Source organism: Ensifer sp. ENS03 (genome assembly GCF_014852035.1).
Classification (GTDB): Bacteria; Pseudomonadota; Alphaproteobacteria; order Rhizobiales; family Rhizobiaceae; genus Ensifer; species Ensifer adhaerens.
The window spans coordinates 173015-286987 of sequence record NZ_JACVAV010000008.1 but is presented as its reverse complement, the minus strand read 5'-3'; the positions used below and the strand labels follow the sequence as shown (position 1 = coordinate 286987).

At 62.3% G+C, this 113973-nt stretch carries 102 protein-coding genes (2 of these 102 only partly in view); 38 read left to right on the top strand and 64 right to left on the bottom strand.

Going from position 1 to position 113973, the window contains the following annotated elements; genetic code table 11:
* Positions 1–382 carry the 3' portion of a sulfite exporter TauE/SafE family protein gene (locus IB263_RS25250; RefSeq protein WP_034790540.1) on the top strand. It extends 368 nt beyond the left edge of the window, so 382 of the gene's 750 nt are visible here — the last part of the coding sequence; its start codon lies off the left edge, out of view; it ends in the stop codon at positions 380–382.
* Positions 383–550: 168 nt separating this feature from the next.
* Here the strand turns inward: IB263_RS25250 and IB263_RS25245 are convergent, their stop codons facing one another.
* A complete protein-coding gene (locus IB263_RS25245) occupies positions 551–883 on the bottom strand; it encodes a multidrug efflux SMR transporter (protein WP_034790543.1) in 333 nt (110 codons plus the stop codon).
* 42 nt (positions 884–925) lie between these two features.
* Complete coding sequence (locus IB263_RS25240; protein ID WP_034790550.1) at positions 926–1849, bottom strand: DMT family transporter; 924 nt, start codon at positions 1847–1849, stop codon at positions 926–928.
* Positions 1850–2241: 392 nt separating this feature from the next.
* Here IB263_RS25240 and IB263_RS25235 point away from each other — a divergent pair, with 392 nt between their 5' ends.
* The gene (locus IB263_RS25235; protein WP_060521144.1) at positions 2242–3159 is read left to right on the top strand and encodes a LysR family transcriptional regulator; all 918 of its coding nucleotides are present in this window, start codon (positions 2242–2244) and stop codon (positions 3157–3159) included.
* Between the two features lie 421 nt (positions 3160–3580).
* Here the strand turns inward: IB263_RS25235 and IB263_RS25230 are convergent, their stop codons facing one another.
* From IB263_RS25230 to nirK, 7 genes are all read right to left on the bottom strand, one after another.
* Positions 3581–5173 (bottom strand): TolC family protein, encoded by a 1593-nt coding sequence (locus tag IB263_RS25230; protein WP_082566507.1) that lies wholly within the window; start codon positions 5171–5173, stop codon positions 3581–3583.
* A complete protein-coding gene (locus IB263_RS25225; protein ID WP_060521143.1) occupies positions 5170–7230 on the bottom strand; it encodes an FUSC family protein in 2061 nt (686 codons plus the stop codon). Before IB263_RS25225 ends, IB263_RS25230 begins: the two co-directional genes overlap by 4 nt.
* Complete coding sequence (gene mdtN, locus IB263_RS25220; RefSeq protein WP_060521142.1) at positions 7208–8272, bottom strand: multidrug transporter subunit MdtN; 1065 nt, start codon at positions 8270–8272, stop codon at positions 7208–7210. Before mdtN ends, IB263_RS25225 begins: the two co-directional genes overlap by 23 nt.
* Positions 8269–8514, bottom strand: a complete 246-nt coding sequence (locus IB263_RS25215) for a YtcA family lipoprotein (RefSeq protein ID WP_060521141.1) — start codon at positions 8512–8514, stop codon at positions 8269–8271. Before IB263_RS25215 ends, mdtN begins: the two co-directional genes overlap by 4 nt.
* 252 nt (positions 8515–8766) lie before the next feature.
* The gene (locus tag IB263_RS25210; protein WP_082566519.1) at positions 8767–9414 is read right to left on the bottom strand and encodes a Crp/Fnr family transcriptional regulator; all 648 of its coding nucleotides are present in this window, start codon (positions 9412–9414) and stop codon (positions 8767–8769) included.
* A gap of 175 nt (positions 9415–9589) precedes the next feature.
* Positions 9590–10507 carry an SUMF1/EgtB/PvdO family nonheme iron enzyme gene (locus IB263_RS25205; RefSeq protein ID WP_113293272.1) on the bottom strand — a complete coding sequence of 306 codons (918 nt, stop codon included), beginning with the start codon at positions 10505–10507 and terminating at the stop codon, positions 9590–9592.
* A 102-nt stretch (positions 10508–10609) separates the two neighbouring features.
* Positions 10610–11746: a copper-containing nitrite reductase gene (gene nirK / locus IB263_RS25200; protein WP_034790564.1), complete on the bottom strand. Its 1137-nt coding sequence runs from the start codon at positions 11744–11746 to the stop codon at positions 10610–10612.
* A gap of 338 nt (positions 11747–12084) precedes the next feature.
* On the opposite strand from nirK, the gene IB263_RS25195 reads away from it, so the two are divergent.
* Positions 12085–13308 carry an NnrS family protein gene (locus tag IB263_RS25195; protein ID WP_060521139.1) on the top strand — a complete coding sequence of 408 codons (1224 nt, stop codon included), beginning with the start codon at positions 12085–12087 and terminating at the stop codon, positions 13306–13308.
* Between the two features lie 68 nt (positions 13309–13376).
* Here IB263_RS25195 and IB263_RS25190 read toward each other — a convergent pair whose 3' ends face one another.
* The 4 genes from IB263_RS25190 to IB263_RS25175 form a co-directional block, all read right to left on the bottom strand.
* Positions 13377–13703: a metal-sulfur cluster assembly factor gene (locus tag IB263_RS25190; protein ID WP_034790566.1), complete on the bottom strand. Its 327-nt coding sequence runs from the start codon at positions 13701–13703 to the stop codon at positions 13377–13379.
* Complete coding sequence (locus IB263_RS25185; protein ID WP_034790568.1) at positions 13690–14220, bottom strand: DUF2249 domain-containing protein; 531 nt, start codon at positions 14218–14220, stop codon at positions 13690–13692. Before IB263_RS25185 ends, IB263_RS25190 begins: the two co-directional genes overlap by 14 nt.
* Complete coding sequence (locus tag IB263_RS25180; RefSeq protein WP_192439222.1) at positions 14201–15580, bottom strand: hypothetical protein; 1380 nt, start codon at positions 15578–15580, stop codon at positions 14201–14203. The genes IB263_RS25185 and IB263_RS25180 overlap by 20 nt, the downstream gene beginning before the upstream one ends.
* A gap of 135 nt (positions 15581–15715) precedes the next feature.
* A complete protein-coding gene (locus IB263_RS25175; RefSeq protein ID WP_034790571.1) occupies positions 15716–15994 on the bottom strand; it encodes a DUF2249 domain-containing protein in 279 nt (92 codons plus the stop codon).
* Between the two features lie 224 nt (positions 15995–16218).
* On the opposite strand from IB263_RS25175, the gene hemN reads away from it, so the two are divergent.
* Positions 16219–17571 (top strand): oxygen-independent coproporphyrinogen III oxidase, encoded by a 1353-nt coding sequence (hemN, locus tag IB263_RS25170; RefSeq protein WP_060521137.1) that lies wholly within the window; start codon positions 16219–16221, stop codon positions 17569–17571.
* Positions 17572–18040: 469 nt separating this feature from the next.
* Here hemN and IB263_RS25165 read toward each other — a convergent pair whose 3' ends face one another.
* From IB263_RS25165 to IB263_RS25140, 6 genes are all read right to left on the bottom strand, one after another.
* Positions 18041–19942, bottom strand: coding sequence for a nitric oxide reductase activation protein NorD (locus IB263_RS25165; RefSeq protein WP_060521136.1), 1902 nt, complete (start codon positions 19940–19942; stop codon positions 18041–18043).
* Between the two features lie 8 nt (positions 19943–19950).
* The gene (locus IB263_RS25160; RefSeq protein ID WP_060521135.1) at positions 19951–20763 is read right to left on the bottom strand and encodes a CbbQ/NirQ/NorQ/GpvN family protein; all 813 of its coding nucleotides are present in this window, start codon (positions 20761–20763) and stop codon (positions 19951–19953) included.
* A 65-nt stretch (positions 20764–20828) separates the two neighbouring features.
* A complete protein-coding gene (locus IB263_RS25155; protein WP_060521134.1) occupies positions 20829–22175 on the bottom strand; it encodes a nitric-oxide reductase large subunit in 1347 nt (448 codons plus the stop codon).
* A gap of 24 nt (positions 22176–22199) precedes the next feature.
* A complete protein-coding gene (locus tag IB263_RS25150; RefSeq protein WP_060521133.1) occupies positions 22200–22652 on the bottom strand; it encodes a cytochrome c in 453 nt (150 codons plus the stop codon).
* 158 nt (positions 22653–22810) lie between these two features.
* Positions 22811–23089 carry a cytochrome C oxidase subunit IV family protein gene (locus IB263_RS25145; protein WP_060521325.1) on the bottom strand — a complete coding sequence of 93 codons (279 nt, stop codon included), beginning with the start codon at positions 23087–23089 and terminating at the stop codon, positions 22811–22813.
* 5 nt (positions 23090–23094) lie between these two features.
* On the bottom strand, positions 23095–23652 hold the full coding sequence (locus IB263_RS25140) for a cytochrome c oxidase subunit 3 (RefSeq protein ID WP_113544623.1): 558 nt from the start codon (positions 23650–23652) through the stop codon (positions 23095–23097).
* Between the two features lie 122 nt (positions 23653–23774).
* Here IB263_RS25140 and IB263_RS25135 point away from each other — a divergent pair, with 122 nt between their 5' ends.
* The 3 genes from IB263_RS25135 to IB263_RS25125 all read left to right on the top strand — a co-directional run bounded on the left by IB263_RS25135 (position 23775) and on the right by IB263_RS25125 (position 25137).
* On the top strand, positions 23775–23930 hold the full coding sequence (locus IB263_RS25135) for a hypothetical protein (RefSeq protein WP_089044838.1): 156 nt from the start codon (positions 23775–23777) through the stop codon (positions 23928–23930).
* Between the two features lie 78 nt (positions 23931–24008).
* A complete protein-coding gene (locus IB263_RS25130; protein ID WP_051659203.1) occupies positions 24009–24437 on the top strand; it encodes a hemerythrin domain-containing protein in 429 nt (142 codons plus the stop codon).
* Positions 24438–24447: 10 nt separating this feature from the next.
* Positions 24448–25137, top strand: coding sequence for an NnrU family protein (locus tag IB263_RS25125; protein WP_060521323.1), 690 nt, complete (start codon positions 24448–24450; stop codon positions 25135–25137).
* Between the two features lies 1 nt (position 25138).
* Here IB263_RS25125 and IB263_RS25120 read toward each other — a convergent pair whose 3' ends face one another.
* Together IB263_RS25120 and IB263_RS25115 are read right to left on the bottom strand one after the other, a co-directional pair.
* On the bottom strand, positions 25139–25729 hold the full coding sequence (locus tag IB263_RS25120; protein ID WP_060521132.1) for a UbiX family flavin prenyltransferase: 591 nt from the start codon (positions 25727–25729) through the stop codon (positions 25139–25141).
* Positions 25726–27237: a UbiD family decarboxylase gene (locus IB263_RS25115; protein WP_060521131.1), complete on the bottom strand. Its 1512-nt coding sequence runs from the start codon at positions 27235–27237 to the stop codon at positions 25726–25728. The genes IB263_RS25120 and IB263_RS25115 overlap by 4 nt, the downstream gene beginning before the upstream one ends.
* A gap of 115 nt (positions 27238–27352) precedes the next feature.
* Here IB263_RS25115 and IB263_RS25110 point away from each other — a divergent pair, with 115 nt between their 5' ends.
* Genes IB263_RS25110 through IB263_RS25100 form a run of 3 tightly spaced genes read left to right on the top strand, consistent with a single transcriptional unit; the run spans position 27353 to position 29773 of the window.
* Complete coding sequence (locus IB263_RS25110) at positions 27353–27871, top strand: SCP2 domain-containing protein (RefSeq protein ID WP_060521130.1); 519 nt, start codon at positions 27353–27355, stop codon at positions 27869–27871.
* Positions 27862–28839: a peptidase U32 family protein gene (locus IB263_RS25105; RefSeq protein WP_034790618.1), complete on the top strand. Its 978-nt coding sequence runs from the start codon at positions 27862–27864 to the stop codon at positions 28837–28839. Before IB263_RS25110 ends, IB263_RS25105 begins: the two co-directional genes overlap by 10 nt.
* 7 nt (positions 28840–28846) lie before the next feature.
* Positions 28847–29773, top strand: coding sequence for a U32 family peptidase (locus tag IB263_RS25100; protein ID WP_034790621.1), 927 nt, complete (start codon positions 28847–28849; stop codon positions 29771–29773).
* Positions 29774–29841: 68 nt separating this feature from the next.
* Here IB263_RS25100 and IB263_RS25095 read toward each other — a convergent pair whose 3' ends face one another.
* The gene (locus IB263_RS25095) at positions 29842–30765 is read right to left on the bottom strand and encodes a LysR family transcriptional regulator (protein WP_060521129.1); all 924 of its coding nucleotides are present in this window, start codon (positions 30763–30765) and stop codon (positions 29842–29844) included.
* 113 nt (positions 30766–30878) lie between these two features.
* Between IB263_RS25095 and ilvD the strand changes: the two genes are divergently transcribed.
* The gene (ilvD, locus tag IB263_RS25090) at positions 30879–32549 is read left to right on the top strand and encodes a dihydroxy-acid dehydratase (RefSeq protein WP_060521128.1); all 1671 of its coding nucleotides are present in this window, start codon (positions 30879–30881) and stop codon (positions 32547–32549) included.
* 77 nt (positions 32550–32626) lie between these two features.
* Here the strand turns inward: ilvD and IB263_RS25085 are convergent, their stop codons facing one another.
* On the bottom strand, positions 32627–33238 hold the full coding sequence (locus IB263_RS25085) for an NUDIX domain-containing protein (RefSeq protein ID WP_060521127.1): 612 nt from the start codon (positions 33236–33238) through the stop codon (positions 32627–32629).
* A 190-nt stretch (positions 33239–33428) separates the two neighbouring features.
* A complete protein-coding gene (locus tag IB263_RS25080; protein ID WP_060521126.1) occupies positions 33429–34415 on the bottom strand; it encodes a cyclase family protein in 987 nt (328 codons plus the stop codon).
* A 116-nt stretch (positions 34416–34531) separates the two neighbouring features.
* Here IB263_RS25080 and IB263_RS25075 point away from each other — a divergent pair, with 116 nt between their 5' ends.
* The 4 genes from IB263_RS25075 to IB263_RS25060 all read left to right on the top strand — a co-directional run bounded on the left by IB263_RS25075 (position 34532) and on the right by IB263_RS25060 (position 39082).
* Positions 34532–35428: a LysR family transcriptional regulator gene (locus IB263_RS25075; protein WP_060521125.1), complete on the top strand. Its 897-nt coding sequence runs from the start codon at positions 34532–34534 to the stop codon at positions 35426–35428.
* A gap of 296 nt (positions 35429–35724) precedes the next feature.
* Positions 35725–36927, top strand: a complete 1203-nt coding sequence (locus IB263_RS25070) for an HlyD family secretion protein (protein WP_060521124.1) — start codon at positions 35725–35727, stop codon at positions 36925–36927.
* 70 nt (positions 36928–36997) lie between these two features.
* Positions 36998–38590, top strand: coding sequence for a DHA2 family efflux MFS transporter permease subunit (locus tag IB263_RS25065; protein WP_113544628.1), 1593 nt, complete (start codon positions 36998–37000; stop codon positions 38588–38590).
* A 30-nt stretch (positions 38591–38620) separates the two neighbouring features.
* A complete protein-coding gene (locus IB263_RS25060; RefSeq protein ID WP_060521122.1) occupies positions 38621–39082 on the top strand; it encodes a MaoC family dehydratase in 462 nt (153 codons plus the stop codon).
* A gap of 163 nt (positions 39083–39245) precedes the next feature.
* On the opposite strand, the gene IB263_RS34210 is transcribed toward IB263_RS25060, so the two are convergent.
* The gene (locus IB263_RS34210; RefSeq protein WP_234798769.1) at positions 39246–39392 is read right to left on the bottom strand and encodes a hypothetical protein; all 147 of its coding nucleotides are present in this window, start codon (positions 39390–39392) and stop codon (positions 39246–39248) included.
* Between IB263_RS34210 and IB263_RS25055 the strand changes: the two genes are divergently transcribed.
* The 3 genes from IB263_RS25055 to IB263_RS25045 all read left to right on the top strand — a co-directional run bounded on the left by IB263_RS25055 (position 39384) and on the right by IB263_RS25045 (position 41960).
* Positions 39384–40784 (top strand): sensor histidine kinase, encoded by a 1401-nt coding sequence (locus IB263_RS25055; RefSeq protein ID WP_371814204.1) that lies wholly within the window; start codon positions 39384–39386, stop codon positions 40782–40784. The two genes, IB263_RS34210 and IB263_RS25055, sit on opposite strands and share 9 nt — an antisense overlap.
* The gene (locus IB263_RS25050; protein ID WP_060521120.1) at positions 40781–41389 is read left to right on the top strand and encodes a response regulator transcription factor; all 609 of its coding nucleotides are present in this window, start codon (positions 40781–40783) and stop codon (positions 41387–41389) included. Before IB263_RS25055 ends, IB263_RS25050 begins: the two co-directional genes overlap by 4 nt.
* 88 nt (positions 41390–41477) lie before the next feature.
* On the top strand, positions 41478–41960 hold the full coding sequence (locus IB263_RS25045) for a heme-binding protein (protein WP_060521119.1): 483 nt from the start codon (positions 41478–41480) through the stop codon (positions 41958–41960).
* Between the two features lie 196 nt (positions 41961–42156).
* Here the strand turns inward: IB263_RS25045 and IB263_RS25040 are convergent, their stop codons facing one another.
* The 8 genes from IB263_RS25040 to cyoA form a co-directional block, all read right to left on the bottom strand.
* Positions 42157–44361: a TonB-dependent siderophore receptor gene (locus IB263_RS25040; RefSeq protein ID WP_192439221.1), complete on the bottom strand. Its 2205-nt coding sequence runs from the start codon at positions 44359–44361 to the stop codon at positions 42157–42159.
* 173 nt (positions 44362–44534) lie between these two features.
* Positions 44535–45419 carry an AraC family transcriptional regulator gene (locus tag IB263_RS25035; RefSeq protein WP_034790688.1) on the bottom strand — a complete coding sequence of 295 codons (885 nt, stop codon included), beginning with the start codon at positions 45417–45419 and terminating at the stop codon, positions 44535–44537.
* A 211-nt stretch (positions 45420–45630) separates the two neighbouring features.
* Positions 45631–51573, bottom strand: coding sequence for a putative Ig domain-containing protein (locus tag IB263_RS25030; protein ID WP_192439220.1), 5943 nt, complete (start codon positions 51571–51573; stop codon positions 45631–45633).
* Positions 51574–51961: 388 nt separating this feature from the next.
* Positions 51962–52720, bottom strand: a complete 759-nt coding sequence (locus IB263_RS25025) for an SURF1 family protein (protein ID WP_060521116.1) — start codon at positions 52718–52720, stop codon at positions 51962–51964.
* A gap of 22 nt (positions 52721–52742) precedes the next feature.
* Entirely contained in the window at positions 52743–53147 is a 405-nt protein-coding gene (gene cyoD / locus IB263_RS25020) for a cytochrome o ubiquinol oxidase subunit IV (RefSeq protein ID WP_034790693.1), read from the bottom strand.
* The gene (gene cyoC / locus IB263_RS25015; protein ID WP_034790695.1) at positions 53144–53764 is read right to left on the bottom strand and encodes a cytochrome o ubiquinol oxidase subunit III; all 621 of its coding nucleotides are present in this window, start codon (positions 53762–53764) and stop codon (positions 53144–53146) included. Before cyoC ends, cyoD begins: the two co-directional genes overlap by 4 nt.
* Before the next feature lie 4 nt (positions 53765–53768).
* Positions 53769–55772: a cytochrome o ubiquinol oxidase subunit I gene (gene cyoB / locus IB263_RS25010; RefSeq protein ID WP_060521115.1), complete on the bottom strand. Its 2004-nt coding sequence runs from the start codon at positions 55770–55772 to the stop codon at positions 53769–53771.
* A gap of 80 nt (positions 55773–55852) precedes the next feature.
* Positions 55853–56971 (bottom strand): ubiquinol oxidase subunit II, encoded by a 1119-nt coding sequence (gene cyoA / locus IB263_RS25005; RefSeq protein ID WP_060521114.1) that lies wholly within the window; start codon positions 56969–56971, stop codon positions 55853–55855.
* Between the two features lie 294 nt (positions 56972–57265).
* On the opposite strand from cyoA, the gene IB263_RS25000 reads away from it, so the two are divergent.
* Positions 57266–58591 (top strand): MFS transporter, encoded by a 1326-nt coding sequence (locus IB263_RS25000; protein ID WP_060521113.1) that lies wholly within the window; start codon positions 57266–57268, stop codon positions 58589–58591.
* Between the two features lie 113 nt (positions 58592–58704).
* On the opposite strand, the gene IB263_RS24995 is transcribed toward IB263_RS25000, so the two are convergent.
* The 4 genes from IB263_RS24995 to cmoA all read right to left on the bottom strand — a co-directional run bounded on the left by IB263_RS24995 (position 58705) and on the right by cmoA (position 62331).
* Complete coding sequence (locus IB263_RS24995) at positions 58705–60021, bottom strand: HAMP domain-containing sensor histidine kinase (RefSeq protein ID WP_060521112.1); 1317 nt, start codon at positions 60019–60021, stop codon at positions 58705–58707.
* A 4-nt stretch (positions 60022–60025) separates the two neighbouring features.
* Positions 60026–60679 (bottom strand): response regulator transcription factor, encoded by a 654-nt coding sequence (locus tag IB263_RS24990; RefSeq protein WP_060521322.1) that lies wholly within the window; start codon positions 60677–60679, stop codon positions 60026–60028.
* Positions 60680–60816: 137 nt separating this feature from the next.
* Entirely contained in the window at positions 60817–61551 is a 735-nt protein-coding gene (locus IB263_RS24985) for an isoprenylcysteine carboxylmethyltransferase family protein (RefSeq protein ID WP_060521111.1), read from the bottom strand.
* A 12-nt stretch (positions 61552–61563) separates the two neighbouring features.
* Positions 61564–62331 (bottom strand): carboxy-S-adenosyl-L-methionine synthase CmoA, encoded by a 768-nt coding sequence (cmoA, locus tag IB263_RS24980; protein ID WP_060521110.1) that lies wholly within the window; start codon positions 62329–62331, stop codon positions 61564–61566.
* Between the two features lie 236 nt (positions 62332–62567).
* On the opposite strand from cmoA, the gene IB263_RS24975 reads away from it, so the two are divergent.
* Positions 62568–63866 carry a S41 family peptidase gene (locus tag IB263_RS24975; protein ID WP_060521109.1) on the top strand — a complete coding sequence of 433 codons (1299 nt, stop codon included), beginning with the start codon at positions 62568–62570 and terminating at the stop codon, positions 63864–63866.
* A 26-nt stretch (positions 63867–63892) separates the two neighbouring features.
* On the opposite strand, the gene IB263_RS24970 is transcribed toward IB263_RS24975, so the two are convergent.
* Positions 63893–65371: an aspartate aminotransferase family protein gene (locus IB263_RS24970; protein WP_192439219.1), complete on the bottom strand. Its 1479-nt coding sequence runs from the start codon at positions 65369–65371 to the stop codon at positions 63893–63895.
* Positions 65372–65402: 31 nt separating this feature from the next.
* Complete coding sequence (locus tag IB263_RS24965) at positions 65403–66251, bottom strand: class I SAM-dependent methyltransferase (RefSeq protein ID WP_192439218.1); 849 nt, start codon at positions 66249–66251, stop codon at positions 65403–65405.
* 236 nt (positions 66252–66487) lie between these two features.
* On the opposite strand from IB263_RS24965, the gene IB263_RS24960 reads away from it, so the two are divergent.
* The gene (locus tag IB263_RS24960; protein WP_034797910.1) at positions 66488–68296 is read left to right on the top strand and encodes an ABC transporter ATP-binding protein/permease; all 1809 of its coding nucleotides are present in this window, start codon (positions 66488–66490) and stop codon (positions 68294–68296) included.
* A 132-nt stretch (positions 68297–68428) separates the two neighbouring features.
* Here the strand turns inward: IB263_RS24960 and IB263_RS24955 are convergent, their stop codons facing one another.
* Both IB263_RS24955 and IB263_RS24950 read right to left on the bottom strand, forming a co-directional pair.
* Complete coding sequence (locus tag IB263_RS24955) at positions 68429–69256, bottom strand: bifunctional allantoicase/(S)-ureidoglycine aminohydrolase (protein ID WP_110819110.1); 828 nt, start codon at positions 69254–69256, stop codon at positions 68429–68431.
* 69 nt (positions 69257–69325) lie between these two features.
* Positions 69326–70012: a GntR family transcriptional regulator gene (locus tag IB263_RS24950; RefSeq protein WP_060521105.1), complete on the bottom strand. Its 687-nt coding sequence runs from the start codon at positions 70010–70012 to the stop codon at positions 69326–69328.
* 192 nt (positions 70013–70204) lie between these two features.
* Here IB263_RS24950 and IB263_RS24945 point away from each other — a divergent pair, with 192 nt between their 5' ends.
* Complete coding sequence (locus IB263_RS24945) at positions 70205–70849, top strand: flavin reductase family protein (RefSeq protein ID WP_060521104.1); 645 nt, start codon at positions 70205–70207, stop codon at positions 70847–70849.
* A gap of 3 nt (positions 70850–70852) precedes the next feature.
* Positions 70853–71584 (top strand): aspartate/glutamate racemase family protein, encoded by a 732-nt coding sequence (locus IB263_RS24940; RefSeq protein ID WP_192439217.1) that lies wholly within the window; start codon positions 70853–70855, stop codon positions 71582–71584.
* A 65-nt stretch (positions 71585–71649) separates the two neighbouring features.
* Here IB263_RS24940 and IB263_RS24935 read toward each other — a convergent pair whose 3' ends face one another.
* From IB263_RS24935 to IB263_RS24900, 8 genes are all read right to left on the bottom strand, one after another.
* Positions 71650–72297, bottom strand: a complete 648-nt coding sequence (locus tag IB263_RS24935; protein ID WP_060529198.1) for a YceH family protein — start codon at positions 72295–72297, stop codon at positions 71650–71652.
* A 282-nt stretch (positions 72298–72579) separates the two neighbouring features.
* A complete protein-coding gene (locus tag IB263_RS24930; RefSeq protein ID WP_246811081.1) occupies positions 72580–73560 on the bottom strand; it encodes an ABC transporter ATP-binding protein in 981 nt (326 codons plus the stop codon).
* Positions 73557–74543, bottom strand: a complete 987-nt coding sequence (locus IB263_RS24925; protein ID WP_034797922.1) for an ABC transporter ATP-binding protein — start codon at positions 74541–74543, stop codon at positions 73557–73559. The genes IB263_RS24930 and IB263_RS24925 overlap by 4 nt, the downstream gene beginning before the upstream one ends.
* Positions 74540–76024, bottom strand: coding sequence for an amidohydrolase family protein (locus IB263_RS24920; RefSeq protein ID WP_060610548.1), 1485 nt, complete (start codon positions 76022–76024; stop codon positions 74540–74542). The genes IB263_RS24925 and IB263_RS24920 overlap by 4 nt, the downstream gene beginning before the upstream one ends.
* A complete protein-coding gene (locus IB263_RS24915) occupies positions 76021–77214 on the bottom strand; it encodes an amidohydrolase family protein (RefSeq protein WP_192439215.1) in 1194 nt (397 codons plus the stop codon). The genes IB263_RS24920 and IB263_RS24915 overlap by 4 nt, the downstream gene beginning before the upstream one ends.
* A gap of 3 nt (positions 77215–77217) precedes the next feature.
* A complete protein-coding gene (locus IB263_RS24910; protein WP_060529200.1) occupies positions 77218–78168 on the bottom strand; it encodes an ABC transporter permease in 951 nt (316 codons plus the stop codon).
* 10 nt (positions 78169–78178) lie between these two features.
* Positions 78179–79150, bottom strand: a complete 972-nt coding sequence (locus IB263_RS24905) for an ABC transporter permease (RefSeq protein ID WP_034797927.1) — start codon at positions 79148–79150, stop codon at positions 78179–78181.
* 58 nt (positions 79151–79208) lie between these two features.
* A complete protein-coding gene (locus IB263_RS24900) occupies positions 79209–80771 on the bottom strand; it encodes an ABC transporter substrate-binding protein (protein ID WP_192439214.1) in 1563 nt (520 codons plus the stop codon).
* A gap of 635 nt (positions 80772–81406) precedes the next feature.
* Here IB263_RS24900 and IB263_RS24895 point away from each other — a divergent pair.
* Entirely contained in the window at positions 81407–81982 is a 576-nt protein-coding gene (locus IB263_RS24895) for a nucleoside 2-deoxyribosyltransferase (RefSeq protein WP_060521100.1), read from the top strand.
* Positions 81983–82014: 32 nt separating this feature from the next.
* Here the strand turns inward: IB263_RS24895 and IB263_RS24890 are convergent, their stop codons facing one another.
* Both IB263_RS24890 and IB263_RS24885 read right to left on the bottom strand, forming a co-directional pair.
* Positions 82015–82707, bottom strand: a complete 693-nt coding sequence (locus IB263_RS24890) for a pentapeptide repeat-containing protein (protein WP_034798066.1) — start codon at positions 82705–82707, stop codon at positions 82015–82017.
* 241 nt (positions 82708–82948) lie between these two features.
* The gene (locus tag IB263_RS24885; protein WP_246811080.1) at positions 82949–83902 is read right to left on the bottom strand and encodes a LysR family transcriptional regulator; all 954 of its coding nucleotides are present in this window, start codon (positions 83900–83902) and stop codon (positions 82949–82951) included.
* 40 nt (positions 83903–83942) lie between these two features.
* Between IB263_RS24885 and IB263_RS24880 the strand changes: the two genes are divergently transcribed.
* From IB263_RS24880 to IB263_RS24865, 4 genes are all read left to right on the top strand, one after another.
* A complete protein-coding gene (locus tag IB263_RS24880; protein ID WP_192439213.1) occupies positions 83943–84560 on the top strand; it encodes a LysE family transporter in 618 nt (205 codons plus the stop codon).
* A 102-nt stretch (positions 84561–84662) separates the two neighbouring features.
* Positions 84663–86060 carry a PLP-dependent aminotransferase family protein gene (locus IB263_RS24875; RefSeq protein ID WP_192439212.1) on the top strand — a complete coding sequence of 466 codons (1398 nt, stop codon included), beginning with the start codon at positions 84663–84665 and terminating at the stop codon, positions 86058–86060.
* Positions 86061–86252: 192 nt separating this feature from the next.
* Complete coding sequence (locus IB263_RS24870; protein ID WP_192439237.1) at positions 86253–86660, top strand: DUF983 domain-containing protein; 408 nt, start codon at positions 86253–86255, stop codon at positions 86658–86660.
* A 504-nt stretch (positions 86661–87164) separates the two neighbouring features.
* A complete protein-coding gene (locus IB263_RS24865) occupies positions 87165–88214 on the top strand; it encodes a porin (protein ID WP_090297235.1) in 1050 nt (349 codons plus the stop codon).
* A gap of 327 nt (positions 88215–88541) precedes the next feature.
* Here the strand turns inward: IB263_RS24865 and IB263_RS24860 are convergent, their stop codons facing one another.
* From IB263_RS24860 to IB263_RS24830, 7 genes are all read right to left on the bottom strand, one after another.
* Positions 88542–89144: an alkylhydroperoxidase domain protein gene (locus IB263_RS24860; protein ID WP_060610532.1), complete on the bottom strand. Its 603-nt coding sequence runs from the start codon at positions 89142–89144 to the stop codon at positions 88542–88544.
* A 20-nt stretch (positions 89145–89164) separates the two neighbouring features.
* Positions 89165–89782, bottom strand: a complete 618-nt coding sequence (locus IB263_RS24855; protein WP_060582941.1) for a CMD domain protein — start codon at positions 89780–89782, stop codon at positions 89165–89167.
* 39 nt (positions 89783–89821) lie between these two features.
* Positions 89822–90868 carry a putative FMN-dependent luciferase-like monooxygenase gene (locus IB263_RS24850; protein ID WP_110819106.1) on the bottom strand — a complete coding sequence of 349 codons (1047 nt, stop codon included), beginning with the start codon at positions 90866–90868 and terminating at the stop codon, positions 89822–89824.
* Positions 90869–90895: 27 nt separating this feature from the next.
* Positions 90896–92536 (bottom strand): ABC transporter ATP-binding protein, encoded by a 1641-nt coding sequence (locus tag IB263_RS24845; protein ID WP_192439211.1) that lies wholly within the window; start codon positions 92534–92536, stop codon positions 90896–90898.
* Positions 92533–93414 (bottom strand): ABC transporter permease, encoded by an 882-nt coding sequence (locus IB263_RS24840; RefSeq protein WP_110819104.1) that lies wholly within the window; start codon positions 93412–93414, stop codon positions 92533–92535. The genes IB263_RS24845 and IB263_RS24840 overlap by 4 nt, the downstream gene beginning before the upstream one ends.
* Positions 93411–94355, bottom strand: coding sequence for an ABC transporter permease (locus IB263_RS24835; RefSeq protein ID WP_113293288.1), 945 nt, complete (start codon positions 94353–94355; stop codon positions 93411–93413). Before IB263_RS24835 ends, IB263_RS24840 begins: the two co-directional genes overlap by 4 nt.
* Before the next feature lie 66 nt (positions 94356–94421).
* The gene (locus IB263_RS24830; protein WP_192439210.1) at positions 94422–96059 is read right to left on the bottom strand and encodes a TIGR04028 family ABC transporter substrate-binding protein; all 1638 of its coding nucleotides are present in this window, start codon (positions 96057–96059) and stop codon (positions 94422–94424) included.
* Between the two features lie 331 nt (positions 96060–96390).
* On the opposite strand from IB263_RS24830, the gene galE reads away from it, so the two are divergent.
* Positions 96391–97377, top strand: a complete 987-nt coding sequence (galE, locus tag IB263_RS24825) for a UDP-glucose 4-epimerase GalE (RefSeq protein WP_060521088.1) — start codon at positions 96391–96393, stop codon at positions 97375–97377.
* A 55-nt stretch (positions 97378–97432) separates the two neighbouring features.
* Here galE and IB263_RS24820 read toward each other — a convergent pair whose 3' ends face one another.
* From IB263_RS24820 to IB263_RS24805, 4 genes are all read right to left on the bottom strand, one after another.
* Positions 97433–98449, bottom strand: a complete 1017-nt coding sequence (locus IB263_RS24820; protein ID WP_192439209.1) for an acyltransferase — start codon at positions 98447–98449, stop codon at positions 97433–97435.
* Entirely contained in the window at positions 98446–99729 is a 1284-nt protein-coding gene (locus tag IB263_RS24815) for an O-antigen ligase (protein WP_192439208.1), read from the bottom strand. Before IB263_RS24815 ends, IB263_RS24820 begins: the two co-directional genes overlap by 4 nt.
* 8 nt (positions 99730–99737) lie before the next feature.
* Positions 99738–101009: a polysaccharide biosynthesis/export family protein gene (locus IB263_RS24810; RefSeq protein WP_192439207.1), complete on the bottom strand. Its 1272-nt coding sequence runs from the start codon at positions 101007–101009 to the stop codon at positions 99738–99740.
* Between the two features lie 65 nt (positions 101010–101074).
* On the bottom strand, positions 101075–101755 hold the full coding sequence (locus tag IB263_RS24805) for a sugar transferase (RefSeq protein ID WP_192439206.1): 681 nt from the start codon (positions 101753–101755) through the stop codon (positions 101075–101077).
* Positions 101756–102506: 751 nt separating this feature from the next.
* Between IB263_RS24805 and IB263_RS24800 the strand changes: the two genes are divergently transcribed.
* The gene (locus IB263_RS24800; RefSeq protein WP_060582949.1) at positions 102507–102785 is read left to right on the top strand and encodes an exopolysaccharide production repressor protein; all 279 of its coding nucleotides are present in this window, start codon (positions 102507–102509) and stop codon (positions 102783–102785) included.
* Positions 102786–103017: 232 nt separating this feature from the next.
* Positions 103018–104034, top strand: coding sequence for a glycosyltransferase family 2 protein (locus tag IB263_RS24795; RefSeq protein ID WP_060521084.1), 1017 nt, complete (start codon positions 103018–103020; stop codon positions 104032–104034).
* Positions 104035–104122: 88 nt separating this feature from the next.
* Here the strand turns inward: IB263_RS24795 and IB263_RS24790 are convergent, their stop codons facing one another.
* On the bottom strand, positions 104123–105070 hold the full coding sequence (locus tag IB263_RS24790) for a polysaccharide pyruvyl transferase family protein (RefSeq protein WP_034797971.1): 948 nt from the start codon (positions 105068–105070) through the stop codon (positions 104123–104125).
* Between the two features lie 86 nt (positions 105071–105156).
* Complete coding sequence (locus IB263_RS24785) at positions 105157–106122, bottom strand: glycosyltransferase family 2 protein (RefSeq protein WP_192439205.1); 966 nt, start codon at positions 106120–106122, stop codon at positions 105157–105159.
* A gap of 121 nt (positions 106123–106243) precedes the next feature.
* On the opposite strand from IB263_RS24785, the gene IB263_RS24780 reads away from it, so the two are divergent.
* From IB263_RS24780 to IB263_RS24750, 7 genes are all read left to right on the top strand, one after another.
* Complete coding sequence (locus IB263_RS24780) at positions 106244–107728, top strand: lipopolysaccharide biosynthesis protein (protein ID WP_159415954.1); 1485 nt, start codon at positions 106244–106246, stop codon at positions 107726–107728.
* A gap of 408 nt (positions 107729–108136) precedes the next feature.
* Positions 108137–109252 carry an acyltransferase gene (locus IB263_RS24775; protein WP_192439204.1) on the top strand — a complete coding sequence of 372 codons (1116 nt, stop codon included), beginning with the start codon at positions 108137–108139 and terminating at the stop codon, positions 109250–109252.
* A 2-nt stretch (positions 109253–109254) separates the two neighbouring features.
* Positions 109255–110037, top strand: a complete 783-nt coding sequence (locus IB263_RS24770; RefSeq protein ID WP_371814203.1) for a glycoside hydrolase family 16 protein — start codon at positions 109255–109257, stop codon at positions 110035–110037.
* Between the two features lie 99 nt (positions 110038–110136).
* Positions 110137–111360, top strand: a complete 1224-nt coding sequence (locus IB263_RS24765; RefSeq protein ID WP_192439203.1) for a glycosyl transferase family 1 — start codon at positions 110137–110139, stop codon at positions 111358–111360.
* A complete protein-coding gene (locus IB263_RS24760; RefSeq protein WP_060521079.1) occupies positions 111357–112337 on the top strand; it encodes a glycosyltransferase family 2 protein in 981 nt (326 codons plus the stop codon). Before IB263_RS24765 ends, IB263_RS24760 begins: the two co-directional genes overlap by 4 nt.
* The gene (locus IB263_RS24755; protein WP_110819096.1) at positions 112334–113260 is read left to right on the top strand and encodes a glycosyltransferase family 2 protein; all 927 of its coding nucleotides are present in this window, start codon (positions 112334–112336) and stop codon (positions 113258–113260) included. Before IB263_RS24760 ends, IB263_RS24755 begins: the two co-directional genes overlap by 4 nt.
* On the top strand, positions 113260–113973 hold the 5' portion of the coding sequence (locus tag IB263_RS24750) for a glycosyltransferase family 2 protein (RefSeq protein ID WP_034798004.1). The gene runs 303 nt beyond the window's last position; 714 of the gene's 1017 nt are visible here — the first part of the coding sequence; the start codon lies at positions 113260–113262; its stop codon lies off the right edge, out of view. Before IB263_RS24755 ends, IB263_RS24750 begins: the two co-directional genes overlap by 1 nt.

The following is a 113973-nucleotide window of genomic DNA, read 5'->3' as shown; positions in this document are numbered from 1 at the left end:
TCGCGTTCCGGCGAAGTGGGAGCCGTGGCTGTCTCCCGTGGTCGGCGCGGCAACCGGGATCGTCACGGGCGCAACCGGCGTCTTCGTCATCCCGGCCGTGCCCTATCTGCAGGCGCTAGGTCTTGAACGGGACGAACTGGTGCAGGCGCTCGGCCTCTCCTTCACCGTCTCCACAGTCGCCCTCACCGCCGGGCTCGTCTGGCGGGGCGCTTTCGAGGCCGACAATCTGCTCTTCTCCGGCCTCGCGATTGCGCCGGCGCTCGCCGGCATGTGGGCGGGGCAAGTCGTTCGCAACCGTGTCGACCCGCCCGTATTCCGGCGCTGGTTCCTCATCAGTCTGCTCGTCCTCGGCGCCGAAATGCTTGCGCGGCCGCTTCTGTAGGTCCTCGCCCAGTCCGTGGTTTGGTCATCTTGGGACGGAAAACTGCCGCTACGGGACCCATTACGCAAGACGCGGATCGCGCTGGCTGACGTTCCCAAGAGCTTTGCTGAGAAACATCGATCAATATATTGAAGAAACTACGTTTTAATGCCGACTCCGGCCCGGAATTCAGGCCGGCACGATCTTCAGCGCGATGACACCGCCGGCGATCACCAGCATTGCGGTTGCCCGCGAGACTGTGATGGTTTCTCCAAAGAGCAGCACACCGCAGAGCACGGAACCGACGGCGCCGATGCCGGTCCAGACCGCGTAGGCTGTTCCGAGCGGCAAGGTCTTGAGCGCCTGGGTGAGCAGGGACAGAAAGATCACCAGGGCAACGATCGAGACCAGCGTCCAGGACAGGCGGCTGTAACCGTTCGAGAACTTGGTGCTGACGGCCCAGGCGACGTCTGCAACGCCGGATAGCACGAGGTAGATCCAGGCAAGCGATGTGGATGACATGGCAATTCTCCAGGGTTCGGCAGATCGCGATCGGTTGCGGCTTCAGACGAGTTTAATAACGGCGACACCGGCCAACAGCAGCACCACGCCGCCCAGGCGCAGCCCCGACACGGACCTCTGCGGCAGACGGAACCAGCCATAGCGATCGACGAAGACACTTGCGACCTGCTGGCCGGCCACGGTGAGACCAACCGCCGCGGCCGCACCAATCGCTGGGATTGCGGTAAAGACCGTGGTGACATAGGTCGCTCCGGCGAGACCACCGAGCCAACCCCACCAGGGCATCGTCTGCACGCCGGTGATGTTGGGACGGGATGTCTTTTGCCCGGCGAGCACCAGAAGCATCACCGCGGCCATGGCGAGCGTGGCGACGAGAAACGAGATCGCACCCACCGCGAACGGCGCACCCCCGAGATCATGGCGCAGGAGCGCATTGACGGCACCCTGGACCGGGAGCACGGCCCCTGCCATCAGCGCAAGGGCAATCCAGCCAAGCCGGTCGACTTTAACATTGTCTTTTCCGCCTTGCCCGAACACCACCATAGCAACCCCGAGGAGCACGACGAGCGTGCCAACGGCGGCCCCGACCCGCAGTCCCGTCGGCGGAACGCCCAGCAAGCCGAAACTATCGAGCGTCAGGGAGGCGAGCATCTGTCCGGCTATGAACAATCCGACGGAAACGACGGCGCCAAGGCGGGGGAAGAGAACGATGGTCGAGACGACATAGACGGCTGAGGCGGTGCCTCCGACGAGATGCCACCACTTGACCGCGGGAATTGCACCAAGCGCGGCGATTGTTCCCGTCAAGAGGGTGACGAGAAGCAGCAGACCGGTACCAATCGCGAGCTGAAGTGTGGTCGCCGCAAAAGGCGATCCGACAGCTTTGGAAAGTTGTGCGTTGGCACCCGCCTGGACAGCGAGCAGACCACCCGCAAACAAGGCCAATGGGACGAACAGGGTCTCCATGACGGGACCTCCTTGATGAGAATGAGTTGAAAATGGAGGAAGGGTTGATCAGGTGGACGTGCTCTGGTGCGCCCGGACCTGAGGAAGGTGCGGGGCGGTCGGGTGATCACTCGTCTCAGGCACCAGATCGCTGAAGAATGGGATCATCTTGCGTCGCTCCACCGATCGGCCCATCCGATCGTGACACCATCTTTAGACGGTGCTCGGTTGCAGAACGATCTGTCGTTTCGCCTACTGCCTCTGCATATTTGCACAGCCGCTTCAATGACGGTACCACAGCGAATAAGGCGTTTGACCGTGGAGCTCGATTGCGCAGAGCGATTGACAATACGCGGTGATAGCGGTGCAAATTCGCTCATCCGATGAACAACCTGTCTTAGGTTTGCCCAATCATGCACAGCCATCACCGTATCGACTGGGAAGACCTCCGCTTCGTTCTGGCAGTCGCGGAGGCGAACTCCCTTGCTGCTGCTGCCCGGGCGCTTGGCGTCAATCACACAACAGTGTTAAGGCGTGTCGGGTCGTTCGAACAGAAGCTCGGGGTCCGGCTGTTTGACCGCCTCCCGTCCGGCTACATGCTCACCGCCGGCGGCGAGGAGCTGCTGGCCGTGGCCCGGCAGATGGCTGAAACGGTCACGGAGCTCGAGCGCCGCTTGACGGGTCAGGATCTGCGGCTCGAGGGTAGCCTGCGGATCACCACCACGGATACGCTGATGGCGTCCATCCTGCCGTCGATCCTGGCGGATTTCCGTCAACGCCATCCCGGCGTCCTGCTCGAGGTCAGCACCTCGAATGCGCTCGCAAACCTCTCGCATCGCGACGCGGACGTTGCCATCCGCCCCGCGGTCGATTCACCGGATGCATTGGTCGGTCGCCGGATCGCGAAGGTCGCTTTCGCCGTCTATGCGGCGCCGTCCTATCTCGATGTGCGGGAGCTGACAGCCGACACGCTGAATATTGCACGGGAGCACTGGATCGGGCTTGGTGACGCGCTTGCGTCCACGAGCGTGGCACGATGGATGCGCGCGACGCTCGTGGCACCCGCGGTCTTGCGTTGCGATTCGCTGGTTACGGCCCGCGAGGCGGCAAAGGCCGGCATCGGTCTTGCGGCCCTGCCCTGTTATCTCGGAGACACGACGCCCGGTCTCATCCGTATCGGCGCACCGGTCGCCGATATGACGAGAGAGCTTTGGCTTCTCACACACGAGGATCTGCGGCGCACGGCCCGCGTCAGCGCCTTCACCGAATTTGTTGGCCAGGCGCTCGCGAAACATCGGCCGCTCCTCGAAGGCAACAAGCCCTCAACTTAGGAGTTCCCCCGGGAACGGCCAATGCGGACGGAGCGCTTAAGATCGCTTTAAATCCAGTTGATCAGGGACACGTCAGATGCCAAGCTCAGTTTGCGAAACCTATCCCGGAATATGCGAAAAAAACCGCCTGAAGTATCCGCGGCCACCCCGCCTCCTGCGTGCTGCCAACCAGAACCTCCGAGGTGCGCCACGGCCGATATCGTTCGCGCCGGTAGCCATTTCACTGACCGTTGAAAGCGAAAGCGCTTCGGCAATCCGGATCGGATCGGCTATCTCGATGCTGGGATTGCTCGTTCTTGCCGCGTACGCCGGGACGACGGCCGTTGCAGGGATTCTTGCCGGCGGATTCGATGGACTGTTGATCGAGGCGTCGTCGAACCTCTGGTGAGTTCGGCACTGGGCGACCCGTCGCCTCAGGCCGTCAGAAGCGATTGACCGCATTGCGGTTCGTCAACGTTCCCGTTGCAAAAGCAAGGCTTGCCGCGGCGACAAGCGTGTCGCTGTAGGCGGTCGCCTTTGCGACTTTCGCCTGGAGCAACGCCGTCTGCGCGATGCTGACATCGGTGATCGTGCCCAGGCCCTGCTTGTAGTAGTCGACCGCAGCATCGTAGGTCGTCTGAGCGGCCGTCGTCAGCTCGCTTGCGGCCGCATAGCCGGCCAGGCTGGTGCGCAGCAGATCATAGGCGACGACGACTTCCCGCGCCGCAGTGTTTTGCAACTGCGCCATCTCCTGCTCGGCAGCGCCGACCTGCGCCATCGCCGACTGCAACCGCGCGTCGCGCAGTCCGCCATCGTAAATCGGGAAGCTCAGGCCGATCATCAGGTTGGCGTTCGGCTGGTTGACGCGGATCGTCGAGCGCTGGTCGAAACGGGTGTCTTCGACGCTGAGCGAGCCGATATTGCGGTTCACGTTGCCCACCAGCGCGACCTTCGGCATGAACTCCGCGCGGGCGGCCGCAATACCGTTCTTGTCGGCCTGCAGGCGGGCAAAAGCCGCCTGCACATCCGGGCGACGCTGGAGCGATGTCGCAATCAGCCGGTTGAGGTCCTCGGGCACAGCCTTCGGCAGAGCACGATTGCTGCCGTCGGCGATGCGGATCTCGAGCGTTGGCGAGACCCCGACCGCTTCGAGAAGCGTCATATAGGCATTGCGCTCGTGCCCTTGCGATTGGGTCAGGTTGAAGCGCGCCTGCGCCACTTGCTGGTTTGCCTGCGCGACTTCGATCGATGTGGCGATGCCGCGACCCATGCGCGCCTTGGCGGCTGCCTGGACAAGCTCGGCATTCTGCACCGTCTGGCGGGCGATCTTCAGCTGAACACGCGCCGCCGTCAGGACGAAATAGGCGTTGGAAACATCGAAGATCAGCTTCTGGTGCGTACCGTTGAAGGTCACGTTTGCGGCAAACGCCAATTGCGTTGCCGCCTCTCTCCCCGCATCCCGCCCGCCGAAATCGAGAAGCAGCCACTTGACCGTAAGGGATGGAATGAACTGCGCGCCAGTTGTCGTCAGCGTGCCGGGGGCGATCGGTATGGGACCGCCGATGCCGGGCGCAGTCGCCGACGTCTGCTCCAGACCGGCGAGTACATCGGCCGTCAGGAGAGGCAGGTACACCGCTTCGGTGATGCCGACGGCAATCGCCGCCTGCCGGGCGCGCTGCCAGGCGGCACGGGTGATCGGATTGGTTCGCTGGGCGATATCGACCAGTTCCGGCAAGCTGTAATCGTGTTTCGGATCGATCGACGGCGTCGCGATCGTAATCGGGATCTCAGGGTTCGGCGCGAGAGAGAAATCCGGCGCGCCGGCACTCACCTTCGAGGCGTCCTTGGTGCCCGTTCCCGAAACGGCCGGCCGGTCGGCGCTCGGTGGCGCCAGATCATCGAGTGCAGCGGACGTGCAGGCTGCCGGGATCGACAATGCGCCAAGGAGAAGAGAGCCTCGGGCAGCACGGCACATGCTTCGGCAAAGGGCGATCACCCCTACCGAAACCCACCTCGCCCCCGCAGAAACCATCATTCCAAGGCATCCCCCGCTGCCAGCCGCCGAACCACAGTCTCGATCTTCTCGTAGAGTGCAAGCCTCCAGGCGAGCTCGTCGCGAATTCGCCGGGGAAAACCTCCGGCATGTATGCTTGCCTTCCGGGCGCGGGCGAGACGCGCTTTCAGCCGCCGAAGCGCCAGGGCCAGATCCGCACTGGGCTTCGGCCGGTGCCATGCCTCTAATCCCTCGGCCTGATCGTTCAGCCATTGCGCCACCGCGTGTTCATAGCCGAGAACCGCGCGCTTCAGCGGCGTCGGCGCGCCCCGCAACGGACCGAAGGCCCGGTCGTGTTCGCGCAATTCGACGATCGGGGCGGCCAGTTCCTGCAGGCTGAGGGCAATGCGCTCCGTCGTCCGGGCATCGATGTCTCCCCGCCGCACGTTTGCAGGCTCGAAACGCAGCAGTTCACTCTGGCGCAATGCGCCAGCGACACCGCTGATCAGGTCGGCATAGTCGCCGGTGGGGCCGCCGCGGCGCGCTAACAGATTGGCAAGCGTGGCACCGCTCGTAGCAAGGCTCTTGCGTATTCCCTGCCCGATGCTGACCGGCCAGATCGTCGAGAAAACGACCGAAACGACGATGTTGCCGAAGACGATGCCGATGATGCGATCCCGCGCCTCGTTGAGATCCAGACTCGGGCCGAAGCCGTGCAGCACGACGAGAAAAAAGCAGAGCGCCATCTGCCAGCCGATATAGGAAATGCGCTCCGAGCCGACGGAGATCCATGCCGCAATGAGGCTGACCGCACCGACAAGAAAGGCGAGCTGGCCGATATCCGTCATGTGCGGCACGAGCCAGATCGTCGAGCCAATCGCCACGGCGCCGCCAAGGAGGCAGCCCGTCAGCCGCAGTGCCAGCTTGTGCATGGTCTCGCCCGTCGTTCCAAGCGCTACCATGAAACAGGTGATCAGGGCGGTGTGGATCGCAAACCAATCGAGGGCCGTGTAGGTGATGTAGGTGATCATCACCGCAAGCAGAGCCTTCAGCGCGAACTGCGTGTAGAGCGGATTGCTGAAAGCATCCGGCAGGAAGAACCCTCCCTTATGCGCATCTGACACCGGCCCGGGCGGGTCTGCTTCCGATAGGATATCGACGATCCTTTCGACCTGATGCGCCGGGAGCGCATCACCGGCTTCAAAGGCGCGAAAATCGGGTGAGCTTAGCAGCGTCTGTTCCGGCGGCTTCCGCCTGCGGATCGCTTCGGCAATGCGGCGAAGAACCTCCGGCGCCGCAGCGTTTTCCCGCGGCCTTCGTTCATCAAGCGATAGGGCGAGTGCCAGCGTCAGCAAATCATAGGACGCGTCCGTCGCCGCCTGCATGCGCGGCACGTCGTGCTTGTCCATCAACGCCAGAAGCTTTGAGAACCCGGCATATTTCTTGAGCTCGCCATTGCCTTCGGCCAGCAACGTCGCAGCCACGCGTTTCGCCGCGTGGTCTCCACTGGACAGGAGCTGGCCCGCCACCTCCAACCGCTCGGCGATCGCCGAGCGTAGCCGTCGCGCCGGGCTGTGGCCGGTGATGAGATGGATCGCGATCAGGTAGACCACCGGGAAGAACACGACCACCCACATCCAAGCGAGCCCTCGGATCAGCAGTTCCGGGATCGGCACGATATCGTAGAGCGTCATGACGAAGGCAAAGACCATGGCGACCGTACCGATCGGCGGCCCGGCACGGCTTGCCTGCGTCAGGTACATGCCGCCGAAGGTAAAAAAGGCGACAAGTGCCAGGCGCAGTGCCGGTTCGTCCGCCACCACCATCAGGCAGACGATGGCCAGCAGAATTCCGATCGTCGCCCCGACAAGCAAGCCGATGGCGATCAGGATGCCGGAGCCGGCATCAGCTCTGAACGCGAAGAAGACGAGATAACAGGAGATCGCCGCTTCGGGGACCCGCAGCGCCATCGCCGTTACAGCAACCAGCGTGGTGACCAGCGCCATGCGCAGGGAAAGGTCCAGCCGGCCCGGATAGGGTTGCAATTCGTCCCAGAGGATCGACGTGTAGCGGACGCTACTTCGCGGCTGGAACAGCATCGGCGTCGTTATGCGCGGGCCCGATGACGACGACGGCGGAGGCGCCGACGCGCATCAGGTCCTCCGGCGGATTTTCAAGCCGCACATGCACGGGAAAGCGCTTGGCGACCCTCACCCAATTCAGCGAGTTGGAAACGATCGGTATGCCGAGGATCGTGGCGGAATCTTCCGAACGCACGCCCCAGCCGACACCCTCGACCGTGCCGGAAATACGGCGCTCCGGATCCGCCATTACGAAGACATCGGCGCGGCTGCCGATGGCGATCGCCTTGAGTTCTGTTTCGCGGAAGAAAGCGACGGTTTCCCATTCGGCGGTATCGATCAGAGTGAACAGCGTTTCGGCGGGAACCACGACTTTGCCGACCGTCGTGCGCAAGCCGACGATCTTGCCGTCGAAGGGCGCCCGCACGACGGTGTTCTCCAGGTCCCGCTCGGCAAGTGCTACCGTCGCGCGTGCGACATCCGCCTGGGCTTTACGGGTGTCGAGGGTTCCAATCACCCGGTTGGCTCCGTGGGCCGACTGCAACGCCTGAGCAAGGCTGACTTCGGCGTCTTTGACGGCGGTTCGCGCCTCGTCGACTTGCTGCGCCGTCACGAAGCGCTTCGGCAAGAGCGGCTCCAGCCGTTCCTGTGTCTGGCGCGCAAGCAAGACATTGTTCTGAGCACGGGCGATCTGCCTGTCCGCAACGTCGGCATTGGCGCGCTCGAGATCGAGATTGCGCTCTCCCTGCGCCACTTCCGACTGCGTCGCCTTCAGTTCGGCCTGCGCCTGTTCGAGACGCAGGCGATAGGGTTCCGGATCGAGGCGGAAGAGCACGTCGCCCTTCTTCACGCTCGCATTGTTACGCACCTCGACGGCGATTATTCGGCCCGGCACGCTCGCGGCGATCGCAACCGTCGGCGCATCGATTTCAGCGACGTCCGTGCGCGGGCTGCGATCGACCTGCCAGAAAGCGAAATAGACCGCAACGGCCGCACTGGCGATAATAAGCGGGCCGAGAGTGCGTGCAACTGCACGCCGGAAGACGTCATCGGCACTCAATGCGGCGCTCCGCCAAAGGCCAGAAACCAGTAGACGATGCTGGTGGTGAGCGCGAGCGAGAGGTAGACGAGAAGCGGCACGGGCAGGTGTTCGTCGATACCGGCGTGGACGAGGATCAGCCTTGCGACAACCGTAGTGACGATACCAAGCCCGGCACAAAGCAGCCAGGCTGGAAAGTAGGACCCGAACACCACGATCGAAGGGGCAAGCGGATCCCGGGTACACCCCGCGGCCGTCAGCATCCCCACCGATAAAAGTGCGCGCCCGATCGTCCACCGCCGGCGGCCGGCACGCATGCTAAGTCGAACCACACCATCCCCCGTGTCATGGCCATTGTCATGCAATTGCCGATACTGGTGAATTACGCGAGCCGATTCAACCATTCATGGACCGGCATCACCAGGGTTCGAGAAACGACCGGTCGTTGAGGGTCGGTGATCTGTCGTTCTTGGGACGGACGGCCTTGCCCCATATGGAGGCGATCAAGGGTCGGGCTAGTTGTCGGCGCGCTCCGCCAGGCGCCGCAGCCCGGGAATGTCCTTCAGCGTCAGCTTCTGTCGTCCGCCGACGACGAGACCCTGCCCCTCCCAGGCGCTGAGGATGCGCGAAACCGTGTGCAGCGTTGTCCCGGTCATCTCGGCGATATCCTGGCGTGAGATCGGAAAGTCGATGCGGATGCCGCCGCTTTCGGGTTTGCCAGCCTGTTCGGCGAGCCGGAGCACCGTGTGCGCGACGCGGCGCTCGACCTCTTCGGTCGACATCTCGCGGATACGGGTATGGGCCTCGTCGAGCCGCTGGCCGATGGTGTGGAGGGCATTGACCGCAAGGTGAGGATTTTTCTCGACGAAGATGTTCCAGAGCTCCGTCGGCCAGGCGAGAACCAGGCTTTCGGTCGCCGCCGTTGCGGTGCCCGGATAGTCGCTGCGCTGGAGCGCTCGGGCAAAACCGAAGAGATCGCCGGGATTGACGACCCGCACGATGATCTGCTGCCCGTCCTTGGTGACCTGTGTCACCTTCAGCCGGCCATTCAGCAGTAGGAAGAAGAAATCGGCCGTCGCCCCCTGTTCGAACACGGCTTCGTTCTGCGGCACGCGCCGCACCGTGGCGCGCGTCAGCAGCGTGTCCAGTTCCGGGTCGCTCATCTTCTGAAACAGGGGGAGCGATTTGACGAGTGTGCGATCGAGTGCAGCCACGTTGGCCCTATATCCTGCCGATTTGAAATTGCCTTTGCTCTAGCATAGTGCCGGGTCCTGCAAAAGGACCCGGCATTTATGCCCGAGCGATGGTTTTCCCAGCAATTTCATCGGCCGTCTCATCTCAGCCAGCACCGTGGAGCCGCCGTTCAAAGGCATAGAGGTAGCCCGAATACCAGCGGCCGTCGCGCACGAGCCGGAAACCGAGATTGTCGGGCGGCACGCCGACGGCGCAGCCGCCGCTCTTCGGATCCCGGATGAAGAAGCTCATCGACGCCCGGTGCTTGCCGTTGACGACGAAGATGCCGCAAGCGGGAGCCTCCTTCAGCACCTCGCCGTCGTCACCGAGGGTGACGCGGCGGTGGCAGGTCTCGGTCCATTCCCAGACATTGCCGTCGAGATCGGCAACCCCGTATTCGTTCTCACCGAAGGCGCCCGTGGGCAGAGGCATGGGGTTCTTCGCCCTCTGCCGGCTGGATTCGCGCTCGTAGTCCGCAAGCCAGCGCAGCGCCGGATTGTCCTTGGTGCCGTCGATCCCCAGCGCATCGTCGGGGAATTTGGACCCGGCGGCAAACGCCCATTGCTGGTCGGTCGGAAGGCGCCAGACCTCGCCGGTCTTCTTGGTCAGCCACGCCGCATAGTCGGTCGCGTCCGTGTAGTTGACCCCAGTCATCGGCACACCCGACAGGCCGGCGCCATGGCCGCCCTCCGGCTGCTGGCAGCCGCCATCGGCGACGCAGCGTTCGTAGTCGTCGCGCGTCACCTGATACTTCATGATCTCGAGCGGCTGCTTGATGGCTGCCACCACGATCGGCGCGTCGACGGCAAAACCGTTCTTCAGGAAGTGTCCCTCCGCCCGATAGCTCATCTGTCGCGGCGCGATCGTCACGGTCACCGGCGGCCTGATCGACGGATCGATGCCGTCCTTGAGATCGTCGAACAGCCCCACCTTCGCCGAAAGTACGCCGCCGATTGCCGCCAAAAGGACGACCGGTGCTGCTAGCGAGAGGAGCGAAACCGCAGTTTTCTTGGTGGTGGGCATGGAAGGTCTCCGGGGGAAGTGGCACGCGCCGGCAAGCGCGTGCCTTTGTTCGCGCGTGGGGTCGCTGTGAGCGCGGCCCCGCGATCATCCGCCGTCACCCGGCTACATCGACGCCGGCTTGACGACCGATGTCATCAGATCGTCGTTCCATTCGCCGGTCACCTTGAAGTGGCCGGCGGCACCCAGCTCGAACGCCTCGATCAGGTTGTGGTTGACGTAGGCGTACACACCCGGCTGGCGGAAGGTGTAGAAGGCAGCGCCCGCGGTTCCGCCCGGAATGAGCCAGGTTTCCTGGTCGAGATCCGGCGGGTTGCGGAACTTGCCGGTCGCCCAGACATAGTCACCATGCCCGCCGATCAGGTGCGGCCGCGTATCGCGGTTGGCCTGCGAATGGACGACGAGCACACGCTCGCCCACGGCCGCAGTCAAAGCATGGTCGCCGGTCAGCGCGCCGACCGCACCGTTGAAGACGATGTGGGTCGGGGTCAGCGTGCGCATCGCCTTGACAGCATCTTCATAGGCTTCGCCGGGGGTTTCGTACTTCTTGTAGTTCCCGGCCTCGTCCTTCGGCACGTAGAAGTCCTGCTCGCCGACATAGTAGATCTTGTCGTACGTCAGCGGCTGGCCCTTCTCGTCCTTCAGTCCGTCGCGCGGCAGCACCATGATGGCGCCGTTCATGCCCGAGGTGACGTGCCAGGGCACCATGCCCTCCGGCGCGCAATGGTAGACGAAGACGCCGGGCTTGGTCGCCTTGAAACGAAGCGTGGTTTCCTCGCCCGGGTTCACCTGGGTCAGCGCCCCGCCGCCGAGCGCACCGGTTGCGGCGTGGAAGTCGATGTTGTGCAGCAACGTGTTGGTGTCAGGGTTGATCAGCCGCAGTTCAACATAGTCGTTCTCATGCACCACCATCAGCGGACCAGGCACCGAACCGTTGAAGGTCATCGCGTGGATCTCAGTGCCCTCGCGGTCGATCACCAGCTTCTTTTCCTCGATCGTCATGGTGAACTCGACGACGCGCGGTCCGGTCTTGGCGACCTGGTCATGGGCGTGCACGAAAGGCGGCTTGACGAGGTCGACCTTCACGCGAGGCAGGGTCGAGATATCGACGGGGGCAGCACCGGCTGCCGCGGCAGCGCCAGCGGCATGCGCCTGAGCGGTGTGGAGAAGCGGCGCAACCGCGCCCGCCAGGGCAGCGCCGGCAAGCATCGTCCGGCGGGTCATCTGAAGTTGTTCAGTCATCTTGCTCTCCTTCGGCGCGTTCCAGCGGCCGGGATTGGCCTTCTGCGAAACGCGCCTGTATTCAACGAGTTAGGGTGGGCGGCGCCGACTTTGGCGGCCTCACCTCCGGTCTCGACCACCGGTCCCCCAGCAGTCACTAGAGAAGTAGAACCACAGACGAATCTCGTCTTTGTCTTGGAACAAATCGTTGCGAGGAGATCGCTTTTCTTTACGCCTTGCGACGTCGGCGGTCCGACCGGGCAGCGATACTTGCGTTTTCGCAAAGAGGGCCTTCGAACCCATTGATAGATCAAGCCTCATCCGCAAGTCCGCAAGGACGCACGACGAGGAACACGACCATGTTGGACAGATTGATAAGACCGAAACCGAGCGGCGGCATTCCGCGCGGACTCTCGACCACCGGCCCGGTGCTCTTCTCCTATGGCTTTCGGCCGTTCTTCCTCGCAGCCGCCCTCTGGGCGATCGGCGCCATGGCGCTGTGGATCGCCGCACTGATTCTCGGACTAGACCTAGCCGGCGACTACGGTGCCGCCCATTGGCACGCGCATGAGATGCTGTTTGGCTTTTCCTCCGCCGTTCTCGGCGGCTTTCTGTTGACGGCGATCCCGAACTGGACGGGAAGGCTGCCGGTTTCCGGCCGACCGCTCGCTGCCCTCTTCGGACTCTGGGTCATTGGTCGGGTTGCTCTCCTGTCGAGCGGCATCATCGGCCTACCCGTCGCAGCCGCTGTCGAGGCGCTGTTTCTGCCGGTGCTGTTGCTGATCTGCGCGCGCGAGGTGATCGTCGGTCGCAAGTGGAAGGACCTCAAGGTGATCGGCGGGCTCATAATTTTGTCGGCCGCCAATATCTGGTTCCACCTCTCGGTCCTCGGTAATCTCGATGTCGACGCCGCAGCGCGGCTGGCGATCGGGGCCTACACCATGCTGATCATGATCGTCGGCGGACGCATCGTGCCGAGCTTCACTCGCAACTGGCTGAACAAAGTTGGCCGCACCGATTTCCCCGTGCCCTACAACAGGTTCGACACCGCGGCGATCCTGATCGGCGTTGCAGCGCTCGGTGCCTGGACCTTCGCGCCCGTTCACATCGTCACCGCAGCGATTGCGGTGATCGCGTGCGCCTTTCATACGGTACGGTTGCTGCGCTGGCACGGATCACCGACCTGGCCGGAGAAGCTGCTCTTCGTTCTGCACGCGGCTTACGCCTTCGTGCCGCTCGGCTTCCTGGCCATATCGGCCGGCGCGATCGAGCTCCTCAGCGACTACCCGGTCATGCATGTGCTGACCGTCGGCGTGATCGCCTTCATGATGCTCGCCGTGATGACGCGCGCCACTCGCGGCCATACCGGGCGGCCGCTGGTGGGATCGGCACTCACCAGCGCCTCCTATGTCGCGATCGCGGGCGCCGCGCTAATCCGGCCGCTGGCCGAGGTGCTGCCGGAGCATTATCATCACCTGATCGCGCTCTCGGGTGCATTGTGGATCGCGGCCTTTGTGCTGTTCACGCTCGAATACGGACCGATGCTGGTGCGCGAGCGCCGCGCGCCGCGCGCCTCACCCTGACCGGACGTCGATACCCAACGCAAAAGGCGCCGCAGATGCGGCGCCTTTTCTTTTCTAGAAGGCTGGTCCTAGAAGATGCTGCCGTGGCCAAGTTCCAACGCGCCGTCGGCGATCATGTCAGGCGTCCACGGCGGCTCGTACGTCAGCCGGACCTCGGCATATTCGACACCCGGCACATACCAGACGCAGTTCTGCACCGCTTCCTTGAGGAAGGCAGTCGCCGGGCAGCCCTTGATCGTCGTCGTCATGGTGACACGGGCAATGCCGCCCTCCTGAACGTCGATGTCATAGATCAGGCCGAGATCGACGACGTTCTTGCCCATTTCGGGGTCGATGATGATGCGCAAGGCATCGCGGATCCTCGCCTCGAGGTCCAGGGTTTCAGGCGCCGACATGGGAGCGCCTCCCACCGATGCGGATGAGGATCCGGTAGGTCTCGCCGGTCGCATCGAAATTGCCGGCCCATTTGTGGCCGCGCTTGGCGAGCTCCGGATAAAGGAATAGCGGTTCGCGCGCGAGCAAGGCGAACAGAACCTCGCCTTCGGCCATCTTCTCGGCCGCTGCCAGAATGCGCACCATAGGCTCCGGCGGATCGAGCTCCGTCAGGTCGAGCTGGCGGCTCGGGTCGGGCCAGGCGTCGAGATCCGTTTCGCTGACCGAAAGCCTGATCCCCTCGACCTCGCCTTCGGGCGTAAACAGAACCTCCCAGTCGCCATTGTCGAGCGGGCGGTCCTGATGGGTGAAGCCGCGACCCGCCATGACGCTGAAGAGCGGAACGGGCCGGAAGGTCGCGATCAGCTTCAGCGCCTGGCCCGGCGCCAGGCTGTCGACTGCATTCATGATGGCCTGGAACGGGTCGCTGCCGCCGCGCAAGTGCGGTCGGACGTCGAGTTCATAAGGATCTTGGCTCATGGGAACCTCCGTGAGGAAAAGATGGCAGAAACAGGCCTGGTCGAACAAGTCCATCAGGCAATCGAAGTTCGGCCGGAACGTTGATCAGTCGCCGTGTTCGCACGAACTCCAGGATGAGCGCATTGACGGCAATCAACTGGCCGAGGCTTGCAAAACGAAAAATAGGCGCGCTGCCGATCAGGAGGGCGAGCGAGCCAACCGCGACCGTCAGATAAAAGAGCCGGAACCAGCGAAGGGCGGACGTTTCGCTGACGAGGTCCTGGACCCTCGGGGTCGGCATGCGCCCAAGCGCCGGCCCGTAACATTCGAGCCAGGTCATGAACGGCACGATCTTGTAGAGCTGGGCGAGCCCCATGCCCGTCAGCCATCCAAAGGTGGCGAGATAAATAACGGCGCCGATAGCCTCATCAAGGCGGCCGGCCGAGAGCAGCGCGACGAAGAGCATAGCCGCGGCGACCAGTGACACGAAGGCGCCGATGCTGGCGCGGCTGTTGAGTTCGATCGCCTTGCGCCGGCGCTCCCGATAGATACGCAGGATATCGCCGACATAGATCGCGACCACGGCCGCGCCGGAACCGACGGCAAGGAGGAAAAGCGGCGAGCGACCAACGGTGCCCACGAGAATGACGGGCACTGCGGCCGCCAGAACGCCGAGGCAAAAGGCACCAAGCATGAAGACAACACGGCTGCTTGTCCGCTCTTTGTCTGGCGACAGCATGAACATGGTCAAAAGTCGATAGCTGACGCCCATGGTGGTGAAGCTCAACCAGCCGCAGAGGCCGAGGGAGGCATGAAGCGAGAGACCATCGACGGTGAGGTCGATCGCGCCCGCCGCGTCGATCAGGCCCGAGAGCACGCCAGCATAGACGCCGCCGAGCAGCATCGTGCCGAAGAGAGCGGCAAGGCCGACCGCGACGAAGCGGGCCGGTAGTGGCAGGGGGCGTGCATGCCAAAGCGTGACTGCGAAGGAAAAGCCCAGCACCGAAAAGCCAACGATCGAGAAAGCGGCTCCAAGAGGAAGCAGCGTCACGGGAACATCGTTCGCACCGGAAAGACCGACGAAGCCGAGGGTCAGGGTGGCGATGCCGACGATAAGAAACAGGAGCGCCGGCAGGGCGACGGTCGGCAAGGACAGCGGCTGGCCGACGAGAACAGGTACGAATTGCAGCAATGCGCCGGTCATCAGCAGGCTTAGCCAACCGAGAGCGACAATATGGACGAGCGCCAGCGTTTCAGGCGCCTCAAGGGCTAAGACCGGATAACCAAAGCCGAGAACCATCATGGTCTCGCCAAGGACGAGGAAAATCAGCGCGGCCGCGAAATAGGACATGGTCCAGCGGGATAGCGTGGCTGCGAACATGGTGGTTCAACCCTTGGATCACGATGGCTCTGGTCGAGCCGAACAAGCGTGATCGATTCTGCTAAGTGGGAGCGGGATGAGAGCGGAAAATGACGCACGCTTTTTCTCACCCCGCTCTTGAAGGACACCAGGGGCTCAGTGCCCGCCGCAGCAGCAGTCACAGCCGGAGGACTGTTGCCGACCGATCTCAACTCGCCAGACCTCCGGCCCCTGCTCGAGGTATTCCCAGGTGAATTCGCCCGGATAGCGGGTTTCCAGCTGGTAGTGCAGTGGACGCGGATCGTGGTCGTTAACGATGATGAAGGCGCCACCCTCGGCAAGTGCGTTCAACATGCCGAAGATTTTCGGATGGCGTTCTACCGGCGGGATCGTCCGCACATCGATAAAGGGCTTGTCGGTCTCTGCAATGGTCATGGTTATCCGATTCTGAGCGCCGTGGTTTGATGATGATCCGGGAAACGCCGGCGCACACGCCCCGGATTTCCGCAACCTAGCGACAGCGCCGCCGCGACATTTTGTCGAAGCGCAAACAAATCTCGCTTTGGCCTCGACCAACCCCGTCCTTGACTTTTCGCAAAGAGGTGCCTGCCAGCGCGGCCTACAAAAGCTGTATCCATCGCCACCCAGATGAGGACGAAATGTTAGCTTCCGCGCTCCTGAAATACGGTGAAATGCGCCTGCCGCGCTACACGAGTTACCCGACCGCACCGCGCTTTGCCGCTGATGTCGACGATCACACCTACGGCGACTGGCTGAAGGCGATCCCCGAGGGGCAGAACGTGTCGCTCTACCTGCACATCCCCTTCTGTCGTTCCATGTGCTGGTACTGTGGCTGCCACACGACGATCACCAAGAAGGACGATCCGATCCTCGACTATCTCGATGTGCTCCGAGACGAGATCCGCATGGTCGCCGATACCATTGGCCGGCCGCTTCCGGTCTCGGAGGTACATTTTGGCGGCGGCACGCCGACGATCATCGAGCCACGTGAATTCCTTGCGCTGATGACGTTGATGGGCGAGCGCTTCGCGCTGTCACCATCAGCCAATGTCGCCGTCGAGATCGATCCGCGCCGGCTGACGCTTGCCATGGCCCAGGCACTCGGCGAAGGCGGCGTTAGGCGTGCCAGCCTCGGCGTACAGAGCTTCGATCCCGTCGTGCAGAAGGCGATCAACCGCATCCAGAGCGAAAAGCAGACGGCCGAAGCCGTCGACCATCTGCGCGGCGCGGGCATCGGTGGCATCAATTTCGACCTGATCTACGGCCTGCCGCATCAGACGGTGCGCTCCTGCGTCGAGACGGTCGAAGCGGCCGTCGCGATGCGGCCGGAACGGTTCGCGGTTTTCGGTTACGCCCATGTGCCGAGCTTCAAGAAGCACCAGCGTATGATCGACGAGAACGCGCTGCCCGACAGTGCCGCCCGCGCCGAACAGGCGATGGCGATCAGCGAAGCGCTGGTCAAAGCCGGCTACCGCCAGATCGGCCTCGATCATTTTGCGCTTCCTGACGACGATCTCGTCACCGCACAGGAGGCTGGGCAACTCCGCCGCAACTTCCAGGGCTACACGACCGACACTTGCGAAACGCTGATCGGTTTCGGCGCCTCGGCAATCGGCCGCTCGCGCGACGGTTATGTCCAGAACGAGGTGCCCCCCGGCGTCTATGCAAGCCGCATCGCATCGGGACGGCTCGCAACCACCAAGGGCTACCGACTGACCGACGAGGACCGTTTGCGCGCCGCGATCATCGAGCGGCTGATGTGCGATTTCAGCGCGGATATTTCCGCAATCGCCGCAGCGCATGGCCGGGACTGGCAATCGTTCGTCGACGGCAATAGCAAACTGGCCGAACTGCGAAAGGATAGCGTGATCGATATCGCTGATGGCGTCATCACTGTGCGTCCCGAGCACCGCTTCGTCATCCGCGCGGTGGCGGCGGCCTTCGATGCCTATATCGACGAGTCCCAGAGGGTGCACAGCAAGGCGGCTTGAGGGCGCTGGTCGCCGGGAAGGTTTGGCTATTGCCAAGCATTCCCGGCGCAATCACGCCGGCAAAGCGCCGTCCGTCTCTTACGTCATGCTCGACCCGAGCACTTCGTTGTTTTGTGCCACGAAATACGTTTGGATGCGCCTTGGATCCTCGCCTCAAGGGTGACGATGACGAAGTTTGGGGCAACTGCGCTCCCTGAAAACGAGCCGTTTCCAAGCTTGTCGCCGGCAGCCATCGCTGGCAGCTCAGCGATACACTTTGGCAAAACTGCCCATCCAACACGTCATGCCCGGCTTTTCCCGAGCATCGAGACCCAGCCTCCTCCCCCCGAGAATAGCCGCGAGCGGATCGGCAAATCCGTCCCGAATGGCCGCGAAACGGCGCACGCGCGGCGGGCATACGGCTTCCGTTGAATCAAAGAGGCCCGGCGGTTGCAGGGCCTCTTGCTTCTCTCTCGACTTGGGGACCGCCCTACCCCACCAGATTGCGGTAGATCGCCGGCAGTGCCGCCGGCAGCCGCGAGATGTTGCCGACTACGGAATAGCCGTTCTGGCCGAACATGGCGGGCACGTAGGACTTCGCCTCCCGGTCGACCGTGACAGCGAAGGTGTTTATGCCGCTGCGCCGTGCCTCCGTGACCGCGCGACGGCTATCCTCGAGCGCAAAACGCCCCTCGTAGTGATCGATATCGTTGGGCTTGCCATCGGTCAGAACAAGCAAGAGCTTCTTGCGGTTCGGCTGCCGACGAAGCTCGGCCGAGGCATGCCGGATCGCAGCACCGATGCGGGTATAGTAGCCGGGTTTCAGTGCGGCAATGCGCGCTTCGACCAGCGGCCCCATAGCCTCGTTGAAGGCCTTCACGGTTTCCACCCGCACCCAGTCACGCCGCCTTGAGGTGAAGGTAAGGATCGAGTGGTTGTCGCCGCAGGCCGACAGCCCGTGCGCAAGGATGAGCAAAGCTTCTTTTTCCACGTCGAGCACCCGCCGGTTGTCTGACCAGGAATCGGTCGACAGCGACACGTCGACGAGGATCGTCACCGCCAGGTCATGCACCTGCGGCCGACTCATCAGATGGATGCGGTCGCTGCCCTGGCCGCCGGCGGCGAGATCGGTGCGGGCACGCACGACCGCGTCGAGATCGAGATCGGCGCCGTCAAGTTGTGCACGCAGCATCTCGTGCCGCGGGCGCAGCACTTCGAACTGGCGCCGCACCCGGCGGATCAAGCTCCGGCTTTCCTCGGTCAGTTCGCTCCGCTCTTCCTGGGCGGAAGCCGGCATTGCCAGCACGCGGCAATGGTCCTTGAGGTACTGCCCGGTCCGGTAGTTCCATTCGGGATAGGTCAGCTCGGCCGTCAGCGGCGTCGGATCGACGGCTTCCGGCGGCAGATCGAGATCGAAGCGGAATCGCGCCGAGGGCCGTCCCTTGCGCTCGCCGAGCGTCATGTCGTCCAGTTCCTCGGCAGCCTTGCTGTCGTGGTCGTCGCTGTCGTCGCCGGGACGGTCGACGTTGACCATCTCGGCCATGGCCAGGATCTTCTCGAAGCGATTGAGGATGAACGGGCTGCGTTCGCCCTTGCGGTTCTCCGGGTTTTCGCGCACCGCCACGTGGCGCTCAACCTCGACACCCTCACTCTGCGTGCCCGCTGTCGCGGCCACATCTTCGTCACGCACGGTCGTGGTTTCGCCCCGCAACAGCGTGTCCGGCCATAGCGGCATCGGCAGCATCGGCAGGTAGCCGGGCGGCGCACGATGTGGGAAGATCACCGGCAGCGTCGTATCTGCCTCGCCTGTGGCCCTGCGCAACAGCCGCAGGATGCGGTTTTCAAGATGCTGCTCGATCGACGGCAGAGCGCCCCGCTTCCGCTCGGCAAGGGTCGCCTCGGCCAGACGCCGATAGCGCCGCCTAAGGCCTGGGAACCGTTGGAAGACGTCCTCGACCGTCTCCAGCGCGCGCGATATCAGCGCCAGGTCACGACGGAGCGGATCGGTCTCGCTGACGGGGTCGACCGGCATCGTCGCCATATAGGCGACGAGCCAGTGATAGAGATCCCGGTTCAGGTCTTTCGTCGGAAAAATGTCGATCTCGCCCGGCAGCATCAAGGACGCGTGGTCGCGCGCCGGCTGGACGAGTTTCTCTTCGCCAAGTCCCATGCGCTGCCGCCACCGCAAGCGATGGGTCGACGTGCGCCCGCGGGCGGGCACGATCTGCACCGCTGGCTCGCCGCCATGTCCGCGAAAGCAAACGCCGAGCACCGGCAGCATGTCGGCGAGCTTCACCGCCTCCTCCGGATAACGCCGCCAGGTTCTGGTGTTGCCGACGAAACGGTGCCAGGCTCGTCCGACGGTTTCTTCGAGCTCGAGGAAATCAAGCATGGCTCACCTCAGGCGATCAGAGAACCGGCCACTTCGAGAAGTGCTGAGCGCACATCCGGTTCGTCGGTCAGAGGCTCGATCATCGCGGCCCGCACCGCATCCTTCACCGGCATTCCGGCATCAATCAGCGAGGCGCAATAGACGAGCAGCCGGGTCGACACGCCTTCTTCGAGATCATGCCCTTTCAGAGCGCGCAGGCGCTGCGCGAGGTTGACGAGCGGCGCCACCTGGCTCTCCAGCAGTCCGCTCTCTTGCGAAACGACTGAAATCTCCGCGTTGCGCGGCAGGAAATCGAACTCGATCGCCACGAAGCGCTGACGGGTGCTCGGCTTCAGGCTCTTCAAAAGGTTCTGGTAGCCGGGATTGTAGGACACGATCAGCATGAAGCTCGACGGTGCTTCGAGCAGTTCGCCGGTCCGTTCAAGCGGTAACATGCGGCGATCGTCGGTCAGTGGATGCAGGACGACGGCGACGTCCTTGCGGGCTTCCACGATCTCGTCGAGATAGCAGACGCCACCGTTGCGCACGGCCCGGGTCAGGGGGCCGTCGACCCAGACGGTGTCGCCACCCTTGAGCAGATAGCGACCGGTAAGGTCGGCGGCGGCCAGATCGTCATGGCAGGAAACGGTCGAAAGCGGCAGGCCGAGCTTCGCTGCCATGTGGCTGACGAAGCGGGTCTTGCCGCATCCTGTCGGTCCCTTCAGAAGCAGCGGCAGCTGGCGCACCCAGGCGCTTTCGAACAACGCGCATTCATTGCCGGAGGGGCTATAGGCGGGGATATCGAGCGCCGCGCGACTGACGGCAGATTGGACAGGGCTCATGGCAAGTCTCCATGCTGGGATTTTTTGGGGAGATGCCGGCGCGGCGAACCGCGCCGGCTGGGCAGTTATTCAGCGGGTTGGACGATACCGGCGAGCTTCTCGCTACGCTCGCGCCCGGGCACCAGAACGGCCCAGATGAACATCAGCGCCGAGATCAGGACGACGGCACCGGAACCGAGGCGGATCCAGTAGAACAGTGCCAGCTGGTCCTGGACGTCCATGTAGCTTTCGCCGAGCACGCGCTGCAGATGCGCCTGGAGAACACCGGCAAAGGTCAGCGCGAAGGTCATGACCGACATGGCGGTGCACATGATCCAGAAGCTCACCATCGACAGCCACTGGTTATAGGGCGCACGGCCGCGGATCTCCGGGATGGCATAGGCCATGACCGCGAGGTTCAGCATCACATAGGCGCCGAAGAAGGCGAGGTGTCCATGGGCTGCGGTCACCTGGGTGCCGTGGGTATAGTAGTTCACCGAAGACAGCGTGTGCAGGAAGCCCCAGACGCCGGCGCCGAAGAAGGCCATGACCGAGCAGCCGATCGACCAGAGGAGGGCTGCGCGATTCGGATGCTTGCGGCCGGCCTTCCAGGTCATCACGAAGGTGAAGACCACCATGGTGAAGAAGGGGGCCACTTCCAGCGTCGAGAACAGCGAACCGATCCACTGCCAGTAGCCCGGCGCGCCGATCCAGTAGTAGTGGTGGCCCGTGCCGAGGATGCCGGAGAAGAGCGCCAGGCCGACGATGACATAGAGCCACTTTTCGACGACCTCACGGTCGATGCCGTTGAGCTTGATCATCAGGAAGGCGAGCACCGATGCCATGATCAGTTCCCAGACGCCTTCGACCCAGAGATGGACGACGTACCACCAGTACATCTTGTCGAGCGCCAGGTTGATCGGATTGTAGAAAGCGAAGAGGAAGAAGATCGCGACACCCCAAAGCCCGAAGATCAGGATGTTGGTGACGGTCGTCTTGCGGCCTTTCAACACAGTCAGCGTGATGTTGTAGAGGAACATCAGCGCGACGATGACGATGCCGACCTTGATCGCGAAGGGCTGCTCGAGGAACTCACGCCCCTCGTGGATGTGCATGAGGTAGCCGACGACGGCAATGGCCGCGGCGATCAGGAAGATCCAGAACTGCGCGATGGCGATCTTCGTGCTGTAGAGCTCGGTTTCTGCCTCTTCCGGCAGCAGGTAGTAGGTCGCGCCCATGAAGCCCATGAGCAGCCAGACGATCAGCGCGTTGGTGTGGACCATGCGCACGATGTTGAAGGGCAGCAGCTCGGAGAGCGTGTTGGGCAGGACGTAGATGGTGCCGGCAAGCACGCCGAACAGCACCTGGGCGAGAAACAGGCCAAGCGCTCCGTAGAAATAGAGCATCGCGACCTTTTGGGTTTGGTATTTCATGGTGTCACACTCCACTCGGTTCGCTTAACCTGCCTCGTTCGGCGGCCAGTTCTGGGTCTTTATGCGGCTCGTCCATTCGAGGAAGTCGGCGAGGTCGTTGAGTTCCTGTTCGGTGAGATTGAACTGCGGCATCTGCCGCCGTCCCTCGATGCCGGTCGGCTGGGCAGCCATCCAGGCCTTAAGCGTATCGCGGGCGCCATCCGGATCGGCCTCGCCGCCGAATCGCTTCCAGACGTTGCCGAGCTCGGGCGCGAAATAGGCGCCCTCGCCGAGAAGTGTGTGGCAGTTGATACAGGAGTTCTTTTCCCAGACGTGTTTGCCGCGGGCGACCGCATCGGTCAGCGTCGACTCATCCGTCGAAGTCGTCCGCATGTAGTAGTGGCTGTGGGCGGTCAGCCCGACGAAGATTGCGAAGAAAAAGAAGGACCCGCCGTAAAAGACGTTACGGGCCCCGGTTTTGGTGAGGCGTTCTGCCATCACGTCGTCCTTTCGATTTCAGTTGGCCGCTGAGAGTGCGGCCGGCTGATCTGATCCCCTCCCCGTGCGGCGCAGCCGGCAACAATCGGGGCGACCTCATGTCTAGGGAAATCGGCGGCGGCTTCTTTGCGTTTCGGCAAACAAGTCCGCGGCTAGCCTCAGCTGATGAAAGCAGTGCTCAGGACCAGCTTCGCTGCAGCGACGAGGACGAGTGCTGCGGGCCAGATCAAAAGGCCAAGACGAAGGGCCGACGGCGCCTGCCGGAGCCCCATGAAATCGAGCGCGACGAACCGGCTTTTGACTATGGCGAGCCCGAGCAACACGACGATGACGAGGGTGGCCGGCCCGGCGACCGCCATCAGCGCCATGCCCGACATCACGGCTACGGCAAGCACCAGCCAGGTCTTGAACAATTGTCTGGGATTGCGATCGGTCATGGCACTCACACGAGATAGACGAGCGGGAACATCACGATCCAGACCAGATCGATCACGTGCCAGAGCGTGGTGATCAGCTCGACATTGCCGGGTTTCGGTCGCCAGGCAACGATGATGAGCACGAAGGCACCGAAGACGACGTGCAGCAGATGGAAGCCCGTGACGAGAAAATAGAGCTCGAAGAAGGAGCCGAACTGAGGATCGCCGGCAACGCCGGCCTCGGCGCTATATTCGAAGAGCTTGATCCCCACAAAGGCGAAGCCGAAAAGTGCTGCATTCACCAGCGCCCGCCGACGCTGCTTAAGCGATGCACTCGGCCTCGCCGCCAAGGCCGCCTGCCAGCCGCTTGTCAAAAGAACAAGCGTGTTGATGCCGGCAAGCAGCGGATCGAGATGCGAGCGGGCGGCGGCAAACGCGTCCGGCTGGAGAAGACCCACAATCAGGAAGCCGACAAGCAGAATACCGAACGCGGCAAGTTCACTCCAGACGAGCACCCAGAGCAGCAAGGCGTCCGTCGTATCCTCTTCCACCGTTGCGGCAATCGGATGACTGCGGGCATCCATGTCAGCGCCTCCGTTCAAAAAACATCGTTCGAGCTAGGCGCGAGCGCGCACCCTGTCTTTGCGATTGAGCAAAGAAGCCGGCAGGGGGCGGGGCTATTGGCTGACAACAAAGGAGCCTTCCGATGACAGACGCACAGATCGGCCTTTCCGTCGCCACCCCCATCATCATCGTCTTCGCCCTCGTGCTCTATCGCATGGGCGTGCTTCAGCGCGGCGCGACGCTGTCGGCGATCCTCTCCTCCGTTGCGATCGCCATCGTTCTGTTTCTCGATCGCTGATCTGCAGACTTTGAGAAATGTCAAAGAGGATCATTGCCGTCGGGTGTAGTTCGAACCAACACTCAACGGAGCAGATCGATGCAGCAGCAATTTTCAGAACATCACGAGCTGGGGCAGGCTTACCGCGAGCTTTTATCCCTGTGTGATCGCCTCGAGACGCTGGCCGATTCCATCCCGCGCCGCATCGACCTGACGAGCTGCCGCGTGATCCTGACGGAGCTGCCGGAAAAGCTCAGGCGCGTCCACGCGCTGGAGGAAATGATCCTGTTTCCAGCAGTCGAAATTCAGCGGGCAGACGACGGCCGTTACGCCTTGATCGCACGGCTGCGCGCCGAGCATGACCAGGACGATCGGGCAGCCGTCGAGCTGGTACGTGTGCTGAAGGCGGTTCTCGACAACAGGCCATCGCTCAGCTGGGATGCGATCGGCTACATGCTGCGGGGCTTCTTCGAAACTGTTCGCCGCCATGTCGCAACGGAGCGCCTGCTTCTCTGGCGCCATGCGTGAGACAACCGATATGACCTATTTTCTCCTCGCCTTCGCCGTCTTCCTGCTGCTCCATCTGGTGCCGGCCTGGCCGGCGTTACGCCAGGGCCTGATCAACCGGCTCGGTCGCTCGACCTATTTCGCGGTCTATTCGCTTCTATCAGTGCTCGCTCTCGGCTTCGTCTTTCACGCGGCCCTTCAGCTCGATTTCATCCCACTCTGGGAACCGTCAGCCTGGCAGGCCTGGGTAACCTTCGTGCTGGCGCCACTCGGCATCTTTCTCGTGCTGGCTGGCCTCTTCAGCGAAAACGCGTTGTCGATCTCCATCTATCAGGGAAACGAGCGGCCCGGCGCCATCGTAACGATCACCCGTCACCCGGTGCTCTGGGGCTTCCTGTTCTGGGCCGCCGGTCACATCGTGCCCAATGGCGACTTGCGCGCGCTGGTGCTTTTCGGCGGTTTCGCACTGTTTTCCGCCGGTGGCTTCTTCATGCTTGAAAAGCGTGCCCGCCGGCGTTTGGGTGACGGCTGGCAAACGGCCTCGAAGGGCACGTCAGTCTGGCCTTTTGCGGCCATTATCCGAGGCGAAACCCGTTTGCGCGCCGATCCCGTGATGATCATCGCCGCCTTTGCCACCGTCGCGATTGCCGTGTGGCTACTGCTTGGCGGTCACGAGGTCCTGTTCGGCGCCGATCCGCTGCTTCAGGCCACCGTCTTCTAGATCACGATGATTTTTGGTCCTCGCCCTGCCAAGCCATAGCCTGCGGGGTGATCGGCAGTGCCAGCAGGTCGATCGCTCGGGCCGCCAGATGGTCGACGATGGCCGCGACGCTCTCAGGCCGATGATAGAAGGCCGGCACCGGCGGCATGATAATCGCTCCCATTTCCGTGACGGCGCACATATTGCGCAGGTGACCGAGATGCAGCGGTGTCTCGCGTGCCATCAGCACCAGCCTGCGCCGCTCCTTCAGATGCACGTCGGCTGCACGTACCACGAGGTTATCGGCCATGCCGGCAGAGATCGCCGCAAGTGAGCGCATGGAGCACGGCGCGACGATCATGCCGGCCGTCGAAAACGATCCGCTCGCAATCGCCGCGCCGATATCGGCGTGGTCATAGGTCCGCGCGGCCAGACGCAGCAGGGATGGAAAAGCGTCTGCGCCGACCTCATGCGCGAGCGTGCGGTGCGCCGCCGGCGACAGAACCAGATGCAGCTCGACGCTTTCGATTTCGCTGAGCCGCTCCGCGATGCGTACCGCAATCGCAGCACCCGAAGCCCCGGTGACACCGAGGACGATCTTCAACCTGATCATCGGGTCAGCCCTCCAAGCCCGAGACCGGCCCAGATCGCATCGACCTGACCCACGACCTCCGGCGACATTTCGAGCACCCGCCCCCATTCACGGTCGGTCTCAGTGCCAATCTTGTTGGTGGCGTCGAGCCCGAGCTTGCCACCGAGGCCGGAGCGCGGCGACGCGAAGTCGAGATAGTCAATCGGCGTGCCTTCGATCACGGTCACGTCACGGCTGGCATCGAAGCGGGTCGCAAGAGCCCACATTACGTCGGACCAGTTGCGCACGTCGATATCCGGGTCGACGGCGATGATCAGCTTGGTGTAGCTGAACTGCGGCAAGACAGACCAAAGCCCCATCATCACGCGCTTGGCCTGACCGGGATAACGCTTGTCGATCGCGACGACCATGGCTCTGTAGGAGCAGGCCTCCGGCGGCAACCAGAGATCGGATATCTCCGGAAACTGCTTGCGAACCAGTGGCACGAACAGCCTGTTCATCGCCTCTCCGAGCCGCGAAGGCTCGTCCGGCGGTCGGCCGGTATAGGTGGAAAGATAGAGCGGATTCCGACGCATGGTGATCGCCGACAGACGCATGACCGGGAACGGCTCCACCGAATTATAATAGCCGGTATGGTCGCCATAGGGGCCCTCCTCCGCGGTCTCGCTCGCCGAGACCGTACCCTCGATCACGATCTCCGCATTGGCCGGCACTGAAAGTGGCACGGTCTTCGCCTTCACGAGTTGCGTCCTGCCGCGCCGAAGCAGGCCTGAGAAATTCAGCTCGCTCAGTCCGTCCGGCAGCGGCATGACCGCAGAAAGGATCGTCGCTGGGTCGGCACCGATGACGACCGCGATCGGCATGTCCTGACCCAGGCGTTGCCAGAGACGATGGTGGCGGGCGCCGCCGCGGTGGGCGAGCCAGCGCACGATGGCGCGATCGGGCCCCAGCACCTGCATGCGATAGATCCCGACATTGACATCGAACGGATCATCCGGCGCGCGCGTGATCACCAGTGGCCAGGTAATCAGCGGCGCCGGCTCGCCCGGCCAGCACCATTGAACCGGCAGGCGCCCAAGGTCGATTTCCTGATCGCGCCAGACGACCTCCTGACACAGCGCACGCGTTACCTTTCGTGGCCGCATATACATCGCCGATCGGAGCAGAGGCAGCCGATCCCAGGCGTCGCGCAGCGACTGCGGCGCTCTCGGATCGCGCAGCTCCGCAAGTTCACCCGCAAGCGCATCGAGCCCGCCCGGCGCCAGGCCGAAACCACGCTCGATCCGGCGTTCCGACCCGAAGAGATTGGTCAGAAGCGGGATCGGTTGTGCGGTGCCTGTCGCATCGACCGGCCGCTCGAAGAGAAGCGCCGGCCCGTCGGCGGCAAGCACGCGGCGGTGGATTTCGGTCACCTCATGCACCAGCGAAACCGGTCGCGAAATCCGCTTCAAATCGCCTTCGCGCTCGAGCACGTCGATAAAATCCTGAAGCGTTGCAAAGCCCTTTGACGGGCGAAAGGTCCTGTTCATGGAGCCTGTTTGTGGCGGCGAATGGCCCTTGTCTTTGACGTGGCGCAAACAACGACCGGCAGCAGGCGACTAGCATGCGCCGCATCGTTCGATTCCGACGCTCCACAGGTAGCAAATGACACTTCCGCTCGCGATCACCGCCCCCCTTAGCTTCGTTCCCATCGTCGCCATCGAAAGCGTGGTGCAGCGCGTCTTTGCCCATGTGATCGCGAGCCATCCGGGCCTCTTCGACCGTCTCGCGGATCATGCAGCCAAGCGCTACGCCTTCCAGCCGTCTGACCTGCCGATCAGCTTCCTTGTCGAACCGGCCGTGCCGCGCATCTCCGTACATCGCAAGGAGCGTGCGCCGGTTTCCGATGCCTGCATGGAAGGTGAGCTCGTACTGCTCTTGGCGCTGCTCGAGGGCCGCATCGACGGCGACGCCGTGTTCTTTTCGCGCGATCTTGCCGTCAGCGGCGACATGGAGGCGATGCTGGCGCTGCGCAACGCACTCGACGATTGCGAGATCGACCTTCCAAGCGATCTCGCTGACATGGCCGGACCGCTGGCCCCGCTCGTGCGCCGCGCGGGAGAACAGATCCGCGAACGGGCGCTTGGCCGCGTTCTCAAGGAGGAGGCTCCCCAATGGAACTGATCTGCCCCGCCGGCACGCCAGCTGCGTTCCGCGAAGCCGTCGATGCCGGCGCCGACGCGGTCTATTGCGGCTTTCGCGACGAGACGAACGCCCGCAATTTTCCGGGCTTGAACTTCTCGCGCGACGAACTCCGAACGGCAATTGCCTATGCCAAGCAGCGCAGGGTGATGACCTTCGTTGCGATCAACACCTTCATGCGCGCCGGCCAGGAGACGCTCTGGCATCAGGCGGTGGATGACGCCGTGGCACTTGGTGCCGATGCCGTCATCCTCGCGGATTTCGGCCTGATGGCTTATACGGTCGAACGCCATCCGCAGCAGCGGCTGCACGTTTCCGTGCAAGCCTCGGCCTCGAATGCCGACGCCGTGCGCTTCCTCGTCGAGACCTTCGCGGCAAAACGCGTTGTGTTGCCGCGGACCCTGACGATCGCCGACATCGCTCGCCTTGCCAAACAGATCGATTGCGAGATCGAGGTCTTTGCCTTCGGCGGCCTCTGTGTCATGGCCGAGGGGCGCTGTTCGCTTTCTTCCTACGCCACCGGCAAGTCGCCCAACATGAACGGTGTCTGCTCGCCCGCAAGCCACGTGCGCTATCGCCAGGACGGACGCGAGTTGGTGTCCGAGCTCGGCGATTACACTATCAACCGCTTCCCGGCGGGCGAAGCCGCTGGCTATCCGACGCTCTGCAAGGGGCGCTTCGACATTGCGGAGGACCGCGGCTACGCCTTCGAGGACCCGGTTTCACTCGACGTCATGGACCATATCGATGCCCTGCGCAGCGCCGGCGTCAGCGCGCTGAAGATCGAGGGCCGGCAGCGCGGCAAAGCCTATGTCGCCGAGGTCGTGTCAGTGATGCGGCGGGCACTGACCGCCAGCGCCACCGAGCGGCCCGCATTGGTGTCGCGGCTGAAGGCGCTCAGCGAAGGCCAGAAGACGACAACAGGCGCCTACGAAAAGCGCTGGAGGTAATCGGCCCATGACCATATCAACAAGCCCATCCAAGCCCGTCCTGAGCCTCGGCCCGGTCTACTATCTCTGGGATGGCCCCAAATGGCGCGATTTTTATTTCCGCATTGCCGACGAAGCGCCGATCGCCCACGTCACGATCGGCGAGGCCGTCTGCTCGAAGCGGCTGCATTTCATCGAGCCCCATGTCGGCGAGGTCATCGAACGGCTGGAGAATGCCGGCAAGCAGGTGAGCCTCGCCTCGCTCGCGCTGGTGACGCTGGAACGTGAAAGCCAGTTGGTGCGCGGGCTGGTGCGTGACAGCGCCCATCCGATCGAGGTCAATGACCTATCCGCGCTGCACCTGCTTGCCGGCAAGCCGCATTCTATCGGGCCGCTGGTCAACGTCTATAACGGCGCGACTGCCCGGCTCTTGGCCTCGAGGGGCGCGATGAGCATCTGTCTGCCGCCAGAACTGCCGATGACGTCGGTGCGCGGCATTATCGAGGAAAGTCCGGGGGTCGCCTTCGAGGTCTTCGCGTTCGGCCGCGTACCGCTCGCGATTTCGGCGCGTTGCGCCCATGCCCGCTCCAAGGGGCTGATCAAGGACAATTGCCAGTTCATCTGCGGCGAAGACCCTGACGGCCTGACCGTCGAGACCCTCGACAGCCAGGCTTTTCTGGCGCTGAACGGCGTACAGACCATGTCGCACACCTGCCAGGCGCTGATCCAGGAACTGCCGGAGCTTGCCGCCGCCGGCGTTTCCCGCATTCGGCTGTCGCCGCAGGATTGCGACATGGCGGCCGTGGCCCGCATCTTCGACGATGTCATCGCCGGGCGATGCTCACCACGTGAAGCACAGGCGGATCTTGGCGGCGTTTACCCAAACAGGCCGTTTTCGAATGGTTTCCACCACGGTCAGACAGGAGCGGCATGGATATCCGCCGAAGCAAGTTAGCGAGGTGAGGAGGCGCATACATCGCCTCGCATTTGCGAATTGCGTCCTTCGCAGGATCCACCTGTCGGTTACAGCGCTTGCGCAGGCTGATGAACCGACGCATTGGCGACAGCGAGAAAGTTTGCGCATGCCGCGTTCCGATCATTGGTGCGCCAAAGCAAGCCAGTTTCAACTGTCGGGACGCGCCCGGAAAGCGGCAGATAGGTCACCCCGTCTCGCTGCAGCCTGGTCATGGACTGCGGAACCAGTGCGACACCCATCCCGGAGCCTACCAGTCCGATGATCGTCTGCATCTGTATAGCCTCCTGGAAGACGGAGAAGGCTGAGCGATGCTCGGCGAAGTAGCCCGAAACAAGGTCGTGAAAGATCGGCGCGGACCGCCGTGGAAAGAGGATCAGTGGCGCGGCGAAGAACGCGGCAGGTTGGAGTATCCCCTCGCAGAAGCCGTCGCGCCCTTCGTCTATCCAGGATGACGGGACCGCGGCAATCAGCGGTTCGCGAAGGATCGGGCGATAGCTCAGGGTTTGGCTCAGCGAACTGGATGGCGGAGCGATGACGATGCCGACATCGACTTCGCTCCTTAGCAGGGCATCGATCTGCACGTCGCTTGTCGCTTCGCGCAGAGAGAGCTCGACGTTTGGATAGGCAGCCCGAAAGCGACCGACGGCTGCTGGCAGCAGGCTATAGTCGACAGTACTGACGAAGGACAGGCGCAGGAGCCCCATTTCGCCGCGTGCAAGCTTTCTCGCGATATCAGGCAGCGCTGTCGCCTCTGCCAGAACGCGTCGGGCATGCACAAACCATTGCTCGCCGACGGGCGTGAGTTTCACCTCGCGTTTGGTGCGATCGAAAAGCCGCAATCCGAGTTCTCTTTCCAGCGCCTGGATCGCTTGACTGAGCGGCGGTTGCGTCATGTTGAGGCGTTCGGCGGCGCGGCCGAAATGAAGTTCCTCGGCAACCGCCACGAACTGGCGAATCTGTCTCAGGTCCATGTTGCTCATTAATATGTTCAGAGACCTAAATTGGCGTCAGAAATATATTTCACAACTCTTTTGCGCGCCAGTAGGTTGGTCTCGATTTCGGGAGGCCAATTCGGGAGGCCAAGATGCACAACCAACGATCCAGACAGATTACAGAAGGCGTCGCCCGTTCGCCGAACCGGGCAATGTATTATGCGCTCGGATACAAGAAGGCCGATTTCGCCAAGCCGATGATTGGTATTGCCAATGGCCACTCGACGATCACGCCCTGCAATGCCGGGCTGCAGCCACTCGCGGACGCGGCCGTAACCGCGATCAAGGCTGCTGGAGCTAACCCACAGATATTCGGGACGCCGACGATTTCGGACGGCATGTCCATGGGAACAGAGGGCATGAAATACTCCCTCGTCTCGCGTGAGGTAATTGCTGACTGCGTCGAGACGACGGTGCAGGGTCAATGGATGGACGGCGTTCTGGTGCTCGGCGGCTGCGACAAGAACATGCCGGGCGGCATGATCGGCATTCTCCGCGCCAATGTCCCGGCCATCTATGTCTATGGCGGCACGATAAAGCCCGGTCTCTGGAAGGGGCAGAGCCTCTCGGTCGTTTCGGCATTCGAGGCCGTCGGCGCCTACATGGCAGGCCAGATGAGCGCGGAGGATTTCGAAGGCATAGAGCGAAATGCCTGTCCGACGACCGGATCCTGCGGCGGCATGTACACGGCCAACACGATGAGTTCCTCGTTTGAAGCCCTGGGCATGTCCCTGCTCTACTCGTCGAACATGGCCAATCCCGACCGGGAGAAGATCGACAGCACCGTCGAATCGGCACGCGTCCTGGTGGATGCCGTGAAGAAGGGCATCAGGCCGCGCGACATCGTCACGCGGCAATCGATTGAAAACGCAGTCACACTCGTCATGGCGACGGGTGGCTCGACGAACGCCGTGCTGCACTACCTGGCGATCGCGCATGCGGCTGAGGTCGACTGGACGTTGGAGGATTTCGAGCGCGTGCGTCGCCAGGTTCCGGTGATCTGCGACCTGAAGCCGTCCGGCCGCTACATGGCCGTCGACCTTCACAAGGCCGGTGGCGTGCCGCAGGTACTGAAACTCTTGTTGAACGCGGGCCTGCTCTACGGTGATTGTCTTACGATAACCGGCAGGACAATCGGAGAGGAACTCTCGCACGTGCCGGATAGGCCCACCGCAGAGCAGGAGGTCATCCGGCCGCTCAGTGCACCGCTTTATCGCGAAGGACATCTCGCGATCCTCAATGGCAATCTCGCCGAAGGCGGGGCGGTTGCGAAGATCAGCGGGCTCAAGCGCCCCGTCATGACCGGTCCGGCGCGGGTCTTTGAGGACGAGCAGTCCGCCATGGATGCCATTCTCTCCGACACAATAAGGCCAGGTGATATCCTCGTCCTTCGTTATCTCGGCCCGAAGGGCGGACCGGGCATGCCGGAAATGCTCGCTCCCACATCGGCGATCATCGGGCGCGGTCTCGGCGAGAGCGTCGGCCTTGTCACCGACGGGCGGTTTTCCGGTGGCACATGGGGCATGGTCGTCGGCCATGTCTCCCCGGAAGCGTTCGAAGGCGGAACGATCGCCCTCGTCGAGGATGGTGACCAGATCACAATCGACGCTGGCAAGCGGCTCCTGCAGCTTAACCTGCCGGTAGACGAGATCGCCCGACGGCGGGCGTTGTGGCGCCAGCCTGCGCCGCGTTATCGGCGCGGCGTGCTGGCAAAGTATGCGGCCCTGGTGCGCCCGGCCAGCGAAGGTGCGGTCACCGGCTGACGTCGCGGAGCATTTTCGACAGCCGTCGGAAAACCGGGTTATCGACGCCGACCCAGAGGCGGTTGGACGCCGCAGCCTCAATCTGCAACGCCGCCGACCGGTACTCGGTTGGAGAACAGGTTCAAGGCGGCGTACTGCAGAAGCATGATCGTCTTGCCATCGCGGATGGCGCCAGAGCGGATCATGGCAAGCGCCTCGTCTATGCCAAGTTCGAGAACTGCGATATCCTCGCCTTCGTCTTCGTTACCGCCGCCTTGGGATGTGCGGTCGCCGGGCTGGTACTCGCCAACGAAGAAATGCAGGCGCTCGGTCACCGAGCCTGGGCTCATGAAGGCGTCGAACACCTGTCGCACGTCGCGCACGCGAAAGCCCGTCTCCTCCTCCGTTTCCGCGCGGATGCGCGCTTCCGGTTCGGCGTTGTCGAGCAGTCCCGCTGGCGCCTCGACGAGCAGGTCATCATGGCCGTTGACGAAGGCTGGGTAGCGAAACTGTCGGGTCAGGATCACGGTGCGGCGGACCAGATCGTAGAGCAGGATCGTCGCGCCGTTGCCGCGATCGTAGGTTTCCCGTGACTGCCGCTGCCAGCTCCCGTCGCCGCGCAGAAAGGAAAAGGTGGTTTTCTTCAGGACGTACCAATCATCCGAGAGAATAGTGACGTCTTCCACTTGAATTCGGTGCGCAATGCTCATGCTGCCCTCCATTGATAATGGTTGTGATGCGGTCCAGTAATTTCGTGCACGTTCGTGCAATGTCAAGATTTTTCGTGTACGGACGTCGCCATGCGGCAGGTATATCGGGCGGCGTTTGTTGCGGAAACGGCGAGTGCCGCGGGCGCAATCCCGCGGCACTCGCGTCAGTCGATGGCCTAACGGCATCCGCCTATCGCAACGGGAAGGCGACCGGCCGGATCGGAGCTGCGTCGGCGCCACGGAACTTCAACGACGCACCAACGAAGGCGAACTCGTAGACCCTGTCCTTGGACAGTTGTTCGAGATTGATGAGCTCGATGATCGGAGCGCCTTGCTGCGCGAGCAGGTAGGTGTGAACGGGAATGTAGTTGTTTTCCGTTTCGGCCGGGAAGGCTTCGAAGCTCAGGTTATCTGCGCCCACCACCATGGCGCCGCCGTCCTCGACGAGGAACTTTGCCGCGTCGATGCTGAGGCCGGGAGGGTTGCTCATATAGGCGGACTTGTCTTCGTAGTTCTGCATGCGACCCGTGCGGATCAAGGCGACATCGCCCTCCGCCAGCGTCACGCCCTGGCTTTTCAGCGCGTCTTCGAGATCCTTGCGCGTGATCCGGTAGTTGTCGGGCAGCATCTGCATGCCTTTGGCTGCCGCGACGTCGATCATCACGCCGCGCGCGACGATCGGCGGCAGTTTTTCGGCGCCGGTGACCGTCCAGCCCTGATCTCCAAGGTGGTCGGCGGCCGCATAGCCATTCCAGATCTTGCCGTTCAGGCCGAAGTGATTGAGCGCGTCAATGTGCGTGCCCATATGCGCATACATCGAAACCGCCGAGCCGGTGTAGCTGACATGGGCGTTCATCTCCTTGCCGACTTTCATCGGATCGGAGACCAGAGTGCCATTCGGCGTGTGCGTCATCCACATCTGGTAGGGCGGGTCCCCGGCTGCCTCCCAGCTGGGCATGCCGATGAAATACTCGACCGCGAGGTCGTAGGACTTGCTCCCCTCGATCCGCGACAAAATGGCGGCGCGGGATTCCGGCGTGATGAGGTTGAGGCGCCCGATCTCGTCCTTCGGCCCCCACGGGCTCTTGCCGACCTCCTGCGCGAAGGCCGTGCCGCCAAAGAGGCTGGCGACAAGAGAAGCGATCAAGACACGCTCCAGGACTGCGGTGTTGAACATGATGAACTCCTTCTTCTGGTCTTCCCGCGATATCAGGAAGCTGGGCTCACCTTATTGCTGGCAATGTAGCGAATAATCAGCGATGAATTGAAAATATAATTTACTCTGGAGAAAATATGGATCTGCTGGCCGCCATGCGTTCGTTCCGCCGCGTCATCGAACTTCAGAGCTTCAACAAGGCGGCGGAGGAGCTCGGACAGTCGAACGCGTCGATCAGCAAGCAGGTCCGGCAACTGGAAGAACGGCTCGGGGCCGTGCTCATCGTGCGCACGACCCGGCGCATGAGCCTGTCGGAAAACGGACGCGCCTATTTTTCCGAATGCTGCCGGCTTCTCGACGAGCTCGATCATCTGGAGCGCACCACCTCCGGCGAGGCAGGCGAGATCAACGGCCGGCTCCGGCTCAATGCGCCTCTCTCCTTCGGATTGACCGTGCTTGCGCCGATGCTCGCGCGCTTCATGACACTTCATCCGCAATTGAAGGTCGACATGACGCTCGACGACCACGTGCTCGACGTCGTTTCGGAAGGCTTTGACGTTTCCATCCGGGTGCGTGCGGCTCTGACGGATTCATCGCTGATCGCCCGGCGGCTCGGCGACATTGGCCAAGTCATCTGCGCCGCCCCGGCCTATCTCGCAGACAATGGCACGCCCGCGACCGTTGCCGATCTCAAGAGCCACCATTGCCTCACCTATCGCCTGGCCGACCAGCCCGGCAGCTGGAGGCTGGAAGGGCCTGACGGCGCCGTCATGATCGACCTGCCGGCGCGTTTCGTCGCCGACAACAGCCTGATGCTCAGCGAAATGATACAGGCGGGCATCGGCATTGGCGTGTTGCCCTCCTTCATCGCCACGCCGTTGCTTGCCGAGGGCAAGCTCTGCCAGGTGCTGCCTGGTCACAAGCTCGCCGAACGCGGCATCTACGCGGTCTATCCTACCAATCGGCTGTTGCTGCCGAAGGTGAAGGCCTTCACCGAGTTTCTGGCAAGCGAGATGCGACAGGCCGGGCTTTAAGGGCTCGGCGTGACAATACCTCAGAACCGAGTCGTGAGGTTCACGCGGAATATGCGTCCCGGTAGCCGCATTCAGATAGCTGTCATGTTCGGCCACCTGAAGATGGCGCGGGCGCCGTCGATCCCGAACGCCTCGTAATCATGTTACCTGGGTGACAGCTCAGATTATGGAACGGCCAAACTTTCCAAATTCGTTTGACAGCAATCGGCGGCGCGAATATTTTGGAAAGCATAAAGTTTCCTTATTTGGCCAACCGTTCATTTCGACGCGCGCCGCACCGGTGAAAGGAACCGGAAATGAGCCAGCAGTCATTCAGCATCGAAAATGCCCAACCTATGAAAACGATGGAGGCCGTGCCCGGCGTGGAGGCACAGCGGACGCTGCCTGTCATCCCGACTGTGATCGCCACGAACGCTATCGGAACCCGCAGGCGCCGGCTTCGCAATGTGCTTTTCGCATCCGTTGCCATCGCCGCCGTCGCCGGCGCGACCGATTTCGGTTGGGCCTACTGGACGACGGGTCGCTTCGAGGTGTCGACCGACGACGCCTATGTGAAGGCCGATAGCACGACCATTGCCCCAAAGGTCTCGGGCCATATCGCTGAGGTGCTGGTCACCGACAACCAGCAGGTCAAGGCCGGACAGGTTCTCGCCCGCATCGACGATCGGGACTTCACAGTCAGCCTCGAACAGACCAGGGCCGGCGTCGAAGCCGCCGAGGCCAATATCGCAAACAAGCAATCGGCTCTCATCGCACAGCAATCCGTGATTGATTCGGCCAAGGCGACGGTCGAGGCCGACAAGGCGGATCAGACATTCGCCGAGCAGGACGACAGGCGCTATTCGGAACTCGCAAGGCAAGGCTTCGGTACCCTGCAGAACGCGCAACAGGCCGCCTCACGCATCGCCGCCGCAAGGGCCGCAGTGACGCGCGACACGGCGGCGCTCGCAAGCGCGGTCAAGCAGCTCGATGTAATCAAGGCCGAGGTCGCGCAGGCAAAGGCCGCGCTCGACAGCGCGAAAGCGGCCGAGCATCAGGCCGAGCTCAATCTCTCCTACACCGCGCTCGCAGCACCGATCGACGGCGTGATCGGCAACCGCACCTTGCGCGTCGGTCAATATGTGCAGGCCGGGACACAGCTGATGGCAGTCGTGCCCACGCACGCGGCCTACATCGTTGCCAACTACAAGGAAACACAGCTTGCCGATGTCGTTCCCGGCCAGACCGTGGCGATAGAGGTGGACACCTTCCCGGGCCAGGTCTTCGAGGGCCACGTCGACAGCATCTCGCCGGCAAGCGGCCAGGAATTTGCGCTGCTGCCGCCCGACAATGCGACGGGAAACTTCACCAAGGTGGTGCAGCGCATCCCCGTCAAGATCGTGATCAATCGCGACAGTCCGCTCGACGTGGTGCTGCGGCCCGGCATGTCCGTCTACCCGACGATCGACACCCGAACCGCAGGAACGGCGGTGGCCGCCGTGTCGGCAAGCATAAACTGAAGGACGCTCAGGCGCCGTTCCCAGCTTTAAGGGCTGGCAGGAGGATGCAATGTCCACCACCACGATGCCCATGGTTTCGCCCGGCGTGCGTGAGCCCGCAGCAACGTCGCCCGACAAGGCAAGTACGACGGCCTGGATTTCCGTTCTTGCCGGCCTGATCGGCGCCTTCATGGCGATCCTCAACATCCAGATTACCAACGCCTCGCTGCTCGATATCGAAGGCGGCATCGGTACCGGCGTCGACAACGGCGCCTGGATATCGACCTCGTATCTCATCGGCGAAATCGTCGTGATCCCGCTCACCGACTATTTGAGCCGCGTCTTCTCGTTCCGGCGCTATATGCTGACGAACGCCATCCTGTTTCCGCTGTTTTCGGCGGCCTGTGCGTTTGCCCATGATCTAGGCTCGATGATTGCGCTGCGCGGTCTGCAGGGTTTTGCCGGCGGCGTGCTCATTCCGATGGCCTTCACCATGGTGTTGACCCGCCTGCCCAAAGCGCAGCAGCCGCTCGGCCTGGCGCTGTTTGCGCTCTCGGTCACCTTCGCCCCGGCGATTGGCCCGACGATCGGCGGCTATCTCACCGAGAATTATGGCTGGCAGTCGATCTTCTTCGTCAACGCCCCGCCGAGCCTGGTGATGGTAATTGCGCTCTACTTCACCCTTGAGAAGAAGCCGCTGCAATTGTCCCTGCTCAAGGAGGGCGATTGGGCCGGCATTATTACCATGGCCATCGGCCTTTCGGCGCTACAGACGGTTTTGGAGGAAGGCAACAAGGACGACTGGTTCCAATCGCCGTTCATCGTCAAGCTCGCTTTGACGGCGGCCGTGTTCCTGATCGCCTTCATCATCATAGAGCTCAAGGTCGAAAAGCCGCTGGTGCAATTACGCCTGCTCAAGCAGCGCAATTTCGGGGTCGGCGTTCTCGTCAACGTGCTTGTCGGCGTCGCCCTGTTCGGCACGGTCTACATCCTGCCGCAGTATCTCGGCCAGGTGCAGCGCTACAATGCCGAGCAGATTGGCCTCGTGCTTGCCTGGACCGGGCTGCCGCAGCTTCTCATCATCCCGCTCGTGCCGGCGCTGATGAAGCGGTTCGACGTGCGCTACATCGGTTTCGTCGGCATAAGCATCTTCGCGGCCAGCTGTTTCATGAACACGACGCTGTCGCTCGACAGTGCCGGCGACCAGTTCTTCATCCCGAATATCGTACGCGCCATCGGTCAGGCGCTGGTGCTGACGCCGATCACGGTGATCACCACCGCCCGTATCGCCCCGAACGACGCGGCAGCCGCCTCGGGCCTGTCGAACATGCTGCGCAATCTCGGCGGCGCCGTCGGCACGGCCACCCTTGCGACGGTGCTGACCAAGCGTGAGCAGTTTCACTCAAACATCATCGGCCAGTCGGTGACTGTCTATCGCGACGAAGTCCGCGACCGGATCGGCGATCTGACGCGGCATTTCATGGCCCATGGCGTCACCGATGCCGCCGTCGCACAGCACAAGGCGATCGCCGTGATCGGTGCTACGGTTCGCCGGCAGGCGCTGATCCTCGGTTTCAGTGATACCTTCGCGGTGATCGGGATCGTGCTGGCGCTTGCAGCCATCGCGCTGCTCTTCACCCGCAAGATCCAACTCGGCGGCGCCGGCGCGGGTGGCGCACACTAATTCGAAGATACGATGGAAGGAGGAAGGCCCATGCATGGTTCCAGACCGGATCGTCTCTATCTGGAGGATCTTCACGTCGGACAACGCTTTACCAGCGCGACGCATACGGTCGACGAGGCGCAGATCAAGACTTTTGCCGCGCAGTTCGACCCGCAGCCGTTTCATCTGGACGAGGCGGCCGCCAGTGACACGCTCTTCAAGGGCCTGGCCGCAAGCGGGTGGCACACGGCGGCGATCACGATGCGGCTGAACGTGGAGACCGGCCTGCCTTTCGCCGGTGGCCTCATCGGCGCGGGCGGAGACATCACTTGGCCGGCCCCGACGCGGCCCGGCGATACCCTGCGTGTCGAAAGCGAGGTGGTCGAGATCATTCCCTCGCGCTCGAAACCGGACCGCGGCATCGCCGTCGTCGTCAGCCAGACGATCAACCAGCGCAACGAGGTCGTGCAGATCCTCAAGGCGAAGCTCGTGATCGCGCGCAAGCCGGGCTGAAACGGCCGGCCGTGCTTGGCGATCCTTCGGGGTAGCGCCGCGCGACGCGCTCTGGATTTTCTGTCGTCGGGACCGTATTTTCCCCGGCAGGCGCCCCGCGCAGCCGGACAGCAGCAATGGAAGGCTGTGCAAGAAAGCCTGCAAATGACAAGAATGATCAATGTTACCGAACAACCGTCCGTTTCTTGAGCGGCCCTTTTTTCTTGCTGCCCTTTGGTGTCTCCTCCTGCTTGTCGGGGCCGTGGCTCTCGGCGCTCGTGAGCGACAGTCCCTCGTTGCCGAACTGGAGCAGGAAAGTACCGTGCTCCATGGGCTGGCCTCCCAGCGCGCCGATCAGCACGATGCCCATTTGACGGCGCTTTCGGCCGTGGCGGTTGCGTCCGAAGGGCGCCGGCACGATCTCTTCCTGGATGTCGCGCGCACGATTACCCGCTTCTATCCGCGCATTGATGAAGTCCAGCTTGTCTCGCTTGATCCGGAGACAGAGACGATCGGGACCGGTCCGCTGGATGCGGCGACGGCCAAGCGCATTCGTGCGGCGGCCAAAGCTTCCGACGGCCGGATTGCGCTTCTGCCGCATCCGCAGCGCCCCGATCATTACATGATGGTCAAGCGCAGCCCCAACACGAACGAGGCGCGCTACGGGTTGATGCTCGCCATCGATGCCGGCAAGCTGATCGGCGATGGCGGGCCTTTCTGGTCCCGATCGAGCACGGCCGTCCGGCTTTCGCTGCCGGACGGGCACAATCTGCTTCAGCCGGCCACGCTGCCCAATGCCATCCGCTTCTCCAGGCCGCTCAGCAGCGCGTCACAACCGCTCTTGCTCGAAACCGGTATGGATATCGGTCTCTCCGATATGTTTCCGCCCCTACAGACTGGCCTGACGTTCGTCGCCCTGACGCTCGCCTATCTCGCAGGCTTGGCGGCCTTGCGCCAACGGGCGCGAACCCGCGCGGCGGAACAGCAGGCACGGCTGAGCGCGCTCGATTCGCGGCTTAGCCATGCCTCACGGGTCAATGCGCTTGGAGAGATGGCAAGCGGCATGGCTCACGAGTTGAACCAACCCTTGACCGCAATCCTCGCGCAGGCTCAAGCCGGGCGTCGCCTCCTCAACCAGGGGAACCACGCTGCCCTCGCCTCCGTGCTCGACGATACCATCAGCCAGGCGCGCCGGGCTTCCGGTATTCTGGAGCGGTTCCGCAACTGGTCGCAGCCGAATGCGGTACCTGTGAGTGCATTCGACCTGCGCCGAGCGCTCGGCAATGTCGAGGCGCTGCTGGAGCAGGACGCCCGGTCCCGCAGCATCCTGCTGGAGTTCCACCTGCCGGAAACGCCGGTGATCGTGACAGGCGACCCGGTCGAAATCGAGCAGGTAGCCTTCAATCTGGTGCGTAATGCGATGGAAGCACTTGACGGTCACGCAGGCGAAGCGCCCGGCGTGGTCGTGACCTTGAGGCAAGAAGACTCCATGGTGGTTTTCGATGTCGTCGACAATGGCCCAGGTATTCCCGAAGCCTTGCGCCCGCGCCTTTTCACCCCGTTCATGACGACGCGGGCGGGCGGCACGGGACTTGGCCTCGCCCTCAGCCAACGCCTGGTGGAACGCGTCGGCGGCGAGATTACATTGGTGGCCGGCGACGAGGGCGCCACCTTCCGGGTGACACTGCCCAAGGCGCGAGCCCGTCTGGAAGAGACACAATGACCGTTCCCGTCTATCTCGTCGACGACGACGATGCGGTCCGCCGCGCGCTCGGCCTGCTGCTCTCGACGGTCGGCGTCAAGGTCATCCCCTTCGCCGATCCGCAGGCTTTTCTCGGGCAATTGTCGCGCCTTGAGCCGGGTTGCCTGATCCTCGACATCCGCATGCCGGCGATCTCCGGGCTGAAGCTGCAGGAAAAGCTCCGCGAAAATGGCGTGGACTGGCCGACGATCGTCATTTCCGGCCATGGCGATATCGAAGCTTGCCGGCGCGCCTTCCGCAACGGCGCCATCGACTTTCTCTCCAAGCCCATAGACGAAGAGGACCTGATCGACGCGATCCACAAGGGGCAGGAAATACTGGCGCGTACGATGCAGGCACGGGCGGAAAAGGCGGAAACTCTTGCTCTGTTGGCAGCGCTCACGCAGCGTGAGCGCGAGGTTCTCGATCGCATCGCTGCAGGTTTCACCACCCGCCAGATCGCCGAGGGGCTCGGGCTCTCGCCGCGAACGGTGGAAAGCCATCGCGCGGCGATCGGCGCCAAGCTCGGCAGCACCTCGCAGGCGGAGATGACCCGCATCTGGCTCGAAGGGACGCAAACTCCGTAGAACTACGGATGGTGATGGAAGAGCTACGAATATCGATGGGCGGCGTTCCGCAATAACCTTTCCATATCAACAGGAAAGGAACCCATTGATGATCCGCAATATCGTGCTTGCAGCAGCTCTTCTCGCTCCCGTTGCCGCCACCGCCCAGGAGCTTCCGACCGCCGCCTACCTGCCGCTCGACATGGCCGTCAAGGCGGCCGACGCAGCGCTGAAGGCATGCGCCGCCGAAGGCCACAATGTCAGCGTCGCGGTCGTTGCACGGGACGGTTCGACCAAGGTGCTGCTGAAGGCCGACAATTCCGGTCCGCACACCGGAAACAGCGCCCAGGGCAAGGCCTTCACCTCGGCGGCCATGGGGCGCGACACGGCTGGCCTCGGCGAATTCATCGCTTCCAAGCCCGCCAATGAAGGTCTCCGCGACATGGACGCACGCATGGTCATCCAGGCCGGCGGCGTGCCGATCAAGTTCGGCAAGGCGCTCGTCGGCGGCATCGGTGTCGGCGGTGCGCCGTCGGGCGACGTTGACGCAAACTGCGCGACCGCAGGCCTTGCTGCAATCGGCGCGAAGTAATTCGCTCCAAGGGAGGCTCTCGCCCTTGAAAAGGCGGCGGGCCTCTCCATTTAAAGGCCACTACCCGTTTCGAGAGCTCTCAGCCGTCGGCGCCTTTGGCGTGCGATAGCGGCACTCCGGGTTAAAAACAGGGCGCTCCCCGGCACGGGTCGAGCGCCCTGTTTGCTTTAGCAGGTCATCGATCAGCCGAACGATCTCACCAGGTCTTGCTGAGCTTCAACGTGACCGTGCGCGCATCGCCATATCCGCAAACAAGCAGGCCATTGCAGCCGCTGACATAGTGCTTGTCGAACAGGTTGGTGACATTGAGGGCAGCGCCCCAGCCGTCCTTCTCGTAGCGCAGGGCTGCGTCGAAGACGGTCGACGCCGGCACCTTCGCGGTATTTTCCTTGTCCGCCCAGCTCTCGCCGCGATAGCGCACGCCGGCGCCGAGGCTGAGGCCTTCCAGCGCGCCCTGCTGCACCGTGTAGTCGAGCCACAGCGAAGCCTGCGTATCGGGGACGAGATAGGGCGACTTGCCGATCAGCGCACGGTTTGCGTCCTCGGTCACCTCGATATCCATGAAATCGAGGCCCGCAATCAGCTTCCAGCTTTCGTCGAGATTGACCTTGCCCTCGAACTCGATGCCGCGGGAACGCACTTCGCCGGTCTGGGTCGAGATGCTGGTCAGCGGATCGGTGACGAGAGCGTTGCGCTTGGTCAGCTGGTAGATGGACGCCGTCAGCACGCCATCAAAAAAGGTCGGTTCGTACTTGATCCCGGCCTCGAACTGCTCGCCCTCTTCCGGCTTGGTATTGCCGGTCGCCGTTACCGCCACGACCGGATTGAAGAAGGTCGCGGCGCTGACGTAAGGGGTGAGGCCGTTGTCGAATTCATAGGCAAGGCCGGCGCGACCGCTAAGCGCGCCTTCGCTGTAGTCGAAACTCGAATTCTGGGTCGGCGCCCAGAAGGTCGGCCCGTTGTCGGTCTTGGTGTCGACATGGTCGTAGCGACCGTTGAGCGTGACGAGCCAGCCGTCACCAAAGCGGATCTGGTCCTGCGCGTAGACGCCGATCTGCTGCTGTGTAATCACCTGGTTGATGTAGATGGCGTTCGCGGGTTGCGGCGCGCCATAGACCGGATCAGTAGCGCTGATCGGCGTTCCCGCCGACGACGCCTGGACGTGGTCCAGCCGGAAGAACTTGTAGTCGAGACCGACGAGCAGCGTATGCTCCAGCGCTCCCGTCTCGAACTCGCCTTCAAGCCGGTTGTCGACGGCGAACGTATCGACCTTCGACGTCGCCTCGAAGCCGAGGCGATAAAGCAGGTTGTCCGGGGTCGCCGGCGTGTTCGAAACCGGAAAAGGAAGGCTCGGATCGTAGTAGCCGTAGGTGTAAGGCCCGTTCTCGTGCTTGTAGAGATGACCGTAGCGAAGGTTCTGACTGAACTGCCAGCCGCTGTCGAACTCGTGCTTGAATTCGTAGCCGAGCATCTGCTGCACATAAGTTCCGGTATCGATGTCCGGCTCGCCAAAGAAGGCCTTGCGGTCGATCTTGCCGAAGGGCGCATCGACGACCGAGCCGATATAGGGCAGGAAGCCGCCACCGGTATGAACCTGGTCGAGGCCCTGCAGCAGGCCGTAGACGGTCAAGCTGGTCGCGTCGTCGGGCTGATAGGTGATCTGCGGCAGGATGAAGCCGCGCAGATCCTCCGAATGGTCCACATAGTTGTCGCCACCTGAGACCTTGCCGGTGACGCGATAGTTGATTGCGTCGTCCAGCTGCCGGTTCACGTCAATCCCGAGGAAGGCATTGCCGTTGTTGTTGATGCCCGTCTCGACATAGGCGGAGTTTTCCCCCGTCGGCCGCTTGCTGATGAGGCTGACGATCCCGCCCGGATTGGCGCCGCCATAAAGCACCGAAGCCGGACCTTTCAGCACCTCGACACGTTCCAGCATGAAGGGATCGATCTGGAACCCGCCAAAGCCGTAGGAAAAGAGGTTGAGGCCGTCGAGGAACACGCCGGTCTGCGTCGCGTCGAAGCCGCGGATGTAGAACCAGTCGGTATCCGGATCGACGCCGAAGGGCTCGGCCATCACGCCCGGCGTGTAGCGCAGCGCTTCGTCGACCTTGTTGACGACGCCGCGGTCGTCAAGCTCCTCGCGTCCGACGACGGAAACGCTCTGCGGGATCTCAGCGATCGGAGTTGCGGATTTCGAGCCGGTCGTCGTTGCCTTGGCGACATAGCCGTCGACCGGACCTGTGGCATCGTTCTCCGTCCTCGCGCCGGTCGCCTCGATCGTTTCCAGCCTTGTCGCCGGCGCATCCTGCGCCATCGCCGCGCCGGTGGCCAGAACCGCAATGGCGGCGACCCCGCTTGCCAACCACTCCGTCAGCCGTACTGCCTTGCCTCTTACCATCATCTGTCTGCCATCTCACCCGAACCACCGCAGTGCCTTACAGGCGGCGCGGCTTACACCCTCTAATAAGGTGAGTGTTTATATCAACTATTGCGGTGGCTCTTGTCGCGATCAGCGGAAATTGAACGTTTCTGGGCTATTTGATGCGAACAACCGCCCTTCAAGATGGAACTTGCTCAGCTCAATCGGCTGCGTTTCCAAGACGCAGGCGTCGCGCCCACGACCTTGCGGAAGACCCGGGTGAAGTGCGCCTGGTCGGAGAAGCCGGTCTCGGCCGCAACCGTCGTCAGCGACGCCTCGTTCTTCAGCAACAGTTGCTTGGCTCTTTCAACCCGCGCATTGGTCTGCCACTGGTGCGGTGCCATGCCGGTCGACGCCTTGAAGGCGTGGCTGAAGTGCGACTGCGACAGTCCGGCAAGGGACGCCAGCTCCTCCAGGCGGATGTTGCGCCCCCAGTTCTCGTCGATGTATTCGACCGCCCGGCGGAGTTGCCAGGTGGCAAGCGCGCTGCGTTTGCGGGCATCGCTGCGATTAAGCTTCATCAGGTCGATGAACAATGCGACCGTCAGGCCATCGCCGTAGAGATCGTGCAAGGGCTGCGGATTGAGGCACTCGGCGGCGATCAGCTGTGCAAGCTGCAGGAAGCGTTCGTCGTAAAACATCAGCCGTGGCGTGTCGCATCGCCCCGCATCGAGCTCCTCCTCCAGCCGTCGGCCGAGAACCTCGAGATTGAAATGCAGGTCGAGGTGGCGGATACGCCTGACATCGACCATGTCCGCCCAGATTTCCATGCCCGCCGGGATATAGGAAAGCGCCTGCTGGCGCTCGTTCTCGACCGCGCCGCGCCCATCGGGCGAAAGTCTGACGTTGCAACGGCTACCGCCTTCAGCGTCGAGCACGATGAACATGCGCGGATCATCCGAGAGATAGTGGCCACCTGCCCTCGCCTCGCATTCGACGTCCCAGACGTCGGCGATGATCCCGTTCCATTCCCGCCGGTGGAGCCCGCCGATCACCTTGAACCCGGAAATCTTGTTCTGCATCCGCGGTTGAAACGACATCTAGGCGTATCCAATGCTCGAGGGACGAGGCGACGCCTCCGGCTAATTCCTTCCTCCATTACTCATCTTTAATGTTTGACGGAAGCCCGTAATCTTTCCAACGCGATTTAAACGGTCAGAACGCACATGGACCAGTGCATATCCGGGAGCGAAAAGGCAGCGGTGGAGCGCCGGTTCGGGCAGCCTGCCTGCCCGAACCGGTTGCGCGCGATCAGAACCGGACGCGGGCGCCGACCTTGGCACCGGCCGACTTCGAACCGTCGCCCTCGATGTTGAAGAGCAGCGAGAAGTCGAGGTCCCAGTTGTCGTTGTTGCTGAGCGCAAGCCCGGCCGACACCCGCCCGAACAGACCCTCGCCGTCAAGCGAGGCAAAGCCGACATCGGCGCCGACTGTCGGCGACAGGATCAGCCCGTTTTCTAGCTCCAGGGTGCGTTCGACGTCGAAGCCGATGCTGAGACGGGCCTGTTCCTCGATGAAGCCCTTGAGATCGATCACCTCGCCGAGCGGGTTCTTGACGGTGTAGTCCTCGGTCTCTTCATTGAAGTAGACGGCTCTCAGCTTCGGCATCAGCACCGTCGCCTCATCCAGTTGCCATTCGCCGGTCAGCTTGACGTCCGCCATCCAGCGGGTGGTGTCGAACGTGCCGGTGAAGATGCCGGTGTCGATGTCGTTGGACGAACCGCCATAGAGCAGGTTGGCGTCGAGGAAGACGCCCTGGCCGATCTCGAACGAGGCATAAGGACCGGCCAGCCAGCCGTTGCCTTTAAGCTCGGCATCCGCGTCGGTCGGATCGGTCGTGTAGTCGTAGTGGAACGACAGGCCGATGAGCGCCCGATCGCTTAAGAGATAATCGGCGCCGAGCGAGAACAATGCGAAATTGCCCCACTTGTCGTTTCTGTCGTCTTCATCCTTGTGGAACAGGAAACTGCCGTTCACCCAGATGTCGAACGGCCGGTCGGTCGCCACGAAGGTTTGACCGGTCGCTGCCGCATCGGCGGCATCGCGCGCCGCCTGGATCTGCGACAGGCTGGAGGAGAAGCCGAGGCGGGCACCCTTTTCCGACGGCGTCACCGCCGTCGTCACCGGATCGGTGCTCATCGCCGCCCGCCGCCGTTCGATCAGGCCGGGCACCTTGACCGTCGACGACAACAGGTTCTGGCGATTGCGCACAAAATCGCGCACCAGCCCGTCGATCTCTTCGCCGGCAGCCACCCGATCGAGCGCGATCTTGTAGGTGACGGAGCCAATATTGGACGAGCCCAGCGCGCTCCTGAGCGTATAACTGACCACCGCCGAGCCGGAATAGGACGGGTTCGGCGTGAACTTCAGATAGAAGCCGACCGGCGTGAAGCTGGTGGCAGCGGCAAGCTCGCCTTCGATGATTTCGGCCGTGCCGGCAAAGGGCGGCGAGACCGAGGCAACCGATGCGTCGGTGAACGGACCGCCGGTGGCGCCACCGTTGAGATAGACATCCTTCGGCGTCGAACCGGCGGGAACCTCGACGACGACATTGGGCACCGTCACCGCACGAGCGTTCAGTTTCAGCGTATAGGCGGCCGAACCGCTGGCGCCGCGGCTGTCAGTCACAGCAATGGTGAAGTGATAGCTGTCAGGCACCGCATCGTCCGCGAGCGGTCCGGTCAATTCGCCAGTGGAGATATTCAGCACCATGCCATTCGGCAGGGCGCCGCTCTTGAGGCTGTAGACCAGCGCGCCGGTGCCACCGGTCGCCGAGACGCGTTGGGAATAGGCTTCGCCGACCATCGCGTCGGGAAGCCCGCCGGCCGACGGGGTAAAGACGAAACTGGCGGAGGCAACGGCGATCTGATAGCTGGCCTGGCCTGTCGCGCCATTGGCATCGGTCGCCGTCACGGTGAAGGCGAAATCGCCATCGGCCGAAGGTCGTCCCGAGATCGTCCCGCTTGAGGCATCGAGCGACAGACCGCCCGGCAGAGCACCCGACGAGACCGCGTAGTTGTAGGGGGCCGTGCCGGCGCTGGCTGAGATGTTCTGGCTGTAGGAAACGCCGGGCACGCCGTTGGCAAGCGCCCCGCCTGCCGGCGACAACAACAGCATCGGCGGCGAGACCGTGACCGAAACGGTTGAAGGCGCTGACGTGCCGGTCGCGTTCGTTGCCGTATAGGTGAAGCTGTCAGCGCCCGAATAGCCGGCATCAGGCGTGTAGAGGATCGTTGTCCCCGTCGCCGTAGCTGTGCCATGCGCGGGCGCGGTGGCGATCGCCACAGATGTTGCCGCCCCGCCCGTCAGACTGAGGCTGATAGCATTTGGGCTGGAGTTCGCAGCAACAGTCGCTGCAACCGGACCGGCCGATGGCGCTTCGACGGCGACCGCGAGACTATAGTTCGCGGTGCCCGTCGCATTGTTCGCGTCGGTCGCCGTCACCGTGAACGTTGCCGCTCCATCGGCGGTCGGCGTTCCGGACAGGCGACCGTCGGCAGCAAGCGTCAAGCCGGCCGGAAGTGCACCACCGGTGACCGCGTAGGTGTAGGGAGCCGTTCCGTTGGCGGCGATGATCGTCAGGTCATAGGCGTCTGCAACGGTCACGCCGGCAAGCGCACCCGCAGCCGGCGTGAAGGCGAATGTCGGCGGAGACACCGTCACCGTGACCGTCGCTGCTGCGGACGTTCCGGTCGTATTCGCCGCCGTGTAGGTGAAGCTGTCGGCGCCGGAGAAGCCGGCCGCCGGCGTATAGCTGAATGTGTTACCCGCGACCGTGGCCGTACCGTGCGATGGGGGCGCTGCGATAGCGACCGAAGCGGCCGTGCCGCCCGTAAGGTTCGGCGTAATCCCGTTGGCCGACGAGTTGGCGGCAACGGTTGCCGTCGTGGCGTTGGCGATCGGCGCCTGGATGCGAACCTCCAGGCTATAGCTGCCGCTGGTTGCGGTCGCGCCATGGGTATCGGTCGCCTGAACCGTAAAGGTGAAGCTGCCGTCCGCCGTTGGCGTGCCGGACAGCGTACCGGCAGCGTCGAGCGAAAGTCCGGCCGGAAACGCGCCGCTGGCCAAGGCGTAGCTGTAGGCCGCCGTGCCGCCATTGGCCGTGAAGCTCTGGCTGTAGGTCGTTTCCACGGTTGCGGTCGGCAAAGCGCCGGCCGCCGGCGTGAAGGCGAATATCGGCGCGGAGACGAGGAAGGACTGGCTCACATTGGACGCGGCCAGGTAAGCGCTATCACCGCCTTGCGAGACTTCGATGGTGCAGGTGCCGCCATTGCGGAATGTGACATCGCCGGTTGACGTGACGACGCAGACGGGCGTCGTCAGAGACTGGAACGTGACCGGCAGAGCGGAACTGGCGCTCGCCGAAAGGGTCACCGGCGTTGCATAGTCCTGCGGGCCGGGATTGGCGAAGGTGATCGTCTGTGGCGCCTTGGGCGTCACCGTATTCGACGCACTGGAGGCCGGTCCCGTGCCGACAGCGTTGGTCGCCGTCACCGTGAACGTGTAGCTGGTGCCGTTGCTGAGACTGCCGACCGTGACCGGGCTCGACGTGCCCGTTCCAACAAAACCACCGGGATTGGACGTGACCGTGTAGCCGGTGATCGATGCGCCGCCGGCGCTTACCGGCGCGGTAAAATTGACGGACACCTCGCCATCGCCAGCGATAGCCGTGCCCACCGTCGGGGCGTCCGGAACAACCGCGTTGACGGTAAAGCTCTGGGTGACCGTCGTCGCAGGCAGATAGGTGCCGTCGCCGCCCTGGTCGGCAGCAATCGCGCAGGTCCCCGCGCTGTGGAAGGTCATGCTACCACCCGGCGTGATCGTGCACACGGCTGCGGTCGAGGATGTGAAGGCAACGGGCAAACTCGCGTCCGACGATGCCGTCAATGTCGGCGTGGTCCCGAACGTCTGCGCGCCCGGATTGGCAAAGGTGATCGTCTGGGTTGCGCGCGGCGTGACGGCGTTCGAGGCCGCCGACGCAGGCCCCGTGCCGGCACTGTTGGTTGCCGTCACCGTAAATGTATAGCTGGACCCATTGCTGAGACCCGTCACCACGACCGGGCTTGACGACCCCGTCCCGGTGAAGCCACCCGGGTTCGACGTCACGGTGTAGCTAGAGATCGACGCTCCACCCGTGCTCGCCGGCGCCGTGAAGGCGACGGACGCCGAAGCGACATCGGCGGTTGCCGTTCCGATCGTCGGTGCGCCGGGCACGACGGCATCGACCGTGAACGTCTGTGAGACCGTCGGTGCAGCCAGATACGTTCCGTTGCCCACCTGATCGGCTGCGATGGTGCAACTGCCGGCCTGATGGAAGGTCAGATCGCCCTCGGGCGTCACAGTGCACACGCCGGCAGTCGACGAGGTAAAGGCAACAGCCAGGCTGGAGCTTGCCGTCGCCGTCAATGTCGGCGACGTGCCGAACGCCTGCGTACCCGGATTGGCGAACGTGATCGTCTGTGCGGATCGCGGCGTAACCGCATTGGAGGCGGCCGACGCGGTGCTTGTCCCGGCGCTGTTGGTGGCGGTCACGGTGAACGTATAGCTCGTGCCGTTGGTCAGGCCAGTCACCCTGATCGGGCTCGTCGTATCCGTGGCCGTCATGCCGCCGGGGTTCGACGTCACGGTATAGCCCGTGATCGTCGCGCCGCCGTTCGACGCCGGGGCGGTGAACGACACGTCTGCATAGGCATCCCCCTCCACGGCCGCACCGATGGTGGGCGCGTCGGGCACGGTCGGCGCAACGTCGACAGTGAAGACTTGGCTGCCGGTCGCGCCATAGGCGTCCGTTGCCGTAACGGTAAAGGTGACGGCGCCACCGATCGATGCAGTGCCCGACAACACCCCGTTGTTCGCCAGCGTCATGCCAGCGGGCAAGGCATTCTGCGTGACGGCGAATGTGTAGGGGCTTGCGCCGCCTGATGCCGCCAGGGTTTGTGAATAGGCGGTGCCAGCGGTCGGATCAGGAAGCGTCGCCGGCGAGAGCGAGATCGTCGGCGCAGCGATGGTGATGGAGAATGCGCGCGAGGCGGACGAGCCTTCGGGATCGGTCGCCGTCACTGTGAAATTGAACGGACCGCTTGCCGTTGGGGTGCCGGAGACGACGCCGCCGCTCGAGATCGCCATGCCGGCGGGCAGTGCACCGGAGGTCGTTGCGTAACTCAAGGTGCCCGATCCCCCGGTGGCACTTAGCGTTTGCGCCGCATAGGCCTGGTTGTAGACCGGGTTCGGCAGCGTTGTAGTCGAAATCGCAATCGGTGCGTAGGCAACCGAATTGTCGGTGCTGGTGGATAGGTCGTTGGTAAAGCCGGCCGCGCTCGTGGCCTTGCCGGCGGGTATGGACGCCACGACCGTGCCTGCCTGCGTCATTCCGCTGACCGAAACGGTGTAATTGGCGCCCGATCCCGAAACACTCGCCGTCGTCGCGCCGGCCGTGCCTGAAATCTGGACGTCTCCAGCGGAAAAGCCGGTGACGGACTTGCTGAACACCACATCGAACGCAACGGATGTCTTGGCGCTGGGATCGGATTGCGAGCCTGCCTGGTTGATCGCGACCGTCGGTTTGGTGTCGACCCAGTGGCTGGCGCCGGTCGCAGTGCCGGTGCTGCAGCCGCTGCCGCCACCGTAGCTGGCGGAAACCGCGTGCTGTCCGAGCGGCAGCGTCGATGTCTGGAAGGTCGCAGACGATGCCGTGCTGACGGGCCCGGTCGGCGTCAACCCAAGGGTCGTCGACTGCGATCCGATCGTGATCGTCACGTTTCCGGGCGGAGACTGTCCGGCGTTACAGCCCATCGACGATACCGTTGCCGTCACCGAAACCTGTTCGCCCGGCAGCGACGGTCTCGGGGAAGATACGACATCAACGACAACCGGTCCCCCTGTGGCCGCCGTGACGACGATGTTGTTGCTGTTGGCGGTGTAGTTGCCGCCCGTGCGCGTGCCCGTGAATGTGACCCAATCGGAAAACTGGCCGGACATCGCATCGAGGGAATCGACCTGATAGGAGCCTGTGCAGGTCACGGAAGACGTCGTGCCGCCGCCCGGGATTGCCGGGCATGAAACGACGACGCCCTTGTTCGCGGTGGTCGCAGGCGCGATGCTGAGAATATTGTAGGATCCGGGGTTCAGCACATAGCTGAAATTGATCGTGTCGCCAGCCGCATTAAAGGTCGCCGGGTTCGCCGAAATCGTCACAACCTGCGCCGAGGCACCAATGGCAGAAGCCAGAAGAATGCCAATCGCTGCGAAAAATGTCCTGAAATACAAACCCTGGAATGCAGACGAAAAAATCTTCCCGCCCGCGACGCTTCCGCACCGCAGCCCCATAAATACCCCCAATATATGCCGGGAAAATTAGCCCCATCTCCCAGTCGAGGCAGCTAATAAAGTGGAAGGTACTGAGTCAATCGCACAACTCACCATTGCCGGAGAAAATGCGGTCGGCCGTTGCCATGTGGCTTATCGATCACACTTTTTGGCGCCGCCGCCGACTGAACTTCAGCTGCGCCGAGTGACGGCCCCAAGGTCAGCAACTTCAGGAGGAGTGCGCGAAAATGGCGGCCAGCCGTCGCGAAGAGAATCGTTATTCCGCGCTTGGCCTCTTCCGGCTTCGAAAGACGAGGTAGGCGCCCCCCACACTCATGGCCGCCAGCGCGAACCAGGTCAGCGCGTAGACAAGATGGCTGTTGCGGAAGCTGACGACTGTGAGACCGCCGATCGGTAGGCCGCCTGGGTTTGGCGTCGCGTCCGCGTCGATGAAATAGGGCGCGACATCCGTCAGCTGTTGTGCTGCCGCGATTGCCGCGACATCGCGGGAAAACCAGCGATCGCTAGCCGGATCGTTGGAGCGAAGAAAGGCGCCGCCGGGTTCGCTGATGCGCAAGAGCCCGGTGATCCCGGTGGTGCCGGGCGTTTCGCCTGCGGCGCGGGCAGTCCGATCGCGCCGGTCGGCGGGCACGAAGCCGCGATTGACGAGAACCGTCGTGCCGTCTTCGCGGCGCATCGGCGTCAACACCCAGAACCCGGCGCCCCGCTCGGTTACCGCCTGCACCAGAACCGACTTGTCGTGGCTAAAGGTACCCGTTGCCGTGACGCGAAGGTATTCGTCGTTCTCTCGGGTGATGCCACCCCAGTCCGGCCGCGACGGGGCCGGGACGGCGTCAGCGTGCACACGCGCATCGACGCGAGCGATCAGATCGAGCTTCCAGAAGAGCCGCTGGATCTGCCAGGTCCCAAGCGCCACGAAGATGGCGCAAAGAAACAGGAGCGCGCCGGTCAGAAGGAACCTGGCGCGAGAGGACGCTTTCGCACCCTCCCCTTTCACGTCGCGGCCGCCGGTCATGTTCGCGTCTGCCCGCCCCTGATCAGGGCATGTTCTTCATCATCTCGTGGGTCATCGGCATCATGTTCGTATTGAGGTGATGCATGACCCAGAGCGAGCCAGCGAGCGCGATGCCGACGATGATGATCGTGAAGATCAGCGCCATCAGCGTCCAGCCACCTTCCGAACGGGCGTTCATGTGCAGGAAGTAGATGACGTGCACGACGATCTGGACGACGCCGATACCCATGACGAGCACGGCGGTCAGCAACTTGCTGTCGAGCGCGCCGCTCATGACCAGCCAGAACGGGATCGCCGTCAGGATGACCGACAGGATGAAGCCCGTCATGTAGCTCTTGAGCGAACCATGCCCGGCAGCGTCGCCCGGATGGCTGTGCGCGTGGTGAGGCTCGAACGCGCTTTCGTGGCCAGGATGCTGCGAACTCATCCGAGTACTCCCAACAGATAGACGAAGGAGAAGACGCCGATCCAGATGACGTCGAGGAAGTGCCAGAACATGGAGAGGCACATCAGGCGGCGGCGGTTTTCCGGGTTCAAGCCATGTTTTTTGACCTGCACCATCAGCGTGATCAGCCAGATGATGCCGAAGGTGACGTGCAGGCCGTGGGTGCCGACCAGCGTGAAGAACGAGGACAGGAACGCCGAACGCGTTGGACCGGCACCCTCGTGGATCAGGTGGTAGAATTCATAGAGCTCGAGCGCGAGGAAGATCGCGCCGAACACGCCGGTGACGCCGAGCCAGAACAGCGTCTCCATCTTGGCGTTGCGCTCCATCTGAAGCATGGCAAAGCCGTAGGTGATCGACGAGAACAGCAGCATCGCCGTGTTGATGGCGATCAGGTTGAGGTCGAACAGGTCGGCTGGTGCGGGACCTGCCGCGTAGTTGCGCCCGACCACACCGTGCGTGGCGAAGAGAACGGCGAAGATCAGGCAGTCGCTCATCAGGTAGAGCCAGAAGCCCAGCATGGTGCTGTGCTCCGGGTGGTGCTCTTCCTTCAGGTAGAACTGCGGCTTTTCTGTTTCTTGGACTTGGGTTTGGCTCATCGTTTCAGATCCGTTCCGCAAGCAGTTTCGAGCGTGCGTCTTCGGTCGCCGCGACGGTTTCCGCGGGAATGAAGAAATCACGGTTGTAGTTGAAGGTATGGCCGATGGAGACCGCAATCAGGGCGATGAAGGATACCGCCGCCAGCCACCAGATGTACCAGATCAACGCGAAGGCGAGAACGACGCTGATGCCGGAGAGAACGATGCCAGTGCCGGTGTTCTTCGGCATGTGGATCGGCTTGAAGCCTTCGAGCGGACGCTCGTAACCCCGGTTCTTCATGTCGTACCAGCTGTCATGGTCGTGAACGACGGGCGTGAAGGCGAAGTTGTAGTCCGGCGGCGGCGACGAGGTCGACCATTCGAGCGTGCGGCCATCCCAGGCATCGCCTGAGGTTTCACGCAGTTGGTCGCGACGCAGGAAGCTGACGACAAGTTGGATGATGAAGGACGCGATGCCGATGGCGATCAGGACCGCACCGAAGGCGGCGATGATGAACCAGATCTGCAGCGAGGGATCCTCGAACTGGCTGACACGCCGGGTGACCCCCATCAGGCCGAGCACGTAGAGCGGCATGAAGGCGAAGAAGAAGCCGATCTGCCAGAACCAGAAGCTCATCTTGCCCCAGAAGGGATCGAGCTTGTAGCCGAAGGCCTTCGGCCACCAGTAGACAAGGCCGGCCATCAGCCCGAACAGCACACCGCCGATGATGACGTTGTGGAAGTGGGCAATCAGGAACAGCGAGTTGTGCAGCACGAAGTCGGCCGGCGGGATCGCCAGCATGACGCCGGTCATGCCGCCGATGACGAAGGTCACCATGAAACCGATCGTCCACAGCATCGGCAGTTCGTAGCGGATACGGCCGCGATACATGGTGAAGAGCCAATTGAACATCTTCGCCCCGGTCGGGATCGAGATGATCATCGTGGTGATGCCGAAGAAGGCGTTCACCGAGGCACCCGAACCCATGGTGAAGAAGTGATGCAGCCACACCAGGTAGGAGAGGATCATGATCACGCAGGTGGCGTAGACCATCGACGTATAACCGAACAGGCGCTTGCCGCAGAAGGTCGCGACGACTTCGGAGAAGATGCCGAAGGCCGGCAGCACGAGAATGTAGACTTCCGGGTGGCCCCAGATCCAGATGAGGTTGATGTACATCATCGGATTGCCACCAAGGTCATTGGTGAAGAAGTTGAAGCCGAGGTAGCGGTCGAGCGACAACAGCGCAAGCGTCGCCGTCAGGATCGGGAAGGTCGCGACGATGAGGATGTTGGTGCACAGCGACGTCCAGGTGAAGACCGGCATCTTCATGAAGGTCATGCCCGGAGCGCGCATCTTCACGATCGTGGCGATCAGGTTGATGCCGGATAAGGTCGTCCCGACGCCCGCCACCTGTAGGCCCCATATGTAATAGTCGACGCCGACGCCGGGACTGTAGTCGGCACCCGAGAGCGGCGGATAGGCGAGCCAGCCGGTGCGCGCGAATTCACCGACGAACAGCGACATCATGATGATGACCGCACCGCCCGTCGTCATCCAGAACGAGAAATTGTTGAGGAAGGGGAACGAGACGTCGCGGGCGCCGATCTGCAGCGGCACGACATAATTCATGAAACCGGTGACGAAGGGCATCGCCACGAAGAAGATCATGATCACGCCGTGGGCAGTGAAGATCTGGTCGTAGTGGTGCGGGTTGAGATAGCCTTCGTTGCCGTTGAAGGCGATCGCCTGCTGTATGCGCATCATGATCGCGTCGGCAAATCCGCGCAAAAGCATCACGATCGCCAGGATGATGTACATGATGCCGATCTTCTTGTGATCGACCGACGTGAACCACTCGTTCCAGAGATAGCCCCAGAGCTTGTACTTCGTGATCAGCGCGAGGATCGCCAGGCCGCCGACGGCCACGGCTGCGAAGGTCACGACAAGGATCGGCTCGTGGTATGGGATCGCTTCCCAGGTAAGCCGCCCGAAGATGAATTGCGTGAGGCTGGTGTCACCAAACATGGGTCTTCCAATATGTCTCGAATTGCGGCCCGAAGGGCCCTGGCGCTCGCTGGATCAAAGCCGGCGAGCGCGCGAAAGTCCTAGTGCGTCTTGTGCATGTCGTGGTTCATGGGCTCAGCCGCGGGCTGCTCTTCCTTGACGCCCTCGGCCGGTTCCTCGCTCTTGGCGGGGTTACCGGTTTCGGGGAAGGTCGCGGCCGGTGCGGCCGCTTCGGTCACTCCGCCCGTATGGCGGTTGTCATGCTCGAGTTTGGCGCGGTTCTCATGGCTTTCGACGCCGGCTCCGCCCATCATGTCGATGTGCATCATATCCTCCATGCACATCTGGCCTTCGCGCACGCACATGTTGAGAACGGCTTCATAGAGGCCGTTTTCGACGGAAGCGTAGTAGCGCACCGGCTCCTTCACGCTCGGCTTTTCGAGCTTCAGGTAGGCGTCGCGATTGAGCATCGTGCCGTTCTGCTTGACGCGGGCAACCCAGGCGTCAAAGCCCGCCTGGTCCACGCCGTGGAACTTGAAGCGCATGTGCGAGAAGCCGTCGCCGCTGTAGTTGGACGAAAGGCCCTCGTATTCGCCTGCCTTGTTGATAACGGCGTGCAGCTTGGTCTGCATGCCGGGCATGGCGTAGATCATGCCGGCGAGCGCCGGAACGTAGAACGAGTTCATCACCGACGAGGCAGTGATCTTGAAGTTGATCGGCACGTCGACCGGCGCCGCCATCTCGTTGATCGTGGCAATACCGTATTCCGGATAGAAGAACAGCCATTTCCAGTCGAGCGCGACGACTTCGACGGTGATCGGCTTCATCTCTTCGGTCACCGGGCGCGCCGCATCGATCCGATCGAGCGGTCGATAGGGGTCGAGCTTGTGGGTGCTGACCCAGGTGATCGCGCCGAGCGCGATGATGATCGCGAGCGGAGCCGACCAGATGATGACTTCGAGGCCGGTGGAATGGTGCCATTCCGGATCATACTTGGCGGCCGTGTTTGACTGGCGATAGCGCCAGGCAAAGAACAGCGTCAGGAAAAGGACGGGAACGATGATCAACAGCATCAGGACCGTCGAAATAACGATCAGATCCCGCTGCTGCGCGGCGATATCACCGGAAGGCGACATGACCACCATGTTGCATCCCGAGAGAACGGAGAGCAACAGGACGGCAATCGTCGATCGTCCGGCTAAACTGTATGGCTTCGGCATTGCGGCCTCAACTTGCGTTTTGTCTAGTCGGCATTACTCGGGCATGATCGGGCATGGAAGTGAGGTCCATCGTCGCAGCGCAACATTATGCCGCAGTGCAGTGACGACCGTATCGCTCTATGCGCGTTTGTACGGGCGCAAAGGCATATTGTCGGTTCGATGCCGGCTGTTCCAGCGAACGTTAGGCACGAACTCGAATGAGGCATGTGCGCAGGTACGTGCACGGCATTCTTGATATCAGACGCCAATTGGTCAACACTCTAACGACAAGACGTTCGATCGTCGGAGAAATTCATGGTTTCGGTCGCTAACCCAACATCGTCTGGTCTCGAGCGGGATGCACGTCGCATTCACGAGGACGACAAGCCTCTGTCCCCGGGCAGCATCGCCATCGGCGTGGTCATTGGACGAACCTCGGAATTCTTCGACTTCTTCGTCTACGGCCTCGGCTCGATCCTCGTTTTTCCGAAGCTGATTTTCCCGTTCGCGCCCAATGCGGTCACCGCGACGCTCATGTCCTTCGCGCTGTTCCCGCTCGCTTTCCTCGCCCGCCCGGTCGGCTCCTTCGTCTTCATGTGGGTCGACCGCAACTACGGGCGCGGCACGAAGCTGACGATCGCGCTCGTCATTCTCGGTGGCTCGACGGCGTCAATCGCCTTCCTGCCCGGCTATGACACGATCGGGTATTGGGCGGTAGCGCTATTGGCGCTGTTCCGGCTGGGCCAGGGCTTTGCGCTCGGCGGCGCCTGGGACGGCCTCGCATCGCTGCTGAACCTCAATGCGCCGCAAAATCACCGCGGCTGGTACGCGATGATCCCGCAGCTCGGCGCGCCGATCGGCTTTGCGCTTGCGAGCATCCTCTTCGGTTATTTCGTCAGCAACCTTTCGCAGGAAGATTTCCTCGCCTGGGGCTGGCGCTATCCGTTCTTCGTCGCCTTTGCGATCAACGTCGTGGCGCTTTTCGCGCGCCTGCGCATCGTCGCCAGCAAGGAATTCGGCGCCGCCATGGAAGCCAAGGAGCTTGAGGCGCGGCCGATCTTCGAGATGCTGAGCAAGCACAGCATCGACGTCGTGCTCGGCGCCTTCGTGCCGCTCGCAAGCTTCGCAATGTTCCACCTCGTCACCATCTTCCCCTTGAGCTGGGTGACGCTCAATGGCGGCCAGTCGGCGGCTGAATTCCTGTGGGTGCAGGTCGCTGGTGCCGTCGTCGGCGCCATCGGCATCGTGCTTTCGGGCGTAATTGCCGACCGGGTCGGTCGCCGCAACCAGCTGATGATCGGTGCGATCCTGATCGCGATCTTCAGCTTCTCGGCCCCCTTCCTGCTCGATGCCGGCGGCAAGGGCCAGGACGCTTACATCCTGATCGGCTTCGCCATCCTTGGCCTTTCCTTCGGTCAGTCCTCGGGCGCCGTCTCCTCGCGCTTCACCCAGTACTATCGCTACACGGGTGCCGCTCTGACGTCGGACCTCGCCTGGCTTGTCGGCGCCGCTTTCGCGCCGCTCGTGGCACTCGGGCTTGCCAGCAGCTTTGGCATCATCTTCATCGGCGGCTACCTGATTTCGGGTGCGATCTGCACGATCGCGGCGCTGAGCCTCAGCCGCGCGCTCGACCAGCAGTAAGATCCAGAGGCAGGCGGGGCGCAGTTACAGGCGTCCCGCTTGTTCGTCCTTTCCTCGCGTGACCTTGATTGCGAGGAACGGAAACGCGACCGGATTGACCGGTCCTGCAGCCGTCAAAGGCGGACTTCGACCTCAAACCCCTGCGTCTTGCCGCGCGCCGGCGAAGCGATGAGCAATTGGCCCTGCATCTGCGCGACCAGCCGCTCAACGATGGCAAGCCCGAGCCCGGAACCGGAGGCCTCGGTCGGCCCGCGGACGAAGCGCTTGGTCAGGTTGGCGCGGACGTCCTCGGCGACAACAGCGCTTTCGTTCGTGACGCGGATACCCATTGGGTCGACATGGAGATCGACCCGGCTGCCCGGCGGACTGTGGATCAGGGCGTTTTCAAGAAGATTGCGCAAGACGATCGCAAAGGCGTCCACGCGGATCGGCCGTTCAAGTACGGTGCCCTTGGCGACCTGAACGTTCAGGCGGTTGGCGCCGAGCGCGGATCGCTCCAGATCCTGCATCACGACCATCAACACCGGCAGCAGATCGTGCTGCTCGTCCGAAATGGCAATCTCCGCTTCGGCGCGCGACATCTGCAGCAACTTCTCGGCAAGCCGGCTCAGATGCACGAGCGCACGTTCAATCTGGGCGGTTCGCGGTTGGTATGCCGGCGGCACCTCGCGCGCCAGCCGTTGGGTTTGCGCGAGCGCACCGGCAATCGGGGTCCGCAGCTCATGGGCGCTGTTCGAGGTGAATTCCCTCTCCGCCTCTAGGCCCGCCTTCAGCCGCGCCAGAAGCAGGTTCACGGAACGCGCGATCGCCCGCAGTTCGCGCGGCAGCGTCGCCTCGTCGATCGGCGCCAGATTACCGCTGTCCTTGGTCAGGATATCGTCGCGCAGCTGCGACACGGGCGACAGCGTGCTGCGAACGACGAAGACGATCGCAAGGATGCTACCCGGTATCAGCACGAGCAGCGGCAAAAGCAGCGCCGTTCCGCCTTCCATGAGCGCTTCTGTGCGATGTTCGATCGCATCGGCAACTTGCACATAGAGTGATCCGTCAGTCGTTCCGGCCGTGTAGATCCGATGGGTGGGGGTCTGCGAGAAGCCGGTCGCAAGGGGAACCGCAAAGGGCTCCGGCGCGCCGTCTTCAAACAGCACGCGGCCGTCGCGGTCGCGCACCTGGTAGGTAAGGAATTGCGAATTGAGCGCGGGCGCCGTAACCGACGCCTGGGCCAAGCCGCTGGGCGCGTCCCTCGTCGTCTCGTTAGCCACGATCTGCAACAATCGTTCGGCGGTTTCCTGCACGCCGCTGTCGAAGATTTCGGTGAACTCGTCCTGCATCACATAGACGCCAAGCCCGAGCGCAACAAACCAAAAGAGGGCGACGACGCTGGTGAGCGCAATGGCCAGTCTGCGGGTCATGCTCCTCTTGTCGGACATGCGATCACCTGAGGCAGTAGCCGAGGCCGCGCACGGTCTCGATCCGGTCAGGCCCGATCTTCTTGCGCAGGCGGCTGATATAGACCTCGACCGTATTGCTTTCGATCTCGGCACCGAAGGCGTAAAGCGCATCGTGCAACTGCGCTTTCGACACGAGGGCGCCGGGATGCGCGGCCAGCTTGTCCAAAACGGCCCATTCCCGAGCGCTCAGGCTCTGGCTGTCGCCATTAACGGCGATCTTGCGGTGAACCTGGTCGATCTCGATGCCGGGCAGCTTGACGGTCGGCGTCGCGTTGCCCGTATAGCGCCTGGAAACGGCCAGCATGCGGGCCGTCAGTTCATTGAGATCGAAGGGCTTGACCAGATAGTCGTCCGCCCCGCTGTTGAGCCCCTCGATCCGGTCGGATATCTGGTCGTGCGCCGTCAGAATGATTACGGGCGTGCCGTCGCCGCGCGCGCGGAGAGAGCGCAGGAGCGTCAGCCCTTCGCCATCGGGCAATCGCAGATCGAGCAGGATCAGTCCGTAGGTTACCGTATCGGTCGCCGCCACCGCATCGAGGATGCGCTTGAACCAATCGACTGCGTGGCCGGCGGCGGCGACATGGTCGCGCAGCGCCTCCCCCAGAACCTGATCGTCTTCGACTAGTAGGACTCTCAAGATATCACCGGACACTTGTTCGTCCTTGCCTAGGGTCGATCGGGGATGGCCGTCAAGTCCTTGAGCGCCCAAGCGGCGAAATGCGGTGAGGCTGCCCGTCTCGGCCGCCGCATACAGGGCGCAAGAATGGGAGGATTTCAGGAGGCGACGGGATCGCGAAAGGCCCCGCGCCTCTTCTTGTAGCTGATCACCGCCGTCGCGATCCCGACCAGAGCCATCGCGCCGCCAAGAACGGCCAGCACGCCAACATTCCGGCCTGATGGCTCGTAGGTCGCGAGCTTGTACATCTCCGTTGCGAGCACCGCGATCATGGCCGCCGAGACGGTCGAATAGTCCTTGCCGACGACACGTCTGATGTTGAACGCCATGCCTTCCGTGGATTGGCTGAAGTTTGAAAGGCGCAGCGCCCAGCGCGGCACGTCACGGCAATAGACCTGATAGGCTTCGCCGAAGGTGCGAAGAAGAAAAGCCTCCTCGGCATAGACAATGCATTGGTACATGAAGGCAAAGAGCCCGATGCCGATCACGATGAGCAGCGGGTTGCCGTGCAGCAGGAAAACGCCACAGTAGAGCAGCATGTTGCCGACATAGAGCGGGTTCCGGCAAACGCCGAACATGCCCTCGGTTACCAGGTCCTTGGCGTAGACCCTCTTTTTCAGGCCGCCACGCTGGATGTACTTATAGCCGACGACCGTCGCGCGAAGCGCGAGGCCGGCCAGAATGACGAGGATCGCGACCGCATCCTTGGCCAGCGTCAGCAGCGGGTTGTCCAACACCAATGCCGGCGGCGGCATCAGCAGGAACAACACCACGATGATCGCGGGAAAAAGCTGGTTGCGGAAGCGGAAGAGAAAATTGCCGATCGCGATCATGGTCGGTCCGTCCTACTTGATCGCGACTATGCCGCAGAAATTATACCAGCGGAAAAAGACCTCGACGCTGCGGAAACCCACTTCCTTCAGCAGCTGGAAATTTTCCTCCAGGCGGTACGGAATGAGGACGTTTTCAAGCGCCTCGCGCTTCCTGGCGATCTCGATCTCGGAATAGCCGTTGCGGCGCTTGTAGTCGTAGTAGTGCTCGATGAACAAGCGGTTGAACGTCGAGTCCTCGCTGGTCAGCTTCTCGACGAGCAGCAGAGCGCCGCGCTCGTTGAGGCCGTCATAGATCGAGCGCATGACGCGCTCGCGGTAGAGGGGGCGCACGAACTGCAGGGTCAGAAGCATCAGGACGACGCTGGCATTGTGGATTTCGATGCCGTGGTGCAGGTCGCCGCCCCTGAGATCAATCGCCCGGTTGGAATTTGCCTGGACGATCTTTTCCTTCGCCTTCTCGATCATGTCGGGAGCGTTGTCGATGCCGACGAAGCGCACGGCGGGATCAACCATGGCGTCGAGCCCGAGCAGCGTCGTCGCGGTCGAGCAACCGATGTCGAAGAGGTTGGTATCGGCTTCGGCAAAGTCGCTGGCGAGTTCGCAAACCATCCGCTGGATTTCGCCGTAGTAGGGAACCGATCGGCTGACCATGTCGTCGAAGACGGCGGCCACGGTTGCATTGAAGGCGAAGTCGCCGACATTCTGGTCCGGTGCGGCGAAAACCTCGTCCCGGCGGTGGCTGTTGTCGTGCACGTGTAGATGCGGGGCCTTGCCAACCATTCGCACTTTCCTTTCTTTTCCGGAACACGCCAAAGGAGAGGGCAATCGCCTCTGTCCCCGGAGCGATCGATGCACCACACAAGCCACCCTAACCTGACACGAACCTGAAAGGTTTGGCCGCCGTGGGTTCGGCAGATCGGGGTGCCGGGCTGGGATCACGGCGTGATCACGCGATTTTGCCGGCAGGTGCGCGCGCTTTTGTCGATAATCGGCGGCGCGAAACCGGAGCAACGACCATGCGGCCGAGACTAAGGTGTACAGCGTTGATCGCCAGCCTCGTCATGTCGACGGCCGCTATGGCGTGGGCCGCGGAGCTGCCACGCTCCGGCGAGCCGACATTCGACCGGGTGATCGAACTCGTGAACGCGAACTTCTATGACGGCAAGGCGCTCGACCGTTTCAATACCACCGCCCAGGCTGAGATCACGGATCCCGTGGCGGCACTATCCAGGACGAGCGCGTCTTCCCGCGTCGATGCGGCGATCGCGTCCGTCCTTGCAAGTCTCGGGGTTTCCCATACCGGACGTTTCAAAGCCGACACGATCGACTATTTCGAGCTCGCCGACATTTTTCGCTTCGCCATCCGTGACGATATGCGGCGTCTTTTTCCGCCGGATGGCGCCGCGCGCTATCCCGGCATCGGCATGGTGACGACGGTTAAGAATGGGCAGCGGTTCGTCAGCGATGTTTACGACGGATCGGCTGCAAAGAAGGCGGGCCTCCTCGTTGGCGACCAGATCCTTTCGGTCGACGGGCAGGCTTATCATGAGATCGGATCCTTCGAAGGTAAGGTCGGCCGCACGGTCGAACTTCGGCTCCGCCGCCACCGCGATGCGGAGCCATTGTCGCTGCAGGTTCCGGTCGAAAGCTTACGACCACTTCAAATGTTCGAGCGCGCGATCGAAGAAAGTGTCGCGCTCATCGAGACCGGCGGCCGGAAGGTCGGCTATGTGCGGCTCTGGACCCTTTCCACGCGAAACGGGCTCAATCTCGTCGCCGAGGCGCTTTCGAGCGGCCGCTTGAAGGATGCGGAAGGCCTCGTCGTCGACCTGCGCGGCCGCTGGGGCGGCGGGCCGGCAGACGCAGCCGAGTTTCTGGTCGGTGGTACGCCGACGTTCCGGCTGATTCCACGCCGGGGCGAAGCCACGCTTGCCAATTTCCGCTGGCAAAAGCCTGTGGTCGCGCTGATCGACAACGGAACCCGCAGCGGCCTCGAACTCTTTGCCTACACGCTGCGGCAACACGGGATCACGCTCGTCGGCGAGCGGACGGCCGGTGCTCTGCTTGCCGGCCGTGCCTATGTGCTACCGGACGACACCCTCTTGGAAGTGGCGGTTTCGGATGCGGTCATCGGCGACGAGCTAAGGCTTGAGGCGGTGGGCATCGCGCCGGATGTGCAGATGGCCTTTCCGCTTGCCTATGCGGCCGGCAAGGATCCGCAGCGGGAAGCCGCGATCGCTGAGATGGTTCGCGTGCTCCAAGCCACGCCGGCGCCAGAAACCCTGCCGGCGCAAGAACCGGCCGCAACCCGGTGACGCTTGGAGCCTCGCAGAACTATGTGTCAGTCGATGCCGCCGCCTGCGACAATCTCCCGTCCGAGTCTCACAACTTCGCGCACAAACAGGTCCAGGTCCTCCCGTCGCGTCCGGTGATTGTTGACTGCCACGCGCAGGCAATGCTCGCCGTGTACCGTCGTGTCGGAGATGACGGCGGTCCCCTCGTCCTGAAGCCGCAGCATGATTTCCGTGTTCAGCGCCTTCAATCGCTCAGCCGTCATTTCCTCCGGATGGTAACGGAAGCAGACGATGTTGATGTTGGTCGGCGCCACGAGTTCGAGTTGGGGCTCTGCCTCGACGAGGCCGCTCAGATAATGGCCTTGAGCAACATTCTGGTCGACGAGGCGACCAAACTTCTCGATGCCGTGCTCCATCAGCGACATCCAGATTTTCAGGGCACGAAAACCACGCGACGTCTGCAGGCCATAGTCATAGAGCCAGGGCGCCGAAGCGAGACCCCGCACGGTCGACTCCAGATATTCCGGCGTAACGGCGAAGGTGCCGCGGTGTGCGGCCGCATCGCGAACGAGGACGCAGCCTGCCTCGAAGGGCGCATGCAGCCATTTATGCGGGTCCAGCGCGATGGAATCTGCCCTTTCGATGCCTGCGACACGCCAGGCATTCTCGGGCGCGATCCGGAGCAGAGCGCCGATGCAGCCGTCGACGTGGAGCCAGAGGCCAAACTCTGCAGCCAGATCGGCGAGAGCCTGGATGTCATCGATGGCGCCGGTATTCACCGTTCCGGCATTGGCGATGATGCAGATGGGCAGCCGACCGGACGCGCGATCCTGCTCGATCGCACGGCGCAAGGCCGCGATATCGATGCGCAACTCGGCATCCGTCGCAACGCGCCGGAGGGCCCGGTCGCCGAGGCCGAACAGTTCCACCGCCTTGCGATGGCAACTGTGGCTCTGGTCCGAACCGTAGAAGCAGAGCGGCCGATCGCCGATGCCATGCGCACGCACATCGATCCCGGCTTTGACGTTGCGGGCAACCGTCAGGCCGACAATGTTGGCGACCGAGCCGCCGCTGACGAGCGTGCCGCTGGCCGTCGTCGGAAACCCCAGCATTTCCTTGCACCAATTGACGACCTGTTGGTCCATGAGTGCGGCGGCATGGTTGCCGCCGCCGACGTTCGACCCCTGAACGGCCGCAAGAAATTCGCCAAGCGCCCCGGTGAAGTTTCCCGACCCCATGTACCAGGCCCAGAAGCGGGGGTGGATGTTGCCCATGGGATAGCCGAGCACGTTTTCCGCGACCGACGCGTAGATCTCTTCGAGCGGCTTTGGTGTCCTGGGAAGCGGGGTAGAAAAGCTCTCCCGCACCATATCGGGCATGTTGCGCCATGCCGGCCGTTCCCGGACCTGGCTGAGGTAGTCTATCGCATCGTCGACGATGCGATGCGACAGAGCCCGCAATTCGGCCCAGTCTTTCGGGTCGAGCGTTTCCTCCACCCTGCTGGACGCTGCCGATCGCTTGTCCATGGAAACCTCCCCTCCCCGTCGTTCCCTTCTGCTATCGTCGCGTGCCGGCGATGATCGTTGCCGTCGCGCGCAGTTCCACCTTGCCCGCCCGGATCGCCTGGCCTGCCAGATCGAGAACCTCGCTGCGGATGCGGTTGCGCGTCTGGTCATCCGCCTGTGCCAGTCCGGCGACGACGGGTGCGGCGATCTCGGTCATGAAGGCCCAGTAGTCCTCCGGGGTCTCGTGGACCATCGTGGTGGTGACCTCCTCCTCGTGGATGTCGTGCAATCCCGCATCCTCGAAAACGGCCTTCATCAGGCCTGCGGACGCGCAGCGAAACAGGCCGGGCGCGCCGGCCGGAGGCTTCGGCATGTCGACGTGCCGGGCGATCGTCGCCATGATCGTCGTTGCCCAAGCGTTCTTTTCCGGTGCACCCCACACGGCAGCGCATACACGCGACTGGGGCTTTGCGACCCTCGTCAACTGTTGGGCTGCCGCTGCAACGTCGGGAAAAAACATGAAACCGAACCGGCAGAGGACGGCGTCGAATGTTGCTTCCGGAAACGGCAAGGCGCCAGCGTCGCAGGCCCTCGTTTCGAAATTCGCAAGACCGCGATGCCTGGCGTTCTCCGTCGCCACCTGCAACATGCGCTCTGAAAGGTCGGTGACAGTCACGCGGCCCTTCGGTATCGACGCCGCCACCGTCAGGCCTGGTTCTCCAGTTCCCGCAGCGACGTCAAGCACCCGGTCGCCGTCCTTGATGGCCGCCTGCCGGATCATTGCCTCGCCGAAGGGGGCGAGCCATCCAAGCACCAGTGCGTCCCACTTCTTCCAGCCGGCGGAGAAGCGGTCCCAGGTCTCTCTTTGCTGATCGCGGATTTGATCGAGATGCGCCGACATGCAGGCTCCTCCCTCGGTGCCGTGTTCCGACCTCGCTCACGAAACTATGAACCCTCTGCGGAGGGTTGCAATTCAACTTTCCCGCCGCAATTCGGGCAGTGTGCCGCATTGTCACGGATTTTACGATCCGCGCTGTGACCCCGGTTACATGTGGGCGCAGACAATCCGCGCTAGGGAGAGAGGGTAAGGCAGGCTATATTCTACTCGAGGAGACCGGGAAGGAGAGATTCGCACCGATGTCGAACCGGACGAACGGCAAAAATAGCGGCCGGATAGAACCCAGCGACGAACAATCCCTCGGTGATCAATTGCGGATGATGCATCGGGCCTTCATGGCCTCGCCACTGCGCAACAAGATCATCTGGCTGAGCATAAGCATCATCGTTGTCATCGTTGTGACAGCCTTTGGTCAGATCATCCTCAACCGATGGTACAAGCCGTTCTACGACACGCTCGAGCGACGCGACCTTCCGGCCTTTCTCCATCAGCTCGTCGTCTTCGCCCAGATCGCCGGCGTGCTCCTCGTTCTAAATGTTTTGCAAACCTGGCTCGGCCAGGTCATCAAGCTGCGCTTGCGCGAAGGCCTGACCCAGGACCTGATCACCGAATGGATGCGCCCGACGCGCGCGTTCCGGCTGGCGAATGCCGGCGCCATCGGCATCAACCCGGACCAGCGAATCCATGAGGACGCGCGCCACCTGACCGATCTCTCGGCCGGACTTTCGATCGGCCTCTTCCAATCCGGTATTCTGCTGGTGAGCTTTATCGGCGTGCTGTGGTCACTGTCCGACGGTTTCGTCTTCCATGTCGCGAGCTATTCCTTCGACATTCCCGGCTACATGGTCTGGGCCGCGATCCTCTATGCGGGCACCGCCTCCTGGCTGAGCTGGCTCGTCGGCCGGCCTCTGGTGGCGCTCAATGGCGAACACTATGCCCGGGAGGCGGCGCTGCGCTTCTCGCTGATGCGCGTCAACGAACATATCGAGGCCGTTTCGCTTTCATCAGGCGAGGCCAATGAGAAAAAGCGGCTGCAGCGCGACCTCGCCTCGGTGCTCGAGATCAGCTACGGCCTGCTGCGTGCGGTTACGCGGCTCACCTGGGTGACCGGCGGCTATGGCTGGATCACCGTCGTCGCACCGATCGTCATTGCTGCACCGGTCTATTTCGCCGGCGACCTGAGCTTCGGTGGGTTGATGATGGCCGTCGGCGCTTTCAATCAGGTGCATGCGTCGCTGCGGTGGTTCGTCGACAATATCGGCGCGATCGCCGACTGGCGCGCTACATTGCTGCGCGTCGCCGCCTTCCGCTCGGCGCTCTTGATGACCGACGAACGGCATGAGGGCGACAAGCGCATCGACTTCAGGACCTCCGATACGCCGCAGATGAGCTTCGACAACATCGAAATCGTCTCGCCGACCGGCTGCATCCAGCTTCGCGAGCCGAGCGTCACCATTGATCCGGGCGAACGCGTGCTCGTCACCGGCGCGCCTGAGGTCGAAAAGGCGCCGTTCTTCCGCGCGATCGCCGGGCTCTGGCCCTGGGGGCACGGCCGCATTGCACTGCCGGTTGACGACGGCCTCGCCTTTGTGCCGAAGTCTCCCTATTTCCCGCCGGGCACGCTTGGAGAAGTGCTCGCCTATCCGAGCCCGCCCGATACCTACAGCAAGGGCGAACTCGCCGCCGTTCTCTCGAAGGTCGGCCTTGGCCGCCTGAGCGGCCGGCTCGACCAGGATGCGCGAAAGCAGATGAACCTCAGCGAGGCCGAGCAGCGCCTCCTCGCCATCGCTAGGCTCAGCCTGCACAAGCCGCGCTGGCTGATCATCGACGAAGCGCTCGATACCCTTGAGGACGACGCCTACCAGCGCGTGCTGAAGTTCATGGACGACGAGCTTCAAGGTGTTGCGATCGTCAACATCGGACGCACCGAACGCGGCAGCGACTTCTTTACCCGCGTGCTCCACCTCGACAAGAACCCGACCGGCAACACGCTCAGGCGTCTCCAGCCGCGCAGCCTGCAGCCGGCCGATCCGCAACTGGTGGACTGATAGTCCGGTCCACGGTTGGCAAACGGCGAAGCGCTGAGGGCCAGGATCTGGAAACGGCTTTATCTGGCGGAAAAAAAGAAAAACCGCGCAATCCCTGGAATGCGCGGTTTTTCTTGGCCCAAGGTGAACTACTCAGCGTGATTTCAGCTTCATGTGGCGGTTCACGTCCTTGTATAGCAGGTAGCGGAACTTGCCCGGACCGCCAGCATAGCAGGCTTGAGGGCAGAAAGCGCGCAGCCACATGTAATCGCCGGCCTCGACCTCGACCCAGTCCTGATTGAGCCGGTAGACGGCCTTGCCTTCGAGCACATAAAGGCCGTGTTCCATCACGTGCGTCTCGGCAAAGGGAATGATCGCGCCGGGCTCGAAGGTGACGATCGTCATGTGCATGTCGTGGCGCAGGTCCGTCGGGTCGACGAAGCGGGTCGTTGCCCACTTGCCTTCCGTGCCCGGCATCGGCGACGGGGTGATTTCGGCCTCGTTGGTGAAGAAGGCCTCCGGCGTGGGCAGGCCATCGACGTACTCGTAAGCCTTGCGCACCCAGTGGAAGCGAACGATCGCTTCACTTCCGTTGCGAACGGTCCAGTTGCTCGCCGGCGGAATGAAGGCGAAGCCGCCCGGCTGCATCTTATGCGCCTTCCCGTCGAGCGTGATGGTCAATTCGCCCTCGACGACGAAGATCGCGCCCTCGGCGCCTTCGTCGAGTTCCGGCCGGTCGCTGCCGCCGCCCGGAGCGATTTCCATGATATATTGTGAAAATGTTTCAGCAAAACCGGAGAGCGGCCGGGACAGTATCCACAGCCGGGTCTTGTCCCAGAACGGCAAATAGCTGGTGACGATGTCCATCATCGTCCCCTTCGGAATCACCGCATAGGCTTCGGTGAAGACCGCGCGATCCGAAAGGAGTTGGGTTTGGGGCGGGTTGCCGCCATGCGGCGCATAGTAACTACGGTTGGTCATATCTTCCTTCAGTCTGCTTGCAGGCACCGCCTCCTCTAAAGTGCGGTGCAATGGGTCGCGCGCGCCGCATCAAAGCAATGCGGTGCGAAGATCGCGGGGCTGGTCTTTCTCCTCGTCCAGGTCCAGCTCCGCTTCGACGTGGTTCAGGTGCTCGGCCATTTCCTTGATCGCGCTCGCGACGTCGCGTGACGCGATGTACTCGACCACGGCCAGATGTTCGTCCGGTCCGCAATTGTGCAGGTGGTTCGACCGGTACATTGCGGTGATCAGGGATGTCCGGGACACGAGGTCGCGCAGGATACCGAAGAGGAAGGCAGACCCCGAAAGCTCCGCGAGCAACAGGTGGAAACCACCGGAAAGCCGAACGATATCAGAGAGATTGCCGGATCGGCCGGCAATGCGCTCCTCTTCGATATGGGCGCGCAACCGGACGATATCCTTGGGATTGGCGCGCTCGCAAAGCCGCTCGACGACCCGCTGTTCGATCGCCCTGCGGGCAACGAAGACATCGCGTGCCTCGTCTACCGAAGGCTCGGAGACGAAGGCGCCCCGGTTCGGCATGATCGTCACTAGGCCATCGCGCTCGAGCGCGGTCAGTGCCTGGCGGATGCGAGCCCTGCTGACGGAGAATATTTCGGCAAGTTGTTCTTCTTTCAATCGCGTTCCCGGCCGTAGCCGACGCTCTGCAATCGCAAGCCAGATCTTCTCGCAAATGATCGCCGTCGGAGCACCGGCGACTTCGTCCGCGTTATACATGAAATCTCCCTTAGCCGTTCGCTTACTCTCGCCGTGCGGCGCTCAAAGTCAATTCCATCCGCTGCAGTTAGATATTGACTACAAAATTGTAGACAATATTGTGTACCGCAACTTGATGTGCAATGGCAACCGCTTAAACACGACCGTGCGACCGGCAAATAGACCGGGCCGCGGCGCCAATTGAGAGCTCCGATGGACTTCGATTTCACAGAACTGCCGGCCCAGGACCGTTACCGCCTGCTGACGAACTTCATCGGTCCGCGACCGATCGCGCTGGTCTCGACGCTCTCTCCGAGCGGACAGGACAATGCCGCGCCGATGAGCTTTTTCAATGTCTTCTCGCACGACCCGCCGATCGTCATTCTCGGTATCCAGACCCGCCCGAACGGGGAAGAGAAGGACACGGTCGCCAATATCCGGCGCACCAACGAGTTCGTCGTCAACATGGTGGACATGGCGATCGCCGACCAGATGCTGGTCTGCGGCCTGTCCTTCGAGCCGGATGTCGACGAAGTGGCAATCGCCGGACTGACGGCGGCTGACGGCCTCAAGGTCAGCGCCCGCCGCATCGTCGAGTCACCCTGCTCGATGGAATGCCGCGTTGAGCGGCTGATCGAATATGACCGCCGCGTCATCGTTCTCGGGGAGGTCGTGCATATGCACGTGCGTAAGGACTGCCTCGACGAGGAAGGCCGCTACGTCGACCCGTCCCAATACCAGCCGATCGCACGGCTGCACGCCAACAACTACATCACATCGGATCGTCAGTTCGTCATGCCGACGCCCGATATTACCGCCTATGCCCCCCCTGCAAACGCCATGCGGAAGACGAGCTGATCCATGCGTATCCTGCTGATCAATCCGAACTCCACCCGCTCGATGACCGAACAGGCGCATCGCAGCGCCGAGCGCGTCGCTGCAGCCGACACCCAGCTCGAATCGATCAACCCGACATCGAGCCCAGCCAGCATCGAAGGCCATGCCGACGAAGCGATGGCTGTGCCAGCGATGCTTGCGGAAATCCGCAAAGGCGAAGCGCGCGGCATCGATGCCTATGTAATCGCCTGCTTCGACGATCCCGGACTTGGCGCTGCACGCGAGATCGCTCGCGGTCCGGTCATCGGCATCTGTCAGGCGGCCGTGCAGGTGGCGATGAACATTGCGACCCGCTTTACGATCATCACCACCCTGCCCCGCTCCGTGCCGATCATCGAGGACCTCGCCGAGGCCTACGGTGCCGGCCATCGCTGCCGAAAGGTGCGATCGGTCGACATGCCCGTGCTGGCGCTGGAGGAGGATCTGGCCCACACCGAGGAGATGCTGGTTCAGGAGATCCTGAAAGCACGCCAGGAGGATGGCGCCGAAGCGATCATCCTCGGCTGTGCCGGCATGTCTGAGCTCTGCGACCGCCTGAAGGCGCGTACCGGCATGCCTGTGATCGACGGCGTGACGGCAGCCGTGAAGCTTGCCGAGGCGCTCGTCGGGGGCGGCTATGCCACCTCGAAGGTCGGCGCCTACGACTATCCGCGCGCCAAGGAAGCGCCGGCCCGCCGGCTGGTCGACGCCAGCTGAGCGCATCCGAATATGTCACCGGACGCACATGGCGCCCGGGACATTTTGTTTCCGGCGCCGTGCTGTCAGCGCGTCAGGGCGTCAAGCTGCTCCTCGAGCGTCGCCACCTTCCGCTCAAGCGCTTCCAGTCGTTCTTCGAGAGCCGATAGGGCCGAACCGCTCGGCGCCGACGACACGGCCGCCCTTTCGGCAGGCTGCTCGACTTCACCACACAAGAGATGCGCGAAGCGGTCTTCGCGCTGGCCGGCACCCCGGTTCAGTTGAACGATGAGCGGCGGCCGGCGGCCCATCATCAGATCCAGATTGTCCTTCAGCTCCTCGATCGACGAGAACCGCGCCATGCGCTCGCTGCGCGCCCAAAGCTCGTAGGCCGTCTGCGGGCCGCGCAGAAGAAGCAGGCCGAGCACGACGATCTGCGGCGACGTCAGCGAGAAGCGGTTGGCTGCGAGGTGCTCGTAGCGCTCGACCCGCGAGGCAAATGCTTGCCGGACCAACCCTTTCTGCCCCAGAGACGAGAGAGCGCGGTGGATCTCGACCTGCTCGAGCGCCATGACGGGATCGCGCGCCGTTTTCTGGTTGGCAGCCGAATGCGCCGAATTGAGCGTCAGCGGATAGACGTCGGGCGTCGTTTCCTTCTTCTCGATCAGGCATCCGAGAACGCGGGCTTCAACGGCATTGAGGACGGGGAAATCGGTGTCGGAGGTCGTGTTCATAAGCCAACTCTTCAAATCAACGCATTTCGATCCCGGCCGGATATCCCGAGCGGGAAGCGGTCCGACCATTGGCCCCTACCCTAACGTGAGTGCTTGAGCCCGGGAATGGTCATCGGTCTATTTCGTTGAATTCCGGTTAGCAGCCTAGCATTTGCCTTCCGACAGCGATGCGAAAAGGGCATGGGAATTGCTTGGCGCAAATACTGAAATTGCCGGCGGTAAAAAAGAGGCTCCGCGACTGGTACGACACGGAGCCCAAGTCTTCAGGGAAAGAGGTTGGCGTTACGCTGCGTTGATCACCTTCACAGTTTCTTCGATGCGGTGGCAGGCGGCACGCGAGCCGTCAGCGAAGCTGCGCATCTCCGGCCGCTCGCTCTTGCAGCGCTGGTCTGCAAACGGGCAACGCGGATGGAAGGTACAGCCGGACGGCGGGTTCAGCGGGCTCGGCACTTCGCTCGCCGCAATGCTGCGCCCGCGCTTTGGATGGGTAATATCCGGGATCGTCTCCAGCAGCAGCTGGGTATAGGGATGCCTCGGATTGGCAAAGAGCGTCTCGGTGTCGGCCTCCTCGACGATGCGTCCGAGATACATCACGGCGATCCGGTCCGACATGTGGCGAACCACGCTCATGTCGTGGCTGATGAACAGATAGGTCAGCCCCATCTCGTCCTGCAGCTTGCGCATGAGGTTGAGGATCTGCGCCTGGACCGACACGTCGAGCGCCGAGGTCGGCTCGTCGCAGACGAGGAACTCCGGCTCGCCGGCAAGCGCGCGGGCAATCGAGATACGCTGGCGCTGGCCTCCCGAAAACTCGTGCGGGAACTTGGCACCGTCCGAAGGCGCAAGGCCGACGATCGTCAGCAGTTCGCCGACCCGGTCCATGATCTCGGCTTCGGAGTTGCGCAGCTTCAACTCGCGCAGCGGTTCGGCGATGATGTTGCGCACCCGCCAGCGCGGATTGAGGCTTGCATAGGGATCCTGGAAGATCATTTGGGCCGAGAGCGGCTCGCCGTTCTTGCTCGGTGCAAACCGCACCTCGCCTTCGCTGGCGCGATAAAGACCTGTGACCAGCCGCGCCACCGTCGACTTGCCGCAGCCAGATTCGCCGACGAGGCTCAGACAGCCGCCCATGGGCACGCTGAAGCTGATGTCGTCCACGGCGCGCACGAACTGCCGCGGTTTGCGCTCGATGACGCGGTTCAGCCAGGGTGCCGAAACGTCGAAGTTGCAGGTCAGGTCGTTGACCGTCAGGGCATCACTCATAGCACTCCTCCTGCATTGAGCCAGCATGCGGCGACGCCGGTCCCGACCGGCGCCGGTTCGGGCCTATCCTTGCGGCAACGCGGCCCGGCATCCGGGCAGCGCGGGTTGAAGGCGCAGCCGGCGGGGATCGCGTTCAACCGCGGCATGGAACCGTCGATCTGGTTCAGCCGCTCGACGCGGCGGCCAAGCGCCGGGATCGAGCCCATGAGGCCCCGCGTATAGGGATGACGGGCGTTTTTCAGCACCTCGGCGACAGGGCCGATTTCGACGAGCCGCCCGGCATACATGACCGCGACGCGATCGGCCGTCTCGGCAATCACGCCCATGTCGTGGGTGACGAGCATGACCGCCGTTCCGTGATCATCGCAAAGACGGCGAAGCAGCGAGGTGATCTGCGCTTGGATCGAGACGTCGAGCGCCGTCGTCGGTTCGTCGGCGATGATCAGCTTCGGTTCCGCGGCAAGTGCCAGGGCAATGACGACGCGTTGGCGCATGCCACCCGAGAACTGATGCGGATAGTGGTCATAGCGTGCCTCGGGCGCCGGAATGCCAACTTCCTTCAGGAGCTGGATCGCCCGCGCCTTGGCATCGGCCTTGGAAAGCTTCAGGTGAAGGCGGATGGTCTCAACAAGCTGCGCCCCGACGGTGAAGAGCGGGTTCAGCGAGGTCAACGGATCCTGGAAGATCGCACCGATCTGACGGCCGCGCACCTGCTGCATCTGCTTGTCGTCGAGCTGGTCGATGCGGCGGCCGCCGACCCAGACCTCGCCGCCGGAAATGCGGCCAGGCGGCTCCAGAAGACCCTGGACGGCAAGACCGGTCATCGACTTCCCGGCGCCGGATTCACCAACGACGCCAAGAATTTCGCCGGGGCGAATGCTGAGCGAAACGTCGGATAGCGCCTGCACCGTTCCATGGCGGCCAGGGAATTCGACGCAGAGACCGCGCACGTCGAGCACGGCCGATGAGGTATGTTCAGTCATCGCTGCACCTCCAATGGGTAGCTCGGCGGGAAGATCTCGCTGACAGGCGGGTGACCGAAGCTCCGCTCCGGATACTTGGCAATCAGGCCATCGAACTGGACCTGTGCCTGCGCGCGTGCCGCGTTCATGTCGAAGCCTGCCACCTCGCCATCGCGCATCGACAGACGGCCATCGACGAAGACCGCCTTGGTGACGCGTCCGGAACCACCGACGACGAGCGTCGTGATCGGATCGATCGCCGGCGCCATGTGATGGTCCATGAGATCGAACACGGCAATATCGGCACGGGCGCCCGTTTCCAGGCGACCGAGATCCGAGCGACCGAGGGCCTTGGCGCCGCCAAGTGTCGCAGCATCAAAGAGATCGGCGCAGCTGACGGCTGACGGGTCGCCTTCGACGACGCGGGCAGCGATCAGGCCGACGAGTAGGTTCATCAGCATGTCCGGCGGCGTCGTATCGGTGCCCATGGCAATATTGACGCCGCGGGCCTTGACCGAGCGGAACGAGTTGAGCGTGCTTCCGCCGCGGGCCGAAACCAGCGGGCAGTGCACGATACTCACGCCGTTTTCGGCATAGAGACGCAGATCGTTGTCGGTCGCCTGGGTCGCATGCGGCGCAATCAGCCGGTCGCTCAAGAAACCGAAGCTCGCCAGCCATTCCGGCGCCGTCTTGCCATGCAGGCGGCGGACGGTGTCGACCTCCATCGTGCCCTGCGCAGCATGAAGCCGGATCGGGCAATTGAGGTCGCGCGCCGCATCGGCGGTGCGCACCAGCAGTTTCTCGGTGCAGGTTTCCACCCGGTCGGGAGCCAGCAGGCCCTTCACCAGGCCACCATGGCGACCTTCATGGTCACGGATGAAGCCAATCGCGTCGTCAAGGCCCTTCAGACCCCTTGCCTCGTCGAAGATCGCTTCGAGCTGACCCGGCGCCGTCACCATCATGCCGCCGGCGCGATAGGCCGGGCTCAGATAAACGCGAAGACCCAGGTCACCTGCGGCGTCGGATGCGGCGGCGAATTCAGCAACGGTCTCGCCCCATTCACGATAGAAAAGCGAGGCGATCGGCGCTGCGGTGGTGATGCCATTCAAGAGAAGCTGCGCGAAGGCGAAGCGCTTCTGGAACGCCAGCTCCTCCTGCGTGTACATCTCATAGGGGCCGCGCTCGATGTAGCTCAGCGGCCAGACGCGACCCTTGGCCCAACCAGGCTGATGGTCGATCGCTAAGATCGTCGTGTCGAGATCAGACAGCGCATCGAGGTCGATGAGCCCGGGGCTGATCATGGCTGCGCCGAGATCGATGCGGCGTGCCACCTCTCCTTCGAAACGTGGGCCGACATAGAGCAGCGTGCCGCCCTCGATGACGACTTCGCCGTTCGGGATCAGCCGGTGCGAACCGTCGCGGTGCCCGAGCACCCATTGTGCTGTCAGAAGCGTGCGTCCTTCGGCGCGCTCACCGAGCGTCAAATCCTTGATGTTGGTCATGGGATCGCCACCTCCGCAACGCCGTTGCGGGCGACGACGCGGCCACGCTTGACGACCAGCGGCCGCGGCGCGACGTCGACGACGGCATGCGCCAGCGTCTCGCCGGTGAGCAGGGTGAAATCGGCATCGCAGCCAACATCGAGGCCATATCCCTTGATATCCATGACGTCGGCGCCGCCCTTGGAGCAGACGTAAAGCGCATGTTCGAGATCGACGTCGCGGCGCAGGCCGTTCTTCATGCCGAGGATGCGGGCACGATCCATCATGTCGGGTTGGCCCCACGGACCCCAGGTGTCGCGGATACCGTCGCAGCCGGCAGCAACCTTCACGCCGGCATCCTTCAGACGCAGGATCGAAGGCACGGTCGAAGACGGAGAGCCTGTCGTGACGATACGGATATCGAGTTCGGCGATCTGTTCGATGAGACCGCCGACGCGCAGATAATCCGGTGCGCCGAGCGCAAAGGCGTGGCTGATTGCGACCTTGCCCTGCATGCCGATCGCGCGGATGCGCTCGAACATCATCTCCATGCTGAAGGCGCCGAGTTCGCCCTGCTCATGCAGGTGAATGTCGATCGGCTTTCCATGTTTTTCGGCAAGGCCGAAGATCGCGTCGAGATGGCCCTTCGGGTCGCGATCGATGCCACAGGGGTCAATGCCGCCAAGGACTTCCGCGCCATTGCTCAGAGCCTTGTCGAGCAACTCGACAGTGCCGGGCCGCGTGACGAGGCCCGACTGCGGGAATGCGACGACCTCGATATCGATGACATCTTTCAGCACCTGGCGGGTCTCGATGATGCCTTCCATCAGCCGAAGGCCGTGGGTGGTGTCGATGTCGACATGGCTGCGGATGTGGCTTGCGCCATTGGCAGCGAGCATGATCGCCTGGCGCATGGACTGACGGTGCGGGTCAATGCCGATTTCCAGCCGCTTTTCGCGTTCGAAATCGATGCGTTCGCGCAGCGTTGCGGTCTTGGCGTTGACGTGCCAGGGCATGCCCCAGACCGACTTGTCGAGATGGGTATGCGCCTCGATCAGACCGGAGATCACGATATGACCGTTGCCGTCTTCCACGGCCACGCCATCGGCGGCGAGGCCCTTGCCGAAGGCGGCGATCTTGCCGTCGCGCACGAGGATGTCGGTCGCTTCGCCGGCATTGGGCCTGACGTTACGGATCAGGAGATTGGACATCATTCACCTCAATTTCGGATTGAGCGCATCGCGCAGCCAGTCACCGAGAAGGTTGACCGAAACCACGAGAAGGCAAAGCTGGACGACGGGGAAGAGCACCACCCACCATACGCCCGAAAACAGGAACTGGTTGCCGAGACGGATCAGCGTTCCAAGGCTCGGCTGGCTCGGCGGCATGCCGATACCCAGGAATGAAAGCGTCGCTTCGGTCAGGATCGCCATGCCGAAGTTGAGGGTCGCAGCAACCATGATCGGCGTCAGCGTGTTCGGCAGGATGTGCTTCAGCATGATGCGCCGCGCTGGCGTTTTCAGAAGACGCGCTGCCTGAACGTATTCCTTGCCGCGCTCGACGATCGTCTGGGCGCGCACGGTACGGGCATATTGCACCCAGGCGCTGAGCGTGATCGCCAGCACCAGAACGGCGGCAGAGCCGACGTCCCGCAGTTCCGGCGGCAGCATCTGGCGCGCGACGGCACTGACGAGAATAGCGATCAGGATCGTCGGGATCGACAGAAGCACGTCGCCGATGCGCATCAGGAAATTGTCGATGAAGCGGCCGAAATAGCCGGCAACGAGGCCGAGGCTAAGGCCGACGGCGAGCGAAAGCACGACCGAGGCGACGCCGATCAGGATCGAGATGCGCGAGCCATAGAGAATGGCCGAGAGCATGTCGCGCCCTTGCGTGTCGGTGCCGAGCACGTACGGCCATTGGCCGTCGGCCTCCCAGATCGGCGGCAGCTCGGAGTTCCAGAGCTCGAGCTGAGCCGGATCGAAGGGGTTCTGCGGCGCAATCAAAGGTGCTGCAAAGGCGGTCGCGATCAGGAACGTAAGGATGATCGCGCCGATGATTGCCGAAGGCTTGTGGGTGAAGGACCACCAGAGATCGCTCTGGCGCCAGCGGGCAAGCCGCGAAGGCTTGCGCGCAGGTGTGGTTTGCTGGACGTGATCTGTCATGGCAACGACCTCAGCGGGTTGCATCGCGCAACCGCGGATCGATGACCGCATAGGCGATATCGACGAGCGTATTGAGCGTGACGAAGATGAAGGAGACGATGCAGAGATAGCCCGCCATGACCGGCATATCGAGGAAGGTGACCGCCTGGATGAAGAGCATGCCCATGCCCGGCCACTGGAACACGGTTTCGGTGATCAGCGCGAAGGCGATCAGCGAGCCGAAGTTCATCGCCGTCATGGTGACAACCGGCATCAGACAGTTCCTGAGCGCATGTCGGAAATAGATCCGCCATCGCGGCACGCCACGGGCGCGTGCGAACTTGATGAAGTCCGAGCGCAGCACTTCCATCATTTCTGCGCGCACCAGACGCATGACCAGAGTGATCTGGTAGAGCGCGAGTGCGAGCGACGGCAGAAGCAGCGATGCGCGGCCCGACGACGTCAACAGGCCGGTGCTCCACCAGCCGAGCTGCACCACATCGCCGCGCCCGAAAGCAGGTACGAGACCGAGCGTTACGGCGAAGACGAGGATCAGAAGGATACCGACGACGAAGCTCGGCAAGGAGACGCCGATGATACTGACGAACTGCAACCCCTCGGAATACCATCGCCCTCGGTGGATAGCGGTCAGGACACCAAGTGGAAGACCGATCAGGAGCGACAGGACGGTTGCGACAAGCGCCAGTTCCATCGTTGCCGGGAAGCGCTCGGCAATGAGCTTCATCACGTCCTGGCCGTTGCGGTAGCTGATGCCGAAATCGCCCTGGGCGGCATTGCCGACGAAGCGGCCGAACTGGGTGAGGAACGAATCGTTGAGCCCGAGCTTTTCGCGCAGCTCGATACGGTCGGCCTGCGACATCTGCTCGTTGGCCATCAACTCGACCGGATCGCCGGCGAAGCGGAAGATCAGGAAGGCGAGCAGCGCGACGGCGAGCATGACCAGCACGGCATTGGCCAGCCGCTTGATGAGAAAGACAATCATTGGGTTTCTCGCTGAATGAGGAGCCCCGGCAAAGCACGCTCTGCCGGAGCAAGAAAACTCAATCGCCGATACGGGTCAGCCAGTGACGCGGCTTGTTGTCGGCCCGAATGGTCACATCCGTGACGTTCTTCGACATTGCCCAGGCCATCGGCTGCTGATGCAACGGGATCATGATGACCTCATCCTTGGCGAACTTCAGCGCCTCGGTTTCGATCGCCAGACGCTTGTCGTGATCCATCTCGAGCGCGGCCTTCTTCACCATCGCGTCGAGTTCCGGATAGGACCAGCCGCCATAGTTGGCGACGCCGGCCGCGCCTTCACGGGTCGAGAGAACCTGAACCAGGATCGAATAGGCATCGAGCGTCGGCTCGTTGGCCCAGCCGATCATGTAGGCGTCGGACTTGCCGCCGGCGCGCTTCGGCGCCTGCACGGCGCGCGGACCGATGTCGAGGGTTGGCTTCAGGCCGACGCGTGACAGCATAGAGACCAGTGCGCTGCAGACGTCTTCCTCGTTGACGCTTTCGTCGTTCATGCAGACGAGCGTGAACTCCTTGCCGACGGCGCCTGCCTCTTCGAGCAGCTTCTTGGAGAGTTCCGGATCATAGGCGGTCGGCACATCGAGTTCGGCGCTGTAGCCCGGGATTTCCGGAGCAACCATGGTGCCGGCGACATGCGACTTGCCGCGCATCACGCGCTTGAAGATCAGTTGGCGGTCGATGGCATGGTCAATCGCCTGGCGCACCTTGATGTTGTTGAAGAAGTTTTCGCGACCGTCGGCGAAGGTCTCGTGACGGTTGAAGACCATGTGCACGGTGCGCAGGTCCGTGCGCTCGATGACCTTGATGTCCGGCGAGCTCTTTAGGCGCTCAAGATCCTGCACCGGCGCACCATCGGTCAGATCGATTTCGCCCGAAAGCAGCGCTGCAACGCGGGTTGCGGCCGAGGTAATCGGCATGAATTCGATGCGGTCGAGATTGTGCTTCGGCGTATCCCACCAGCCGTCGTTCTTGATGAGAACGGTCTTGCTGTCGGGCACGCGCGATTCGACCTTGAACGGGCCGGTACCGTTGGTGTTGTAGGTGGCGAAGCCTTCGACCTTGGCGCCGACATCAGTCGGCAGCTCGGACCTGTTGTCGACCAGCCAGTCCTTGTCGAACATGAAGATGTTGGTCATGTCATTGAGGAAGAGCGGGTTCGGCGAATTGACTTCGATGTCGACCGTGTAATCGTCGACCTTGGTGGTCGAGACATAGGCCGGAATGTTGCCGCGCAGCGGCGAGGTCGGATGGCTGACGCGGGCCATGGAGGCGACGACGTCGTCAGCGTTGAACTCGGCGCCGTTTTGGAACTTTACGCCCTTGCGCAGATGGAAGCGCCAGACCTTGTCCTTGACCATCTCCCAGCTCGTGGCGAGCGCCGGCTCGACCTTGAACTCCGGCGTATAGCGGGTCAGGCCTTCGTACACGTGGTTGAGGAAGGCAAGGTTCGAGGTGCTGCCATAGGAATAGGGGTCGAGCGAGAAGATGTCCCGCGGGCTACCCCAACGCAGCGTTTCGGCGGAGGCCGAGGATGCGAGAAAGGCAAATGCCAACCCCGCGAGGAGATGCTTTCTCAGTTTCATGTCGTTCCCTCTGTTTTCTCATCAGTCGCCATATGCAGGCGCCCTCACCCACTCGTGAGCAAGTTGCCCTAGATTTGAAGCTGTCGGCGACAATGTCAACTATTTTGTCGACAATTTTGTATGCATGATTGTTTAAAGTCGCATACGGCGGTGAAAACGACGGCCCACCAGCGGACGAGGGCAAGGGAAAAATAAGGGGGAAGCGGCAACCATGGGCAAACCGGCGGCGGGCATCCTGGCATGTCTGCGTGCAAACAGGATTCGTTAGGAAACACCCGTATTTATGAGTGTTTCCGCATGTGAACGTGGCGGAGACCTTGCCACCAACGACCCGCGAGCCTTCCCGTGGGATGGTGCGCGCGCCGGTGGCGGCGGTTGCGATCGCAGCCCCCGCTGACATCGGCTGCAGATTTTGACACGTCCGCATGTCCAGCTCGCCCGCGTGGCATGCGCAAATCTCCGGAATTGGCCGAAGGTGGCACATGGCGGGCCACGGGCGTCTCCACCGGTGGGGCAATGCGCTCAGCCAGCATACCTGCTTCCCACGCTCCAAAAAACCGTGGGCAAGCTGAAGTCCATGGCTAGGCTCGGCGCTGCAGCTCTCCTAGATTGGCCGCTCGAAAATGTGAGGAGAAATGCGCGTGAAAGTCTATCTCGCTGGCCCGGAAGTGTTTCTGCCCAATGCGGCGGAGATTCAGAAATTGAAGGCAGAGTTGGCGCGTGCAGCCGGGTTCACACCGCTCGTGCCCGGCGATCTTGAGATTCCGCCGGCTCCGACCAAGCATCAGCGCGGCCTTGCGATCTACGCCGTCGACGAAGGCATGATGCTTGCCGCCGACATGATCATCGCCAACCTGACACCGTTTCGCGGCATCAGCGCCGATGTCGGCACGGTCTTCGAACTCGGCTTCATGTGCGGTCACAGCAAGCACGTCTATGCCTATACGAACACCTCCCGCAGCTACTACGAGCGCATCTTGCACGACCACTACGGCGGCAAGGCCGGCTTGCGCCTCGACGGCCGCATGGCCGGTCCGGACGGGCTCAGCATCGAAGACTTCGACATGGCCGACAACCTGATGCTCGATGGCGGCGTTCTGCGAAGGGAAGGCAGGCTCGTCCAGCGCGAAGTGCCTGAGGCCGATCGCCTGACCGACCTGCAAGCCTTCAAGGAATGCCTTGCGATTGCCGCAAAGCGGCATTTGGCATAACGACCGATTGGGCCGCGGCTTTGTGACGGCGATCAGTCGCTGGCGCAGGGCCAGCCCGCCGGCGTGCTCATGCCGGCGGGAAGCTTGGTCGAGCTGTCACCGCAAGTCATGTCGACCTGCTCCTGTTCAAGTCCGGTTGCCTCGGACAGGTCGACGCCCTCGATACGTGTCAGGAACATGAACGCCCCCTGGAAATCGATCGGGCCGGAAAAACTCGTGCTGGTCAGGTCCGCGCGCGAAAGGTTGGCATGGGTAAACCGGGTTCCGGTGAGCTCCGCCTTGTCGAAATTCGCCCGGCCGAGTTCGGCCTTTTCAAAGCTTGCCCCCGTCAGGCGGGCACCGCTGAAATTGGCCCGCTGCAGCTCGGAATTGACGAACGATGCCTTCTCGGCGGAGACGCCTGCGAAATTGCACCGATAGGCTTCGATTTTGGAGAAGTTCGCGCCATTCGCGGTAGCCCCCGCAATCGAGGATCGAACCAGAGTTGCCTTTTCCAGATTGGCTTCTGTCAGGTTCGCACCGCGCAGATCCGTCAAGGTGAAGTCGGTGTTGACGAGATTGGCACCCTGAAGGTCGCTGCCGCCGAGCATAAGCGCTTTCTTGTTGCAGTCGGTCCAATCGGCTCCAGGCGATGCGGAATCCTTGCAACTGGCGGCATGCGCCATCGACGGCGCTGCGAACGCCACTAGGCCTATAGCCGCCGCCGGAACGACCAGTGCCTTCATGACGTCGGCCACGATCCTCGATGCCTTTGCGCTAGCCGGGCGCAGCGTACCGCGCTCCTGGCCGAGATTGATTTTGAGGATGTTCATGGCGCCGCTCCAGGACCCGAGGGTCGAATCGATTGCATATCAGGTGCTTCGCGCGCCTTTCCGCCGACTGGCATCGCCGGTCATGCGCGCGTGTTCGTTAAACGTATGACGTTGCTCGCCTTTATGCAAATGACAGAAATGAAAACGGTCCGTTTCAGATCGATACGGCCAGCAGCCAGTCACGCAACGCCGCGCTTGGTCCATGGTCGCCGATCGCTGACGGCGACAGCAGATGATAGGCCGTACCGTCTTCGATAAATCCGCATGGCGCGGCCAGGATGCCATTGTCGATATCGTCGCGGACGAGTTGCCAAGGCCCGATCGCCACGCCGATCCCGGCGATGGCCGCCTGAAGGCTGATATAGAAATGCTCGAAGACTTGGCCGCGCTGTTCGGGTGCGGCGCGGCCTGCCGTCGTCCCCCAGGTCTCCCACGCATTTGGCCGCGTTCGCGTATGCAAGGGGACCGCGTCGTTGCGCAATTGAGGCGAAGAGCCGCCCTCAGCCTCGTTAAAAAACACGGCGATTTTGTCCGTTCGGCAGACCGGACCTATTCGCTCCGGAAAGAGCGGCACGGCATGCGTGCCGCCCGCTCGAGGAAAATCATCGCGTCGGATCGCCAGATCGATGCCACGGCCCAAGGACACCGGCCCACCTCCGGCAACGAGGTGGATAGACACCTCCGGATGCCGCGCCTGGAAGTCAGGAAGGCGCGGTATCAGCCAGCGCATCAAAAGGGTCGGCTCGCAGGACACCACCAGCGCCGGCGTTCGCGCCACGTCCCTGATCTCCCGGACGGCACTCTCCACCAGACCGAAACCTTCGCGCACGGCCGCCGCCAGCTTTCGCCCGGCTTCTGTCAGGAAGACACGCCGGCTGCGGCGCTCGAACAGCGCCACGCCGAGTTCGTCTTCGATAAGCCGGACCGCGCGACTGATCGCGCCGTGCGTCAGATGGAGCGCGTCCGCGGCGCGACTGAAGCTCTCGAGTCTGGCCGCCGCCTCGAAACAGCGCAGCGCCGCCAGCGGCGGAAGCCGCGTCGCCGACATCTGTGAGTGTAGCTCACCAAAATGGTCAGAACTCATCGTTAGTCGCTTCTCATCGATCAAGCTATTTAGACATTAATGAAAGAGACGAACGGGAAAGACAATGACTGAACTGTTAGCTGTAGTAACCATTACAATCTTTGCCGTCATCAGTCCGGGACCGGATTTCGCGATGGTGACACGCAACAGCTTGCTTTTGTCGCGGCGGGCCGGCGTCCTGACGGCGCTCGGTATCGCCGCCGGCGTCTGGGTCCATGTCGCCTACACTCTGCTCGGCGTCGGCCTCTTGATTCGCCAGTCGCTGTGTCTCTTCACTGTCCTGAAGTTCGTCGGCGCCGCCTATCTGATCTGGCTTGGCATCAGGATGCTACGCACCAAGCCAGCCGAAAGGACGGGCTTGGCCGCACATCCCGCCCTCTCCGACATCGGTGCGCTGCGTGTGGGGTTTCTCACCAACGCGCTCAACCCCAAAACGACGATCTTTGTCGTCAGCCTGTTCATGCAAGTCGTCGGGCCGACCACGGCTCTGCCCGTCCAGATGGGTTACGGCGCGTTTATCTCTGCCGCACATCTGATCTGGTTCGCAATCGTTGCCCTGTTCTTTTCCTCCGGCACGGTACGGCTTCGTCTTATCGCGCTTCGCCATTGGATCGATCGCACCTTCGGCGCCCTGCTCGTCGGCTTCGGCGCGTTGCTGGCAACGCCAAGCGTGACACGCTAGGCGACGCTTGGTCGCGGGCGCGCCGCTGCATTCCCACTGTTAACACTTGCCCTCAATCGGATAACCATGCAATATCCATACAATTAGCATGAGGTAATCGCGATGACGGACGTGCGCTTGGGAATTTCGTGGCAACCGGTAATCCGTAAATCGGATGGACCGCTTTATCTCGCGATCGCCGACGCCATCGCTGCCGATATCAGCGAAGGGCGCCTGTCCGAGGGGATGCGTCTGCCGCCGCAGCGCACGCTTGCCGAGGCGCTGGGGATCGACTTCACCACCGTCAGTCGCGCCTATAACGAAGCCCGGCATCGCGGCCTCGTCGAGGGCCGGGTCGGCCAGGGCACCTACGTGAAAACGCGACGCATCCGAACCGGCCGTACGCCGGCAGGCGGCCTCATCGACATGAGCATGAACCTGCCGCCGTTGTTCGACGACCCGATGCTCGCCGCTCGGCTCTGGGACGACATGGCGGCGCTGCAGGCCGAGCATGGGCTCGAACTCCTGATGCGATACCAGCCGCCGGGCGGCACCCTGCACAACCGTGCTGCAGGCGCCGCATGGCTGAAACCCAGGCTGGGCGAGGTTCCGGCTGAGCGCGTTCTGATTGCCGCTGGCGCGCAAGGGGCTCTGCTTGCCACGCTTGGCAGCCTGACCAAGGCCGGTGACATGATTTGCGCCGAGGCAATCACCTACCCCGGCCTCCGCGCGCTCGCAGCACATCTCGGCATCAGACTGCACGGCCTCGCCATGGATCGAGAGGGCCTCCTGCCCGAAGCATTCGAAGAACTCTGCGCGAAGGAAACGCCGAAAGCGCTCTATTGTAATCCGACGCTTCACAATCCCACGACAACGACACTTTCGCTCGAACGGCGCCAGGCGATCGTCACAATTGCCCGGCGGCACGACGTAGCGATCATCGAAGACGATGCCTATGGCGCCCTTCCCGTTTCGACGCCGCGCCCGTTGGCGGCGCTGGCGCCTGACCTGGTCTACTATGTCGGCGGCCTTGCGAAATGCCTGTCGCCGGCCTTGCGCATCGCCTATCTTATCGTGCCGGACAGCCGAAGCTCGGTCCGCGTCGAAGGCGCGATCCGGGCCACTGTCGGCATGGCGTCCCCTCTTGCGGCCGCTATCGCCACGCGCTGGATCGAGGACGGGACGGCTGACGCCGTGCTCGCAGCCATACGTAGAGAGACGGCGGCGCGACAGCGCATCGTCTCCGAGCTTCTTCCAGCCGGCGTCGCACAAACGCATCCGCACGCCTTTCACGCCTGGCTGCACCTGCCGCCTCCCTGGACACGCGGCGAACTGAGCGCGCGATTGCAAGCGGCCGGCATCAGCGTCGTTGCAAGCGACGCCTTTGCGCTCGGCGCCCCACCGGAAGCCGTCCGCCTCGGCCTCGGCGCCGCTGCCGGCCACGCGGAGCTGCGACGCAGTCTTCTTGTCATCAACGACCTCATCGGCCAGCCCCCCGCCGCCTCAAGCTTCGTGGTGTAAATGGTGTGGTGTAAATGGTCGGCGGGCGAAATTGTCGCAGACATGTATGCATACAATAAATTGACAATGTATGTTTTTCGGCGCCTAATCTTGGCGAGCCTGATGCGGCCCCAAGAAGAAGAAGCGGTCGCATATCCAGGCAATCTCGGCGCAAAACTCCAGCGCCAACCGGAACGCCTGAAAGGAACAAACATGTCTTCCGATAGTGATTGGCCGCCGATCCCGCCCATGCAGACTGGCTTGCGCGGCCGCTGCCCACGCTGCGGGCAAGGGCACCTGTTCAACGGCTTCCTGAAGATGCGCAAGGAATGCGAAGTCTGTGGCCTCGATTACTCCTTTGCCGATCCGGCCGATGGCCCCGCTTTCTTCGTCATCTGCTTTGCCTGCGTACCGAGTGTTTTCCTTGGCGTCTGGCTGGAAGTTCAATACAGCGCACCGCTCTGGATACACCTACTGGTGACCGGGCCCTTCATGCTGCTGACTTGCATTCCGCCGCTTCGCCCCCTGAAGGGCTGGCTCGTCTCAAGTCAGTTTTTCTACAAGGCTGAGGAAGGCAAGGTCGTAAGGCGAAACGGCGAGCCGCCGGTGGCGACGCAGTAGATCTTCGAAGGCTCACTCCTGAGCGAAAGAGAAGCCCAAAGCCTCCGTGTATACCCCTAAAAAATAATTGCGCCGCCAACTGTTGATAGTTGACGGCGCTTTCACCGGAAGCCTCTCTTCTCAAAGGCCGGCTCTACGTAAAATAACAAAATCAAGACGTCAACGTGCAAACTGTGAAGTTTTTATGAGAGCATTTTGTCATATAAAGGCTTCGCTTTTAATATAATTCGGATTCATTACTATCATTTGTAAGATAAACTTATTTTAGAAATATATGATAGTTGCCGATGTGCAACAGTTTATAGTAATAGCTGTTAACAAACGCTAGAAACGCGTTTGTTGCGTAACTGTCTTGTTTTTTGTGATAGCGGTGTCGCCGCTGCCCGCTGCGAGTCATCGCAGTGGTTCATTTCGTAGCAGCGCGAGCGAGGTAACCGATAAATCTCTGGGGGACACCAGGGGCGGGCCTTGTTGACCTTGATAACCATTAGAGAGATCGATCGAATGACTATCAAAAGCCTTCTTCTCGGCTCCGCTGCTGCTCTCGCAGCAGTTTCCGGCGCTCAGGCTGCCGACGCCATCGTTGCAGCCGAGCCGGAGCCCATGGAATACGTTCGCGTTTGCGACGCTTTCGGCACTGGCTACTTCTACATCCCGGGCACCGAAACCTGCCTCAAGATCGGCGGCTTCATCCGTTTCCAGACTTCGTTTGGTCGTGACGCCGCTGATAGCCGCTACAATCAGGAAAAGTTCGGCGGCCAGTCCACATCTGACTGGGATTCCTTCTCGCGCGCTTACATCTCGTTCGACGCCAAGAGCGACACCGAGTACGGCACGCTCACCGGCTTCTTCGCTGCTGAATTCAACGCCGACAACGACACCGACGCTGGCGACAGCCTGATCGACGTCGATGAAGCCTACATCCAGCTCGGTGGCCTCAAGGCCGGCTTCTTCTACAGCTGGTGGGATAAGGGCCTGAACGGCGAAACCGACTCGATCGGCAACGTCACCGAATTCAACTCGATCGCCTACCTCTATGACGGCGGTTCGTTCCAGGCCGGTATCGCCGTTGACGAACTTGAAGGCACCTCGACCAAGTCGAACGGCGTTGGTGTTGAAGCCATCGTTTCGGCTACGCTCGGTGGCGTTTCCTTCGACCTGCTCGGCGGCTACGACTCTGAATACGAAGAAGGCGCCATCCGCGCTCTGCTCTCGGCCGACCTCGGCCCGGGTGTCTTCCAGGTCGCCGGTGTTTGGGCTTCGAACCCGAACGCATACTGGAACGCTTCGGAGTGGACCGTTGCTGCTTCGTACGCCTTCAAGGCAACCGACAAGCTGAAGATCACCCCCGGCGTTCAGTACTGGGATAGCCTGCGCACGGGCAACGACTTCAACAACGACCTCTCCAAGTGGCGCGCTGGCGTAACGCTCGACTACGCGATCACCGAAGGCCTCGCGACCCGCGTATCGGTTCAGTACGAAGACACCGACAAGGTTGGTGGCGGTTCGGACGACCAGGTTCTCGGCTTCGTCCGTCTGCAGCGTAACTTCTAATCCGAATAAACTCGGATGAAAGAAGCCCGCAACATCGTAAGACGTTGCGGGCTTTTTCTATGGTGGCAGTAAAATTGGCCGCTGTTCTTGTGCCACTCTTCAGAAAAGCCGAATTACTTCGATCGAAGCCGGCATGAGCGCTTTGCGCGATTGAAATTGTTCTGGAGTGCCTGCCGCTTTCTGACTGCAAACAATCGCCGCGGGTTCTGTTTCGGCCGCTCACAGGTTCGAGATGGGTCAGGTGACGCGCATGCAAAAGCCCGCAAGATCTCGATCTTGCGGGCTCGCCTATGTCTGGCGTCGGTTGCGACCGACCGCGTGTGCGGCTCAGTTTGCCGGCGTTGGCTCTCCAAGTGAGAGCATCAGCCGGTTTGCCCAATTGAAGAAGGCGGCACCATGGATGACGTCGGCGATCTCTAGTTCGTCTAGGCCTGCTGCCGAAAGTCGGCCGATGTGCTCCTCCCCAAAGGTAGGCGGGGTCGCCGTCAACGCCACAGAAGCGGCGACGATTGCATTCCAGCGTTCGCCGAGATCGGTTTCGACGCCCTCGTCGAGGAGCTTCTGCACATCCTCTGTGCGCTTTGAGTGATGCGAAGCGAAGCGCGAATGTACCGAGGCGCAGAAGATGCAGCCGTTATATCTAGACGCGGCGGTCGCCGCCAGTTCGCGCTCGGCGCGCGTCAGGCCCGAGCGGGTGTTATAGAAGATGTCCTTGTCAGTTTTCGTGCGCGCTTCAAGCACTTCCGGATCGCGCACGAGCAGGCGGAAGTAGGGCGACTTTGCGCGCCCAGCCTCGACCAGGCCTTTGAGGTGACGCTCCGTCAGCTCTTCCTCAGGCAAGGGCTGCAGCCACGGTGTCCAGCCGATCTCGGCCTGCGTGAAGGTAACAGGCGGATTTTCAACGATCGGGATGATGGCATGTTCGGTCATTCGCAGGTCCTCTTGAGTTCTTAAGCCGCAGCGCGCTTCGTGGCGGTCGACAGCAAGCCAAGACCGGTGATGACGCGGATCTGAAACGTAACGAAGGAAATCAGCTGCGACAGGGTCACGACACCATTTGTCGTCCAGCCAGCGTCGAGCAAGGCTTGCAACGCCTGCGGGCTGGCATCACGCAAATGGAAGACGAGCAGGTGGGCGTGCTCCAGCGCGGCGGACAGCTTACGGCCGAGCACCTCGCGGCTTGACCGTGATACTTGATAGAGTGGGCCGGCTTCATTCTCTCCATTAAGCGGCCCGTCGGGATAGTTGCCGTATGGCCCTGTTGCCCGTCCTGCCCCGATCTCGGCCTTGATAACCTCGATCAACCAGCGATCGTTGTCGCTATCCTCGAAAGGACTGCTGTAAAATTCGAAAATGTCCGGCTGACGGTGCAGGCCGGCAACGAAACTTGCGACCGCATGCCGCTCCGCCGCCGACACGTCGCCGAAATCCGCGGGCTGAAAGAGTGCAAGATAGCTTTTCTGCGCCTGTTCGCGGGTTTCCGGCCGTTGGGCGCGAATGCGGTCGAGCGCCGACCCGGCGGTGATGCCGGCCAGCAGATCGATGATATCCGGTGACGTGGTGGTCATGACGTCGTCTCCTTTGAAAAATGGAACCAGCTGTCCGTTTCAACCGACGGCGCCGAAACGCCGGGCATGGAATTTCTCCTGCGGCGACCAGCCGAGCGCCGGAGCGACCTTGGTGGCGATGAGCTCGATGGAGCGCAGAATCAATGGGTGCGGCGGATCAACGGAATGAACCTGGAACACCAGATCGGTGACACGCTCCAGCGTCTCATCTGCGCTGAGACTGGCGATGACGTCGTCAACGGAGCCGACATGTACGTCGAAGGCCGCAATCAGATCGGCAAGCGAATTGCCGGGAACTGTATGACCGCTAGCGATCAGTCGTTCCGCACCCCGTCTCAACCCAACCTCGGCAAGCCGCAACGCTTCGGCGCGGCTGTCGGCAACGAACAGGCTGCGAGAACCGAGGATACGCGGCGCGCGGCCGGAAGGAAGCGCATGCAGATAGGCGTCGATGATCGGGTTTTGCAACTCCGCCAACGAAGCGTGCGGATTGTCTTCTGGCCGCGGTTGGGTGCGTGACAACATCAGGCCGTCGCCGGCCCGCCCTGCCCGCTCGCCACCCGCCACCGAAAAGGTTGCCTGCCAGATACGGCCGAGCAGTTGCGGCGCTGACGGGTAGAGGCGATCTCCGCCTGGAAGGCCACGACCTGCCCAAGCGTCGAGAACCGTTTGGAGATGCCTGCCGAAGATCGCGCCGCGATCGGCGCTTTCCAAGCCAAAGGCCGTGAAGGAGGACGGCGTGCCGCCGGTCCCGAACCCGACCTCCAGTCGCCCGCCGGAGAGCAGATCGAAAACGGCGGCGTCCTCGGCCACCCGGATCGGATTTTCGAGCGGCAGCGTAATGACACCGGTTCCAAGACGGATGCGCGTCGTCTCCGCGGCGACATGGGCAAGGAAAACCAGGGGCGCCGGAAGGCCGCCTTCGTCCGCGTGGAAATGGTGCTGCGCGACCCAGGCCGTGTCGAAGCCGAAACGCTCGGCGGTGACGATCTGCTCCTTTGCGTAATGGTAGCGGGTGCCCGCCGGAACGTCGTCGAGCAGTCGGGTAAAAAAACCGAGGCGTTTGCGTGGCGTCGTCTCAATCATGGTCGGTCCTGTCTGTAGTCCGCTGCTTCAGGCCGCAGCCCGGCGGTTGCGTCCGGGAATGGCATTGATCAGCTCACGGGTGTAATCGCTGCGAGGGTTTTCGAAGACGTCGGAAACGGTTCCGCCGTCGACCAGCCGCCCATCCTTCAGAACCGAAACGGTGTCCGAGATCTGACGCACCACGGCGAGGTCGTGGGAAACGAAGAGGTAGGTGAGCCCGAGGTCGCCCTGCAGTTCGTCCAAGAGGTCGAGAATGCGGGCCTGCACGCTGACGTCGAGTGCGGAAACCGCTTCGTCGAGCACAACCAGTTGCGGATCGAGCACGAGCGCCCGGGCGATGGCAACACGCTGGCGCTGGCCGCCGGAAAGCGCATGGGGCCGTCGTGCAAATGCGTCCTCGGGCAAACCGACGCGGCCAAGGATCGCCCTTGCCTTCTCCTCGCGATCAGAACGCAGGAGTCCCGGGTAATTCGTCAGCGGCTCGGTCACGATCTGCAGCACGCTTTGGCGCGGGTCCAGCGAGCCGTAGGGATTCTGGTAAACGAGCTGGACCTTGCGGCGGAACTGCCGAAGCCCCTCTCCGGTCAGGCCCGAGACATTGGTGCCGTCGATCTCAATCCGCCCGGCCGTCGGCCTGTCAAAGCCGACGATGTTGCGGATCGTCGTCGTCTTCCCAGACCCGGATTCCCCGACGATTGCATGGGTCGTTCCGCGCCGGACGCGAAAGCTCAGTTCGTCGACGGCGCGTAGCGGGGACCCGCCGTCCTTGCGAACGAATTCGCGGACAAGGCCCTCGACGACGACGATATCGTCCGGAGCCTCCGCAACGGGTGGTCGAACCGTTGCCAACCTCGGGGGGGCGGTAAAGGATGGCGCGTCCGAAAGTAGTTGTTTCGTGTAGGGACTGCGTGGTGCGGCCAGAACAGCGCCCGTTGCGCCCTGCTCCTGAATCCGGCCGCCCTGTAGGACGACGATCCGATCGGCCCGGTCGGCGGCAACACCGAGATCGTGGGTCACCAGAAGCACGGCCGTACCATACTCCGTTCGCAACTCGTCGATGAGATCAAGAATGCGCTTCTGGACCGTGACGTCGAGCGCGCTCGTCGGCTCGTCGGCGATGATCAGCTGCGGCTTCAGCGCAATCGCAATCGCAATCAAGACCCTTTGGCGCATGCCGCCCGACAGTTCATGCGGATACTGCCGCGCCCGAAGTGCCGGCTCGCTCAAGCCGACGCGGGCCAGAAGAGAGAGCACCTGGGCCTCGATCTCGTCGGATCTCAGCGCGCCGTGGATGCGGAACATCTCGCCGAGTTGCGAGCCGATCGTCTTGACCGGGTTGAGCGAACTTCCCGGATCCTGAGGCACGAGGCTGATCCTCGCGCCGCGCACCTTATCCAGTTGCCGATCCGTCCAGCGGGCAATGTCGGTTCCATTCAGCTTGATGGTTCCGCGTTCCACTCGGCCATTCGCAGCGAGCAGACCGATGATCGACTGTGCGGTCGTCGTCTTGCCGGAACCGGATTCACCGACAAGGGCCACAACCTCACCTGGATTGATGCGAAACGAAACGTCATGAACGGCGCGGCGTTCGCCGCTGCTGTCAGCGTAGGCAATGCAAAGATCCTCGACCTCGAGAACGGGGGGAAAAGGTCCAGGTATGACGGTCATGCTGCGGCCCTCCCGAAAGATTGGCTGACGCGATTGGCAGCCAGCACGACGAGGACAACCACGATGCCGGGCGCGGTGGTCAGCCACCAGGCGGTCGAAATGTAATTGCGCCCCTCGGCGATCAGCAGCCCCCATTCCGGGGTCGGCGGCGGCGCGCCGTAGCCGAGAAATCCGAGCGTCGAAATCTGCAGTACGGCCGATCCGAATTGCAGCGCGGCAAAGGCGACGACCGAGGTTAAGGAATTCGGCAGAATATGGCGCCACAGAACCGAGGCAAAGGTCCCGCCACTGCCGAAGGCCGCCTCGACATAATCGCTGCGACGCACGCGCACGACTTCCGCCCGCGCCAGCCGGGCAAAGCCTGCGACCGAGGTGACCCCAACAGCGATTGCCGCGTTCACAGTTCCAAAGCCGAGCAGGATAATGATGCTGAGCGAAAGCAGCAGCGGAGGGATCGACAGGAGCACGTCGACAACGCGCATGATCGCATCGTCGAAGCGACGCCGCACCGAACCTGCGACGACGCCGAGACCGGTGCCAACCGCAAGTCCCAGCCCAACGGCGACAAAAGCACCGGTCAGGGAATGAACGGCCCCGTAGACGATGCGCGCATAGAGATCGCGCCCGAGCGCATCGGTTCCGAGCAGATGATCAGCGCTCGGCCGCTGCAACTGCGCGCCACCGACGCCCTCAAGCGGGTTGTAGCCTGTGAAGAACGAGGGGGCGACCGCCCAGAGGAAAACAGAACCGAGGATAAGCCAGGAAAGGGCCAGTCCTACGGGTACACGGCGCAGCCGCGATGCCGCGCCAGAACGCCGTTCGCTCTTTGCTCTTGGCGCCGCAACGGCGTCATCGTGAAGCGTATCGAAGGTCGTCATGCAACGGCTCCCGTTTTGGTCCTGAGGCGTGGGTCGAGCACCGGATAGAGCAGGTCCACAGCGAGATTGATGATCACGAAGGCCAGCGCAGACAGAACGACGATCGCCTGAAGCACGGCTGCGTCCTGGCTGCCCACGGCGCGTTCGGTCAGTCCGCCAATGCCGTTCAGCCCGAAGACGGTCTCCGTCACCACCGCCCCGGCAATCAGTTCGCCGAACAACACGCCGGCAATCGTCAACGTCGGAAGCAGCGCGTTCTTCGCGACGTGCCGCCAGAGAACCCAAAGGCGAGTGGCGCCCTTTGCCCGCGCCACGGCGACGAAGGGGCGCGTCAACACCTCGTCGATATTGCGAACGAGCACCTGCGCCAGTGGCGCGGAAATCGGCACGGCAAGTGTTGCGACCGGCAGGATCAATTCCTGCCAGGGACCAGGGTTGATGACGGGCACGAGTTTCAGGCGGAAGGAGAAGATCTGGATGAGCATGATGCCGAGCCAGAAGGTCGGGATAGAAATGAAGAGCGACGGAACCGACTGCAGCGCGCCACGCAGCCACGCAAACGGCGCGAGACTGGAGAGGAAAGCGATGACGGTCGCCAGGATCGCAGCTAGCAGGAAGCCGAGCCCCGCGAGCTTCAGCGTTGCCGGCAGATGCGCAGCAAGCAGACTTGAAACCGGAACACCGGCTTGAACCGAGTAGCCGAAGTTGCCGGCCAGGAACTTGCCGATAGTCCGCGCGTATTGCACCGGCACGGAGCTATCGACCGCATAAGAGGCGCGGATTTCGGCGACCTGTTCGGCGGTCAGGCCGAGATCGGGGTTCTGGAACTTAATGAGGATCGCATCGCCGGGCATTGCCTGCAGCAGCACGAAAGAGATCGTGAATGCGGCCCAAAGCACAAACAGAGCCTGAGCAACACGATTGAACAAATAGGCGGACATGATCCGTTCCTCGCAGGCGGATTTCAGAGACGACGGCCACCGACGTTGCGGTGGCCGTCGAACCAATCAATGTTCAGCAAGCCAGGTGCTGTAGAAGCTTGGACGCCCGACGGCCTCGAATGCCACGCCCTGGACGTAGGGCGCACCTGCATAGGCCTGCGGCTCCTCGAAGATCGGGATCGCATAGGCTTGATCGACGACGTAATCCTGAACCTCGCCGGCAATCGCGAGGCGCTTCTGGCGATCCGGCTCGGACGCGAGCGCATCGAGCAGACCATTCAGCTTGGTATCGACGAAGCTCTGGACCTTGTCGCTAAGCCCGCCCTTCTGGCGCAGCACATCGCGGTTCTTCGGATAGTACTGGCTCTTGATCACATCGGGATCGGCACGGCCGACCATGGCAGGCGACACCGGCGTCTTCAGCGGATCGAGATCATCCACCGTCTTGCTGCCGCTATCGCCGGCAAGAACGCTCAGCTTGACGCCCACCTTTCCCCACTGCTGCGCGACCAGTTGCAGCGTTTCCTTGTTCTGCGGCTGCGGCAGCGATTCATAAGCCGTCAGCACCAGTTCCTTGCCGTCCTTCTGGCGCAGACCGTTGGCGGCGACCGACCAGCCCGCTTCATCGAGCAGGGCCTTGGCCTTCGCCGGATCAAAAGCGAGCTTGGCCGAGATATCCTTGTAGCCGAGGGCCGACGACGCGATGATCGAGGTTGCCTGCGGATAATTGGCAGAAAACAATGTGGTGACGATTTCCTTGGTGTCGGTCGCATGCAGCAGCGCCTGACGCACCCTGATGTCGGACACCAACGGGTTGTCTGGGCGGAAGACGACACTGTTGTTCACCCCGCGGGTGGAAGGCGCGTAGATCTGATAGTCCTGCGCCTCGACTTGGCCCTCGTCATAGGCCTGGACCTGGCGGATGAAATCCGCCTGCCCTGCGAGCAGTGCACCAATGCGCACGCTGTCTTCACCGGTGATGATGTACTTGATGCCGTCGAGATAGGCGCGGCCCTGGTGTTCGAGTTTGGCCGGGCCCCAATTGTATTCGTCGCGCGCCTTCAGGTTCAGTTCCTTGCCGATCGTCTCGCTCTCGACGACGAATGGGCCGGAGCCGATGATTTTCGTGGCGTCGCCGAGTTCTTCGAGGGGCAGCGCCAGCGTGCTTGCCGCGACCAGGCCCGAACCGATCACGGACGTTCCCTGAAGGAATCCCGGCGACGGTTTCTTGAAGTAGAATTTGACCGTCAGCGGATCGACGACTTCGCTGCGCTCGTAGTTGTTGATGACCTCGGAGACCGGCTGCTTCAGGGCTTTGTTGCCGAGGCCGAAGACGTCGTAGTTCTTGGCAACGGCAGCCGCGTCGAGCGGCGAACCATCGGAGAACGTCACGCCGGGACGGATCTTGAACGTATATTCGGTCGCATTCGCGTTGACCGTCCAGGACTCGGCGATCCAGGGCTCGATCTCCAGCGTCTTCGGGTTCTGATAGGTCAGCTTGTCGGTGATCTGGTTGAGGATGCCACCGTTCGGATAAAAGCCGCCGGCCGGCGGGTAGAGGTTCGTATGGGCCTGCTGCTCAAGATAGATCAGCGTACCGCCCTTGACCGGATCTGCCGCTTGCGCCTGCGCGTCGCTCAGAGCCAGGCCAGTGGTCGCAAGTGTGGCGAGCGTCAGTGCCAAGCGTTTCAGTTTCGTCGTCATGAGAGCCTTCCTTCAGAAATCTGGAGGCTATGGTACGACTGCGGCCGGCGTAATCAATTAAATCTAGTAAATTAATATGCTATATGTTTTACCCGAACCGAAAGAAGCATCTAGCGCGCCGTCGCCGGGGAGATAATTGTCCCTTCCCGCATTTTTCCCACCAATTTTGAAGGGCCGGGATCGACGGAAGTGTGGAAAGAAGCCCGCTGGTAACCACCGCCACATACGCGACATGGACACGTGCTTGATTGCGCGCGGCATTGACACCATTGTCGTCATCCGTTGAAAAATCTTGGCAATTTCTCTGAACCTCCCAAGGATCGTAAGCATCATGGAAAGCAATAAAGTCCTCGTCGTCGGCGGTGCCGGCTACATCGGCTCGCATACGTGCCTCGAACTCGCCAACAAGGGTTTCGAGCCTGTCGTTTACGACAACCTTTCGAACGGCCACGAAGAATTCGTCAAATGGGGCGTGCTGGAAAAGGGTGATATCCGCGACCGAAAGCGGCTCGACGAAGTCCTTGCCCGTCACAAGCCACGCGCCATCCTGCATTTTGCCGCGATGATCGAGGTGGGTGAATCGGTGAAAGACCCGGTTTCCTTCTACGACAACAATGTCATCGGCACGCTGACCTTGCTTTCGGCTGCCCTTGCCGCAGGCGTCGAAGCTTTCGTCTTCTCTTCGACCTGTGCCACCTATGGCCTGCCGGAGAGCGTGCCGATCGACGAACAGCACCGCCAGGCGCCGATCAACCCTTACGGCCGGACCAAATGGGTGTGCGAACAGGCACTGAAGGACTACGGGCAGTACAAGGGCCTGCGCTCGGTGATCCTGCGCTACTTCAACGCCGCTGGCGCCGATCCGGAAGGCCGCATCGGCGAGTGGCACGAGCCGGAGACGCATGCCATCCCGCTCGCCATCGACGCGGCCCTCGGCCGACGCCAGAGTTTCAAGATCTTCGGCACGGACTACGACACCCGCGACGGCACCTGCGTGCGCGACTATATCCACGTGCTTGATCTTGCCGACGCCCATGTGCGCGCGGTCGAACACCTGCTTTCGGGCGGCGACAGCGTCGAGCTCAATCTCGGAACAGGTACCGGCACGACCGTCAAGGAACTCTTGACGGCGATTTCCGAGGTTTCGGGACGCGAATTCCAGGTCGATCTCGTCGACCGCCGCGAAGGGGATTCGACCACCCTGGTCGCCAACAACGACAAGGCGCGCGACATTCTCGGCTGGGTTCCGAAATACGGTCTCACCGACATCACGCGCACGGCCTGGAACTGGCATTCCCGTCGTAATCAGGGTGTCTGAGATACAGACCACGTCTGGCGCGGCGGTGATCGCCGCGCCAGACGGCTCCGATTTGTCAGGCCGTGTGCTGCACCGGCCTTGAGAAAAAGCCCGAGCGCAGCCGTGTGGCCAGCGGCTTCTCGATCAGAAGATAGGCGAAAACGCCAAGCGCGGTCCCTGCAATGACCGCCAGCAGCGCCGATGTGAGCAGCCCTATACCCATCATTCCACAAGCCTTGACCACGACCGAAATCGCAAAGGTGTGCCAGAGGTAGATCGAGTAGGATGCGTCGCCGAGCATCATCGGCAGCCTGCTGGGGCGGAACCAGCCCTGCGCTTCGAGCGCCAGCGTTCCCAAGACGAGCATGACGGCCAAAGGCCCGAGGATGAATTCGTCGAAAGGCAGGCGAAGCACGGCGACCGCCGCAAATCCTGAAAACGCGCCGGCGACAAGCATAAGGCCGGACATTGCGCCAGGCACCCTGCCTCTCAGCCACAACTCGGCGACGATCATGCCTGCCACAAATTCAAGAATAATCGGCCGCGTATAGGTGACGAAGAGCGCGTTGTCGCTGTCGACGGCAAAGCCGATAGCAACCAGCGCCGAGAAACAGCCAGCGATCGCCGGCAACCGTCTCGACCGCGGCAACAGCAGTGTCAACGCGAAGACGGCATAGAAGAACATCTCGTAGTTCAGCGTCCAACCCTGCACCAGCACTGGCCAGATTTCGCCGCTGCTTGGCGATCGCATGGGAATGAACAGCAGCGAGGAAAGCACATGCGCGTTGCTCAAGACTAGATTGGGAAACAGGCCAATAACGCCGCCGATGACCATGACCGCGGTTGCAAGCCAGTAGATCGGCGCGATCCTCTGGATGCGATCACGGAGGAAGGCGAGCGGTGACACCGGCCGCCGTTCGCTGATCACCCACATGATGAAGCCGCTGATGACAAAGAAGACATCGACGCCCGCAGCACCAATTGCGAAGTGGTGCCCGGTGCGCTCGGCGGCATGAAAGACGACGACGCCGAGCGCTGCGACGGCCCGCAGATACTGAATGCCGTAGATCGTTGTCGTCGGGGCGCTGATCATTGATACCTCAGTCGTAGCGGGATCTCCGATACGGCCGGCGCCGGACGATCTTCGACGCTCTGGTGCGTGCGCGCTTCCGGTAAAGTCAGCTTTCCGGCGGCGAAATAGAGCAGGAACGAGCCGATGTGATAGGGGTTCATGATGTCGATTTCGACGAAGGACCGCACCAGCAGAAGCAGCGCTATGCCGAAGAGCACGGAAGATTGCGTGTCATGATCCTGCGTCAACAACCGCTTGGTATGCCCGAGCACGGTTATCAGAAGGATGCCGGACAGAAGCACGAGCCCGATCGCGCCGGTCTCCACCATCGCTTCGATAAAGGTGTTGTGGAAGTGGAAGCCCGAGCGCGTGGCAATATAGAACTCTTCCCACAGGCGTTCGGGCTCCGAGAAGCCCTGGACCCAATAGGCCTGATAGCCGACACCAACCAGCGGTGACGACATGGCCGCCTCGATGCCCTGCTGCCACAGATAGGTCCGTCCGGTTAGGGTGGAATCCTTGCCGAAAAGCCCGAGGACAAGATCGACGCCCCCACCATAGATGGCCGCAACGGCGACCATGACGCCACAGACGGCGGCGGCGAGGAAGAGCCCCTTGCGGTGTGCCGGCGACAATAGTCCGACCAACCGCATGCCCAGCCACACCCCGATGATGACCACTGTGGTCAACACCGACGTCGCCGATTGCGAGGCAAAAAGTGAATAGGCCGACAGCAACGCGACCAGGCTGGCTGCCGCGAACCACAGGCCGCGTTCGCCAAGCGCGATCGGCGCGACAAAGGCGAAATAGATGCCGAGCGAGGCGTAGAATCCCAGCTGGTTCTTCGAGGCGAAAGCGCCGACGAAGCTGTAAGTGCCGTCGAGAGGATCGAGGTGGTAGACGCCGAAGAGGAGTGAGTAGACGAGAACGACGCCGGTTCCGGCAATCGCGCCGCGCACCAGGGTCCTGATGCCGACAACCCGCATGGCAATCAGGGCGCAGATCACGTGGGAGAGATACTGTATCCCCGTTCGCGCCGTCATACCGGGCGCCGCCGACCAGAAGACCGACAGGCAGGCGAAGATCGCAAATCCTAGGATCCAGAGGCGGATTCCGTAGTTGCCGAGCACACGACGGTAATCGACCAGCACCAGCGGCAGCCACAGGCCATAGTAGAGCAGGATCGAGGCCTGTCCGAAGCGCGAGGAATAGGCGAAGACGAAGAGCGATAGCGCGATCGCAACAGTGCCATAGACACCATTGCGATCGGGAGAAATCAGGCTCGCCTTCGAAATTTTCACAGCCGTTCCTACTGCGTTGCCAGGTTGGCTTCGACCTTGATCACGTCACCGGGCAATACAGGCGTATTTTCGTCGGCGGAGATCTCTGTCGGCTTTCCGTCGCGCTCGCGCATGATCGAATAGGCGATCGTCGCCTCCTCCGTATTGTCTTTCGACTGCGCGGCTTCGGCCGATTGCAGCAACGCTTCGGCCATCAAGTCGCGGCTGGTGCCGAGCTTGATCGAAAGCGTGTCGAGTTCGGCCTCGGTGTTCTGCAGGTCCTGCGCCAGCTGAGCGTCCCAATCGTTGCGAAGATTGGTTTCGTCCTGGCCCGCCTTGCTGACATCCTGTTTCGCCTTCAGCGAAGCAGTATCGATGTCGAGAAGGGCGGCCTGCAGTTCGGCCACGCGCTGCTCCAGGGACAGCTTGCGCTGGCTGAGCGCCAGGCCCTTTTCGGCGAGGCTTTCGACCTTCTCGCGGTCTTCAACGACGAGCTCGAGCTGGCGGTTCTGGGTTTCCGTCTTCTTTGCCAGCGACTGGATTTCGCTTTCGAGCAAGGACTTCAGATCGGCGAGCGACTCCAGTTGCAGCTTCTGCTTCCTGTCACGCGAGGCCATCAATGCGGTCTCGTTTGCGAGAAGCTTGTCGATACCGGGAACACCCTGAAGGTCCTTCGGCAGTTCGATGCCATCCTTTTCGGCGATCTCGGCCTGAAGGCGGGCGCGACGGATCAGCAGCCGGTTGCGCTCGGACGTCCGGACGCTCGAATCGCCATGCGCATTTATGTAGTCGCGCGCAAAGCGCTGGCCGCTTTCCGAACGGCGCAATCCGCCGCCAAGGCTTACGGCCTTCAACACCGTCAGATTGGGGGCAAAAGGATATTCGCCGGGCTTCTGGACCTCGCCCGCGAGATAAACCGGGCGGTACTGCGCGAGTTCGACGGAGGCGGACGGCCGATCGCGCAGACCGAAGAGCGTCTGCATCTTCTCGCCGATCGCTTCACCAACTTCGGTCGTCGTCTTGCCCGCCGCCGGCAGGTCGCCGATGAAGGGCAAGGATAGAGCACCCGAAGGACCAACGGTGTACTCGCCGCTGACGACCGACCAGTCGCGGACAGCCCCCTCCGCGGTCTGCCATTCGGCCACGCGAATTCTCAGCCTGTCCATAGTGCCGAGCTGATACTCATCGGCCCAAGCCGGAAAAGCACAAGTGAGCGCCGCGGCGATGAAAACCGCCCGGCGCAGGAAACGGGGTAGCGTGCGCGGCATGCGCGACTGTCTCGACAGATGATGTTCTCTCATTTGGGCTTCCCGAATGAAGGCGCCTTCCCGCGACCGGTCGCGCGGGCTTTCCAGGCGCTGTTTCGTCAGTAGCTGCCGCGCGAAAGGCAAACGGCGGGAATGGTTCTGACAACGATGGAGAAGTCCTTCAGCAGCGACCAGTTCTGGACGTACTGGGTATCGAACGCGATGCGGGTTGCGTAGGATACGTCGTTGCGCCCGCTGATTTGCCAAAGGCCGGTAAGACCGGGTCGGGATTGCAGGTAGTAGACGGCGGCGCTGTCGTAGAGCTCCAGTTCGTCCTCCACCACCGGGCGCGGGCCAACCATGCTCATTTCACCGCGCACGATGTTGACGAGCTGCGGCAGTTCATCAAGGCTTAGTTTGCGCAGGACACTGCCGACGACCGTGACACGCGGGTCGTCCTGCAGTTTGCGCGTCGCGCGCCATTCCTCGTAGGCGGCCGGATTGGCCTTGAGGTAGTCCTGCAGGATCCGGTCCCCATCAGGGCGCATGGTGCGGAACTTAAGGCAACGGAACGACTTGCCGTTGTGGCCGATGCGGCGGTGGCCGTAGAAGATGCTGCCGCCGTCGGAAAACTTGACCAGCGCCATGAGCATCAGGAACAGCGGGCTTAAGAAAACGAGGGCGAGGGAAGCGGCAAGCACGTCGAAGCCACGCTTCGAAACGCCACCCACGGGTGGGATTGCCGCAAACTCTGCGGCACTGAAAAACGGCGAACTGGCCGATCTGGTCGCAGACTTCATAGAGGTGACTCCATTTACGTTTGGCGATTTGTCGGTCTCCCCAGGGGGGCCTACAGCCCACACTGGGGCGCGCTCATCGTGAATAATGAACGTCCGGTAAGGATTTGCTTTTTGAAGGCGAAATAAAGGCGAGTATCCGAGCAGGGGCCAAAATGCGTATATCACCACTTTCGAATATGAAATATTTCTCGTGACAGGCGCTGTTATATTATTGCGAGAAACAGTATCACCTCGCACGTATTCCTGTATTGTTTCTGGCGGGCCAAATTACATTTCCGGAGAAGTGCCGATATCTTCGCAGGCCGATGTTTTCCTTGAGCTTCGGGAGCGTGATTTCCCCTGCTCCAAAATTATCGGTCGTCCGTATTTCCCAAATTTTGCTGCGTCGCACCAAGTCTTCGCGGCGCACACAAAGACTCACAACATCGTTCAAACTTGTAATAAAAGTTGATCAGCACGTGAGTGTGGCGGCAACCATTGGGCGACGCGGAGAGCGTCTCCCGACGGGAGGTGGAAAATCAGCTGCCGAGCGCAGGCTCGCGTCACAATGGCGTTCGAGGCCAATCAACTGATTTTGATTCGATCGACGCTGCTCGAAACGCGACATAAAGATTTGCCTGTTTCTATGTGCCAAAGCGGCGGCTATTGCCGGTTGCAGCCGATGTCCGTCGCCAATATATTAACATTTGCAGAGGAAAGGCCGATTTTGCGATGACGTCTGCAGCGATAGAACCGATTGCGAGCTAGTGCCATGTACGCACCACGCGTCTTCGTGAGTATGATCGGCGCCCTGACGGTTTTTGCTGTCGTCACCTATTTCCTCAATGGCTCTCTCACATCCACGCTGATCCAGACGGCGATCTGTGCGGTCCTCATTCAGATCGGCTATTTCCTCGCGGTCGTTTTCCTAATCTGGAGGAAAGCGCGCGAGCGCGGAAAAAAAGCGGCTGAAGTGCTGCAATCGGCCAATGACGACAAGCCGGGCAGCAATAGCCACCGCCTGGACCGGCCCGGTCACTTCAATCGTTGACCGCACGGCCGGACAAGCCTGCCTCGCCCTTCTTCAAAAAAATCGCCTTTGACGCGGTTGCGACATGATCGCCCTGCATGGTGCGGCCCGTTACGGCAAGATTCCATGCCGGGCTGCATAATCTAGCCGGTCGCCAATGACCCGGCTGCGTCATGCAGCGATCGAGAACTGGTGCAGTCCACTTGGCCCCTAGGCGCCGCGCTGCCCGCGAGACACGATACTGGAGGCCCTCATGACCACAGTCGCCCGGACAGATGTCTGCGTCATCATTGCTGCGAAGAATGCCGAGGCGACCATCGCCCGCGCGGTCGCGTCGGCGCTGGCCGAACAGGAAACCGCCGAAGTGATCGTGGTGGATGACGGCTCCACCGATCAGACCGTCGCCGCGGCGCGATCTGCCGACGATCACAGCGGACGGCTGACGATCGCACGCTTTGAAAGCAATCGCGGTCCTTCAGCAGCGCGCAACCATGCGATTGCCATCAGCCGCGCCCCGGTCCTGGCGATCCTCGACGCCGACGATTTCTTTCTACCGGGCAGGCTCGGCAGGCTGCTCGCAGTAGAGGAGTGGGATTTCATCGCCGACAATATTGCCTTCATGGGCGAGGCCGCAGTGACTGGTGCGGCTCCAAGGGTCGATGACTTCCCGCCACGGCCGCGCCTTCTCGGCCTCATTGATTTCGTCGAGGGCAATATTTCGCAGCCGGGCGTGAAACGTGGCGAGATCGGCTTCCTGAAGCCGCTGATGCGCCGCCGCTTCCTCGATAAGCATGGCATCCGCTATCAGGAGGCGCTTCGTCTGGGGGAGGATTATGACCTCTATCTTCGCGCACTGGCCAAAGGTGCACGCTACAAGGTCATTCAAAGCTGTGGCTATGCGGCGATCGTGCGCGGCAATTCGTTGAGCGGCAGCCACCGGACCGAGGATCTAAAGCGCCTCTACGAGGCCGACCGCGTTATACTCGCGGCAAACGACCTCGACGGTGAGGCAGCGGCTGCCGTGCGACGGCATGAGCGTCACGTGCGTGGCCGCTACCAGCACCGCCACTTCCTCGACCTCAAAAAAGAGCGCGGTGCTATGGCTGCGATCGGTTACCTCATGCGGCGCCCGGGCGCCGCGCCGGCCGTCACCGCCGGTATTTTCGCCGACAAGACGGAGCGCTTCAGGCCGCGCCAGGATGCGGCACCGGCGGGCGGAGGCGCGGCAGTGCGCTACCTTCTGCCCATCGGCGCGGAGCACGCGCGCTAGCACCACGCGTTGCGGCGTCGGCGCCACGTCGAACCATCGCGAGCGGAATACGCTCCGGCATCTCGTCCGGAGCGTCGTTTGTCACATCCTAGAAGTAGGCGCGCCGTACGGCGGCCAACGCATCCTGGAAGCGTTCCTTGCGTTCGGCGAGCCGGCTGTCGCTGCTCAATTGCGGCTCTGCGCGAGTGGCCTGCCAAAGTGCAAGCGTCGACGGCGCCGCAAGCACCTGCTTGGCCGCGCTGCGCAAGAACGTCTGACGCGGTTCTCTGGCCGCGACGATCACCTCGCCGTCGGCGGATCGCAGGTTCGCAGCCTCCGGCACGGTCTGCGCCTCGAAGCCCATGCCCCAGAAACGTGCGCCCTTGATCATGGCTTCGGTGCGGCTGGAGACCGGAACATGGCGGGGACGGTATTCGACGCCGACAGTTTTTGCCCAGTCGTTCCACTTGAAGCTGTTGATGCTGTCCGACGTCGTCACCGCCACCCAGGGAACGCGGAATGCATCGGCGAGAATCGCCCCATGCATCGATTCGGCGACAATGAACTCCGATTGCGCGATCTCGCGGATCACGCTCTTGGCCTCGCCGCGCGGGTCGATGTAGTGCATGCCGACGGTGCCGCAGGTGACGGGCCACATACCGGCGATCGCACTTTCCCAATGGGGAATGAAACTGCGCTTGTATAGCTTAGGCAGGTTCCGGAATTCCGGCATGTCGGCGACCATGACCGCGGGATCGACAATACCGCGCTCCGGCGCAAGGCCGATCTTCTCGGCTGTCAACGGCCCGCGCACGCAGCGAAGGTCCCATTCGGCGGCATCCCGCATGTCCGGCAAGCTGCCGTAGCCGAAACCGCTGCCGATAACGAGCTTGCGGACGCCATCAGGCAGAAGCGCGCGGTTGAGCACCGTGCCGACGCCGACAAGGAGGATGTCGTCATGGACATCGCGAAAACCCGGCAGCAGGAAATCCCAAAGCCAGAGGTTGAGGTCGTCGCCGAAATTGCCGTGCTGAGATTCCCAGTAATAGGGCTTCATGGGCGGTCCCTTCTTTCAAATGCGAGATAGGTTCGATGCCGCGCCTGGCGGGCTTGTTCTTCCTCCAAAAGGAGTTTCTGTCCGGATCAGCGTGAACGGGAAAACTTGCCGACGGCAAGCTCGAATGCGCTTTGCAACAGCTTGGGATCGCGCAGGACCCAACGTGCCAGCAGTCGAAACTGCGGCGACTTCCGCCGCTTCAACCGGCGCGCCTGGCTCCAGAGCGCCTGACGACGGGCCGTGTGCTGGTAGGACTGGATCGACGCGACGGCCGATGGCTTGCGCGAAAGCCGGTGCTCAAGCGTCTCAAGGGCAACAAAGGTGTTGAACTGCTGCTGCAGGAATTGCGGCGAATCGTTGTCGATCGAGTGGAAGATGTTGATGCCCTCCCCGCGCACGGCACCGGCTGCATCGCAAAGCACGACACGATTTGCCGCCAGAATGCAGTCGCAGAAGAACAGCACGTCCTCGGCCGCGAGACGCAGCTCGGCATCAAAGCGCACCGTCTCGAAAAGCCGGCGACCAACCACCATGCAAGACAGGTGCAGGAAGCTCCAGTTCCGCAGCATGACATTGGAAAGATCGGGAATTTCGACGACAAGCGGGCTTTCCTGCAAGCGCACGACCGTATCGCTTGCCTCGAGATCGGCGACGCCGAAATGGTAGTAGAACGCCTCCCCGCCTGTTATCGACGCCCAGTAGCAGTCGGCACCAAAGCGGCTCATGCTGTCGACGGCATTCTGGAGATGATCGATGGTCCAGATGTCGTCGGAATCGAGGAACGCGGCGAACGCCGCGTCGGCCGGAACGTTGTCGAGCCCGGTGTTGCGCGCGCCGCCTGGACCCTTGTTGTCCTGCCGGATCACCGTCACGCGCGCCCGCTCGCCATCGGCAAGCGGCCTCAACTCCTCGTCGATCGAGTAGGGAGATTGATCGTCTATCACCAGGACATGGAAGTCTTGATAGCTTTGGGCAAAGACGGACGCGAGAGCGCGCCGAAGAATACCCGGCTCCTTCTGGTAGTAGGGAATAATAACAGTCAGCTTCGCCATCTTTTCGCCCCTGCGGTTTCTCTAAAAGAGTATTTCGTGGTCTCCTCCCACCGGGTCGCGACCTCAAATCTAGCGCTTGCCCTTTGTCGGAAATCCTTCAAAGGCATCACGGGATGCTCACATGCCTTCAAACGTAAATGCCAAGTCTGTGACTCGGAACGTCGGCTGGAGCGTCCTTTCAAAGACAGGCACATTCGGGCTGAAGTTTGTCACCGTGCCGATTCTTGCCCGTATCCTGACGCCCGAGGAGTTCGGAACGGTCGCCGTCGCGCTCACCGTCGTGCAGTTTCTGGCGATGATCGGCGGCGCCGGTCTTGCCTCCGCTCTGATCATCCAGCGCGACGAGGACATGGAACTCATCCACTCCGCTTTCTGGGCCAATCTGGTGGTTTCGCTGATGATGGCGCTTGGGCTTTTCGTCTTTGCCGAACCGCTGGCGAGCCTGCTCGGTGCGCCGGAGGCAAGCCATCTGCTCCAGATCATGAGCCTGCTCATCCCATTGCAGCTTGCCGGCGATGTTGCCTATTCACTGCTTGCCCGGCGGATGAATTTCAGCAAGGACGCGGTCTGGACCATGCTCTCCGAAATCCTCGGCGCGCTCATCGCGGTCGGGGCGGCGCTTCTCGGCTTTGGGGTGTGGTCGCTGCTCGCTCAGCTTTTCGTTTCTGCATTCATCCGTTTGGCCGGTCTCTACGCTGTCTCCGGCTATGTCCCGCGTTTCGTGTTTTCGGCACGGCGCGTACTTTCGCTCTGCCGCTTCAGCTTCGGCATGATGGGCTCCGAGATCGCCAACTTCGTCACCTTCCAATCGCCGATGGTCGTCATCAGCCGTTATCTCGGCCTTTCGGATGCCGGCGCCTATTCGGCGGCGAACCGCTTTTCCAGCATTCCGAACCAGATCGTCCTTTCAGCAGTCATGGGCGTTCTCTTTCCCGCCTTCAGCCATATGGGCGAGGATCGCCAGCGGCGCTCGCAAGCGCTGATGCTCAGCACGCAGGTCACCACCGTGCTGCTCGCGCCGATGATGTTCGGCCTCTGGGCGCTTGCCGAGCCGGCGATGCTCGTGCTCTTCGGACAGCAATGGGCCTCAGCCTGGCCGGTGCTCGGCCTGCTCGCCCTGTCGAAGGGCCTGCTGACACCCTGCAGCACCTACATTCCCTATCTCAAGGGTATCGGCCAGGGCACGACCCTCTTCTGGTGGGCGGTGATCCGGGCAATCGCCACCACTGCCGCCGTCGCCTATGCCGCGATCGGCGGATCGCTCGTCGAAGCGATGATCGCCCTCTGCCTCGTGAACCTAGCGACGCTTGTCGGCTATTCCTGGGTTGTCTTTCGCGCCGACCAGCTGCCCTTCCTGCGCGGGTTCCTGATTTCGGTGAGGCCGCTGGTCTCGGCTTTCATCATGGCTGTCGTCGTAAGGCTGCTGCTGGACCACTACGGCACGCTTCTTCCAAGCGCGGTGCTCCAGGTTCTTGTTGGCGCCGCGATCGGTGCCCTGATCTATCTGGTGTTGGTACTCGTTACCGAACGGTCGCTGCTGGCAAAGCTCACCGATATGGTTCGTTCCCGCGGTGCTTCGAGCTCTGTACCAGCCGCCGCCGAGTAACGGCTGGAATAGCGCTAAAGACTGCCCCACCCTTGCCGCATTTCGGCGAGGAATGAGATCCGCGGCATTGTCTCAACTGAAAAACAGAAGAAAAAGCGCACAACTTTTCGGCGCTACATATGCACTTTAACAAGCAGAAGTATCAGAAAATAAGCGACCGTTAATATTCCGCAACTGACGCCCACGTCATGGTTTTTTCCCAGTCCAAGTGCGGGGATAGGCCTATTTTCCTAGTATTGCCGCGATTTCTAATGCTGCACCGCAGCAAACCAGGGCCGATTCGTTTGCTGCGGCGCCATATTTTGATCCGTGCCCGAGCCTAATCTTCTGGGTGCGGGCTCTGGTCTGCTCTGTTGAAACGGCCGCTTCTAAACGCGCTGCCAGATGGGGGTGACGGATATCGTTGATGTGAACGCGAATATCTCCTCGCGGATCAATCTGATGCGCATCGTGCTGATCTCAGGCATTGTCTTTGTGCATGTGCCTTATGATCCGGCGACCAGTCCGTATGTCGGCACCTATGGCGGCATCGACTGGTTGCGCATTTTCCTGGGCGACAGCCTCTTCCGTGTCGGCGTCCCCTGCCTCAGCGCGATTTCCGGTTATCTCCTGTTCCGTCGCGGTCTCGAAAATTTCGACTATGGCCGGACGCTGAAGACCAAGGCTCGGACAGTACTTCTGCCATTCCTGTTGTGGAATCTGGCGTTTCTCGCGCTGGTTTTCGTCGCGCAGAGCAAGGACATCAGTTCGGGCTATTTGCCGGAGGTCATCGGAGCCAGCCCAATTGAGTGGCTGAGCTTTGCCTTCGCGCTCGAGGATCTGCCGATCAATCTGCCGCTCTATTTTCTGCGCGACCTCCTGCTTTGTATCGTTCTTTCGCCAGCGCTCGCCTGGCTGATCAAGCGCTATCCGGCACAGACGCTCGCCGTCCTCTTCGCCTATGCGGTGCTGCCCGTTCCGAACGGCATCTTTTTGAAGAAGTCGATCCTCTTCGGGTTTAGCGCCGGCATCTACATGAGCCTGCATCGCATTGATGTCCGCAGCTTCGATCGCTTTTCCTGGCCGATTACCATCGCGTTCCTAAGCGCAGCCGTGCTCCTGTCCATCCTGCTCTATCAGTTTGGCCCGAATTTTCCGGTGTGGCTCGAAATGCTGCGCAGTCTGATTGCGATTTCCGGCATCGTCGGTTCCTGGGCGGTTTCGGCACTTCTCGTCCGAACCAACATCGGCGCTCAGCTTTCGCGCGGCAGCGGTCTCAGCTTCTGGATCTTCTGCACGCACTTTCCGCTACTCGTGCTCTTCTGGATGATCTGGAACCGCTCGGACATCGGCTACTACCCGGCGTTTTACTGCGCGGTTCCGCTCATCACGATCGCCTTCCTCGCCGGCGCCTACGCTCTTTCCGCGCGCTGGCTGCCAGCCCTCACCGCTATTCTCACCGGCAGCCGGACCGGCTCCGCCCGCGACATGCGTGCGCGGACAAGGGCTGTTCGCGCCGGTCCCTCCCCCCAGCAAAGGACCTGACCATGAGATCGAAACGACCTCACCGCCTCGCCCTGCTCACCCTTGTCGCCGTCGGCCTTGCCGGTCCGGCCCTGGCCGAAGAGACCACGACGGGTGCGTCTTTCATCGACAACTTCGATACACTCGACACCGCCGTCTGGTACGTCTCGGACGGCTGGAACAATGGCACGCATCAGAACTGCACCTGGTCGAAGAAACAGGCGAAGGTCGTCAACGGCATCGCCGAACTGACGTTTGCTGAAGGAAAACTCGGCGAGCGCAATTACGCCTGCGGCGAAATCCAGACCCGCAAGCGCTTCAGCTATGGCACCTACGAGGCGCGGATCAAGACGGCCGACGGCTCGGGGCTCAACTCCGCCTTCTTCACCTATATCGGGCCGGCCGACAAGAAGCCGCATGACGAGATCGATTTCGAAGTGCTCGGCAAGAACCCGGCAAAGGTCCAGATCAATCAATACGTCTCCGCCAAGGGCGGCAACGAGAAGCTGGTCGACGTGCCGGGCGGCGCCAATCAGGGCTTCAACGACTACGCTTTCGTCTGGGAGAAGGAGCGTATTCGCTATTACGTAAATGGCGAACTGGTCCACGAGGTCACCGACCCAGCGAAGATCCCGCCCAATCCGCAAAAGATTTTCTTCAGCCTTTGGGGAACCGATACCCTGACGGATTGGATGGGCGCCTTTTCCTACAAAGGCCCCTCGATGATGCAGGTCGACCGGGTCGCTTTCACCGCGCCGGGAGACGAGTGCCAGTTCCCCGAGTCGATTGCCTGCAAAATAAACTAGCCGACGATCGGGAGCCGTGCCGGTGGGCGTGGCTCTCGCCGCTGCAAGGCGGAAAATTTGAACCATGTCCGGCGCAGCCGGACAGAAAACTGGATGTTCATGCTGCAGATACTTTACTTCGCCCAAGATCTTGCCGACCCCGCCGTTCGCCGACGCGTGCTGATGTTGCTTACCGGCGGCGCAAAGGTGACGCTTGCCGGGTTCAGGCGCGACGCAAACCCGCTGGCGGCGATCGAGGGCATCGTACCTGTCGAGCTCGGCAACACCCATGACGGCCGGTTCGTCCAGCGCGTCGGTGCGATCGCGAAGAGCTGTCTCTCGCTGAAGCAGGCGCTGCGCGGAGTGGAACGTCCAGACCTGATCATAGCCCGCAACCTCGACATGCTGGCCATCGCCAGGAAGGCCGTCAGCCTCTTCGGCGGCGACGTCCCAATCGTCTACGAATGCCTCGACATTCACCGCCTGCTCCTTTCCCCCGGCATCGCTGGCAAGGCGTTGCGGACAAGCGAGCGCCTGCTCGGCCGTGACGCGCGCCTTTTGATCACCAGTTCTCCCGCCTTCGTCGAGAACTATTTCCGCCCGTTATCGGGTATCTCGGCACCGACCATGATGCTTGAGAACAAAGTGCTCGAGCTCGACGAAACCGATGCGCGACCATCGGTGACCGCTGCCGCCGCACCGACACATGGCCCATGGCGGATTGGCTGGTTCGGTGCTCTGCGCTGCCGCAAATCACTTGCGCTGCTGGCGGCCTTCTCGCGCCGCATGGAGGGTCGATTCGAGATCGTGCTGCGCGGCCGGCCGGCCTATCGCGAGTTCGACGACTTCGACGGCTTCATCCGCAACGAACCTTTCATGACGTTCCACGGCCCCTATCGCAGCCCGGAAGAGCTTGGCGCGATCTACTCCGACGTGCACTTCACCTGGGCGATCGACTTCTTCGAGGAAGGTCAGAACTCCAAATGGCTGCTCCCGAACCGGCTCTATGAAGGCTGCCGCTTCGGGCGGGTGCCGATTGCCCTTCGCGGCACCGAGACCGCCCGGTTTCTGGCCATACGTGGCCTTGGCGTGCTTATCGAAGAAGCTGATGCCGACGCGCTTGCCGCGCTCATGGGTTCGTTGACCTCCGAGATTTACGACGCCACATCCCGGCGGATCGCGGCCTGCGCGCCGGAAACCTGGATCTTCAATCGCAGCGATTGCGAGGGCCTCGTGCGCCGTCTGTCGGCCGTCACGTCCGCCGCTCCGCCGCGCATCGCGCTGGACTTCCCGCAAGCACATCAAAACACCTCAACGCCCCAAAACGAAGGTGGATTGTCATGAGCATACGTGTCCTCATCGTCATTCCCTGCCTCAACGAGGCGGAACATCTGCAGGGCCTCGCCGAAGCCTTGCTACCCGCGGCAAGGCGCCTCAACGGCGCCATCCTGATCGCCGACGGCGGCAGCACCGACGGCACCCGTGAGATCGCGGCGCGTCTCGCCGAGAAGGATCCGGCCGTGCTGGTGCTCGACAATCCGAAACGCATCCAGAGTGCTGCGATCAATCTCGCCGTCGCACGCCATGGCACCGATTTCGATTATATGATCCGCATCGACGCGCACGGCACCTATCCGGATGACTATTGCGAGCGCCTCGTCGAGGAGGCTCTTCTGACCGGCGCGGACTCCGTCGTCGTCGCCATGCAGACGGTTGGCTTCACGCCCTTCCAGAAGGCCACCGCCTACGCCCAGAATTCCAAGCTCGGCAATGGCGGCGCCAAGCACCGTCTCGGCGCGGCGAGCCACTGGGCCGATCACGGTCACCATGCACTGATGCGCATTTCCGCCTTCCAGGCGATCGGCGGCTACGACGAGATCTTCAGCCACAACGAAGACGCGGAGTTCGACTATCGCTTCCGCCAGGCGGGCTATCGCATCTGGATGACCGACCGGACCAGCATGGTCTACTACCCCCGCGCCAAGGTCGGGCCGCTCTTCCGCCAGTACTTCGCCTATGGGCGCGGACGCGCGCGCAATGTGTTGAAGCATCGCGCCTGGCCGAGCCTCAGGCAGTTGCTGCCGCTTGCCGTCGCTCCGGTCGCTGTCGGCGCACTGCTCGCGGTCGTCAGCTGGCTTGCGGTCGTTCCGGTCGTGCTCTGGGCTGTGGCCTGCATCGGCTACGGCATGTGGATGGCGCTCGGCCAGAAGAACCCCTACGGCCCGCTCGCGGCCATCTCGGCAATGGTCATGCATTTTGCCTGGTCGGCCGGCTTCTGGCGGGAATTGCTCACCACGCGTAACCGGAGGGTGGCACCATGACCAACACCGTCGCCCGGACACAGATCGACATAGCGGTGTGCACGTTTCGCCGGCCGGAGCTTGCAGAAACGCTGCACTCCCTCGCGCTCATCACCGTGCCTGCCGATGTGGCGATCCGCATTATCGTCGCCGACAACGACGTGACGCCGAGCGCGCAGGCGCTCGTCAACCAGATGCGCCCGACCATGCCTTGCGAGATCCTCTACGTGCATTGCCCGGCGTCGAACATTTCCATCGCCCGCAACGCCTGTCTCGACAACAGCACCGGGCACTATCTCGCCTTCGTCGACGACGACGAGACGGTGTCGAGGACCTGGCTCGTGCAATTGCTCGATACCGCCCTAACGACCGGCGCCGATGTCGTGCTCGGCCCGGTTCGTGCCGAATACACGCTGTCTGCCCCGAACTGGATGCGCCGCGGCGATTTTCATTCAACCCGGCCGGTCTGGGTCGATGGCGAGATCCGCACGGGCTACACCTGCAATGTTCTGATCGATCTCACTCGCCCGGTCGTCTTCAACAGGCGGTTCAATCTGGCGCTCGGGCAGACAGGCGGTGAGGATACGGAGTTCTTCCGCCACATGCATGCGGATGGTGGGCGTCTGGCCTATGCGCCCGATGCGCTGGTCTTCGAACCGGTACCGGAGAAACGCGCGCGACTTGCCTGGCTTGCAAAGCGTCGTTTCCGTTCCGGCCAAACCCATGGCCGGCTCTTGAGTGAACCGGGCCAAGCCGGCAGCCGAGTTGCCGAAATCGTCCGCGCGACGGCGAAATCAGGCTATTGCGCCATCGCAAGTCTTATGCTGCTCGGATCGCCGGTCGCTCGCTCGCGCTACGCGCTTCGCGCAATCATGCATGCGGGCGTCGTCAGCGGCCTCATTGGTGTGCGCGAACTCCAGCAATACGGAGCGGCGACCGCTTGATGACGCAACGCGCCCCCGACGTCAGCTTCGTCATCGCGGCCTATAATGCTGCCGACACGATCCGACGCTCCATCGACAGTGCGCTTGCGCAGACGGGCGTCGACGTCGAGGTGATCGTCGTCGACGATTGCTCAAAGGACGAGACCTGTGCGGTCGTCGAAGAACTCGCTGATCCGCGCGTGCGGCTGCTGCGACTTGCCGAGAACCGCGGGCCCGGCGGCGCGCGCAATGCCGGTCTCGAAGCGGCCCGTGGCGACTGGATCGCCATTCTTGACGCGGACGACACGGTTAGCCCTCAGCGGCTGTCGCGCATGATCGGCCTTGCTTCCTCGACCGAAGCTTCGATTGTGGTCGACAACATCGACGTCCTCAATCTCGATGGGCGGCTGGAGCGCATGTTTCCCGAAGCCGAGCTTGAGCGCCGTCGGACGCTGACGCTTGCGGCCTTCATCGGTTCCAACGTGCTTTTCCGCTCCACCTTCAATTTCGGCTACATGAAGCCGATCTTTGAGCGCCGGTTTCTGAACGAACATCGCTTGCGCTTCGAGGAAACGATCCGCATCGGCGAGGACTACATCCTGCTCGCCTCGGCGCTTGCCCATGGCGGCCGATGCGTCATCGATCCCTCGGCCGGCTATTGCTATCACATCCGCGAGGGCTCGATTTCGCGCGTGCTCGAACTGCGCCACATCGACGCGATGATGACGGCCGAC

Bases quoted from the DNA above. Each gene is read 5' to 3' on its own strand.
- IB263_RS25245 (WP_034790543.1), bottom strand. From the start codon at position 883: ATGTCATCCACATCGCTTGCCTGGATCTACCTCGTGCTATCCGGCGTT.
- IB263_RS25240 (WP_034790550.1), bottom strand. From the start codon at position 1,849: ATGGAGACCCTGTTCGTCCCATTGGCCTTGTTTGCGGGTGGTCTGCTC.
- IB263_RS25235 (WP_060521144.1), top strand. From the start codon at position 2,242: ATGCACAGCCATCACCGTATCGACTGGGAAGACCTCCGCTTCGTTCTG.
- IB263_RS25230 (WP_082566507.1), bottom strand. From the start codon at position 5,173: ATGATGGTTTCTGCGGGGGCGAGGTGGGTTTCGGTAGGGGTGATCGCC.
- IB263_RS25225 (WP_060521143.1), bottom strand. From the start codon at position 7,230: ATGCTGTTCCAGCCGCGAAGTAGCGTCCGCTACACGTCGATCCTCTGG.
- IB263_RS25215 (WP_060521141.1), bottom strand. From the start codon at position 8,514: ATGCTGACGGCCGCGGGGTGTACCCGGGATCCGCTTGCCCCTTCGATC.
- IB263_RS25210 (WP_082566519.1), bottom strand. From the start codon at position 9,414: ATGAGCGACCCGGAACTGGACACGCTGCTGACGCGCGCCACGGTGCGG.
- IB263_RS25205 (WP_113293272.1), bottom strand. From the start codon at position 10,507: ATGCCCACCACCAAGAAAACTGCGGTTTCGCTCCTCTCGCTAGCAGCA.
- nirK (WP_034790564.1), bottom strand. From the start codon at position 11,746: ATGACTGAACAACTTCAGATGACCCGCCGGACGATGCTTGCCGGCGCT.
- IB263_RS25195 (WP_060521139.1), top strand. From the start codon at position 12,085: ATGTTGGACAGATTGATAAGACCGAAACCGAGCGGCGGCATTCCGCGC.
- IB263_RS25190 (WP_034790566.1), bottom strand. From the start codon at position 13,703: ATGTCGGCGCCTGAAACCCTGGACCTCGAGGCGAGGATCCGCGATGCC.
- IB263_RS25185 (WP_034790568.1), bottom strand. From the start codon at position 14,220: ATGAGCCAAGATCCTTATGAACTCGACGTCCGACCGCACTTGCGCGGC.
- IB263_RS25180 (WP_192439222.1), bottom strand. From the start codon at position 15,580: ATGTTCGCAGCCACGCTATCCCGCTGGACCATGTCCTATTTCGCGGCC.
- IB263_RS25175 (WP_034790571.1), bottom strand. From the start codon at position 15,994: ATGACCATTGCAGAGACCGACAAGCCCTTTATCGATGTGCGGACGATC.
- hemN (WP_060521137.1), top strand. From the start codon at position 16,219: ATGTTAGCTTCCGCGCTCCTGAAATACGGTGAAATGCGCCTGCCGCGC.
- IB263_RS25165 (WP_060521136.1), bottom strand. From the start codon at position 19,942: ATGCTTGATTTCCTCGAGCTCGAAGAAACCGTCGGACGAGCCTGGCAC.
- IB263_RS25160 (WP_060521135.1), bottom strand. From the start codon at position 20,763: ATGAGCCCTGTCCAATCTGCCGTCAGTCGCGCGGCGCTCGATATCCCC.
- IB263_RS25155 (WP_060521134.1), bottom strand. From the start codon at position 22,175: ATGAAATACCAAACCCAAAAGGTCGCGATGCTCTATTTCTACGGAGCG.
- IB263_RS25150 (WP_060521133.1), bottom strand. From the start codon at position 22,652: ATGGCAGAACGCCTCACCAAAACCGGGGCCCGTAACGTCTTTTACGGC.
- IB263_RS25145 (WP_060521325.1), bottom strand. From the start codon at position 23,089: ATGACCGATCGCAATCCCAGACAATTGTTCAAGACCTGGCTGGTGCTT.
- IB263_RS25140 (WP_113544623.1), bottom strand. From the start codon at position 23,652: ATGGATGCCCGCAGTCATCCGATTGCCGCAACGGTGGAAGAGGATACG.
- IB263_RS25135 (WP_089044838.1), top strand. From the start codon at position 23,775: ATGACAGACGCACAGATCGGCCTTTCCGTCGCCACCCCCATCATCATC.
- IB263_RS25130 (WP_051659203.1), top strand. From the start codon at position 24,009: ATGCAGCAGCAATTTTCAGAACATCACGAGCTGGGGCAGGCTTACCGC.
- IB263_RS25125 (WP_060521323.1), top strand. From the start codon at position 24,448: ATGACCTATTTTCTCCTCGCCTTCGCCGTCTTCCTGCTGCTCCATCTG.
- IB263_RS25120 (WP_060521132.1), bottom strand. From the start codon at position 25,729: ATGATCAGGTTGAAGATCGTCCTCGGTGTCACCGGGGCTTCGGGTGCT.
- IB263_RS25115 (WP_060521131.1), bottom strand. From the start codon at position 27,237: ATGAACAGGACCTTTCGCCCGTCAAAGGGCTTTGCAACGCTTCAGGAT.
- IB263_RS25110 (WP_060521130.1), top strand. From the start codon at position 27,353: ATGACACTTCCGCTCGCGATCACCGCCCCCCTTAGCTTCGTTCCCATC.
- IB263_RS25105 (WP_034790618.1), top strand. From the start codon at position 27,862: ATGGAACTGATCTGCCCCGCCGGCACGCCAGCTGCGTTCCGCGAAGCC.
- IB263_RS25100 (WP_034790621.1), top strand. From the start codon at position 28,847: ATGACCATATCAACAAGCCCATCCAAGCCCGTCCTGAGCCTCGGCCCG.
- IB263_RS25095 (WP_060521129.1), bottom strand. From the start codon at position 30,765: ATGGACCTGAGACAGATTCGCCAGTTCGTGGCGGTTGCCGAGGAACTT.
- ilvD (WP_060521128.1), top strand. From the start codon at position 30,879: ATGCACAACCAACGATCCAGACAGATTACAGAAGGCGTCGCCCGTTCG.
- IB263_RS25085 (WP_060521127.1), bottom strand. From the start codon at position 33,238: ATGAGCATTGCGCACCGAATTCAAGTGGAAGACGTCACTATTCTCTCG.
- IB263_RS25080 (WP_060521126.1), bottom strand. From the start codon at position 34,415: ATGTTCAACACCGCAGTCCTGGAGCGTGTCTTGATCGCTTCTCTTGTC.
- IB263_RS25075 (WP_060521125.1), top strand. From the start codon at position 34,532: ATGGATCTGCTGGCCGCCATGCGTTCGTTCCGCCGCGTCATCGAACTT.
- IB263_RS25070 (WP_060521124.1), top strand. From the start codon at position 35,725: ATGAGCCAGCAGTCATTCAGCATCGAAAATGCCCAACCTATGAAAACG.
- IB263_RS25065 (WP_113544628.1), top strand. From the start codon at position 36,998: ATGGTTTCGCCCGGCGTGCGTGAGCCCGCAGCAACGTCGCCCGACAAG.
- IB263_RS25060 (WP_060521122.1), top strand. From the start codon at position 38,621: ATGCATGGTTCCAGACCGGATCGTCTCTATCTGGAGGATCTTCACGTC.
- IB263_RS34210 (WP_234798769.1), bottom strand. From the start codon at position 39,392: ATGGAGCACGGTACTTTCCTGCTCCAGTTCGGCAACGAGGGACTGTCG.
- IB263_RS25050 (WP_060521120.1), top strand. From the start codon at position 40,781: ATGACCGTTCCCGTCTATCTCGTCGACGACGACGATGCGGTCCGCCGC.
- IB263_RS25045 (WP_060521119.1), top strand. From the start codon at position 41,478: ATGATCCGCAATATCGTGCTTGCAGCAGCTCTTCTCGCTCCCGTTGCC.
- IB263_RS25040 (WP_192439221.1), bottom strand. From the start codon at position 44,361: ATGATGGTAAGAGGCAAGGCAGTACGGCTGACGGAGTGGTTGGCAAGC.
- IB263_RS25035 (WP_034790688.1), bottom strand. From the start codon at position 45,419: ATGTCGTTTCAACCGCGGATGCAGAACAAGATTTCCGGGTTCAAGGTG.
- IB263_RS25025 (WP_060521116.1), bottom strand. From the start codon at position 52,720: ATGACCGGCGGCCGCGACGTGAAAGGGGAGGGTGCGAAAGCGTCCTCT.
- cyoD (WP_034790693.1), bottom strand. From the start codon at position 53,147: ATGAGTTCGCAGCATCCTGGCCACGAAAGCGCGTTCGAGCCTCACCAC.
- cyoC (WP_034790695.1), bottom strand. From the start codon at position 53,764: ATGAGCCAAACCCAAGTCCAAGAAACAGAAAAGCCGCAGTTCTACCTG.
- cyoB (WP_060521115.1), bottom strand. From the start codon at position 55,772: ATGTTTGGTGACACCAGCCTCACGCAATTCATCTTCGGGCGGCTTACC.
- cyoA (WP_060521114.1), bottom strand. From the start codon at position 56,971: ATGCCGAAGCCATACAGTTTAGCCGGACGATCGACGATTGCCGTCCTG.
- IB263_RS25000 (WP_060521113.1), top strand. From the start codon at position 57,266: ATGGTTTCGGTCGCTAACCCAACATCGTCTGGTCTCGAGCGGGATGCA.
- IB263_RS24995 (WP_060521112.1), bottom strand. From the start codon at position 60,021: ATGTCCGACAAGAGGAGCATGACCCGCAGACTGGCCATTGCGCTCACC.
- IB263_RS24985 (WP_060521111.1), bottom strand. From the start codon at position 61,551: ATGATCGCGATCGGCAATTTTCTCTTCCGCTTCCGCAACCAGCTTTTT.
- cmoA (WP_060521110.1), bottom strand. From the start codon at position 62,331: ATGGTTGGCAAGGCCCCGCATCTACACGTGCACGACAACAGCCACCGC.
- IB263_RS24975 (WP_060521109.1), top strand. From the start codon at position 62,568: ATGCGGCCGAGACTAAGGTGTACAGCGTTGATCGCCAGCCTCGTCATG.
- IB263_RS24970 (WP_192439219.1), bottom strand. From the start codon at position 65,371: ATGGACAAGCGATCGGCAGCGTCCAGCAGGGTGGAGGAAACGCTCGAC.
- IB263_RS24965 (WP_192439218.1), bottom strand. From the start codon at position 66,251: ATGTCGGCGCATCTCGATCAAATCCGCGATCAGCAAAGAGAGACCTGG.
- IB263_RS24960 (WP_034797910.1), top strand. From the start codon at position 66,488: ATGTCGAACCGGACGAACGGCAAAAATAGCGGCCGGATAGAACCCAGC.
- IB263_RS24955 (WP_110819110.1), bottom strand. From the start codon at position 69,256: ATGACCAACCGTAGTTACTATGCGCCGCATGGCGGCAACCCGCCCCAA.
- IB263_RS24950 (WP_060521105.1), bottom strand. From the start codon at position 70,012: ATGTATAACGCGGACGAAGTCGCCGGTGCTCCGACGGCGATCATTTGC.
- IB263_RS24945 (WP_060521104.1), top strand. From the start codon at position 70,205: ATGGACTTCGATTTCACAGAACTGCCGGCCCAGGACCGTTACCGCCTG.
- IB263_RS24940 (WP_192439217.1), top strand. From the start codon at position 70,853: ATGCGTATCCTGCTGATCAATCCGAACTCCACCCGCTCGATGACCGAA.
- IB263_RS24935 (WP_060529198.1), bottom strand. From the start codon at position 72,297: ATGAACACGACCTCCGACACCGATTTCCCCGTCCTCAATGCCGTTGAA.
- IB263_RS24930 (WP_246811081.1), bottom strand. From the start codon at position 73,560: ATGAGTGATGCCCTGACGGTCAACGACCTGACCTGCAACTTCGACGTT.
- IB263_RS24925 (WP_034797922.1), bottom strand. From the start codon at position 74,543: ATGACTGAACATACCTCATCGGCCGTGCTCGACGTGCGCGGTCTCTGC.
- IB263_RS24920 (WP_060610548.1), bottom strand. From the start codon at position 76,024: ATGACCAACATCAAGGATTTGACGCTCGGTGAGCGCGCCGAAGGACGC.
- IB263_RS24915 (WP_192439215.1), bottom strand. From the start codon at position 77,214: ATGTCCAATCTCCTGATCCGTAACGTCAGGCCCAATGCCGGCGAAGCG.
- IB263_RS24910 (WP_060529200.1), bottom strand. From the start codon at position 78,168: ATGACAGATCACGTCCAGCAAACCACACCTGCGCGCAAGCCTTCGCGG.
- IB263_RS24905 (WP_034797927.1), bottom strand. From the start codon at position 79,150: ATGATTGTCTTTCTCATCAAGCGGCTGGCCAATGCCGTGCTGGTCATG.
- IB263_RS24900 (WP_192439214.1), bottom strand. From the start codon at position 80,771: ATGAAACTGAGAAAGCATCTCCTCGCGGGGTTGGCATTTGCCTTTCTC.
- IB263_RS24895 (WP_060521100.1), top strand. From the start codon at position 81,407: ATGCGCGTGAAAGTCTATCTCGCTGGCCCGGAAGTGTTTCTGCCCAAT.
- IB263_RS24890 (WP_034798066.1), bottom strand. From the start codon at position 82,707: ATGAAGGCACTGGTCGTTCCGGCGGCGGCTATAGGCCTAGTGGCGTTC.
- IB263_RS24880 (WP_192439213.1), top strand. From the start codon at position 83,943: ATGACTGAACTGTTAGCTGTAGTAACCATTACAATCTTTGCCGTCATC.
- IB263_RS24875 (WP_192439212.1), top strand. From the start codon at position 84,663: ATGACGGACGTGCGCTTGGGAATTTCGTGGCAACCGGTAATCCGTAAA.
- IB263_RS24870 (WP_192439237.1), top strand. From the start codon at position 86,253: ATGTCTTCCGATAGTGATTGGCCGCCGATCCCGCCCATGCAGACTGGC.
- IB263_RS24865 (WP_090297235.1), top strand. From the start codon at position 87,165: ATGACTATCAAAAGCCTTCTTCTCGGCTCCGCTGCTGCTCTCGCAGCA.
- IB263_RS24860 (WP_060610532.1), bottom strand. From the start codon at position 89,144: ATGACCGAACATGCCATCATCCCGATCGTTGAAAATCCGCCTGTTACC.
- IB263_RS24855 (WP_060582941.1), bottom strand. From the start codon at position 89,782: ATGACCACCACGTCACCGGATATCATCGATCTGCTGGCCGGCATCACC.
- IB263_RS24850 (WP_110819106.1), bottom strand. From the start codon at position 90,868: ATGATTGAGACGACGCCACGCAAACGCCTCGGTTTTTTTACCCGACTG.
- IB263_RS24845 (WP_192439211.1), bottom strand. From the start codon at position 92,536: ATGACCGTCATACCTGGACCTTTTCCCCCCGTTCTCGAGGTCGAGGAT.
- IB263_RS24840 (WP_110819104.1), bottom strand. From the start codon at position 93,414: ATGACGACCTTCGATACGCTTCACGATGACGCCGTTGCGGCGCCAAGA.
- IB263_RS24835 (WP_113293288.1), bottom strand. From the start codon at position 94,355: ATGTCCGCCTATTTGTTCAATCGTGTTGCTCAGGCTCTGTTTGTGCTT.
- IB263_RS24830 (WP_192439210.1), bottom strand. From the start codon at position 96,059: ATGACGACGAAACTGAAACGCTTGGCACTGACGCTCGCCACACTTGCG.
- galE (WP_060521088.1), top strand. From the start codon at position 96,391: ATGGAAAGCAATAAAGTCCTCGTCGTCGGCGGTGCCGGCTACATCGGC.
- IB263_RS24820 (WP_192439209.1), bottom strand. From the start codon at position 98,449: ATGATCAGCGCCCCGACGACAACGATCTACGGCATTCAGTATCTGCGG.
- IB263_RS24810 (WP_192439207.1), bottom strand. From the start codon at position 101,009: ATGAGAGAACATCATCTGTCGAGACAGTCGCGCATGCCGCGCACGCTA.
- IB263_RS24805 (WP_192439206.1), bottom strand. From the start codon at position 101,755: ATGAAGTCTGCGACCAGATCGGCCAGTTCGCCGTTTTTCAGTGCCGCA.
- IB263_RS24800 (WP_060582949.1), top strand. From the start codon at position 102,507: ATGTACGCACCACGCGTCTTCGTGAGTATGATCGGCGCCCTGACGGTT.
- IB263_RS24795 (WP_060521084.1), top strand. From the start codon at position 103,018: ATGACCACAGTCGCCCGGACAGATGTCTGCGTCATCATTGCTGCGAAG.
- IB263_RS24790 (WP_034797971.1), bottom strand. From the start codon at position 105,070: ATGAAGCCCTATTACTGGGAATCTCAGCACGGCAATTTCGGCGACGAC.
- IB263_RS24785 (WP_192439205.1), bottom strand. From the start codon at position 106,122: ATGGCGAAGCTGACTGTTATTATTCCCTACTACCAGAAGGAGCCGGGT.
- IB263_RS24780 (WP_159415954.1), top strand. From the start codon at position 106,244: ATGCCTTCAAACGTAAATGCCAAGTCTGTGACTCGGAACGTCGGCTGG.
- IB263_RS24770 (WP_371814203.1), top strand. From the start codon at position 109,255: ATGAGATCGAAACGACCTCACCGCCTCGCCCTGCTCACCCTTGTCGCC.
- IB263_RS24765 (WP_192439203.1), top strand. From the start codon at position 110,137: ATGCTGCAGATACTTTACTTCGCCCAAGATCTTGCCGACCCCGCCGTT.
- IB263_RS24760 (WP_060521079.1), top strand. From the start codon at position 111,357: ATGAGCATACGTGTCCTCATCGTCATTCCCTGCCTCAACGAGGCGGAA.
- IB263_RS24755 (WP_110819096.1), top strand. From the start codon at position 112,334: ATGACCAACACCGTCGCCCGGACACAGATCGACATAGCGGTGTGCACG.